Annotated in this window: 86 protein-coding genes and 1 tRNA gene (2 of these 87 cut by a window edge); 19 read left to right on the top strand and 68 right to left on the bottom strand. The window is 41.8% G+C overall.

Features of this window, described 5'->3' with window-relative positions; translation table 11 throughout:
• The 24 genes from JWR61_RS08765 to JWR61_RS08650 all read right to left on the bottom strand — a co-directional run.
• Window positions 1-786, bottom strand: partial view of a DUF5690 family protein gene (locus JWR61_RS08765; RefSeq protein ID WP_301927459.1) — the 5' portion only. 540 nt of this gene lie to the left of the window's left edge; only the first 786 of its 1,326 coding nucleotides appear in the window; the start codon lies at window positions 784-786; its stop codon lies off the left edge, out of view.
• A gap of 162 nt (window positions 787-948) precedes the next feature.
• Window positions 949-2,184, bottom strand: coding sequence for an FAD-binding oxidoreductase (locus tag JWR61_RS08760; RefSeq protein ID WP_301927458.1), 1,236 nt, complete (start codon window positions 2,182-2,184; stop codon window positions 949-951).
• 28 nt (window positions 2,185-2,212) lie between these two features.
• A complete protein-coding gene (locus JWR61_RS08755; RefSeq protein WP_301927457.1) occupies window positions 2,213-3,298 on the bottom strand; it encodes a 2-aminoethylphosphonate--pyruvate transaminase in 1,086 nt (361 codons plus the stop codon).
• Between the two features lie 101 nt (window positions 3,299-3,399).
• Entirely contained in the window at window positions 3,400-4,878 is a 1,479-nt protein-coding gene (gene phnY / locus JWR61_RS08750; RefSeq protein WP_301927456.1) for a phosphonoacetaldehyde dehydrogenase, read from the bottom strand.
• An 11-nt stretch (window positions 4,879-4,889) separates the two neighbouring features.
• Window positions 4,890-6,128: a phosphonoacetate hydrolase gene (gene phnA / locus JWR61_RS08745; protein WP_301927455.1), complete on the bottom strand. Its 1,239-nt coding sequence runs from the start codon at window positions 6,126-6,128 to the stop codon at window positions 4,890-4,892.
• A 72-nt stretch (window positions 6,129-6,200) separates the two neighbouring features.
• Complete coding sequence (locus JWR61_RS08740) at window positions 6,201-8,384, bottom strand: TonB-dependent receptor (protein WP_301927454.1); 2,184 nt, start codon at window positions 8,382-8,384, stop codon at window positions 6,201-6,203.
• A 6-nt stretch (window positions 8,385-8,390) separates the two neighbouring features.
• On the bottom strand, window positions 8,391-11,195 hold the full coding sequence (locus tag JWR61_RS08735; RefSeq protein WP_301927453.1) for a bifunctional YncE family protein/alkaline phosphatase family protein: 2,805 nt from the start codon (window positions 11,193-11,195) through the stop codon (window positions 8,391-8,393).
• Between the two features lie 123 nt (window positions 11,196-11,318).
• Window positions 11,319-12,896 carry a SusD/RagB family nutrient-binding outer membrane lipoprotein gene (locus JWR61_RS08730; RefSeq protein ID WP_301927452.1) on the bottom strand — a complete coding sequence of 526 codons (1,578 nt, stop codon included), beginning with the start codon at window positions 12,894-12,896 and terminating at the stop codon, window positions 11,319-11,321.
• Window positions 12,897-12,924: 28 nt separating this feature from the next.
• Window positions 12,925-16,290, bottom strand: coding sequence for a SusC/RagA family TonB-linked outer membrane protein (locus JWR61_RS08725; RefSeq protein ID WP_301927451.1), 3,366 nt, complete (start codon window positions 16,288-16,290; stop codon window positions 12,925-12,927).
• 152 nt (window positions 16,291-16,442) lie between these two features.
• Window positions 16,443-17,018, bottom strand: coding sequence for a helix-turn-helix domain-containing protein (locus tag JWR61_RS08720; RefSeq protein WP_290340901.1), 576 nt, complete (start codon window positions 17,016-17,018; stop codon window positions 16,443-16,445).
• 123 nt (window positions 17,019-17,141) lie between these two features.
• The gene (locus JWR61_RS08715) at window positions 17,142-17,738 is read right to left on the bottom strand and encodes a DUF420 domain-containing protein (RefSeq protein WP_301927450.1); all 597 of its coding nucleotides are present in this window, start codon (window positions 17,736-17,738) and stop codon (window positions 17,142-17,144) included.
• 64 nt (window positions 17,739-17,802) lie between these two features.
• Window positions 17,803-18,519 carry an SCO family protein gene (locus JWR61_RS08710; protein WP_301927449.1) on the bottom strand — a complete coding sequence of 239 codons (717 nt, stop codon included), beginning with the start codon at window positions 18,517-18,519 and terminating at the stop codon, window positions 17,803-17,805.
• An 86-nt stretch (window positions 18,520-18,605) separates the two neighbouring features.
• Window positions 18,606-19,040: a cytochrome C oxidase subunit IV family protein gene (locus tag JWR61_RS08705; RefSeq protein ID WP_290340908.1), complete on the bottom strand. Its 435-nt coding sequence runs from the start codon at window positions 19,038-19,040 to the stop codon at window positions 18,606-18,608.
• Between the two features lie 49 nt (window positions 19,041-19,089).
• The gene (locus JWR61_RS08700; protein ID WP_290340910.1) at window positions 19,090-19,827 is read right to left on the bottom strand and encodes a cytochrome c oxidase subunit 3; all 738 of its coding nucleotides are present in this window, start codon (window positions 19,825-19,827) and stop codon (window positions 19,090-19,092) included.
• 57 nt (window positions 19,828-19,884) lie between these two features.
• Complete coding sequence (locus JWR61_RS08695; protein WP_290340912.1) at window positions 19,885-20,451, bottom strand: cytochrome c oxidase subunit 3; 567 nt, start codon at window positions 20,449-20,451, stop codon at window positions 19,885-19,887.
• A 95-nt stretch (window positions 20,452-20,546) separates the two neighbouring features.
• Window positions 20,547-21,476, bottom strand: coding sequence for a heme o synthase (cyoE, locus tag JWR61_RS08690; protein WP_290340914.1), 930 nt, complete (start codon window positions 21,474-21,476; stop codon window positions 20,547-20,549).
• 142 nt (window positions 21,477-21,618) lie between these two features.
• Window positions 21,619-23,421, bottom strand: coding sequence for a cbb3-type cytochrome c oxidase subunit I (locus tag JWR61_RS08685; protein ID WP_290340917.1), 1,803 nt, complete (start codon window positions 23,419-23,421; stop codon window positions 21,619-21,621).
• A 28-nt stretch (window positions 23,422-23,449) separates the two neighbouring features.
• Complete coding sequence (locus JWR61_RS08680) at window positions 23,450-24,511, bottom strand: cytochrome c oxidase subunit II (RefSeq protein ID WP_301927448.1); 1,062 nt, start codon at window positions 24,509-24,511, stop codon at window positions 23,450-23,452.
• A gap of 69 nt (window positions 24,512-24,580) precedes the next feature.
• Complete coding sequence (locus JWR61_RS08675) at window positions 24,581-25,819, bottom strand: quinol:cytochrome C oxidoreductase (protein ID WP_301927447.1); 1,239 nt, start codon at window positions 25,817-25,819, stop codon at window positions 24,581-24,583.
• Between the two features lie 33 nt (window positions 25,820-25,852).
• Complete coding sequence (locus JWR61_RS08670) at window positions 25,853-26,503, bottom strand: cytochrome c (RefSeq protein ID WP_301927446.1); 651 nt, start codon at window positions 26,501-26,503, stop codon at window positions 25,853-25,855.
• A 53-nt stretch (window positions 26,504-26,556) separates the two neighbouring features.
• Window positions 26,557-27,150 carry a DUF3341 domain-containing protein gene (locus tag JWR61_RS08665; protein WP_290340925.1) on the bottom strand — a complete coding sequence of 198 codons (594 nt, stop codon included), beginning with the start codon at window positions 27,148-27,150 and terminating at the stop codon, window positions 26,557-26,559.
• Window positions 27,151-27,185: 35 nt separating this feature from the next.
• A complete protein-coding gene (gene nrfD / locus JWR61_RS08660) occupies window positions 27,186-28,637 on the bottom strand; it encodes an NrfD/PsrC family molybdoenzyme membrane anchor subunit (RefSeq protein ID WP_290340927.1) in 1,452 nt (483 codons plus the stop codon).
• Window positions 28,638-28,744: 107 nt separating this feature from the next.
• A complete protein-coding gene (locus tag JWR61_RS08655) occupies window positions 28,745-31,948 on the bottom strand; it encodes a TAT-variant-translocated molybdopterin oxidoreductase (RefSeq protein ID WP_301927445.1) in 3,204 nt (1,067 codons plus the stop codon).
• A gap of 94 nt (window positions 31,949-32,042) precedes the next feature.
• Window positions 32,043-33,284, bottom strand: coding sequence for a c-type cytochrome (locus tag JWR61_RS08650; protein ID WP_290340932.1), 1,242 nt, complete (start codon window positions 33,282-33,284; stop codon window positions 32,043-32,045).
• Between the two features lie 172 nt (window positions 33,285-33,456).
• Between JWR61_RS08650 and JWR61_RS08645 the strand changes: the two genes are divergently transcribed.
• The 3 genes from JWR61_RS08645 to JWR61_RS08635 all read left to right on the top strand — a co-directional run bounded on the left by JWR61_RS08645 (window position 33,457) and on the right by JWR61_RS08635 (window position 35,794).
• Window positions 33,457-34,386: a phosphoribosylglycinamide formyltransferase gene (locus tag JWR61_RS08645; protein WP_301927444.1), complete on the top strand. Its 930-nt coding sequence runs from the start codon at window positions 33,457-33,459 to the stop codon at window positions 34,384-34,386.
• Between the two features lie 114 nt (window positions 34,387-34,500).
• Window positions 34,501-35,217 carry a hypothetical protein gene (locus tag JWR61_RS08640; protein ID WP_290340937.1) on the top strand — a complete coding sequence of 239 codons (717 nt, stop codon included), beginning with the start codon at window positions 34,501-34,503 and terminating at the stop codon, window positions 35,215-35,217.
• Window positions 35,218-35,251: 34 nt separating this feature from the next.
• Window positions 35,252-35,794: a hypothetical protein gene (locus JWR61_RS08635; RefSeq protein WP_301927443.1), complete on the top strand. Its 543-nt coding sequence runs from the start codon at window positions 35,252-35,254 to the stop codon at window positions 35,792-35,794.
• Between the two features lie 168 nt (window positions 35,795-35,962).
• Here JWR61_RS08635 and JWR61_RS08630 read toward each other — a convergent pair whose 3' ends face one another.
• From JWR61_RS08630 to JWR61_RS08605, 6 genes are all read right to left on the bottom strand, one after another.
• Window positions 35,963-37,240, bottom strand: a complete 1,278-nt coding sequence (locus JWR61_RS08630) for a hypothetical protein (protein WP_301927442.1) — start codon at window positions 37,238-37,240, stop codon at window positions 35,963-35,965.
• A 70-nt stretch (window positions 37,241-37,310) separates the two neighbouring features.
• Window positions 37,311-39,299 carry a dehydrogenase E1 component subunit alpha/beta gene (locus JWR61_RS08625; protein WP_301927441.1) on the bottom strand — a complete coding sequence of 663 codons (1,989 nt, stop codon included), beginning with the start codon at window positions 39,297-39,299 and terminating at the stop codon, window positions 37,311-37,313.
• Between the two features lie 293 nt (window positions 39,300-39,592).
• Window positions 39,593-39,952 carry a phage holin family protein gene (locus tag JWR61_RS08620; RefSeq protein ID WP_301927440.1) on the bottom strand — a complete coding sequence of 120 codons (360 nt, stop codon included), beginning with the start codon at window positions 39,950-39,952 and terminating at the stop codon, window positions 39,593-39,595.
• A gap of 140 nt (window positions 39,953-40,092) precedes the next feature.
• Window positions 40,093-41,370: a pitrilysin family protein gene (locus tag JWR61_RS08615; protein WP_301927439.1), complete on the bottom strand. Its 1,278-nt coding sequence runs from the start codon at window positions 41,368-41,370 to the stop codon at window positions 40,093-40,095.
• Between the two features lie 41 nt (window positions 41,371-41,411).
• Window positions 41,412-42,650 carry a pitrilysin family protein gene (locus tag JWR61_RS08610; RefSeq protein ID WP_301927438.1) on the bottom strand — a complete coding sequence of 413 codons (1,239 nt, stop codon included), beginning with the start codon at window positions 42,648-42,650 and terminating at the stop codon, window positions 41,412-41,414.
• Window positions 42,651-42,686: 36 nt separating this feature from the next.
• Window positions 42,687-43,856: an aspartyl protease family protein gene (locus JWR61_RS08605; RefSeq protein ID WP_301927437.1), complete on the bottom strand. Its 1,170-nt coding sequence runs from the start codon at window positions 43,854-43,856 to the stop codon at window positions 42,687-42,689.
• 211 nt (window positions 43,857-44,067) lie between these two features.
• Here JWR61_RS08605 and mqnC point away from each other — a divergent pair, with 211 nt between their 5' ends.
• The gene (gene mqnC, locus JWR61_RS08600) at window positions 44,068-45,192 is read left to right on the top strand and encodes a cyclic dehypoxanthinyl futalosine synthase (protein ID WP_301927436.1); all 1,125 of its coding nucleotides are present in this window, start codon (window positions 44,068-44,070) and stop codon (window positions 45,190-45,192) included.
• 124 nt (window positions 45,193-45,316) lie between these two features.
• The gene (gene lspA, locus JWR61_RS08595) at window positions 45,317-45,826 is read left to right on the top strand and encodes a signal peptidase II (RefSeq protein ID WP_301927435.1); all 510 of its coding nucleotides are present in this window, start codon (window positions 45,317-45,319) and stop codon (window positions 45,824-45,826) included.
• Between the two features lie 335 nt (window positions 45,827-46,161).
• Here the strand turns inward: lspA and JWR61_RS08590 are convergent, their stop codons facing one another.
• From JWR61_RS08590 to feoB, 8 genes are all read right to left on the bottom strand, one after another.
• A complete protein-coding gene (locus JWR61_RS08590) occupies window positions 46,162-49,914 on the bottom strand; it encodes a DEAD/DEAH box helicase (RefSeq protein ID WP_301927434.1) in 3,753 nt (1,250 codons plus the stop codon).
• Between the two features lie 205 nt (window positions 49,915-50,119).
• Window positions 50,120-50,869: a 2-phosphosulfolactate phosphatase gene (locus JWR61_RS08585; protein WP_290340956.1), complete on the bottom strand. Its 750-nt coding sequence runs from the start codon at window positions 50,867-50,869 to the stop codon at window positions 50,120-50,122.
• Between the two features lie 10 nt (window positions 50,870-50,879).
• Window positions 50,880-51,353 (bottom strand): SRPBCC family protein, encoded by a 474-nt coding sequence (locus JWR61_RS08580; RefSeq protein WP_301927433.1) that lies wholly within the window; start codon window positions 51,351-51,353, stop codon window positions 50,880-50,882.
• 195 nt (window positions 51,354-51,548) lie between these two features.
• Window positions 51,549-52,634, bottom strand: coding sequence for a glycine cleavage system aminomethyltransferase GcvT (gene gcvT, locus JWR61_RS08575; RefSeq protein ID WP_301927432.1), 1,086 nt, complete (start codon window positions 52,632-52,634; stop codon window positions 51,549-51,551).
• A gap of 233 nt (window positions 52,635-52,867) precedes the next feature.
• On the bottom strand, window positions 52,868-55,090 hold the full coding sequence (locus tag JWR61_RS08570) for a PspC domain-containing protein (RefSeq protein ID WP_301927431.1): 2,223 nt from the start codon (window positions 55,088-55,090) through the stop codon (window positions 52,868-52,870).
• A gap of 63 nt (window positions 55,091-55,153) precedes the next feature.
• A complete protein-coding gene (locus JWR61_RS08565; protein WP_290340968.1) occupies window positions 55,154-55,522 on the bottom strand; it encodes a PadR family transcriptional regulator in 369 nt (122 codons plus the stop codon).
• A 431-nt stretch (window positions 55,523-55,953) separates the two neighbouring features.
• Window positions 55,954-56,406 carry an Hsp20/alpha crystallin family protein gene (locus tag JWR61_RS08560; RefSeq protein WP_290340970.1) on the bottom strand — a complete coding sequence of 151 codons (453 nt, stop codon included), beginning with the start codon at window positions 56,404-56,406 and terminating at the stop codon, window positions 55,954-55,956.
• Window positions 56,407-56,632: 226 nt separating this feature from the next.
• Complete coding sequence (feoB, locus tag JWR61_RS08555; protein WP_301927430.1) at window positions 56,633-58,750, bottom strand: ferrous iron transport protein B; 2,118 nt, start codon at window positions 58,748-58,750, stop codon at window positions 56,633-56,635.
• Between the two features lie 220 nt (window positions 58,751-58,970).
• Between feoB and JWR61_RS08550 the strand changes: the two genes are divergently transcribed.
• The 3 genes from JWR61_RS08550 (at window position 58,971) to JWR61_RS08540 (ending at window position 61,481) form a co-directional block, all read left to right on the top strand.
• Window positions 58,971-60,608 (top strand): M28 family peptidase, encoded by a 1,638-nt coding sequence (locus JWR61_RS08550; protein ID WP_301927429.1) that lies wholly within the window; start codon window positions 58,971-58,973, stop codon window positions 60,606-60,608.
• A gap of 60 nt (window positions 60,609-60,668) precedes the next feature.
• Window positions 60,669-61,103 carry an IPExxxVDY family protein gene (locus JWR61_RS08545; protein WP_290340977.1) on the top strand — a complete coding sequence of 145 codons (435 nt, stop codon included), beginning with the start codon at window positions 60,669-60,671 and terminating at the stop codon, window positions 61,101-61,103.
• A gap of 66 nt (window positions 61,104-61,169) precedes the next feature.
• On the top strand, window positions 61,170-61,481 hold the full coding sequence (locus tag JWR61_RS08540; protein WP_301927427.1) for a 4a-hydroxytetrahydrobiopterin dehydratase: 312 nt from the start codon (window positions 61,170-61,172) through the stop codon (window positions 61,479-61,481).
• Here the strand turns inward: JWR61_RS08540 and selD are convergent.
• Genes selD through mnmH form a run of 3 tightly spaced genes read right to left on the bottom strand, consistent with a single transcriptional unit; the run spans window position 61,478 to window position 65,130 of the window.
• Complete coding sequence (gene selD, locus JWR61_RS08535) at window positions 61,478-62,563, bottom strand: selenide, water dikinase SelD (protein WP_301927512.1); 1,086 nt, start codon at window positions 62,561-62,563, stop codon at window positions 61,478-61,480. The genes JWR61_RS08540 and selD overlap by 4 nt on opposite strands.
• A gap of 31 nt (window positions 62,564-62,594) precedes the next feature.
• Window positions 62,595-64,073 (bottom strand): hypothetical protein, encoded by a 1,479-nt coding sequence (locus JWR61_RS08530; RefSeq protein WP_301927426.1) that lies wholly within the window; start codon window positions 64,071-64,073, stop codon window positions 62,595-62,597.
• Window positions 64,051-65,130 (bottom strand): tRNA 2-selenouridine(34) synthase MnmH, encoded by a 1,080-nt coding sequence (gene mnmH, locus JWR61_RS08525; RefSeq protein WP_301927425.1) that lies wholly within the window; start codon window positions 65,128-65,130, stop codon window positions 64,051-64,053. The genes JWR61_RS08530 and mnmH overlap by 23 nt, the downstream gene beginning before the upstream one ends.
• Between mnmH and JWR61_RS08520 the strand changes: the two genes are divergently transcribed.
• Window positions 65,123-65,821, top strand: a complete 699-nt coding sequence (locus JWR61_RS08520; RefSeq protein WP_301927424.1) for an MFS transporter — start codon at window positions 65,123-65,125, stop codon at window positions 65,819-65,821. The genes mnmH and JWR61_RS08520 overlap by 8 nt on opposite strands.
• 39 nt (window positions 65,822-65,860) lie before the next feature.
• On the opposite strand, the gene rho is transcribed toward JWR61_RS08520, so the two are convergent.
• The gene (rho, locus tag JWR61_RS08515) at window positions 65,861-67,510 is read right to left on the bottom strand and encodes a transcription termination factor Rho (RefSeq protein ID WP_301927511.1); all 1,650 of its coding nucleotides are present in this window, start codon (window positions 67,508-67,510) and stop codon (window positions 65,861-65,863) included.
• 348 nt (window positions 67,511-67,858) lie between these two features.
• On the bottom strand, window positions 67,859-68,842 hold the full coding sequence (locus tag JWR61_RS08510; RefSeq protein WP_301927423.1) for a 2-hydroxyacid dehydrogenase: 984 nt from the start codon (window positions 68,840-68,842) through the stop codon (window positions 67,859-67,861).
• Between the two features lie 145 nt (window positions 68,843-68,987).
• Between JWR61_RS08510 and asnS the strand changes: the two genes are divergently transcribed.
• From asnS to JWR61_RS08490, 4 genes are all read left to right on the top strand, one after another.
• The gene (asnS, locus tag JWR61_RS08505) at window positions 68,988-70,430 is read left to right on the top strand and encodes an asparagine--tRNA ligase (protein ID WP_301927422.1); all 1,443 of its coding nucleotides are present in this window, start codon (window positions 68,988-68,990) and stop codon (window positions 70,428-70,430) included.
• A gap of 291 nt (window positions 70,431-70,721) precedes the next feature.
• A complete protein-coding gene (locus tag JWR61_RS08500; RefSeq protein WP_301927421.1) occupies window positions 70,722-71,276 on the top strand; it encodes a GNAT family N-acetyltransferase in 555 nt (184 codons plus the stop codon).
• Between the two features lie 102 nt (window positions 71,277-71,378).
• Window positions 71,379-72,422 carry an NAD(P)-dependent alcohol dehydrogenase gene (locus JWR61_RS08495; protein WP_301927420.1) on the top strand — a complete coding sequence of 348 codons (1,044 nt, stop codon included), beginning with the start codon at window positions 71,379-71,381 and terminating at the stop codon, window positions 72,420-72,422.
• A gap of 129 nt (window positions 72,423-72,551) precedes the next feature.
• Window positions 72,552-72,624: transfer RNA gene (locus tag JWR61_RS08490), tRNA-Phe, on the top strand.
• Between the two features lie 260 nt (window positions 72,625-72,884).
• Here the strand turns inward: JWR61_RS08490 and JWR61_RS08485 are convergent.
• Window positions 72,885-73,400, bottom strand: a complete 516-nt coding sequence (locus JWR61_RS08485; RefSeq protein ID WP_367881796.1) for a hypothetical protein — start codon at window positions 73,398-73,400, stop codon at window positions 72,885-72,887.
• Between the two features lie 155 nt (window positions 73,401-73,555).
• A complete protein-coding gene (locus JWR61_RS08480; protein WP_301927418.1) occupies window positions 73,556-74,362 on the bottom strand; it encodes a carbon-nitrogen hydrolase family protein in 807 nt (268 codons plus the stop codon).
• A gap of 123 nt (window positions 74,363-74,485) precedes the next feature.
• Between JWR61_RS08480 and JWR61_RS08475 the strand changes: the two genes are divergently transcribed.
• The 4 genes from JWR61_RS08475 (at window position 74,486) to JWR61_RS08460 (ending at window position 78,878) form a co-directional block, all read left to right on the top strand.
• Window positions 74,486-75,754: a rubredoxin gene (locus tag JWR61_RS08475; protein WP_290341001.1), complete on the top strand. Its 1,269-nt coding sequence runs from the start codon at window positions 74,486-74,488 to the stop codon at window positions 75,752-75,754.
• A gap of 236 nt (window positions 75,755-75,990) precedes the next feature.
• Entirely contained in the window at window positions 75,991-78,246 is a 2,256-nt protein-coding gene (locus JWR61_RS08470) for a c-type cytochrome (RefSeq protein ID WP_301927417.1), read from the top strand.
• Between the two features lie 168 nt (window positions 78,247-78,414).
• Complete coding sequence (locus JWR61_RS08465) at window positions 78,415-78,612, top strand: hypothetical protein (RefSeq protein ID WP_301927416.1); 198 nt, start codon at window positions 78,415-78,417, stop codon at window positions 78,610-78,612.
• Entirely contained in the window at window positions 78,612-78,878 is a 267-nt protein-coding gene (locus tag JWR61_RS08460; protein WP_301927415.1) for a type II toxin-antitoxin system RelE/ParE family toxin, read from the top strand. The genes JWR61_RS08465 and JWR61_RS08460 overlap by 1 nt, the downstream gene beginning before the upstream one ends.
• Window positions 78,879-78,901: 23 nt before the next feature.
• Here the strand turns inward: JWR61_RS08460 and JWR61_RS08455 are convergent, their stop codons facing one another.
• From JWR61_RS08455 to JWR61_RS08345, 23 genes are all read right to left on the bottom strand, one after another.
• Window positions 78,902-80,260: a PhoPQ-activated pathogenicity-related family protein gene (locus JWR61_RS08455; RefSeq protein WP_301927414.1), complete on the bottom strand. Its 1,359-nt coding sequence runs from the start codon at window positions 80,258-80,260 to the stop codon at window positions 78,902-78,904.
• 85 nt (window positions 80,261-80,345) lie between these two features.
• Window positions 80,346-81,425, bottom strand: a complete 1,080-nt coding sequence (locus JWR61_RS08450) for a dihydrodipicolinate synthase family protein (RefSeq protein ID WP_301927412.1) — start codon at window positions 81,423-81,425, stop codon at window positions 80,346-80,348.
• A gap of 47 nt (window positions 81,426-81,472) precedes the next feature.
• A complete protein-coding gene (locus JWR61_RS08445; protein ID WP_301927411.1) occupies window positions 81,473-82,081 on the bottom strand; it encodes a YhcH/YjgK/YiaL family protein in 609 nt (202 codons plus the stop codon).
• A gap of 53 nt (window positions 82,082-82,134) precedes the next feature.
• Window positions 82,135-83,043, bottom strand: coding sequence for a sugar phosphate isomerase/epimerase (locus JWR61_RS08440; protein ID WP_301927410.1), 909 nt, complete (start codon window positions 83,041-83,043; stop codon window positions 82,135-82,137).
• Between the two features lie 12 nt (window positions 83,044-83,055).
• Window positions 83,056-83,853 carry an SDR family NAD(P)-dependent oxidoreductase gene (locus tag JWR61_RS08435; protein ID WP_301927408.1) on the bottom strand — a complete coding sequence of 266 codons (798 nt, stop codon included), beginning with the start codon at window positions 83,851-83,853 and terminating at the stop codon, window positions 83,056-83,058.
• A 10-nt stretch (window positions 83,854-83,863) separates the two neighbouring features.
• On the bottom strand, window positions 83,864-84,889 hold the full coding sequence (locus JWR61_RS08430; protein WP_301927407.1) for a zinc-binding dehydrogenase: 1,026 nt from the start codon (window positions 84,887-84,889) through the stop codon (window positions 83,864-83,866).
• A gap of 11 nt (window positions 84,890-84,900) precedes the next feature.
• Window positions 84,901-85,593: an orotidine 5'-phosphate decarboxylase / HUMPS family protein gene (locus JWR61_RS08425; RefSeq protein ID WP_301927406.1), complete on the bottom strand. Its 693-nt coding sequence runs from the start codon at window positions 85,591-85,593 to the stop codon at window positions 84,901-84,903.
• 114 nt (window positions 85,594-85,707) lie between these two features.
• Complete coding sequence (locus JWR61_RS08420) at window positions 85,708-86,349, bottom strand: DUF1080 domain-containing protein (protein WP_301927405.1); 642 nt, start codon at window positions 86,347-86,349, stop codon at window positions 85,708-85,710.
• Window positions 86,350-86,479: 130 nt separating this feature from the next.
• Window positions 86,480-87,919 carry a Gfo/Idh/MocA family protein gene (locus tag JWR61_RS08415; protein ID WP_301927404.1) on the bottom strand — a complete coding sequence of 480 codons (1,440 nt, stop codon included), beginning with the start codon at window positions 87,917-87,919 and terminating at the stop codon, window positions 86,480-86,482.
• A gap of 154 nt (window positions 87,920-88,073) precedes the next feature.
• On the bottom strand, window positions 88,074-88,706 hold the full coding sequence (locus tag JWR61_RS08410; RefSeq protein ID WP_301927403.1) for a gluconate 2-dehydrogenase subunit 3 family protein: 633 nt from the start codon (window positions 88,704-88,706) through the stop codon (window positions 88,074-88,076).
• A gap of 3 nt (window positions 88,707-88,709) precedes the next feature.
• Complete coding sequence (locus JWR61_RS08405) at window positions 88,710-90,446, bottom strand: GMC oxidoreductase (protein ID WP_301927401.1); 1,737 nt, start codon at window positions 90,444-90,446, stop codon at window positions 88,710-88,712.
• Between the two features lie 120 nt (window positions 90,447-90,566).
• Window positions 90,567-91,745 (bottom strand): hypothetical protein, encoded by a 1,179-nt coding sequence (locus JWR61_RS08400; RefSeq protein WP_301927400.1) that lies wholly within the window; start codon window positions 91,743-91,745, stop codon window positions 90,567-90,569.
• Between the two features lie 41 nt (window positions 91,746-91,786).
• On the bottom strand, window positions 91,787-93,442 hold the full coding sequence (locus JWR61_RS08395; RefSeq protein ID WP_301927399.1) for a RagB/SusD family nutrient uptake outer membrane protein: 1,656 nt from the start codon (window positions 93,440-93,442) through the stop codon (window positions 91,787-91,789).
• A gap of 34 nt (window positions 93,443-93,476) precedes the next feature.
• Complete coding sequence (locus JWR61_RS08390) at window positions 93,477-96,893, bottom strand: TonB-dependent receptor (protein ID WP_301927398.1); 3,417 nt, start codon at window positions 96,891-96,893, stop codon at window positions 93,477-93,479.
• 272 nt (window positions 96,894-97,165) lie between these two features.
• Window positions 97,166-98,362: a FecR family protein gene (locus JWR61_RS08385; protein WP_301927397.1), complete on the bottom strand. Its 1,197-nt coding sequence runs from the start codon at window positions 98,360-98,362 to the stop codon at window positions 97,166-97,168.
• Window positions 98,363-98,451: 89 nt separating this feature from the next.
• Window positions 98,452-99,048, bottom strand: a complete 597-nt coding sequence (locus tag JWR61_RS08380) for an RNA polymerase sigma factor (RefSeq protein WP_301927396.1) — start codon at window positions 99,046-99,048, stop codon at window positions 98,452-98,454.
• Window positions 99,049-99,351: 303 nt separating this feature from the next.
• A complete protein-coding gene (locus JWR61_RS08375; RefSeq protein ID WP_301927395.1) occupies window positions 99,352-100,449 on the bottom strand; it encodes an acyltransferase family protein in 1,098 nt (365 codons plus the stop codon).
• Window positions 100,450-100,575: 126 nt separating this feature from the next.
• The gene (locus JWR61_RS08370) at window positions 100,576-102,873 is read right to left on the bottom strand and encodes a hypothetical protein (RefSeq protein ID WP_301927394.1); all 2,298 of its coding nucleotides are present in this window, start codon (window positions 102,871-102,873) and stop codon (window positions 100,576-100,578) included.
• Window positions 102,874-102,893: 20 nt separating this feature from the next.
• On the bottom strand, window positions 102,894-105,143 hold the full coding sequence (locus JWR61_RS08365) for a hypothetical protein (RefSeq protein WP_301927393.1): 2,250 nt from the start codon (window positions 105,141-105,143) through the stop codon (window positions 102,894-102,896).
• 46 nt (window positions 105,144-105,189) lie between these two features.
• Window positions 105,190-107,259: a beta-N-acetylhexosaminidase gene (locus tag JWR61_RS08360; RefSeq protein ID WP_301927392.1), complete on the bottom strand. Its 2,070-nt coding sequence runs from the start codon at window positions 107,257-107,259 to the stop codon at window positions 105,190-105,192.
• Entirely contained in the window at window positions 107,260-109,032 is a 1,773-nt protein-coding gene (locus JWR61_RS08355; RefSeq protein WP_301927391.1) for a SusD/RagB family nutrient-binding outer membrane lipoprotein, read from the bottom strand.
• A 52-nt stretch (window positions 109,033-109,084) separates the two neighbouring features.
• Complete coding sequence (locus JWR61_RS08350; protein ID WP_301927390.1) at window positions 109,085-112,579, bottom strand: SusC/RagA family TonB-linked outer membrane protein; 3,495 nt, start codon at window positions 112,577-112,579, stop codon at window positions 109,085-109,087.
• 101 nt (window positions 112,580-112,680) lie between these two features.
• Window positions 112,681-113,433 carry a DeoR/GlpR family DNA-binding transcription regulator gene (locus JWR61_RS08345; protein WP_301927389.1) on the bottom strand — a complete coding sequence of 251 codons (753 nt, stop codon included), beginning with the start codon at window positions 113,431-113,433 and terminating at the stop codon, window positions 112,681-112,683.
• Window positions 113,434-113,539: 106 nt separating this feature from the next.
• Here JWR61_RS08345 and JWR61_RS08340 point away from each other — a divergent pair, with 106 nt between their 5' ends.
• Both JWR61_RS08340 and JWR61_RS08335 read left to right on the top strand, forming a co-directional pair.
• Entirely contained in the window at window positions 113,540-114,361 is an 822-nt protein-coding gene (locus JWR61_RS08340; RefSeq protein ID WP_301927387.1) for an N-acetylmuramic acid 6-phosphate etherase, read from the top strand.
• 34 nt (window positions 114,362-114,395) lie between these two features.
• Window positions 114,396-115,343: the 5' portion of a sugar MFS transporter gene (locus JWR61_RS08335; RefSeq protein ID WP_301927386.1), read on the top strand. It continues 309 nt past the right edge of the window; the window shows 948 of its 1,257 coding nt (coding positions 1-948); its start codon is at window positions 114,396-114,398; the stop codon falls past the right edge of the window.

The raw sequence follows: 115,343 nt of genomic DNA, 5'->3' as shown, positions 1-115,343 counted from the left end.
TTTCACTTCAATTTCTTTCCATATTTCTACCGAAAAATTGTCCCTGAAATCACGCATGGTTGCGAGCATTGCGTAAATGACGATAAAGCCAAGTAGCCCCAGTCCGTAGTCGTGTAACACTTTTCTTTTATCTTCCTTACTCATGGGTGTTCTGGCTGAGCGGGAAGCAATATCCTCTTCGGAAGGCGCAGGTATCACAGCCAGCATCCACACAAAAAACATAAACAAGGGAAGAAAGATCAGTCCAATAACAGCGGGCAACCAAAACTCTGTAACGGATGGTAACAATTCATGCAGAAAAAAATAGAATGTTTTTAAAATACCGGAAGAAACAATCAGGCTGATACTCAAACCTGTTCCCAAAACTTCGGTAAACCTGCGGCCTTCCAGGTAACTAAAAACAACACCCCATACCATTCCGAGCGGCAGGCCATTTGCAAAAAGAAAAATAAAATTGTATGGGTAAGGAACCACACCAAATAACAGCAGTGATAATTCAGCAAAAATTATCAGTCCGATAATCAGCTTTCTGCGACCCGCTGCTTCCAGCTCGGATATCACTTTAATACCTGCAAATTTTGACAGCATGTAACCAAAAACCTGGGCAATGATTAACACCGCTTTATAATCAAGCCCCCAAAGTTTGTATTCGCTGTAAGTGCCGGCAGCAAAAGGCTTCCTGAATGCATACATGCAGAAGTAGGTACCAAATGCAGCAATCATACACCATACAATAAAAAACCCTTTGGATTGCGATAGCCTCTGCTGTAATCTAAATGCCATCATTGTTGCCATGTTGTTCAAAGTTTCAAAAAGAATGATTGATAAATTAAGGTCCTTGATTGGCTACACTTTCAAATAAAATGCATAGTAGCGATTGGCATTTATACAGCAATACAAAATTTATAATGCCCTTTTTAAAGGCTTTATTTAAATATCATTTATTAATTAACCGCTTCTTTTTTGTGACCTTGCCACAGCGCATTTATCCAGCCACACTTTACTAAACGGATCTATTTTACCAAAACGTTCAATGCTGAATTTTGCAAAATCGTAGGGGTTTGGCCTGCCTGCAATCAGCTCAGCAAACGCAAGCCCAACACCACCTGAAACAGAAATACCTGCACCTGCGCAACCTGTTGCAGCGAACAAACTTTTAATACCCGGTACAGTGCCCATACTTAAATTATTGTCGGGTGTATACCCTGAAAATCCTGCGATGTAATACTTTAGGCCTATATCATATACGGCCGGAAAAAAGCGGCCAAGCTTATCAATTACTTCCGACAAGTCACTCACGCCACGATCAGGACTAAAAGAAAAATTGCTGATATCTTTTGGAATACCCAACGGGGATGTGGTGAATGATTTGGTCTCCCTGATACCAAAAAGTAAACCGCCGCCTTCGGGTCTTGCATACGCCTGGGCATCAGGTAATAAAACAATAGGAGAATCAACAGGAAAAATGTCATTTCGTTCAGTGATCCAGTATTGACTTCTCACCGGTGCCATCGGCAGACCAACACCTGCCTGCATAGCTAACACAGGCGACCATGCACCGGCGGCAATTACAACCGCATTGGCATATATATTGCCGGCAGTAGTGCTTACCCCAATAGCAGTGTTACCTTCCATTAACAGGTCATTTACCTCAACACCTTGTCTTATATCCGCACCGTTCATTTTTGCGCACCTTGCAAAAAAAGTTCCCAGCAAATAAGGATCACAATAACTTTCATTTGGTATAAAACCAAACTTTAATACTTCATCCGTTTTTAACCAGGGTACTTTCGCTTTTACTGTTTCATGCGTGAGGTATTCTGAAGGCTCGTTAAATGAATCCGCAATCCGCATCATGTCGTCCAAATCTGCCACGGTAGATTCACTCGCCGCCGCATGCAGTACGCCCACCCTTTTCATGTCCATGCTTTCATTCAATTGCTTTTCCATTTCAGCAACTGCACGGTAAGTTTCTAAAGAAAGCGGAATAAAATGTTGCTTGCTTCTGATTCGTGTAACCAACGCTGCAGCCCTGCTTGTGGCCGCGTTGCAAATTTCATTTCGCTCCAATACTACTATCTTTTTACCCGGATTATTTTTTGTGTAATAATACGCAACAGCACACCCAAATATGCCGCCGCCAATAACAATGGCATCCACCTTTTCAGAAGAATCAATCAGCATAATGAATTAAAAATAATTTCCAGGATAATTATAATAATACTTCTTTCACAGCCGCTACAAGCGCCTTAATATCGTCCGGGAAGATTTGGCCGATATTACCGATGCGAAATGCATCTGCCTTACTTAATTTACCAGGGTAGATAACAAAGCCCCGGTCATTTAACTTGTTATAAAAAGACTCGAAATTGAATGAAGTATCTGAAGGGTACAGGAACGATGAAATGATATGACCCTGAATTTCGGGTTTTAAATATTGTTTAAATCCAAGTGTTGCCATGCCCTCATCCAGTAGCTGCTTATTTGTTTTATAACGATTAGCCCTTGCCGCAACTCCACCTTCTGCTTCCAGTTCCCTCATAGCCTGGCGAAAGGCCATAATGCTGAGTGTTGGTGGTGTAAATCGAAATTGACCGCTTGTTTCCAATCCGTTCCATTGGTCGTACAAATCCAGACTTAAGCTTCTGCCCTGGTCTTTTGCTTTTTCAAGCTCTGTTCTTTTGCACAAAGCAAAAGAAAAACCTGGCACACCTTCGATACATTTATTGGAAGAGGAAACCAGGAAGTCGATGTGCATTTGCTGTATATTCATTTCAACACCACCAAAGCTGCTCATTGCATCAACTATAAAAACTTTATTGTGCGCCTTACATACTGTTCCGATAGCTTCTATTGGATTGAAAAGGCCGGTGGTGGTTTCACTGTGGATACATGCTACATGAGTAATCCCGGGATTTTCCGATAAAAACTTTTGAGTGGCTTCGGGGGTAACGATTTCATCTTCATCAAACCTGAGTACGATATGTTTAATGCGGTTGATTTTGGCCATTTTTACTATCCGCTCACCGTAAGCACCATTTACCAAAACAGCCAGGGTATCATGTTCACCCGTTACGCTGCCGATAACACTCTCTACACCAAAAGTTCCTGAACCCTGTATGATTATACATTCATATCCACTTTCTTTTGAAACACCTGCAAGCGTTAACAATCCGGTTCTTATTTCTTTAACGGCTTCAATAAATGCATGGTCTCTCGATCCCATATCTTCCAGCATTGCTTCTTTTACAGTTTTAGAAGTGGAGAGCGGGCCGGGGGTAAACAATAGTTTTTGCATATTCAATTTTTTATAGTTACTGCTTTGCAGCATTAAATTATTTTTTAAAAAATAACAGGCTGGTTTAAAAGAAGCCTTCCTGTTGCAACGGACAAAAGTGATTACCATGGCATAGAAAAAGTCTTTACAAACGTAAAGCATTTCATCGCCTCAATAACACCTTCCTTTACACCAAGACCGGAATCTTTTATGCCGCCAAAAGGCGAACTTTCTATGCGATAACCGGGCACTTCATTGATGTTTACTGTACCTACTTTTAATTCTTTTATAAAGCGGATGGCATGTTGCATGTTGTTGGTAATAATACCGCTTGATAAACCATAAGCGGTTGAATTACTCAATGCAATGGCATCATCAATATTCTTAAATGAAAGGATAGGAGCAAGCGGGCCAAACGATTCATGCACTACCATATCCGCATTTCGTGGCACATCTGTAATCACAGTTGGTTCCATCAAAGCGCCGGTCCGCTTACCGCCCAGTAAAATTTTTGCACCCTGCTCAATAGCCCTGTTTACAACACTTTCAAGGTAAATAGCCGAGGCTTCGTCAATCACTGTACCCACAACTGTGGCCGGATCCGAAGGATCACCACAGGTATATGTTTTTGATTTGGCTACAAATTTTTCAATAAAAGTGTCTTTAATATTTTCGTGAATTAAAATGCGTTTAACGGCAGTGCAACGCTGTCCGCTGTTGCGGTAAGATCCTTCAGCGGCAAGGTGCACCGCAGTATCAATGTCTGCATCTTCCAAAATAATAATAGGATCATTTCCACCCAATTCAAGAATTACTTTCTTGTATCCTGCCACAGTTGAAATTCTTTTACCAACAGGTACGCTGCCGGTGAATGAAACGATTTCAACACGTGGATCTTTTACCAGCGGTTCTGCAATTTCGTTGGTAGGACCAAGCAACACGCTCAGCATATAATGCGGCAGTCCTGCATCGTACAATAACTCGGTAAACTTGATGGCGGTTAAAGGCGTTTTTTCGGAGGGCTTCAAAATTACCGGTGTACCTACTGCAATGGCGGGTGCAATTTTATGTGCTACCTGGTTTAATGGATGATTAAAGGGTGTTATGCACAATGCCAGCGATAACGGATCACGGGTGGTAAATATTTTGCGTGCCTTGCCCTGGGGAGAAATATCGCAGGAGAATATTTGTCCATCATCTTTAAGGCTTTCCATGGCCGCAAACATCAATACATCATGCGCACGGCCTGTTTCATAAATGGCTTCTCGTATTGCAAGTCCAGATTCAGCACTGATGATTTTTGCAAACTCGTCCCTGCGCTCTATCAGCAATTGTCTTGCTTTATCAAGAATGCTAAAACGATCGTACCGGGTTAATTTTTGGCCACCTTTTAAAGCCGCTTCTATTGCCTGCTCTGCATGAGATGCATTGGCTAAAGCAACTGTTCCCACCAAACGTTGATCGTATGGGCTTCTTACTTCCAGTATGTTTTCTGATGCAATCTTTTTACCGGCAACATAACACCTAGCGTTTATTACGGGTAGGTGATTGGGGTTGTTTTGCTGACTTTTATTTTCAACTACGGTTGCGTCTTCATTCATAGTACTCAATTTTAGTTTGTTCCATTAATAGTAAAATCAAAAATGTCAAAATTGCGGGGATCGCCTGCAGCTTTCATTCTGTAGGTGGTATTTAAAGGATGTGAAATAATCATCGGCACCATTTCTTCGTACCGGCCACCATGAGACCGCAGGCTGCCATCCAGTGCAGATAAATCGTGGTATTGCGGTCTTCTGCCCACCACCACGTCTCTGCCAGACATTACAACAATGTCACCAATACGATCTTCCGGCTGTTCCAAAACCCTTACTGCTGTTGCCCTGTCATAGGCTTCAGTAATACCGGGCTGAATCATCAGCCAGTCTTTTATTTCTGTAACTTTTGACTGATCGGGTACATGTACCACTACATAAGAACCCAATGCGCCGTGGTGTTTTACATACGGATCTGTAATAGGGCAAATCACCCGGAAGCCTTCGCCGAATTTTTCTGTCAGCATATCTTCTACAAATAAAACATTGGGCGAACCATCTGCTTTTACTTTAGCGTTCATTCCATGATCTGCAGTGGCACCAACGACCGCACCAAGCGCCATCATCTTACCTATCTCTGCATCCATCGCTTCATAAAATGCCAGAGATTCTTCTGCTTCGGGTGCATAGGTATGCTGCATATAATCAGTTAAAGACAAGTATAAAAAATCTGCGATTCCTTTTTCTATCAAGGCAACGCCGGCACGCAATACAAACAAGCTTGCATCAGCACTGTAAATAGCGGGTGTAGGAAATCCAATCACATCTTCTGCATTGTCAATACCGTGTGTTTCCTTTTTTGCAAGGTTGGCTTTTTCTGCAGAGAAAGCAATGCCGTCTAATTTATAAGATAAAATATCTCTCAATTTTTCTTTAGCTGTCACCACGCCCACTTTACGTCCGGCATTGGCAGCAGCAGCCAGCAAAGTTTCAGCACGCAGGTATTCAGAGGAATTCATCATCACTTCCTGGTCGATGGCTGCATTATAAAAAAAGTTACCGCTTATGCCATGCACAGCAGGCGACGCCCCAGTTACAATAGAAGAATTATTTACGTTGGTAAAAGAAGGCAACGCACCTCTTACCATTCCCCTGTAACCTTTAACAGTCATGGCTTTCAGGTTAGGCATACGGTCGTGCGCCATGGTAATGTCCAGGTATTCATCGGCTGATCCATCAATACAAATCACCACAATTGGTTTTGCGGCAGGCTTATAGGTTTTGCCGTTTACAGAAAATTCATTGGTTGAAATACTCATCGTTATGTTGTTTGTTAAATAAAATATTTTCTTTCATTTTTAATCTTGATGACTTAATGCAAATACCAGGCTTTATAAGTTGTATCCTATACCTGCATAAAAACTTCTGCCAACAGATGGGATAATTCCCGGGCCCGGATATTCATCTGTGCGCTGGGTGAAATATCTTTTATCAGCCAAATTGTTGACGCCACCTTTGAACTTGAATTTTTTAATGCTTACAGTTGCTGACCAATCCATAATGCTGTAACCTGGTATACGGCCAATGATGGGGTTGCTGCTTCTTTCCGTATTGGCAGCATCTCCAAATGCTTTCGACTGATTTGAAAATTGGAAAGAAGTTGAGAATGCTTTTTTTGCATAATTAATACCGATGCGATTGATCACTTCGGGTGCATACTCTACCTGGTTGCCTTTGTAAATGCCTTTAGTATACCTTGCCCTTGTATATGCAAACGAATTATAGACTCTCAATTCGCCTGCTGTTTTATTGATTGCCAGAGCACGGGTGATATTCAATTCAACATAGCTCTCAACTCCTGTATGAATGCTTTTATCAGTGTTTGTCCGCAACGTATAATCGGCTCCGGTTTCATCTTTCATGTTAACCAACCCTATGCGGTTGCTGTAACTCAGGTAGAACAAGCTGATATCATAATTAAAATAATTCCCAACATTTCCTCTTACACCCAGATCGGCATTCCAGCCTTTAGGGTCTTTCATGTTAGGGTCAACTTTTGAAACAGAACCCAGCGGTACAAGCTGCGCATAGTCTACGGGGCGGTAAGCCTGTGAAATATTGCCGTACAGATTACTGTTTTTTCCAGCCTTGTATTGCAGGCCAAGTGCCATTAATAAAAAGCCTCTTTCCTTTTCTGTTTCTGTTTCCTTCTCAACACCGTTTACCTCAATTTCTGCTTCTGCTTCAGAACCCAGTGATTCAAAGCGCATACCGGGTGTAATGGAAAGCCTGTTATTTAACTTCAGGGTATTCTCTGCAAATGCAGCAATATTGGTCGTTGTAAAATGAAAATTTTCTTCAAACTCCCCGGTGGTGGATAAATCGAAATTGCTTTTGTTTGTCCCAGGCGCTTCTTCATTTCTGTGAAAAGAAGCCCTGGCAAAACGAATACCTGTTGCCAGTGTACTTTCCATTTTACCAACAATAAAGTTGTGCAGCAATCGTATTTCCGTTGCTGAACTCTTCATGATTTCCCGGTCTATTTCCCTGTCGCTGTAGTTGCCGGTTGCGGGATCAATTATATCCGCTTCGCCCGGTAATTTATTAAACCATACGAGGCTTCTTTCGCCGGCTAAATAGGTTGATTTAATTTGTAAAGAAGTAGTAGGCCGGATTTGATAATCCATTGAAGCAGTTAACACATTCCAGGGGCTTCGTAACCAGTTGCGGGAACGCACGGATGTTTTGCTATCTGTTTCAAACTGATCATCCGTTAAACCGCCAGGCATTTTAATCCTATTGCGCAATAACGAATACTCCAGGCCAAAGGTTATTTTTTCACTGGGCTGGTAATTAATTTTTCCATAACCCGTCAATTGCTTTTGTTCAGAGTTAGGCCGCCATCCACCCATAGTACGGTAATTCAGAAAAGTAAAATAACTCCACTTGTTGATGGTACCGCCAGCTGCATGGTAGCTATTAAACAGACCATCGCTGCCGGCCGTTTGCATGGTACTGTAATTAACCGTTTTATTGATACTACCTTCCTTCAAAACATAATTTACCATGCCGCCCAATTGAGACCCAAATTGTATTGCGGATGCTCCTTTGATAATTTCAACTCTCGACACAGCTTCCATTGGAGGAAGATAATACGTCTCATTGTAACCGTACACATCCGCGGCTACGTTGTATCCGTTTTGCCGCACGTTCATTTCCAGCGACTGTACAGGATTCAATCCGCGTACGCCGATTCCATTGGCGACAAAGCCGCCTGTTTCACTTTCTACAATATATAAACCAGGTATCCGTCCTAAAATCTGACGGGTATTGTTGATGGCTTTGTTAGCATCCAGGCTATCTACTTCAATCACTTCCGTTTTTTTTCCTGCATAAATAACCGGTCCATGTACTTCATTCAAATGACCAATACCATTGATGGTTTTATAGCCAACAACTTTTAGATCTTTAAGGTCAGTGACAGCCGTTGTATCTTCCACCTGAGCTTTACTTTGTACGGTTATAAAAAAGGTCAGCAGAAAAATCACCAACAATTGATTGCACGCATGATTCATACTATTTTACTTTCCCTTGGTTTGTTTGTAATGATTTTTGCGCATGTCGTCTTCATCATCCATATCTGGCCCCTGTATTACCTTACGCCAGTCTACCGAACGGCCGTATTTTTTCATGGCCTTTTCAACATCAAAAACCCTTGGGTCGTGCTGCACTAAAGTATAGGGTGTATAATCCGGTTTATCAGTAAAAAAATCCTGCAATAAAGAAGCAGTCACATCATATTGGTTTACATACTTTACATCCAAAATATTGTAAATGGTTTTTAAGATAGAACCAAAGTTGGCATGCGTGTGACTTACATACCCCTTCTTTACATAAGGTCCTGCCATCATTAAAATGCTGCGGTGTGCGTCAATGTGATCAACACCACCCTGCGGATCATCTTCTGTAATAATGACCAGCATATTTTTCCAGTATTTGGTACGGGATAAAAAATGTAAAATTCTGCCAACGGCCAAATCATTATCGGCTACAAAAGATTGTGGAAAATAGTATCCGTCTTCCGGCCTTGGTCCTGCAGTATGGTCATTGGGAACCTGCATAGTAATTAAAGAAGGTAATGGCTTTTTTCCTTTGATCCACATTTTTGTGAATTCTGATTCAAACTGGTTCATGCGGAACTGGTCTGGAATATTCATATTGAACCCTGCGTAATTGTGGCTAGTTCGGGTAAACAATGCTTTTTGCATAGGTACCATTACACCGTGTGCGGCACCTGTTGCGGTATCCATCCACTCCTCACGTACGTGCGCTGTTTCATTGGCTTCGCCAAAATTGTAGAAGTTTACTTTCTTTCTTTCCATCGCTTCCCACATCCCGCCAATTTCTCCGTAATCCTCAGGGTCCATGCTTCCGGTCGAGCCCGGAAAACGGCGGCCCGGTGCTTTTGAAAAAAAGTTAGCCGTTTTATCAACGCTTGAATTAGCTTCTACCCATTCGTTAGGTATTACGCCCATCATCCAGTGATGGCCGTGAATTGAAGCATCGCTGTCACAATAAAAATTATCGCTGAAAGCAAATTGTTTTGCCGCTTTATGGTGGTTGGGAGTTACATTTAAGTGTGCATATTTTGCCCGTAAAGAATCCGGTAAAGTAAAGTCACAATCAACTCCGAATCTTGCCAGGGTGGTATCGCCTTTGGCATTTTTTAACTGGCCGAAAACTTCATCATAACTCCTGTTTTCTTTGGTGATGTATACAATGTATTTAATGGGGGTTTGATGTGAGCCGGGCAATGAGGGCAAGGGATTTTTAGTATCATCAGTTACAAGGTTGCTCACAAAAGTATTGCTGATGCTTTGTTTTGTGTACGCAGCCAGTTCGCTCGCAGAAGGCATTTTAACTTTTTGAAAACTGCCCAGTTGAATATCGCCGATATAAGTGCCCTGGGGGGGCGCAACAAACCCATCGCCGCCATTGGGTCCTGCACCAAGGCCACGGCAACTGATGATGTACAATTCTTTTTCATCAGCGCTTAACTTAACCCTTGTCGGGCCCCAGCCTGCGGGAATTAATCCTTTGGTTGTTTTTGTTGCCACATCAATTACTGCTACAGCATTAAAACCCAGCAATGCTACATACAAAGTTTTTTCATCTTTACTCAATGTAATGCCAAATGGCAGCAGACCGCGAAATTTATCAATTCGTTTGTCAACAGTTATTTGAATATGCCCAAGTATTGTATGTTTTTTATAATCGATGATAGAAATGTTATCATTGGTAGCATTGGTTACATAAGCGAACTCTTTTCCTACTGCGATGGAGTTAGGACTTGCCCCGCCAACTACTTCTGCTTCTTCAATCATTTCCCCCACCTGGAAACCGGTTTTAAATTTATCAATCACTTTGTTAGTGGTGAGGTCCATGGTAAAAACACTCATGGCTTCGGGCGAGTGCGGACTTCCAACGCCGGGAATTTTTTTTCCTTCTATTTCTGTTCCGTTGATTGCTTCTTTTGTGTTGTCGCCATAAGGATGATGCGATATCATCATGGAGTTATAATTGTCTTTCGTCATGCCTTCTACGAGTGGATACGAATAGGCGCCAACGTTGGCAACGAACGCCATTTTTTTATCGGCACTTAATGCCAGGCCAAAAGGCTGACGGCCGGCGGGTATGGAAGCCGTAATTTTTTTAGCAGCAATATCGTAGCGCACCAGTCTGAAATTGCCCCTGTCTAAAATCAGTAATTCATGGTTTGATTCATTCAGCAACAGGTCTGAGGTGAAGCTGTCACCGAAGTCAATGCCGCCTGTTTTTCCATTTAAAGAAATGGAATCGATGCGTTGCAATTTTTCAATGTCGTACACAATTACAGCGCCGTTATCACCGCCGCTCAGGTAAACTGTTTTGGAATCCGGAGCGAAAGCTACACCTAAAAAAGAGCCTTGTGGCAGGGCTGTTGGTATAATACTGTTGTTGGCAGAATCTGTAGGGAAAGGGCTGCTGTTTAATGGCTCGTGTGTAAGCGGGGAATTGATTTTGTTTTCATAACCCGGAATTCTTGTGTCCTTCAATGTAGTAAGGTCGATGATAGTAAATACGCCGTTGTGAAGTGTTACTGCTTTTTTGCCATCGGGTGAAATGGCCATGCCAAAAGGGTCGTTGGTAATTCTAACTAAATTTCCAGCCGGTGTAACATATCGGCCGCTGGGCAATACTGAAGTTCCGGCAGCATCTATTTTGCAATATTGATTACTACCCGGTACAGAAAGGATGCTGACTTTTTTTTGCTGGGCTTCTAAATTTGTTACAAATATTACTGCGGAAAAAGCTGTAGCAAGGATTTGCTTAGTGATGGATTGCAAGGGATTTGATTTTAGTTAAAACAATCAAAGCAAAGACTAAAGCGAAACTACAAGGAGTAGTTTCGCTTTAGAAATAGATAATGCATTAAAGATTAATTACTGTTAAACCTGGAAGCAAAGATTTTATTTCACCAACCAGATATCAGCATTAATATCGTCACCGGCACCGCCAAACTGGCTTGTAATAGCTGCACTCAAATTGGTTCCGTTTACAGATATCTCATTGTTTGGATATTGAAACCTTTTAGGGATTTTATTTCCGTTTCCTGTACCAGCACCTATGTCAAATGTTGGCAACCCTGTTCTTCTCCACAGGTAATATCCCTGTAAACCGGAATTACGGAAATAGGCCAGGTATTTTTGGGTTATTATCTGGCTCAATCCATCCGCATTGTCACCTTTGTATTTTACCGCTGGTTGATTAAAGTATGTAGCAAAGCTAAAAGGAACTGTATAAACAAGATTACCGGTTCCGTCCGCCTTGCGAAGTGTTACAGTGTTATCTCCATCCTTAATCCCATAAAAATCAAACATCGCTTTTACTCCATTCATATACCAGGTTTCCGCACTTCCGGTTGTCCATCCCCTGTTAATTGCTTCTGCTATGCTTAAACAAACTTCAGCATAGCTTATAATAAAAGTTGGTTCACCTGTTAGACCAGAGTAATAGTGATTGTAATTGTATAAGGATAATCTTCCGGCGCCAGATTCTGAAGCCAGTGTACTCAAATTTTCACCTAAAGGCGCTCCTACATAAGATCTAAAGTCTGTATCGCCAAAACCTAACCCCCGGGCTGGTTCTGCAAGTACCATGGCTCTTAAATCATTTAAAGAACTCAGGGTATTTAAAAATGTAGACCCTAAATTTAGACGGCCTGCGTTATTTCCATAATTGGTAGCATTATCAGGATAGTAGTTAAATTTATCGTTGTATACATATTGCAGGTTATCGCTGTTACTTCCAAATATGGGATACTTAGAAGGGTTGCTAACGATATCATTGAACTGACCTTTTACATTTAAATCTGCTTCACCTGTTTTCTTACTTAATTCAATCAATACTCTCAAACGATAACTGTTAACTGCCTTCTGCCAGTGCACCAAGGCATCACGGGCACTGCTTGCATTATCGCTGGGGTTATAATAGAAATCACCAGAAAATTCAAGAAATCCATTAGCTAAAATATCTGTAAGAATAATGTTGGATGAGTCAAGCCATACAAGTGATTGCTTAAATACGTCTTTTTGTGAGTCGTATTTTGGTGCGATATTCTTAATGCCTTGCAGTGCTTCGCTCATTGGAACATCGCCTACTTTTTCGCTCATGCTAACAAAGAAAAAACTTCTTAAAAACAATCCCAGCGCATGATATGGATTGTTAGGAGTACCTGAAAGTTTCTCTGCAGTTGCTTCCATTGCCAGTACGTTATTCAGCGTACCGAAATTCCAGTTGGCGCTTCCGGTCCAGTATTTATTATCGCCGTAGTACGTATAGTTGGAAGCTATATATTGTGCAGCTTTATCTTCGTATCCACCCGGATAAACAACGACATCATTCAATATCGCCCTCAATAATACACCGGCTGGTACCGCAACCGGCTTATTTTTATTTTGTGAAAAGTCTTCAAATTTTTTGCTGCAGCCTGTAATGAATACAAGACCCGCTAAAGCAAAGACTATTTTATATTTCAATGATTTCATACAAATATTTTTTAGTTGGTGTTTATGTTTAGAAAACCACATTAATGTTAAACCCGTAGCTCCTGGTTGTAGGTGTTTGTAAGTCATATTCTCTGCTGATGCTGTTAAACTGGCTGCGACCGGGATACTGATCTACATCCATGTCTTTAAACGCCTGAGGGAAAAAGTAGAGCAGGTTTCTTCCTACAAAAGATACATCCACTTTGCTGATTGCCTTTCCAAGAAACTTTTTAGGCAAGGAGTAGCTGATAACCAATTCACGCAATTTGGCATATGTTTTATTAACCATTGTATGCTGTGGATCATTAAAGAAACTGCTAACATAGTCCTGTATCCAGAAAGTAGCCGTTTTGTTTTGGGCATAAGAAAGTGCTTTACTATTTGTAATCACACCCGTTGTAGGATCATACTCAATTAAGCCGCTTCCGCCAACAACCTGAACTCCATCTCCGCTAAGAATAGGAATGCCATTTGCATCTACAGCGCCTGCGTAACCAGCATCGCCCCAATGGTTGGATTCATACAAGCGGGCTTCGCCAATTTTACCACTGTTGGTATTGGCACCACGACCGCCTTCCGTTAACTTACGTAAAACACGGTCCTGGATTTTTCCACCGACCATTCCATCAAACTGAAAAGAAACGCTAAATGATTTGTAAGAAAATTTATTGTTAATACCCCATGACCAGCTTGGATCTGCGTGACCAAGGTATTGTGCTTTTGGCAGATAAATAGGGAACCCATCTTCATCATGTATTACTTTGCCGTCCGGTGTCATTGCTTCCATTGCACCATATAGCTGGTCCACCCTGTCACCAATATGATAAGGATAACCTGTACCATTACCCAGTGTGGTAGCACCACCAGCGAATTTTGCAAACACTTCTTTGTAGGTAGCCCAATTGATTAAAACATCCCATCTGAAATCTTTCTTTTGAATAGGTGTACCAGTCAGAGATAATTCAGCACCGGTTCTTTTAGTAGTTAAGCCAGTTGTTTTAAAATAACTTAAACCACTTGCTTCTGAAATTGATTGGTTGGATATAACCGGACCATCTTTATACTGAAAATAGGTAGCATTGAACCCAAGCCGGTTTTCCAGGAAACGAATATCAAATCCAGCTTCGTAGTTACTTCTTGAAGAAGGTGATATTCCCGGATTGATAGAATAGTTAGGCGCATATGCCCCTGTTAGGTTATTGTATACCGGCGAAGTAGAATAAGCTGGCTGTTGCAATTCATATGATGGACCGTCATACGGCGTGTAATAATTATTACCATACCCAACGGGGCCTCCAGTTCCAAGATCCTGGAATGCAGCACCTGCAAAGGCTCTTGTTCCACCATCTTTCACATTGGTAAAGCCGCCTCTTATTTTCAGGAAGGTAATTGCTTTGGGCAATTCAACATAATCTGATATCGCTGAACTCACAGTTACAGAAGGATAGAAATAGGCATTCTTACCAACAGGCAAGGCAGATGTTTTGTCAAGACGGCCTGTGGTAGCAATTGTAAAGTATTTTTTATACGTCAAATCCAGGGAATAATATGCGCTCGCCTGGATCATGTTGGATCCGAAAGAATAAGCACGTACCGGTTTGAAGGAGTTAGCAAATGTGTATACGTTTGGTACAATCAGCTGGTCTGTACTTACGTAACTGGAACCGTATTTCATATTGCGCATAGACCCACCGCCAAATGCACTTACTGAAAATCCGGTGTTGGCAACGTTTTCCTTATTGTATCTTACCAACAACTCGGTGTTATTTTCCCACAGGTCACGCCTGTCTTCACGGTAGTTTCCTTTTCCGTGCTCATCTCCATAAGGATGTGCTGAGAATGGCTCTTTTTCGCTCCTCAGCACATTGTAAGTAGTTATGTTAGAACGCAACATCACATCCAGGTCTTTGTTGAATTTGTAAGTAAAAGCCATCCAGCCATACAAATCGTTTTTGTAATGTGCCCTCAGCCATTCGTAGCTGGAAAACCAGGGATTGGAATACCTTTTATATTCAACGAAATTTTGCTGAACGCCTTCCTTACCTGGCTGCCAGTAGTTTCTGATACCCGGATCCAATACATTCCAGTCTGCGCCTGTCCAAACATCTACATTATAGATGATACTGTTAGGACCGTACACCGCATCAGGAATATTTTTTGAAAACTGGCGATTGTAATTGATGTTGCCTTCAATTTTAAATTTGTCACTCACGTCATAGCTGGCAACCAAGTTTAAATTAAGTGTATTCAAACTGGTGTTTGGCGTAATGCCACGCTGATATCCATTTGATACAGACATCCTGATATTGGAACGGTCTGTAACTGAAGAGAAATTGATATTATTGCTGGTTAACAAACCCGCCTGCAAAAAATTGGAGAGGTTATTTTTGCCCCTTGATACCCATGGCGTTGGTTTGATATTTCCCTTAAATGTCGATCCATCCAAAAAGGTAGTAGTATAAACTGTGTTTGGATCATACTCTCCGTCATATTGAGGTAATAATAACCCTGCATCCAAACGCGGTCCCCACACATCATAGTCCTTATCATTTTTACCAGACCCTGTTCCATTGCTGTTGTAATCACCAAAAGCATACTGTTGGTTATCACCACCGCCATATTGATTTTGCACTTTAGGAATAGCAATAAAACCTTTATTAACCTGTGTGCTGCTGTTTACTTCAACAGTAAAGCCTTTATTGTTTCTCTTACCTCTTTTGGTAGTAATCATAATGGCACCATTGATACCACGGCTACCGTATAAAGCTGCTGCTGTCGGGCCCTTCAATACTGAATAGGTTTCAATGTCATCGGGGCTGATGTTCCAGGTATCTGAGTTAATAGGTATACCATCCACAATATAAAAATTAAGTGGTGAACCTCTTAACAACACGGTTGGAGTAGCTAGCAATTCTGCGTTGATACCAACGTTTAAGCCAGCGACCTTCCCAACAAGGCTATTAACAGGATTGGATTCACGTGCCTTTAATAAATCGGCACCTTTTACTTCCTGTACAGAATAACCTATTCTTTTCACCTCTTTTTTTACACCCAACGCAGTAACTACAACTTCATTTAGTTGCTTGTTATCTGCAGTCAGGAATATGGTCATATAATTGGCAGACGCAGAAACTGTTTGCGTTTCAAAACCAACTATACTAATCGTTAACTTTTCACCTTTGGTAGCGGAAACTGAAAATTCACCGGCAGCATTGGAACTGGTTCCGGTTTTTGCATTTTTTACAAGTACGGTAGCTCCTTCGATTGGTTTACCCGTAGCGGCGTCTGAAATTTTGCCTTTTACCTCTACGTTTTGTGCGTGTAGAAATAACGGCAGGCACAATATGGCAAAAGCCAGTATACGCCTGAATAGATTAATTTTGGTTTGCTTCATAAACAGTTTTTAGTTTAGGTGACAAAAATATGCGTGCAGTTTTAACAAATTGTTGTCTCTAAGTTAAGTTAAAGTAAACTTATGGCAATATTTTTTCTAAAATGTTTAATGAAGGTAAACTTACGGGGGAGTTTATATTAAGCAGGCGCTTTCTATTTGGGTGTGTTGAATATATATAATACGAGTAGCTGGGCTTCTGTGTTTCCTACATTCCTGGGGTTATGTGGCTCTGTTGCGTCAAAAAAAATCGAGTCCCCTGCCTCCATTAAAAATACTTCTTCACCGATGGTATATTCTACTTTTCCTTTTAAGATATACTTAAATTCAAAGGCATCTGTTTGTACTGATGCCCTCTGAGCATCGGGCATCAGGGTTAGCAAAACAAAGTCTACATGGTATTGCTCAATCGTAGAAGACATGATGCGCTGGTAATGAAAACCCACCGTGTTTTCTTTTTCGAAGGGATGGTATTGCGCTGCTTTTTTAAAAATTACTTTGCTGCTTTGAGGCGTATTAAAATCGGTAAAAAAATCATTGATGTCAATGTGCATCGATTTAATGATGCTCAAAAAAACAGTGAGAGAAGGGATAGTGCGATTATTTTCCACCTGGCTAAGCATCCCTTTTGTTACGCCCGCTGACTCGGCAAGCTCCTGTAAAGTGATGTTTTTTTCTTTACGGATATCCTTCAGTTTAGCCATAATCTGAACAATGATATCTTCCTGCATAGACAATATTTTGCTTTACAACCCAAACTTAACAATAAAAAAGTAGTACAGACCCCAGGCTAAAAGAAGAAATTGTTAAGGCTTATTCTTATTCTTTACTAATAAAGATGAACGATTTCTTCCCTAACTATAATACGGACTGATCATTACATAGACCAACACACCGGTTATTGCTACATACAGCCAAACAGGCCAGGTAATTCTCGCCAGTTTTTTATGTTGTTCGTATTCACCAATTAACGACCTGTAAGCTGTAAATAAAATAAAAGGCAAAATAATTGCAGCCAAAGGTATATGTGTTATCAGTATGATGTAATAAAAAATACGCAAGTTGCCGGCAGCTGATTTTTCTCCTTCGCTTAAAATACCATCATGATTGAGATCGCCAAATTTGGTATCGCCTGCCAGTAAGTGGTGACAGATATAAGAAACCAAAAACAATACTGATAAAATGATGGCAGCCAGCATAATTTTTTTATGCAGCTGGTAGTTTCGCTGCTTTACTGCTACCAGGCCGGCTATCAATAAAATGGCTACTGCAGAATTGATGATGGCATTTAATTGCGCAAAAAAATGCAGGTTAAACCCAAGGTCAACCGATAGTTTAAATTTGGCTAAAAAAGCAACGGCAGCAAATACTACAACAGAAACAATCCATATAAATGTCTTTGCTCTTGTATCGTTTTTTTCCATCGAGGGAGGAAATAGTTCTGGAGTCATCTCATTTCTTTTTCTGTATACTTAGATAATTTTTCTGCATCTTATTGCAAGTGCCGGGTCATTTTTAACTCCGCCCAAACAACTCTTTCAAAAATTCTTTAAACGTTTTTTTCTTATTCTTTTCCAGCATCAGCAGAGGAATATCCCTTACCAGTCTCGCCTGTGCTATTGTATCAAGCCCATTGTACCATCCCCTTACCACCCTGTTTTTATCCAGCAGGAAAAAATTTTCTGTATGAACAAAGGCTGTGTCGACATTTACATCGGCAACACTTGCCTTTATTTCATTTAGTGCAAAGTCGTAAATCTGTTTTTTGTTGCCGGTAACAAACCACCAGCTGTCGTGATTGGATGTATAACGGTTGGCAAAATTTCTTAACTGTGTTACCGAGTCATGTTCGGGATCTATACTAACCGAAATAAACTGTACGATGCTATCGTTGCTGTTAATAAAAGAATTCTGCAGGCGTTTCATGGCTTTTGCCATCCTGGGACAAATGGAGGGGCAGCGGGTGAAGAAAAAATCAATTACTAAAATTTTCCCTTTCAGATCATCAAACGTTACTTGTTTTCCCAACTGGTTAGTAAGGCTGATATTACTTGCCTGGTGCCAGATAGTATCGATGGTTTGTTTACCGTTATTGGTGCTGATAACAACGCTGTCAAAAAAATAACGATGCGGCATTTGCGTTGCCGATTCGCCATAAAATTTTACAATATAATATCCTGCCAGAGGCAGTATAATTGCCAGCATTAATCCGAGTACCGCCCGCTTATTCATATCTTTTTTCTCCTCTTTTTATAACAAAAAACCATCGCTCATATAAATGGAACGATGGTTTATTATAATTTTATTCAGTTTGCAAACTAGTCTTTCGCCCCTTTTTCTTTTGCTGCCGGAGCTACCTGTTCTGTCTGGTTAACGTCTACCCTGTTATACCGGTTTTTAAGGTTTTTCCAGCTGGTACCATCCCATAAAAAAGCAGCAATAAACCATACAAACAAACACAAAGGTACAATGATGGTCATAATCATATTCCTCACCTCGTCACCCAAATGCATAAACACGGAAACAATATAGTACGCCTTTGCCAGCGTTAAAATACACACCATTCCTTTAAAAGCCAATACCAGTGTAGCATTGGGATGCTCTCCCTTATGTATGTTGTAAATTACCAGCCCTATGGTTAATTCTACAATTGTTAAAAATGATAGTATCCAAAAAGTTCTCCAGATGGCTTTGGTATTATCCGCATGCTCCGGGTGAAAAGATATTTCTGAAGACGTGACTGATGCTGACATAATTTTTTATTTATTGAAAATTCAATTGTTGTTGTTACGGATAAATAAATTAGATAAGATAAAAACAAAGAAACACGAATACCCAAACCAAGTCTACAAAGTGCCAGTACAATCCGGCCTTTTCGATCATTTCATAATGACCTCTTAATTCAAAATGCTTCATTCTGGTTTTAATGTACATCACAATATTGATCACAACGCCACTAAAAACGTGGAAACCATGGAAGCCGGTAATTTCGAAGAAATAACTACCAAAGGCAATGGGGCCTGGTGTCGCGACTTCTTTTCCGTTAAACATTACTTCCGGTCCGAATGGATTATGAGAAACAGTTGTATTCCACAATTCAAGATGCCCGTTAACCAATACTTCATGTTGTCCTGTAAGTAAATGCGTCCATTCCCAAGCCTGGCAACTAAGAAAGCAGATACCTCCCAGAATGGTCCAAAGCATATATTTTTCAACACCCAGCCTGTTCATTTTATGTCCCTCGTGCACTGCCAATACCATCGTAACCGAACTGGCAATCAAAATAAAGGTCATTAAACTTACAAAAGCCAGGGGCAAATTAGCATGTCCCGCAAATGGAAATGAATTGAACACATGGTTAGGATCAACCCAATGATTCTGGCTAAAACGAATGGTTCCATAGCTGATCAAAAATGCGCCAAATGTAAAGGCATCGCTCATTAAAAAATACCACATCATCACCTTACCATAGCTGGCATTGAAGGGGCTTTTTCCGCCACTCCACCATTTTGTTCCTTGTTGTACTGCTACTGTAGACATTAATAAAACTTTATGTTATTTGAAAAACTGCTATTCTAATCTTATTTCCGCATCGTGTTATTTGATCAGTATCAAAAATACCAATAAATAAATCCATAAAAAATCAACAAAGTGCCAGTAAGTACTCATTACTTCCACCGGTACCATATCATAGTTTCTAACCTTTTTATTAAACGCTTTTGCAAACATAATCATCAAAGCAATGATTCCACCCAACACATGAACTGCATGCAGACCGACGATAACATATAAAAATGAAAATGACACATTCGTCTTCAACGTCATGCCGTTAACATACAGTTGCCTGAAACCGATAATCTGCAATACTATAAAAAGAACTCCCAATACCAAAGTACCAACCAACAGTTTCCGGTATTGGATCATTTCACGGTTTTTAAAAGCCTTCTGAGCCAGCCACAAGGTAACACTGCTGATAATAATGACTGCAGTTGAATACCAGAATACTCCGGGCAAGTCAAATGTAACCCAGTTTGCCTGATTGCGCTTTATTATATAAGCACTTGTAAAACCAGCAAACATCATAATAATGCTTGCAAGGCCAACCCAAAGTGTAAACTTATGTGGATGTATTCGTTTTTTTTGCTCCATTACCACTGTACTCATCTGCTGTTTTTTACTAAACCCAATTCAAACAAAAATACCTTATGCTGAAGAAAACTGTATTCTTTTAAAGCTGACGACGTAAGTTCCGAATCAAATTACGCTCTTCCAACCAGCAATGCCAGCAACACAATCATCAGATAAAAGTAAGAACTGAACATCACTTTTCTTGCGCTCTTTAAATCCATTTTCTTAAACAATAATATGCTTACATATACCATCCATAAATTGCAAACAAACAGTATAGCCGTACAAACAATTCCGCGTGTGCCTGTATTTGTAATGCCTGCAAAATAAGGCAACAAACCAAAGGGAATCATCATTGCGCTGTAAATGATGGTTTGCAATGCGGTAAATTTTGTTGGTCCTTTATCGCCGGGTAACAATTTAAATCCTGCTGTTGTATAATCCTGGTGCGCAAGCCAGGCAATTGCCCAAAAATGCGGAAACTGCCATAAAAACTGGATGCCAAACAATATCCATCCCCCAATGCTAAAATCTCCTGTAGCCGCCACCCAGCCTATCAAACAGGGCAGTGCTCCAGGTATTGCTCCAACCAGAACAGCTATCGAGTTAATTTTTTTTAACGGCGTATAAATAAACCCGTACAGCAATAAACTAAATAAACCCACAAGGGCGCACTGGTAATTAAAAAAGTACCACAAAATAAAAATTCCGATGATGCCTGTTATCACTGCAAAAACTGTTGCCTCATTGGCGTGCATTCTGCCACTGGCTACTGGTCTGCTGGCAGTGCGTTTCATTATTGCATCGGTACTTTTTTCAAGCACCTGGTTAATTGCGTTGGCTGATCCTGTGATTAGCATACCACCAATAAAAAGTAAAAGAACTGATATTACTTTTGACCGCACATAATACAATTCATTGGGTGCAATCAAAAAACTTACAACCGTACTAAATACCACCATGAAACTCAAAGTGAATTTGATTAGCTGAAAATAATCTTTCACTTTGGCTGCCAGCGCAAACGATGTTGAATTGGCTATAGTTGTATTTTCCTTCGACATATGCCTTACCCTCTTTTTTCCAACAAGTTCGACCAGAAGGATACTATTTTAAATGAACTTTTATAAATATTTCAAAAATAGGCAGCGATACATAAAACAAGAGATCTATAAATAACCGTGTTATCCCGCTATTGCTACTTTATTAGTGGTGACTTTCATTTTCACCAACAGGTTCAGTCTGTGGAATAAAGTCTCTTCCATCTTTACCATAGTCATATGCACCACGGTAAACTTCAGGAATTTCGCCAGGCCAGTTACCATGCCCTGCATTGACTGGAGTGGTCCATTCCAACGTATTTGAACCCCATGGATTTTCGCTGGTAACTCTTCTTCCTTTAAATATGCTGTAAAAAAAGTTAAACACAAACAGCAATTGTGCGGCAAACACAAGTATCGATACAAAGCTGATAAACTGGTTTAATTCCGCAAACATTTTGAATGATTCCCATCCGCTGAAATCATAGTAACGACGTGGCATACCGGCCAAACCCTCGTAGTGCATTGGCCAGAATATTAAATAGGCCCCAATCAAAGTAACCCAAAAATGGATATATCCCAATGTTGAATTCAGGAACCTGCCGTACATTTTAGGGAACCAGTGGTATACCCCGGCAAACATACCGAAGAAACCGGCCACACCCATTACAATATGAAAGTGCGCAATGATAAAATAGGTATCATGTAAATGGATATCCAACGATGAGTTACCCAGGAAAATACCTGTTAAACCGCCGGAGATAAACATACTTACGAAGCCAATAGAGAATAACATACCAACTGTAAACCTGATATTTCCCCGCCACAAAGTAGTAAGCCAGTTAAATACCTTAATCGCTGATGGCACGGCAATTAACAATGTAAGTAATACAAAGAATGCTCCCAGGAAAGGGTTCAATCCCGTTACAAACATATGATGCGCCCAAACAAGAAAAGCAAGGATTGCAATAGCAAACATAGAGCCTACCATCGCCATGTAACCAAAGATAGGTTTCCTGGAATTTACTGACATTACTTCTGAAGAAATACCCATCGCAGGTAAGATGATAATGTACACTTCAGGATGGCCAAGGAACCAGAATAAATGCTGGAACAAAATAGCACTACCACCTTCGTTAGGCAATATTTTTCCGTTAACAACTATATCACTTAAGAAAAAGCTGGTACCCAAATTTCTGTCGAACAACAGTAAAATAGCACCGGACAATAATACAGGGAAAGATAACACCCCAAGGATGGCGGTAAATAAAATCGCCCATATTGTCAATGGCATTCTTGTCATACTCATACCTTTGGTACGCAGGTTTAGAATAGTAGAGATATAATTAAGCCCACCCAACAACGAACTAACAATAAACATAGCCATGCTTGCAAGCCAAAGATCCATACCAATTTTGGAACCACTTGAAGCATCACCCAATGCACTAAGGGGAGGATAAATTGTCCATCCACCCGATGCAGGACCTGTTTGCACAAATAAAGAAGCAAACATGATAATAGAAGCGGTAAAGAAAAACCAATAGCTAAGCATATTAAGCATCGGCGAAGCCATGTCTCTTGCACCAATCTGTAATGGAATTAAAAAGTTGGCAAAAGTTCCGCTCAATCCTGCGGTTAAAACAAAAAACACCAAAATGGTACCATGCATTGTTACCAGCGCATAGTAAAACTCGGGCTGCAATTTGCCGCCTTTAGCCCAATGGCCCAGTAAATCTTCCAGCCACGGAAAAGTGGATTCCGGGTATCCCAGTTGCAAACGGAATAACACAGAAAATAAGCCTCCAATGATAGCCCAAATCATTCCCGTAATAAGAAATTGTTTGGCAATCATCTTGTGATCCTGGCTAAAAACATATTTACTGATAAATGTTTCGTGATGGTGATGTTCATGCGCTGCATCATGTGCTGCGTGAATATCTTCTCCGTGTAATACTGCAGTGGTACTCATTTCTTAAACTATTTTTTGATAACCAATATTATTTTTTATCAACCATTGCTGCAAGCGGTGCCGGTTTCGCACTGCTGTCTGCTACGGCTGGTGTATCTGTCTTAGGTTTTTTATCAGGGAAAATGGTAAAGTATTCCGGCTCCTGGGTAGCCAGCCATTTTTTGTAATCTGCTTCGCTTTCAACGATAATAACGCCTCTCATTGAAAAGTGACCTTTACCGCACATCTGGTCGCAACTGATTTCATATACGTAATTGGGGTTACCGGTTCTCACCTTCATTTCCTCTGTAGTATACAACGGAGTGAACCAAAGTGTTGTTGGTATTCCGGGTACAGCATCCATTTTTATTCTGAAAGCAGTTAAGCCTACATCATGTATAACGTCCTGTGCATTGATTACAAATTTTACTGGCCTGTTAACTGGAATGTGCATGGTGGTCGATACATGAATATCATCATGGCTGGCTTCATCATCGAAGTTAACGCCAAGGCCATTTGCGCCCTTTGTCAATTTATAATCTTTTTTCCCTAAAATTCCGTCAGCTCCCGGATACCGGAATTCCCATCCAAACTGGTGACCGGTTACTTCAACCACAACAGCATCTTTGGGCGCATCACTGGTAATTTTAAACCAGTATTTTAAACCAAAAACAACCAGCACGGTAAGGAATATAGCTGGTACAGTTGTCCACAACAGTTCCAGTTTGGTATTATGTGGAAAGTAATAGGCTTTACGATCGTCTTTTTCCTGGTATTTAAATGCAAACCAAAACAATAAAATCTGGGTAATTACAAATACCACACCCGTAACTCCGATAGTGATGTAAAGCATCAAATCTATTTTCTGGCCCATTTCTGATGCTGCTCCCTGCGGAAATAGCGTTCTTCCAAAGAACAAATCATTGCACCACCAAACACCTATCAGGCCTACAATCAAAAAAGAAATCAACATAAAAGCATTGATCTTATTCGTCTGCTTGCGTGCCTTCTCTTCTCCCTTTAATACGCTCACGTATTCACTGGCTTTCGCAATCTGGAAAATGACTACGAATATCATTACTACGATCGCTATTAACAAAAATTGTGTCATGCTCAAAGTTATTTTCAGTAATTATTACTCTTATGAATTATATTATTTGTTGGGTATTCTTCAATCAATTTACACGTGGTGAATCATGCTTTCTTTAAGGAAAGGATGATTTTTGGCGGTCAGCGAATTGGTACTGAAATAAACGCCAACTCTCCACATAATGATACCGATGAACAAGAGCGCAATTCCAAACTCAAACGGCATTATTTGTGCGTTTTCATACATAGTGCCTGGCATAACCATTTGCCAGAAATCTATCCAATGTCCAAAAATAATCAATATCGCCATAAAGGTTAATAATGTATAATTACGCTTCGAACTTTTCTTCATTAAGATCAACAGCGGACACCCAAAATTGAGTATCAGGTTTAAAAAGAATATGCCTCTGTATGGTCCCTGAACACGAATCTTAAAGTAGCCCGTTTCCTCAGGAATGTTGGCGTACCATATCAGCATGTACTGTGAAAACCACAGGTAAGCCCAAAAAACTGAAAAGGCAAACATAAACTTACCAATATCATGTATGTGCTCGTCGGTAACATATTGCAGCTGACCATTATTTTTCAGAAACACGACAAATAAAGCAATCAGAGACAGGCCGGCTACAAAAGTACTTGCAAAAGTGTACCAGCTAAACATAGTACTGTACCAGTGAACATCAATGCTCATTAACCAAAGCCATGGAATGGTTGACCCAACAGTTAGGCCGAAGAAAACGATGAACAAAGAAGCCCATAAAATATTTTTCTTCACCCACGCATTACCAGTTTCATAATCCATTGGTCCATCCTGATCACTCTGTAAACTCAATGAGCGCATTTTATATCCAAGGAATGACCAAAGACCGATTGTGATAGCGCTCCAGACGGTAAAGAACTTTGGATTTAAAAAACCACTTTTACCGTTTATTATTTTGTCACTCTTTACAGTCGCTTCATTCACCCAAGGATAAATATCATCGTGGCCGCCCCAGACAATCGCCATTAATATAAAAAATGCAATCACACCTAATACTGGAACCACGCTTGATATTGCCTCAGGCACCCGGCGCAAGGCTACCTGCCATCCCCCCATTGCCAATGTTGTTACTCCTATAAAAAACATTGCTGCATTTACTACCAGTAACCAATACACGCTATTTTGCAACAACACAGCCCAAAAGCGTGTGCCGCTTACATTTACACCTCTTGCTGAATGCCCAAAAGGATGATACATAATAAAACCATACAGCAACGCAACCGCACCAACGATTATGAGGCCCATCGTCCACTTTTTATAACTGCCTGGTAATTCGAATGACTGATTCATCTAATCTTTATTTTGAGTGAATTCTTTTATTTTCTATGCTTTTTTTACTGCTGCAGTACTGTCAGTCTTTGCCGGTGTTGCCCCGCTTGTACTTTCTGGTTTAGGCTGTAGTGTTCTGATATATTGTACAATCATCCAGCGCTGCTTTCTGCTTAATTGAGAAGCGTAACTCCCCATATTATTTTTGCCATAATTGATAGAGTGGAACATAGTTCCGTCAGCCATAGCAACATAAGGCGGTGTTGTTAGATTTGCAATTGCCCCGATTTTCGTGGATAATGGTCCATTGGCGGTTCCACCAGCACCATGGCAAACAGCACAGTTGATGTTGAACAACCTTCCTGCCTCATCCATATCCTTTTTATTCAGGGGTGGTAAAGGATTTTTTACTTCAGCACTTAACTTATACCCGTTACTATCATTCGGAAGTGTGTAGGGAAACAATTCGCCTACCGGAATGGTACCATCTACCGGCTTGCGGTTATAAAATATTTCATGCCCCGGATTTGCGGGATTATCTGTAAATACTGTGTCGTTTAGCAAAGCGTATGTTTCAAGAGCCCGGCTATATGCCATGTCGGGCATGTAAATTTTGCCAGGCTGACGTTTGCTGTCACAACCTGTTATAACAGCTCCTGCGGTTATTGCCAGCGCTAAAACGATAAGAATATTATTTTTTTTCATTGCCTGTGTTGTAATATCTGTGTAAATCTTTTAAAACTAAGTAAGCGAGTCTTTTAGTATCCTTTTTCCAACTCCCTGTATAATTTTTGTTCCCTGTCGTAGCGGCCTAACCACCACCCGGTTTCAGCAACCTGTACATTTACTTCAGATGCCCCGGCCGCAGTTAAAAAAGCCTGCACTTCTTCATCATTTGTTTTATCAGTGCACTCAATTACCATTACAAAAAGATCGTCAGTAGCCCTTAAATGAAAATGATGTTTTTTCACAAAAGGAGACAGCTGGCACAGATAGCAAAATGTGAGCACCATACCTACCGCCGCAAACAATACTGTCAACTCGAAAGTAATTGGTATCCATGCCGGCAGGGCGAAATGTGGTTTGCCGCCAATGTTCAACGGCCAGTCTTTTGTAAAGATCCAGCTGATGCAGGTTAATGCAGTAGCTGTTCCGGTAATACCATATATAAAGCCGGCGGTATGCAAACTGGTTTCTCTTAAACCCATCGCATGATCCAGACCATGTACAGGAAACGGAGTGTAGACATCATGAATTTTGTAACCCTTACGGCGAACATTTTTCACCGCAGGAAACAACACTGCTTCATCATCAAAACACCCAACTACAAATTTTTTAATTCCTCCAGCCATGTTAATTATTAATTATTAATTATCAATTATTAATTCTAGTGTGCGTGTTCAACCTCTTCTATATAAAACTTTTCTGCATCTGCTTTTTCTATATCAGTCATCTTCATTTTATAACTTTCGCCGGTTGTTTTCAATACACTCTTAATTTCTGCTACGGCAATTACCGGGAAGTATTTTGCAAACAGGAAAAAGCAGGTAAAGAACAATCCGAAAGTTCCCACATAAAAACCGATCTCATAAATAGAAGGGCTATAGTAAGTACTCCAGGAAGATGGAAGGTAATCCCTGTAAGTAGAAGTAACTATGATTACAAAACGCTCGTACCACATACCAATATTTACAATGATACTCATGAAGAAAGTAAAACCAATATTCCTTCTTAATTTTTTAAACCAGAACATCTGGGGAGATACCACGTTACAGAACATCATTAAATAATAACTCCAGCCATAAGGGCTGAACAGGTTAGCCCTGTTTTCTTTAAACGCATACCACTCATAAGGATTTTGTCCGTACCATGCGATGAATAATTCTGTGATATAAGCGATACCCACAATAGAACCTGTCAATACAATTACTTTATTCATTGCTTCTATATGGCCCAGTGTAATGTAATCTTCCAAAGCAAATACTTTTCTCAAGATGATCATCAGCGTTTGCACCATGGCAAATCCGCTGAAGATAGCTCCAGCAACGAAATAGGGAGGAAAGATTGTAGTGTGCCAGCCCGGTATTACTGAAGTGGCAAAGTCAAAAGATACAATGGTATGCACCGACAATACAAGTGGTGTTGCCAAACCAGCCAATACCAGTGATAATGACTCATGACGCTGCCAGTGTTTTGTACTGCCTGTCCATCCGAAGGATGCTACACCATATAATAATTTACGCAGTTTAGTTTTAGCCCTGTCTCTTACAGTTGCCAGATCAGGTAATAAACCAGAATACCAGAATAGCAATGATACCGTAAAGTAAGTAGAGATCGCAAACACGTCCCACAACAGCGGCGAGTTAAAGTTAACCCATAAAGGACCTCTTGTATTTGGGTAAGGCATGATAAAGAAAGCCAGCCAAACACGCCCCATATGCCATATCGGAAACTGACCGGCACACATTACAGCAAAAATTGTCATTGCTTCAGCGGCACGGTTTACACCCGTTCTCCAGCCCTGGCGAAACAACAGCAGGATCGCAGAGATCAATGTTCCGGCATGACCAATACCTACCCACCAAACGAAGTTGGTAATATCCCAACCCCATCCGATTGTTTTGTTCAGGTTCCACTGACCGATACCATAAGTTACCTCACGATAAATACTATACACCCCGAACAATAATAAGGCTACACTGATATAAAAACCAATATACCATAAACGGGTTGGCTTCATTTCAATCGGACGTATAATGTCTTCTGTAACCTGATGGTAATTTTTGTTACCATCAACGAGTGGTTCCCTGATTTGTGATTCGTACTTTAATAATGACATAGTATCTTTAATTTGCCCCAATCTCCAAAAAAGAAGTAATGGGGATATTACGTTTTATTTATTGTCAAGCCATGCTAAAATCCCCTTTGGGATAATTAGTGAATCTTTTATGCGTGTTCCTTTTCTGCTGTTTTTGCACCTTCATGCTTTTCTTCTTCGCCTTCTTCTTTTTCGTTGGTCACGTGCCTGTCTGAATTTTTAATCTTGGCCAGGTAGCTCACATTCGGCAATACGTGCAGTTGTTCCAGCACATAGAAGTTTCTGTGTTTCTGATCAACGAACCTGATCTTATAAACATCGCTTTCTTTATCATGTACATTACCGAAGCTGATAGCGTGTGTTGGACAAGCCTGCATACATGCTGTTTTCACCGTGCGGATAAGCGTTGGGTCTTCTGCTTTTTTTGCAATCAGTTTATTTTCCTGTAAACGCTGTACGCAGAATGAACATTTTTCAATAACGCCTCTTGAACGAACAGTTACATCCGGGTTCAACACCATCCTAGTTAGATCGTCATTCATTTGAAGCGTTACATCATTCAGATCTACTCCCAGTAGTGGGTTCTGATTGTCAGGGAAGCTGTCAGCACCATTAAAATCAAGCCAGTTAAACCGACGTACTTTAAACGGACAGTTATTGGCGCAATATCTTGTACCGATGCACCTGTTATAAGTCATCTGGTTTAACCCTTCACTGCTATGGTTTGTAGCTGCTACCGGGCAAACGTTTTCACAAGGTGCATTATCACAATGCTGACACATCATCGGTTGAAAAACAACATCCGGATTATTCATATCACCGGTAAAATAACGGTCAATACGCAACCAGTGCATTTCGTGTGCCCGCATTACCTGTGTTTTACCTACCACACTCACATTGTTTTCTGCAGTACAAGCTACCACGCAAGCGCTGCAACCGGTACATGTATTCAGGTCAATGCTCATACCCCACTTGATACCCGGCTTTTCTTCCATCAGGTCCGGATATATGGTAGCATCTTTTCTATATTCTGTTCCACCGAAAGGAATGAGTTTTGCTCTTTCCTCATTTGGTTCTGCACAAACCTGTTCCGGATTGGCAATAAATTTTGCAAGACTTGTTTCGTAAATAACGGGGCGACTTTCTGAAGAGCCGTGAACCTGTGTTTGTCCAAGCGGATAAGTATTGCCGGTTTTAGCAATTTCTGCAGCACCGGTATAGCTAAATCCTGTACCATCAAATCCAACCAGCGGGTAAGCATTAAATCCTGCTCCTGCTGCTGATTTCCCTATGTATTCACTGGTTCTGTTTTTATCCGCACTTTCTCTGCCGTAACCCAGTGCAACGGCAATTACACTTGGATGAACACCAGGTAATATTAATACCGGTAGCTCCAGTGATTTTCCATTGACTGTTAATTTCACCGTTGGTTTTTCCGGGTGTACTTCGTATCCGTCTCCCTGGTATTGACTGCCTATTACATCCAGGGCCAGCACAGCTTTAGCCATGGCCGGGCTCATAATAGCGTAGTTGTCCCAGGTTACTTTTGAAATCGGATCGGGTGTTTCCTGCAACCAGGGGTTGTTTGCCTGCTTGCCACTACCTATTGAAACTTTTTGATAGATTACTACTTCATAATTGCCTCCTTTAACAGCGGCAATTTTCGCTGCGGCTTCTGTTACCGGACCACTGCTAAATGTAGCTGTGCCAACGGGCATTGCTACAGGCTGAATCAAACCGGATTGTAAAGCACTATCATAATTATCTGCTGAACCGGTTTTGGCAGTCCAGTATGTTTTAAAATACGTTTCGTAATCTGTAGCATTCCCACTCCATTTTAACAAGGAAGCCTGGAACGGTCTTGTTTTAAACAGGGGGTTAATTGTAGGTTGCTGTAAACTGATGAAGCCTGTTTTTGCTTCGCTATCACCCCAGCTTTCCAGCCAGTGGTTGGAGGGAATACTGAATTTGCACAATTCGGTGGTTTCATTCATTGTTCCGTTGAAAGACACTGTAACAGGAACTTTCTTTAAACCATCAGCAAACTTTTTGCTGTCGTAATAGGTATACACCGGGTTACTCTCATATATCAATAACGCACCAATTGCGCCAGCATTCATTTCTTCTGTCAATTTCACTATATCTGAGTCTATCCCCTGGCGGTAGTTACTCGTTACTGCCCAGTTAATAGTTTTACCATTTGCACCAATTGCTTCATTGATAGCATTTACGATAATCTGAATATTTACATCGTTACTTCCGCAAACTACCAGGCCAGCTCCTTTATTAGCATTTAAAGCTGCAGCTGCGGCATCAACTCCTTTAGCCACGGCAGGGTCATTTATTGCGGCTGCACTTACAGCTCCGCCCAGCTTTGCCAGCAAGGCCAGCGCTATCGCACCAGTTTGAGAAGGTTTATGTAAATAGCGGTCATCGGCATTACTTCCCGTTAAACTCAATGCGCCTTCAAACTGAATGTGACGGCTCATTTCAGGCTTTTCGCCTGTAATTCTTCTTGTTTTGGCATACTGGCCGGAAAATTCAACCGGGCTTAACCAGGTTCCTAAAAAATCTGCACCCAGACTAACAATTACTTTAGCGTTATCGAAATGGTAAGAGGGCAAACCCTTTTTTCCATAACAAGCCTGGTTGGCCAATATCATACCGCTGTAGCTAATAGCATCATACTGGACATGTTTACTGCCAGCCGGGCTTTTCGCCAGGTATTCCGTAATTATTTGTTGTGTAACAGGAGAAGTAATAGTAGAAGTTAGAATTACTGTTGGCTTTGCTGCTACTGCACCCATTGCAGTTGCAATCAGTTTATCAAATGCGTCAAAAGAGGTTACTTCTTTAAAATCTTTGCCATCGTGCTGCATCGGGTAACGCAAGCGTGTGGTATCATATAAATCCAGTACGGATGCCTGTGCCTGGGCACTGGTTCCACCGCCTGTTATAGCAGAAGCTTCATTTCCTTCAATCTTAATAGGGCGGCCATCTCTTTGTTTTACCAATACTGGTACAACGTCACCTTCATTGACATATGTTGAAGCGTAATAATTGGCAACACCCGGAATCACGTCATCTGGTTTGCGCAGATATGGCACGGCTTTGCGAACAGGCATTTCGCAACTCGCTGCAATAGTTGCTGCGGCAGTGCTGAATCCTAAGTATTTAAGGAAATCCCTGCGGGGCGCTTTGGCATTCAGCAAACCATCGTCCAGATCTTCTAATGGCAACAAATTTTCTTTAAATTCATCTTTAGCCGCCTTTTTAAAAGCGTCTGACTCGTTTAATTCTCCAAAACTTTGCCAATACTTTTTATTACTCATAATACAATTTGAAAATTCGAAAATTTGAAAATTTGAAAATGACTACAGATGCGCTTCATTTTCTCCCTGCTTAACTTTCCGTAGGCTCGCTAAACTAATAGTGACATTTTTGACATTCTGTTCCACCGATTTTTTCTACCGTCACACTGTCAAGTTTGCCTTCTTTGATATCCTTGTGAAATTTCTCGTAGATGCTGTAAAATTTATTGCCTTCGCCAGATTCTTTATTATAAAAATTAACCTTGCTTTCCCTGTGACAATTGATACACCAGCCCATGCTTAAATCAGCAAACTGGTACACCTCGGGCATTTCCTGTATTGGACCATGACAAGTTTGGCACTGTTGTTTACCTACTTTAACGTGTTGGCTATGGTTGAAATAAACATGATCAGGCAGGTTATGGATTTTTATCCATTCAATAGCTTTACCCGGCTTATCATATTTTTTCGCGTCAGGATTCCATCCTGCATATTGATATAATTTCTGAATTTCAGCTGTTCCATTTACCGATTTGCCGTCTTCTCTTACAATGGGATCCCCTTTGTATTCCTTAATTGCCATGTGGCAATTCATACATACGTTTACAGATGGAATGTTTGCATGTTTGCTATCCTGGCTGCCACCGTGACAATACAAACAACTGATTTGGTTAGTACCTGCGTGTACTTTATGGGAATAGTAAATAGGTTGTTCAGGCTGATAATTTTTCATACGGCCAAGACCAATTGCCGCATTAATCGTAATGTAGCCACCCAGGCAAAACAATACCAGCACACCCATCATAATATAAGTCTTATTGCGGTAAAAAGGAACAGGTTCGGTACGGATGATACCATCTTTTTCGTCTGATAGTTTGCGCAGGCTGCTATTCACCTGTAATAATATTAAGGCAATTACGGCAAGTACCAGCGTTAAAATACCGAATAATAAAGAATTGTCTTCGGCCGGAGCACCTGCTGTACCTGCGGTTGGGGCAGCAGGGGCTTTATAATTATCTGCATAATCCAATATCGCTTTTATCTCCTCTTCCTTCAGGTTAAACTGGGTCATTTTGGCACCATATTTGGCTAAGAGTCCTTTAGCGTAAGGATCTGTTTCCACCATGGTATTTACATTATTTACCCATTTATATGCCCATGTTGGGTTCGGTTCCCTGCTTCTTGCTCCCTGTAATTTCGGACCTGTATAATCTTCCAGCGGTTTATGGCAGTTGGCACAGTTCGCTTTAAATAAGGCTTCACCATCAGCGGCGAAACTTATTTTGCTTGACGAAACCAATGCGATGAAAAGTAAACTTGCGAAGACTTTTGTTAAGATTTTTCTATAGCGACTCATACAGTTATTCGAATGCTTAAGTGGAAGAATATCCTTCTGTGGGTGCAAAAATAAGTTAGTATACCCACATAATATCAACATTGTAAAAAAAAATTTTTCCGCGTCCAGCTTGATTTTCAGCGGATTGTTTTACACTTATAATACATATTGTCATCTTTTTGTAAACAGATTTTTGCTGATAATTTTTGCAGGTTGGTTAGCAACTACCAGTTTTTTGATTGATTTTTGCCGGATGCTGCAAAAACTACAACAACGCTGGAAAGTAAATGGCATTAACCTCATTCTGATTATATTCACTTTTGCCATAGGAGGAAGCTTTTGCGGGCTTGCAGCAAGAAAAATACTGGCTATTACCTCCATTGAAGAGAAAACGATTTGGATATTTTCTTATATAGTACTGGTCAGTCTGTTATGGCCAGTCTGTGTGCTGCTGGTAAGCATTCCGTTTGGCCAGTTTTCCTTTTTTAAAGGATATCTTGTAAAGGTCTGGGACAAAATATCGGGTAAAAAAATACCAGACCCTCCATTAATAGCCATTTTTGCCAGTGGCGCAGGCAGCAACGCCCAAAAAATTATAGCCTATTTTAACGCTCATTCTGGAGCAGGTAAAGTGGCGCTGATTGTTTGTAACAAACCCGGAGCTGGTGTCCTGGATATTGCAAAACAACATCACATTAATACAATGCTGCTGGATAAAGAACAATTTTTTCATTCAGATAATTATATAAGTGAATTTAAAAAACTAGGTATACAATTTATTGTACTCGCTGGTTTTTTATGGAAAATCCCCTCCTCACTAATCAAAGCCTACCCCAATAAAATTGTAAATATTCATCCTGCCCTGTTACCCAAATATGGCGGTAAAGGGATGTATGGCAGCAAGGTACATGAGGCCGTTATTGCGGCAGGCGAAAAAGAAAGTGGTATTACCATTCATTATGTGGATGAACTATATGATCATGGCAACATCATTTATCAGGCAACCTGTAAAATTGATGCAGCAGATGATGCAGGCATACTGGCACAAAAAATTCATTTACTGGAGCATCAACATTACCCGACAGTTATTGAACAAGTATTAAAATTGCAAAATCGCAGTTAAAAGGCCTGTTATTTTACAGGAACAGCCTATGTTCGTGTAATATTGCGCTATATAATTTTCATCCTCTTGCAGCATTTTATAAAAACTCTTTGTTGTATACTTTTTTTTTGGCTGATGATTGGGTCGGTTGCAGCCCAGTTAACTATCAGTGGTACGGTATACGATTCGAGCCGAACGGTCCCTGTTAAAAACGTACTGGTAAAAAGCAGTGGAGGCATGACCGCTGTTACAGATTCAAGCGGACATTATGAAATTGGCGCATCCGACAAAGATTCGCTTACTTTCATTTACAATAATAAACCCACCGCCAGGTTCGCAATAAAGAATATTGAAAATATTGGCAGTTTTGATATTTCACTGCACATCAGATTAACAGAAAAATTCCGGACTTTAAAGGAAGTAAGGGTGTTTACCCGTAGTTTTAAAGAAGATTCCATTGCCAACAGGGAAGAGTATGCGAAGATATTCAATTACCAGCGGCCAGGTATCAGCACTTCGGTTTCAGATTATTCCGGTGGCGGCGGACTTGACCTGGATGAATTCATAAATATCTTTCGTTTTAAAAGAAACAAGCGGTTAAAGTATATGCAGAACCGGCTGCTGGAACAGGAGCAGGACACTTACATCAATTACCGTTTTAATAAAACGCTGGTAAAAAGAATAACCCGGCTGGAGGGTAAAGCGCTGGATACTTTCATGATTCGCTACCGTCCCGACTATGATTTTACGCAACGTACTTCTACCGCCGTTTTTTACCAGTATATTCTCAATGCATCTTACCAGTTTAAAAAAGAATTGTTAACCGGGGAAGCAAAAAAAGAAACGCCTTGATTATTCTGAAAATGATATTTTTGAAAAAAAATATATGGATCAAACTACCCTTGGCATAGGCACCCGGTTGCAGCATACTCAATTTGGACCAGGCGTTATTATCGGCGTTCGTTACGCAACTTATATGATCTCCTTTATTCATCATGGCATTAAAGAAATTGATAAAACTGACAATAGCCTTGATGAAATTATACCTGAAAACTGCACCGTTGAAGTGGAGACAGTTTCAGAAACCGAAAAGTCACTTTTAAAAATATTGCGTTTATGGGGGAATATGACAGAAGTAGTTCCGCTGGGCGAAAAGTGGATTGGCGGCATTTTATTATTGCAGCCAGCTGATAAAAATTTAAAGCCGAAAGAGGTTCCGGTAGCAGATTTTTTTCATAAGATAGTTATGCTGCGTGACAGGTTGCGGGTGCTGGAACAGAATATCAACAGTAATAAAAAATTAAGCGATGAAGAAAAAGTAAACATGCAACAATACATTACGCGTTGCTACGGTTCGCTTACCACATTTAATGTGTTGTTTAAAGATAAAGAGCATTGGTTTGTAGGAGATAAGGGCTCCGATAATTAACCCATTAAATGAGTTGCTTAAGAACCAGAAAACTTGGTTGTTTTTTGTTGTTATTATTTAATACTATAACAACGTGACAAATTTTATTTACAAATGCTGCAAAACAATTTGGACTAAAGTTCAATATTATTTGAAAAATTGTGGTACAGTGCAGAAAGACACTGCCTCCTATTTTACTGATTCCGCTGCCGGACTTTCAGCAATCAGCTTCAAAGCAGCATCCATATAAATTTCGCCGGTTAATTCACCGAGACATGTTTGGCTGATGTAATCATAGCGTTTAAAACTGTTGAAATCAACCTTGCTCAATATGTAGCCATAGGCATCATTTGTAAGGCCGAAAAGAAAAGGATGGCTGGTTTTCATATGCCTTTTTACATAATAGCTAATATTGGGAAGTGCTTCGCCGGGAACTGTTACAATCTGCGCTGTGCCTATGTTGAGCAGGTTTAATTGTGCGGTGACAATGCCCGGTTTTGCATGCGGATGTTTTAAGGGCGAGTTTTCAATTATGTATTGCATCATGGACGACTCTACCGGAAATTCAATCATCCTGGATGCACAATACAAAACAGGATCTTTTTGTTCCGGGGCTGCACCAACCAGGTGGAGCGCTTCGTCCGCCAGCAAATTTCCGATCCGTATACATTCCTGCCAGTCGTTTGCCTCTTTACCAATGTCACGTCGGTTGTCTGCCGTTACCATGCCCCCCTGCGCACTGTTCATAAATAATGCAACACCTCCAACAGCAGATTCAATTCTTTCATACAAAGGACCGCAGAGATCGGGACTTAATATGCCCTGCTCCGAACCAATCACTTCGGGGTGTATGGCATAATTTACAAGCGTAGCAATGGGTTTTCCTTTATTATTTCCTTCAGCCGCAATCGCCTGTATCACGCCGCAACGGGGATCATACAATTCATTAGCATAGTAGTTGTAGGCAATCTTACCTTTGGCTTCACCTACTGCAATTTTTAACGTTGCCGGGGCCAGTTTTTTTACTGCTTCATTTACAGCATCCGCTATTTGTTGTGTACACCAGTCAAGGTATTTTAAATCGGCTCCGGTTTTTCCTTTTTCATCCGGAAAAGCGTAGGCATCCGGTGCACTGTGTGTATGCGTACAGCCGATCAGAATGTTTGCCGGAGTAATCCCTTTTATCAGCGCCCTCGATTTATTACCCAGGATGGACGACCAGCCAAGATTATCAATGTTTACTATGGCAATTCTTGTTGCCCCTTTTTCTAATACCAAAGCCCGCACAAACAAGTCTCCTTTTTTAGAAGTAACTGCGTTGGGTAAACCAACACCGCCGGAGACGGGTAACAACGGATTGGGAGTAATTATTCTTACAGAAGCTGCAGCTTTCAACGTTTGCGCATAGCTGAACTTGCCTGTATACAGGGCAAGAAGAAATGCCGTAAATAAAATACACTGTTTCATACAAATAAAATTATACAATCAGCTAGCCTGACCTTATAAAATAATATCATGCTTACAGCAATCCTTACCGTTAATAATTCATCAGTTTCTCCACACATTCATGCAACCGGCTGTAGGCCATAAAATTTTTCTCCAGTTCAATATTGAAGGGAATGGGTGTATCAAGACTTGCGCAGCGTATCACAGGGGCATCGAGAAATTCAAAACAGTGCTCCCCAATCCAGGCGGCTATTTCGCCACCGATACCGCCTGTTAACGTGTCTTCATGCAACAATAAGGCCTTTCCCGTAGCTTGTACCGCAGCTTTGATTGCGGAATAATCCAGTGGTAATAATGTGCGCAAATCCAAAATATACACAGCTAATTTGGGATGGTCTTTTGCATATTGTATCGCCCAGTGTACGCCTGCGCCATAAGTAATAATGCTGAGGTCGCCGCCGGTTTGTACCAGTCTCGCCTTGCCTATTTCAATTTCAAAATAGGCTTCCGGCACAAGCCCGCTGATGCTTCTGTACAAAGCTTTGTGTTCAAAAAACAATATGGGGTTAGGGTCGTTGATGGCCGCAATTAACAGCCCTTTGGCATCCATTGGGGTGGATGGGTAGACCACTTTCAAACCGGGTGTATGTACAAACCACGCCTCATTACTCTGGCTGTGAAAGGGCCCTGCCCCAACGCCACCGCCCGTTGGCATTCGTATTACCACATCGGCATTTTGTCCCCAGCGGTAATGAATTTTTGCCAGGTTATTGACTACCTGGTTAAAGCCCACGGTAACAAAATCAGCAAACTGCATTTCCATCATCGCCTTGTATCCTTCCATTGATAAACCAAGCGCTGCACCTACAATGGCGCTTTCGCAAATAGGCGTATTGCGTACTCTTTCCTTACCAAATTTTTCTACTAATCCTTCGGTTATTTTAAAAGCGCCGCCATATTCCGCAATGTCCTGGCCCATCAATATTAAATTATCATGCTGTTGCATTGATTGATACAACCCTTCTTTAATCCCGTCTATAAAACGTTTTTCAGGATGGGTATTACCGGGCGTTTCCTGAAAGTAAACCGGCTTCTTTTCCGGCCAGGCGTAAATGTCTTCCAGTTCTTCTTCTGTGTCAGCAATAACAGGTGTTGAGTCATACCCGGTGTGTAATTCGCTCTCGATATATTCCCTGCATTCATTGCGGATATCCATAATAGTTAGTTCCGTCAACACTTCCTGTTGCAGCAGGTAATCTTCATAATTTTTGATGGGGTCTTTTTGCTGCCACAAATCAAATAAATGCGCTGGTACATATTTAGTACCACTTGCCTCTTCGTGGCCCCGCATCCTGAAAGTCATGCACTCTACCAGGTAAGGTTTTTGGTTATGGATACAATAGTCTTTTACCCCCCGGATGGTGTCGTATACTTCCAGGATATTATTGCCCTCAATCTGAATACCTTCCATGCCATAACCACGGGCTTTTTCTACCAGGCTGAAACAACGGTACTGTTCACTCACGGGTGTGCTCAACCCATAGCCATTGTTTTCTATTACAAAAATTACCGGCAGATCCCATACGGCGGCTACATTTAATGCTTCATGAAAATCACCTTCGCTGGTACCTCCATCACCTGTAAATGCTACAGCTACTTTATCGCTCCCCGACAATTTATACGCCAGTGCTACTCCATCAGCAATGGCCATTTGCGGACCAAGATGTGATATCATGCCGCAGATATGGTGCTCTTTACTGCCAAAATGAAAACTTCTTTCGCGCCCTTTACTGTATCCGCCTTTACTGCCCTGCCATTGTTTAAATAATTTATTCAGCGGCATTTTTCTTGTTGTAAATACACCCAGGTTTCTATGCAAGGGCATAATCCATTCATCAGGTTGCAATGCCATGGTAACACCTGTGGAGATGGCTTCCTGACCGATGCCGCTGAACCATTTAGAAATTTTTCCCTGGCGCAATAATACCAGCATTTTTTCTTCAATCATTCTCGGGAGCAACAGATTTTTATACAGGCTGATAAGTTCTTCGCCGGAATAATTTTTTCTATGGAATTGCATACCCTTTTGTTTAGTGGATGAATCAGGACGTGAAGTTAATGGATGTTAGTGAGCGCACAAACGCTTTACGGAAATGTCTGATGGCTGATTTTTTGATGAATGATTTCTTTACATTTCCCGGCTTGTTATTTATCTGAAAGTGTGATAAACTATTGTCTGGTGTGGGCCTTCGCAGCCAGTGAAAGAAAATTGAGTTGCTTTTTTATAGGCTATTGAAACGCCTAAAAGTAATAATGGTTTATTGAGGCCGAATAAAAAAAAGAGGTTTGAGAGAAGGTAACTGTATTTTGCAACTACCTGCTTTTTTGATCAGGAAAAGCCCGCTTGTGTACAAACGAATTAAAGAAGGAAAGTACTACGCTAAACAATAACGCATACCAGAAACCATCCACCTGGAAACCGTGTACAAAATGGGCATCCAGTAAAATGATGCAGGCATTGATTACAAATAAAAAGAGACCGAGGGTCAAAATGGTGGCGGGCAATGTCAACAAAATCAGCAAGGGTTTTACTATTGCATCCAGCACCGCCAGTACCAGTGCTACTATTACCGCGGTTACAATATTGTTATTTACAATTTCTACTCCGGGTAAAATGGCTGCCAGTATAAAAACGTTTACCGTAGTAATCAGAATTTTATATACGAAGTTCATTTGCTGCGCTTATCCTTTAAAGATAATAGTATTATTTATCAATTCTAAACAGGCTTGTGAAATTTGACCAATGTTTAAAAAAATCACCCTGTGAGAAGCGTCTGCATAACATTTTCCTTCAAACTTCCAGGCCATTATTTCTAAATAACAACCAGCTCATAAAAGGCTTCCGGCTGCAGGTATTTATTGGCCAGTTCCCTTAAAGCTTCTGCCGGGATGGTTTTGATCATTTTTACCGAATCATAAAAATACTGTTCGTCTAAATTATTGAGCACAATATTTTTCCAGCGGCCAATAATGTGGAATGGACCATCCAGGTCGCCAAGAATACTACCGATAAGATAGTTGCGAACCAACAGCAATTCTTCTTCGTCAATCAGTTCTTCCCTTAATATTTTCATTTCCTTATACACTTCTTCCACGGTTGCTTCGGCTACATCTTTACCAGCCTCTGTGCTAATGAGCAAAGCGGAATCCTGCAGGTGGTTTTGTACATAGCTGTGTATGCCGTATGTATAGCCTTTATCTTCCCTGATATTGCTCATTAACCTGGAACCGAAAAAGCCACCGAACACTGTGTTAAGCACCATCATCTTCATAAAATCAGGGTGGTGACGGTTGGGGAAATCGCGGGCAATCCTGATAGCGCCCTGCACACCTTCGGAATCGTTGACAACCCGGTATTTTTTTGTGGCTGCCGGCACAATAGTCTTCGTAACCAACAGTGCGCCTGGTTTCAGACTTAGTTTCCCAAATTGTGTATTTAATAGATCAAATAAATTGCCGGGCAGTTTACCGGCTACAAATATTACACAGTGGCCGTTTAAATAATATTGATTGAAATGCTCTTTCAGTTGTGCGGTAGTTAGTGCATCGTAGTCTGCAGCTACAATATATTTACCATATGGATGATCTTCGCCAAATACATAAGCATCTATCAAACGGTTGGCAACAAAATCGCATTTTTGCAGATTGACGGATAACTTTTGTTTGCTGTTTTGTTTATAAATGGCCAGCTCTTGTTCTGGAAAAATTGAATCGGCAACCATCTCCGTTACAACGGGCAGCACCGCACTCAAATGTTTGGTTAAGGTGTGCAGTGTCAGCGACGCTGTTTCATGCTTGCAGGTCCGGTTACAATAGGCACCATAATATTCAAAGTGTTCATTTAACTCAAAAGCAGTTTTGGTGGAAGTGCCGTTTTTTAGCATATAGCTTGTGGCAGCGGCAACCGCATTGCTTCTTTCAAAACTGTTACCGGCATAAAATATCATTTCCATCTGCAGTACATCCTGGGCGCCGGCATCAATAGCGTACACTTCAACCCCGTTATCCAGAACCATTTTTTCGTATGGTTTCAGCTGAAGGTCAAATTCAATGGCATCTTTTATATAGGGCGGCGTTGTTCTGTTTAGCATGTAATATGTGCTTTTCATGTTCCTGCAACAGGAAACGTTATTTAGTTATTGGAATAATAATACAGCGTGCTGCAATTATTTTCATTAAAAATGGCTTTGCTTTCATTCAGCAATTCTTCTGTTGTAACAGCCTGGTATTTGTTTAGCTCAGTATTGATCAGTTCAGCATCGCCCAGTAATTCGTACATCGCCAGATTGGTAGCCCGGCTCATCACGCTCATATCTTCAAAAGCCAGGCTGCTTTCCGTTTTGTTTTTTACTTTTTGCAGCTCCTTTTCGGTAATGCCTTTTTGCTGAAGGGTATAAATTTCTTCCATCAGCGCCGCCTCGGCATCTTTCATTTGTACGCCTTTTACCAGCTTACCTTCTATACTCAACAAACCGGCATCCGTACTACCCGAATGTGAACATTCAATATTGCTGAACAATTGTTTTTCCTTAACCAGGGCCTGGAATAAACGGGATGAACCTCCGCCACTTAATATTTCTGTAATTAAATCGGTCACGTAATAGCGGTCATCCAGCCGGGAGCAAATGTGCCAGCATTTGTACAAGGCATCTATCGGTACATTGGCTTTTACTTCTGCTGTTCTCGGCGCGGTTTGTGGCGGTTCAACAGGCAAGTTGCGAATGTATTTTGTACCTGAAGGAATTGGCCCAAACCATTTTTCTGCCAGCGCTTTTACCGCTTCTGCAGTGATGTTGCCTGCAACTACCAATATGGCATTTACCGGTGTATAATGCTTGTAAAAAAAATCCTTTACATCCTGCAAAGTGGCATCTTCCACGTGTTTCAATTCTTTGCCTATGGTCATCCAGCGGTAGGGATGTTTGCTGTAAGCCAGCTCCCGCATTTTATGCCAAACATCACCGTAGGGTTTATTGATGTAGTGCTCCTTAAACTCTTCGCATACAACTTTACGCTGTACATCCAGGCTTTTGGCATCAAAAGCAAGACTTAACATACGGTCACTTTCCAGCCAAAAAGCAGTTTCAATATTTTCTGCCGGTAACTGGCAATAATAATTGGTAAGATCATTGGTGGTAAAAGCATTGTTTTCGCCGCCTGCCACCTGTAAAGGCTCATCATAGGTGGGAATGTTGATGCTGCCGCCGAACATCAGGTGTTCAAACAAATGTGCAAAGCCTGTCTTTTCGGGGTTTTCGTCTTTTGCACCTACATCATAAATAACATTTACTACTGCCATCGGGGTACTCGTATCGGTGTGTACCAATACCCTTAGTCCGTTATCAAGGGTAAATTTCTCATATTGAATCATTGGGCAAAGTTAGGGTAGAGTTGTTATAAACTTTTGCTATAAAATAGTTTTTGGTTTAATAAAAAGTTGTTTCAGTTCTCCTTTTCTCCGCACGATAATTTTAATTTTTTCCTTGGCAGATTGTAAGATGTCTTTGTATTGCATGATATTATTACTGAAATTATTGTTGACACTAATAATAATATCATCTTTAAGGATACCGGCCCTTTCCGCAGGTGAGCCTGGTATAATATCATCCACCAGGATATTGCCATCAACAAAATAAGCAGCCATGCCCGTATAGGAATAATCAAAGGGATCAGCAAAATGAGTGTTTGGCTGCAGGTGAATTTCGCGTTTGGGGTAATTGATAACCAGGTTAAAGCGCCGTAACAAATCGTTGCCCAGCAATCCGCCAACATTTGGATAAGAGGTTACATTAAATTCATCACTGTATAAATAAGTTGGAACGTTTCTGAATTTATATCGGCCTACCTGCAACAGTTTTATCACGGTAACCCTCATTTGGATTTTACCGCCCATTCCTTCCGCCTGTGTCAACATCGGCCTTCGTTTTGAAAGCAGGATGGCACTGTCCTCAGCGAACCTGTCGCTCATTAAAAAGCAAAGGCCGGCTCCGGTATCAAAATAAAAATTGAAATCAATTTTACGCCTGTCTTTTATAGCCAGGTTTTGTATAGGCAGGGTAGTAAACAGCGGATGAAGCAACGAGCCATTTTTAGGATAAGTTATTTCCCCGGGGCTATACACTTCTATTATCGAACTGTCGAAATTTACTTTTACAATATAGCGCCTGAAAAAACTATACCCGATAATGCCATCCACCTTTTCACCATAGACACTGGTCAACACGTCGTAGTCATTTATATGAAAATTTAATCGTTCAATAGATAAACCAGGAAAATGCAGTGTTTGGTTAAAAGCAAAACTAACTTTATGACTATTACCCATACCGGTGATGATGGTGTCGGAGGGTGTTAGTTTAATATTAAGATGAGCTGCAGTGGAAGAGTCAAGGGAGATGCCGCCGCTGCCTGTATCCAGTATAAAATTGAGGGAATCTTTTATATTGTTCAACTTTGCTTTTATTACCATTACACCGCCACTAAATTGTTTAAACGGAAATTTGGTAAGATAATTTGCTTTAAGCACGGGTGTCAACAATTCCTGCCCATAACAATTTACCGCAAAAAGTATTGTAATCAATAAGCAGATTTTCCTAATCATCCCAAAATATATTTACGTTATCGCGGTTATCAGTTAAGTCCGACACTGATACGTATAAAATAACCTGCAGGCAGCTTCAGTATGGCAAATGCTGTAACAGGCAGCAGAAGGCAGGTATAATTATTTTGCCTGTAAATAAATATACAACCTAATGAGTGTAATTTTGTTACTTATTATTTAAAAGGTGTTTATGCAACTAGACGAATTATATCAGAAAGCGCTGGCTTTTGAATTTTTAACGGTAGAAGAAGGTGTTTTTTTATTTGAACATGCGCCCCTGGCGGAATTAATGTTTGTGGCCAATGAACTGCGGATAAAACAAGTACCTCATGGAAAAGTGACATGGATTATTGACAGGAACTTAAATACTACCAACGTATGTATTGCCAACTGCAAATTCTGTAATTTTTACCGTGTTCCCGGGCATCCTGAAGCCTATATAACAGATATAGCAACCTATAAAAGAAAAATTGATGAAACCATCCGGTATGGTGGTGAGCAATTGCTGTTGCAGGGTGGTCATCATCCCGACTTAGGTTTAAGCTATTACACAGGCTTGTTTAAAGAATTGAAAAGCTTATATCCTAACATAAAGTTGCATACGCTTGGGCCGCCGGAAGTAGCTCATATTACCAAGTTGGAAAAAAGTACGCACAGAGAAGTTTTGATGGCGTTAAAAGAAGCCGGTCTTGACAGTTTACCAGGCCCCGGAGCAGAAATATTGACGGACAGGGTGCGTCGCCTGATCAGCAAAGGAAAATGTGGCAGCCAGGAGTGGCTGGATATTATGCATGAAGCACACGAATTAAACATTACAACCAGTGCTACCATGATGTTTGGCCATGTAGAAACCATTACCGAACGTTTTGAGCATTTAGCAAAAATAAGAGAAGTACAAAGTCGCAAACCGGAAAATGCGAAAGGCTTTATCGCCTTTATTCCATGGACTTTCCAGGATGTAGATACATTGCTGGCCAAAATAAGGGGTGTACACAACCTCACAACAGCCGAGGAATACATACGAATGATTGCGATGAGCCGGATTATGTTGCCCAATGTAAAAAATATCCAGGCCAGCTGGCTTACGGTAGGTAAAAAAACAGCCCAGTTGTGTTTAAATGCAGGCGCCAATGATTTTGGCAGTATCATGATTGAAGAAAATGTGGTAAGTGCCGCGGGCGCCCCGCATCGCTTTACCAGCAAAGGAATACAGGATGCCATTAAAGAAGCCGGCTTTGAACCACAGTTACGCAACCAGCAATATGAGTTCAGGCAGATGCCTGTTATGATGGAAGAACAGGTAATTGATTATTAAACAGGTGTTGATCTGAAGTGATTAGGCCTTTTAAAGGGTTGTTAATTGATCAACAAACTTTCTTTCTTTTTGATAATGCTTGATATCTAGGCAACCCAATATTATACACTTTCACATTGATGATATGAAAACCAGGATTAAAATTTTATTGTTTTGCGTTAGCTGTTTTGCATTCATCAGCTGCGACAGAATTACAAAAGACATTGCAAAACAACAACTTAAAAACAAGGAACCGTTGTCTTATATGCATGATACGGTAAGACTGGAATACGTTGAAAACACTGGCGCAGCAATGAGTTTGGGCGACGACCTTCCGGTAAAAGCCAGCTTTTGGCTGTTGAGTATATTACCGCTTGCCTTTTTGCTGGGCCTGTTTACATATACGCTGAAAAATCTCCGTAACATGAATCCCATGAAAGTCTTTTCCCTGGCCCTTTTGTTTTCAGGTGGTATCGGTAATATTGTTGACCGTATTTTATTTGACCGGCATGTTACCGATTTTATGAATGTGGGACTGGGAAGTATAAGGACGGGCATTTTTAATATAGCAGATATGTGTGTGACAGCTGGCGCTATCGGGCTTCTTCTTTTTTACCAGGATAAAAGGCCAGCGCAGGCTAAAACTTCTTTTTAAAAAAAATCTTGTTGGTATACAATATTTTTTTCATTGCTGAGTTATTAACATAACGGCCACAATTGTGGATAAAATTTCGGAAAATACTACTTGTAAAATTACGAACATCCACGCTTGTTATGCTTGATCCTATCAATTAGCTTTATGAATTAAAAAACCAATGATATGAAAAACCCAAACCAACCAAAATCCTCCTCCATGCCTTCTTTTGTAAAATTTTTTTTCAACGCTTTTAAAAGTGTATTTACTTCGGAATCGCAGAACGAATTTTCAAGGCTTAAAAATTTTATTGCCTCTTGATAAATACTTTATTAAGAAAAAAGGTTGCCATTTACTTAGCTGAATAAATATTCCACATCTGCTTTACTGAGTGCTTTCACAAAATTAATATCGTCAGAAATTAATTCGCTCGCGAGTTTGCGCTTACGTTCCTGCAGCTGCAGAATTTTATCTTCTATCGTGTCTATACAAATCATCCGGTAAGCAAAAATATTTTTTGTTTGTCCGATACGATGTGTACGGTCAATAGCTTGTTGTTCAACAGCCGGGTTCCACCATGGGTCGACGATATACACATAGTCTGCTGCAGTTAAGTTCAAACCCACACCTCCGGCTTTTAACGAGATAAGAAATACCCTGCACTCATCGTTGTTCTGGAAATTGTCTATTGCCCTCTGCCTGTCGGTAATACTGGTGCTACCATCAAAATATTCATAAGGAATACCCTGCTCCGTAAGTTTTTCTCTTATAAGTGCAAGCATGCCCAGGAACTGCGAAAATACGAGCGCCTTGTGTTCACCAATGTTTTCAAATATCTCCCTGGTTAATTCATCCAGTTTAATCGAGTGATTGGGATATTTTTCTTCTTCGTTCAAAATAGCAGGACTATCACATATCTGCCGCAGTTTCATCAAGCCCTGTAAAATGGTCAACTGTGATTTATCTATACCCTGCTGATCGATTACGCCCATGATCTTATCCCGGTAACTGTTCCGGTAAGCATCATAAATTTTTCGCTGCTCTTTTTCCATTTCGCAAAACAGGATGGTTTCTGTTTTTTCCGGTAAATCTTTAGCCACCTGCTCCTTGGTACGCCTTAAAATAAATGGATATAACAATTTGCGCAGGTGGTCTTTTTGTTCCTGTTCGCCAAATTTATCAATCGGTGTTGCAAACTCATTCCTGAAAAAATCCATACTGCCCAGCAAGCCCGGATTCAAAAAATTCATCTGGGCAAAAATATCAAACGTATTGTTTTGCAATGGTGTACCGCTCATGCACAAGCGGTTCTTTGCTATTAATAAACAGGCAGCTTTTGTAACTTTAGATGCCGGGTTTTTAATCGCCTGGCTTTCATCCAGCACCACATAATCATACATAATTTTCATCAGCGTTTGTATATCGCTGCGCAGCGTTCCGTAAGTAGTAATTACCACATTTACTTTCTGCAATTCTGCCACATCCCGGGTACGCATACTGCCGTGATGAATCAGCCAGGTAAGTTCGGGCGTGAATTTTTTAATTTCATTCTCCCAGTTATAGATCAGGGTGGTTGGGCAAATTACAATCGCCCTTAGACCGGCTTCCTGTGTTTTGTATTGTTGCAGCATGGTGAGCGCCTGTACGGTTTTACCCAAACCCATGTCATCCGCTAAAATACCTCCCCAGCCTACTTCGTTCAGATAATTCAGCCATTGATAACCTGCAGTTTGATAAGGACGTAACACAGCCTGTAATTCAGCCGGAACAGCTATTTCCGGTATTTGCTTGTATTCTCTCAGGCGTTGAAATTTCTCGTCCAGCGCAAAGCTTAATTCTGTGGCATCCCTGTTTTCATACAGCTCATCAATCACACTCATGTGGTATTTTGACAAACGCAGTTTATCATTTTTACCATCGCCTACTTTAAATAACAGCGAGTATCGCTTCAACCATTCATCCGGCAAAATGCCCAGTGTGCCGTCACCCAGCTGTACAAAAGATTGTTTGGCTGCGAGGGCCTTTTTAATATCATTGATTCCCACACGCTGACCTTCAAAATCAATCTCCACTTTGGCATCAAACCAGTCCAACCCGCTGCTGACGTGTATGTGCGTAGATGGCCGGGCAGTATTGAACCGGAAGTTGCGCAAAGCCTCAAAACCAAACACAGGAATTTTGGCTTCCTTCATAGCATCCACAAACAAAAAGAACCAGTTATTGCGCAATACATCCGATCCTTTTAAAATTAAACTGTTGCCTTCCTGCGGTTGAATAAACTGGGAATGCAGGGAAGACAACATGTCTGTAAACCGTTGCTCTGCCTCCCTGTTGCGATGTACAATCAATATCTTATCACCGTCCGGGATGGTAATGGTCTCTTTATCGGTAGCCCTTGTTTCAAACCCCTGGTAGGTAAAAATGGGCTGAAAAACCAGGTAATCGCCCTTTTCCTGCAACATCAGTTTCACTTCCGGCTCGCCGCTTTTTATTTCTTTTACCAGCGACTTGTCAAACTCCACCTTATATTCCTTGGTCAAGGGCATGATGGTCTTTTGCATCTGCGCCGCCCAGTTTTCCTTGCTCAATTTTACATTGCCGTTTTTAATAAATTTTTCTGCCTGTAAAACATCTTCTGCTTTTTGCCACAGGTAAAAAATATGATTGTATAAAAACAACAGGCTGTTGCTGCATTCATTACCTGTAACAGGTTGCGCCGCACCATTGATATTAAAGCGGCACTGCAACTCAAAATAATCATCTTTAGCTACTATTTTAAACTGCGGTTCAATAAAATTATCGCTCAATGCTACTTCAACCAGGTTTTCTGTTTTAAAAGCCTTGTGTTTTGGCAGGTAATATACAAAAGGATTTTCCCGCTGCTCTTCAAACAGCTTCTTCAGCTTTGGTTGCAGGTATTCAGTTATAAGCAATTTCGTTTCCTCAGGAAATTCATCACCATCCGTTTGAATAATATTTTCCCAAATGCCGCTGAAAGGTGAATTCCTGTTGAGGTATTTATTTACTTCCGAGGCCTGCAATTTGCGTATCTGCTGCAGCAGTATTTTATCATCTTCACTGAATATTTCAGTGTTTACATATTTTGTAAGATCCAGTTTTTCAATCTTGCCCAATAACTTTTTGTTGTCTTCATCAGCATCTCCCTGAACCGCATCAACAACAAAATATGGATAGGCTGTGGTATTGAAATTAAAGATCAGCCCCAGTCTTTTTAGAGGAACTTCAACCGTGGCTACTTCAGGTTGTGCTCTTGGAGCTTCGTGCATATAAGATGGTCTTTCAACCGGCGCCACTGCCGCCACCCTTTTTATACTGGTATCCAGCACTTTTAAAAAGGGCTTGCCATCTTTATAAACAAATTCAAATTTGCCGGCAAGGTCATCAGTTAAACTGTAACCGTATATCTGCAGTAATTTATTTTTCTCTTTATCCCAGTTACGGATGGTATCAAAATAGTATGGACCATATGTTTGCAGCAATTGTAAAAACAAAATGGTTTTATGCACGCAAAGCGGATGGTCTGTTTCACTGCACCGGCAGGACGTATCAAAATTACGCTCATCATTTTTTTGTATTACCAGTGGGTAAGTCTGACCCTCGTAATCCAGCGAAGCTTCCACTCTTTCATTGGCAGCGACAATGATCTTCGCTTTATTTTTCAGTACGAAGTTTTCAGCAGCTTCAAAAATTTCCGGGGATGACAATACCCGCATTACTTTCAACTCAATATTTTTCATCTTGGCCACCGTGTGCAGCTGGCTGTACTGCAGGTTAGATGACCCAAGCAAATTTTTATCTACCAGTTCCTGCAATTTAAAAAGCGCAGCTACTTCATGCCGGCAGATATCGCCTAAATTATAAGGACAGCCGCAGCGTAGAGACAGTGCCTGCGGATCATTGTATTTGCTGACAGCCACTTTGTAAAACGTACTGTAGGTATCATCTTTTACCCTGAACACTACACTGTTCATCAGTTCATCATGTTCCACCATTTCTACATAGCCGATAGCGTGGATTTTTTTTCCACGGCGTATTACTTCGTCGGATCCGGTATTGTAAACGTATTTAATGAGATGTGAAAGGGCCATACAATGTTTTTGATTCCAGCCTGGATTTCTTCCTGCAGATTATTATTTAACCCCCGTCGCAACCGGTTTGTTGAAAGGGTTAGATTAAAGTCATGCTTTCGAAAAGGCAATTTGCAAAAGTAACAAAAAATAAAGAAAGGCGGTGTATGAAAGAGCTTTGTGCAGAAAACAAAAATTATATCTGTTTATTAAATGGCGGCGTTATTTAAACCTGTTCTCCCTGTACCCCTACCACCAGTTTTCCGCCTTCGTATACGCATAAAACATTGGCGGCATCTTCTGTAAGGCAATAACGGATATCTTTTTCAAGACCAAATTTTGTAAGGCGGTGATAATGAGAGGCATTTTTATTTTTCAAAAATTCAAACATATCTTCGCGGGCATCCGTATACATGGTTTCGGCCAGTTGTGACGCATCGCAGTTGATAGTAAAATGTTCTTTTACCCGGTTGATGACGGCCCCTGCAAACAAGGTATCTTCTATATTCACCCTGTCCTTCCAGGCTGCACACCCCAAAATTACATGCCGCTTTTGCTCAATCAGATAATCGCACACTGCGGTTAAATTGCCGAAAGAACCGGTGATGATTTTTTTGGCTCCTTTCTCCAGGGCCATATGTAATAACTTGGTACCGTTGGTTGTGGTCAGCACCAGCGTTTTGCCACCCACAAATTCCCGCGGATATTCAAAAGGCGAATTACCGTGTGCCAGGCCTTCTGCTATCTGGCCATCTCTTTCGCCGGCGGTAATGCCTTCAATCTGTTTGCCGATGCGTATGCATGCCGCCACACTATCAACTGGAATAATGCATTTGGCGCCATTGTGTAAAACAGTGGCTATTGTAGAGGTTGCTCTTAAAACATCAATGATAACCACGATACTGTTGCTTACGTTATATAAGTGCAACAGGGCAGGAGACAGCGAAGTATGTAACGAGGGTTTTACTGAATTCATTCCTGCAAATTTAATTTAATATCGCTTTCCACTTTTCGCTTTCAGCATATTCTTTAATTACCTGGTTTCTTTTAGTTAACAGTTTTTCCATGTACTTTTTCAAAAACAAGCTATTGGCTGCTTTGCCCAGTGCGCCATACGGCGTTTCAAAATCAACAATGTCTATCATGATGCTGCCATTGGCCACCTGTTTAAAATGATGCTCGTGAACATAACTTTTAAAATCGCCCCGGGTCATTGCATCGGTAAACATCAGCGGTGATTGCATTTCGGTAATGGCCGAAGTGAACTGCCGTGTTTTAAAAAAATGCTTTCCCTGCCAGGTAACGGTTTCGCCTTTGTTTATCAGGCCGCTGGTTGTTCCGGCAACAGCAGTTTCATTGGTGTGTGCCATTGATTTTTTATGCAGCGTGATGCTGCGGCTTAAATCAAAAACTCTTTTGGCCGGCGCTGCAATAAATGTAGTTAAATGAATATGGGCCATTTGTCAGATAAAATATGATTCTCAAGATAAGAAAATTTAGCTGCCTTTGCCTGTGGTGCCCATTTTAGCAAAAAAATGTTATCAACAAATCAGCAAGCAATGATGCCGGTTGCTTTTTCTTTCACCTGTTGTTATACACTATCCCGGCAATAATTTATTTATACAGGGCATTGTTCATTTGCTGTTGCATTGTAATTAAGCAAAAGGCATTTTAACAACTTTAGCCTTTAGAAGCGTATTGCGTATACTGATGTAAATTTCTGTATCAATCGCAGCGTGTTTGCTGTCTACGTATCCCATTCCAATGGCTTTACCAAGCGACGGAGACTGCGTACCGGAGGTCACTTTACCAATAATGGCTCCTTCAAAATCCTTAATCAGGTAATCGTGGCGGGCAATACCTTTTTCCAGCATTTCAAAACCTACCAGTTTTTTAGTAACGCCTTTTGCCTTTTGCTTTTCAAATATGGCTTTTGATGTAAAGTCTTTTGTGAACTTAGTAATCCATCCCAAGCCAGCTTCAAGCGGAGACGTTGTATCATCTATATCATTGCCATATAAGCAAAAACCCATTTCAAGCCGCAATGTATCTCTGGCGCCTAACCCAATTGGTTTTATACCTTGCGCTGCTCCAGCCTCAAAAATAGCATCCCATATTTTATCGGCATCCCCAGCTTTATTTTCAAAATAAATTTCCACGCCGCCAGCACCTGTATAACCTGTTGCACTTATCAACACATTGCTTACGCCGGCAAAAGTTCCCCTCACAAATGTGTAGTATTTTAAATTGAGGATATCGGTATCGGTAAGTGGTTGCAGTATTTTATTGGCATTGGGCCCCTGTATGGCCAGCAGGCAGGTTTTGTCAGAAATGTTGTGCATTTCTACATCGTTCGTATTGTGGCTGCTGATCCATTTCCAGTCTTTATCAATATTGCCGGCATTTACAACCAGCATATACACCTTGTTCTCTTCAATACAATATACCAGCAGGTCGTCAACAATACCGCCGTCATCATTGGGCAGGCAACTGTACTGGGCTTTACCTGCAGTTAATTTGGATGCGTCGTTGCTGGTTAAACGCTGAATCAGTTCCAGCGCATGTTCTCCTTTTAAAATAAACTCACCCATGTGGCTTACATCAAACACACCCGCATTGTTGCGCACAGCTGCATGTTCATCATTGATTCCGGTGTAACTGATGGGCATGTTGTATCCGGCAAATTCAGCCATTTTTGCACCCAGGGCGATGTGTTTTTCTGTAAATGGAGTGGTCTTCATTGTATAGTTTTATTAAAAAATAGAAGCCACAAAAATAGAGTAAACTGGTATTGCAAATAAAAAATTATTGTCCGGGCAGGGAAGCTTTGGCAACATCGTTGCATCGCCCTCTTGTGCCGCATACCGTTGGCAACGTTCAGCGACAATGCTTTAGTTCTGCCGCAGGCAAAAACAAAATCCCGCCAATTACGGCGGGACCCTGTTTTTGTTTCACTTCAACTCAACTATTGAAACTATATTAATCCAATGCTTGCCACCGGACTGTAAGATTGTAACAACGTGTCACCGGCTGGTTCTGTATCGCTTATTGTAACATTCAATTTTTCAAGTTTCTTTTTATTTTCTTCCTGTTTTTTCTTAATGTCATTTTGTTCTTTCAACAAAGAATCTTTGTATTGCTGCTGCACTTTTTGCAGGTCAGTTTTTAAAGAATCTATTTTTTGTGCGCTGTTGTAACGATAAGTGCCACCGCTGTTATTTGTACTTTTACTTGTATCATTATCTTCTCTGTCATCATCATTGTCATCCCGTTTGTTTCTGTCACCGTTCTTCCATTCATCGGCAGGTTTTCCGGTTAACGTATATAACCCATTTGCACGCATCACATAGTTTACATCCGTTTGCCAGCCTCTTTCTTCATCATCAATATCCAGGTCATTGTAATGATCGTTCCATGGGCCGCTAAAATGAATGTTGTTATTCCAGCCAACGTTCCGGTCAATTCGTATTTGTTTTCCAACAGGTACATACACCGTAATAATTACCCGCTGGTTACGGAATTTGTCGTCTTTTGTAATTGGGATTCCCTTATCCAGTAACAGCAGAGAATCATGTTGTGCTACATTGAATTGAATCAATCTCGCAAGTGTATCAGCCGACCGCCTGTTTTCGCCATTGGCCATCTTTATCATAGTAACCCTGAAACTATCATTGGTAGCTTTGATAATTTTTATAGAAACATTTTCCACAAAAACAGTATCATCATCCAGGTTTTGAAAAGGCTCAAACTTTAACCAGTTATTACGGTAGTATTTTTTTAATGGAGAATTGTTAGTGATTTCCAGCTTTGCAATACCAGGATTTGCAAGGTTGACGTCTTGTTCAATAATATTATTCATGCTTTTAAAATCACGCCCAACGGATGCTATTAAAGATATAAAGCAGGCCCATCCAATGATGTATAAACTGATAAATGTAAAGCGTAATACTTTGCGGTTACTTTTCATTTTTGCAAGCCTGCGTATAATCCAGGTGATAATTCCAATTACAGGCACTGCAATAAAAAATATCAGCGTTCCCCAGGCCAGGTAATTTTGCAGGCCATCAGTCAGCAAAAAGTCTTTCAGCGGAAACACGCCTATTGAAGCTACTGCAAAAGCAAACAGTGCAACTACAAAAGCAAAACCAAAACATCCGATAATAAAATAAGCAAAGCCCTTTACAATAAAGACGATGATATCACCCAGCGACCTGCCACTTCTCCGGGCTGCAGAGCCCATTTCCGCACCCATTGTTTTTCCTTTTTCTTCGGCGAAAGCCCTTGCTTCATGGCCCAGTCTTTCTGCTCTTTGCTGAACTCCTTTCATTTCTTCCACCACTGAATTCTTAATGGAGTTTAAATCTACCTTCTCACCTTTCATTTCCAGTTTTTCCGCGGTACTGGTGGCTTCGGGTATTACCAGCCACAAAATAATATAGATGATAAGTGCGCCGGGGCTAAATCCCAGTCTTAAAAAATTAGGAAATTCCATAAAACCCCAGTGGCTCCAGTGAAAAACAAAAGTTAAAAAGGGCAGCAAAAACAATACTCTTGGTATCCAGGGATTGATGCCGAAATAGTTACCAATACCGGAGCACACACCGGCAATCTTTTTATCGTCCGGATCCCGGAACAATCTTTTGCGTGTACCGCCGATTATTTTGGTTGCCGTGCTGGGTACTGCTATCCATAAAATGATGTAGGGTATTAAACCAAATCCAAAAGAGATGGCAAGCACCACAAAAATGATCCTGACAATTACTACATCTATTCCAAAATAATTGGCCAGACCGGCACAAACGCCACCTAAAATTTTGTCAGTTTCATCCCTGTACAGTCTTTTAAATCCTGCGCTTGTAGTATTTTGCTGGGATTGTTGATTGCCTGTTGCTGATGAAGAAGCAGTTGAAGTCTGTGTATAAGCTGTACTGTCTTCGCCCTCAAATTCTTCCGGACGGCCCATACTTTTAATGATAGCATTTACATCTTCATCTGTTATGCAGGTAACGCCTTTTTTCAGCCTTTCCTGGAATAACTCTGCAATGCGGCTTTCAATATCATTAATGATCTCTTCCTTGCCTTCTTCATTTGCAAAATAAGTATTCAGGCTGGCGGTATATTGTTTAAGCAAGTCAAATGCAGAAACTTCTATCGGCACTACTTGTCCGTGGAAGTTGATATTTATTACTTGTTTCATGGTTAATTGTGTTTCGTATTCGTTAGTTGATTCGGGCCCCAATAAAAACAATGCCTATCGTTCCTATTCCGGGTTGTTGAAGTTGGTGTTACTGGTATGTTGTTGTTCGGCTTCTGAAAGTGCTTTTACAGCGTTGGCCAGTTCGTTCCAGGTTGCTTCCAGTTCCCTGTAAAACGCATCTCCTTTTTCGGTAAGGGAAAAATATTTCCGTGGCGGACCGCTGTTACTTTCTACCCAACGGTAAGTAAGAAACTCTGCATTTTTTAACCTGGTTAGCAGCGGGTACAATGTTCCTTCAAAGATGTTCAGGTTGGCGGTTCTCATCTTGTCGATGATATCCGATGGATACGCTTCGCCCTGTTTGATCACCGAAAGAATACAGAACTCCAAAACTCCTTTCCGCATCTGGCTGGCTGTGTTATCAATGTTCATGGCTTCAATGTTTTAAAATTCAATTTGGTTGGGTTTACTGAGTTTGGTTGTTGACAAGTGATCGTCCGGAAATACACCTGTTGTTTTACTGCCCTCTCGCCTTAACAACACAAAGATATAAACTTTACAGTACTATACAACACATAGTACCATTTATTTTTTAGTAGTTGGTGGTGATTACTAATGCCGTAATTCGTGCAAGCCTTTACTGTTGTGGGTTTGGTAGGAAAATAACTGATTAAAAAGATTTGCCGGATAATGACAATTGGTAAAATTTATATGCTGAACGGTGGAAAGCCGGTGGTATTTAGGGGGTTAAGCCAGATGGCGGTTACAGGAATAAATTCGAAAATAGATTTTACCAGAGGCTCAAAAAAAAATAGCCGCCAGTGAAGGCAGCTATTGTAATACCATTTAATTGGTTAAAAAAGTTAAGAAATCTGGATCATTTTGGGTGCTTTTTGCTTTGCCTCTTCCACTTTTGGAATGTGTAGCTGCAATACCCCATCTTCATATTTCGCATTGATCTTTTCTACGTCCACGACATCCTTGGGCAAGGTAAAAGAACGTTCAAATGACTGGTAGCTAAATTCCTTACGGGAGTAGCGGTCTCCCTCGTTTTCTTCAGTTTGGTTACTTTTTTCGGAGCTGATGGTAAGCATATTTCCTTCGAGCTGAACTTTAAAATCAGTTTTTTTCATTCCAGGTGCTGCCATCTCCACTTCAAAACCTTCGTTGGTTTCTTTAATGTTTACAGCAGGCAGGGAAGTACCAGTATTAGAATAATTAGACTGGCCCCAATTGAATAAATCCCTGTTTAAAAAATCATCAAACAGTGTTGGAAATGCACGCATCAGGTTTCCGTTTCTTTTTACGAGTGTCATAATTACCTCCTTTTTAAATTGGTTAAAGAAAATATTTATACCACTTATTCATCAAGCAATATGCCACTTGAAAACTTTGAAAAGTAATCTGAATCATTGTCAGCATTGGCTTTGCTGTAAAGCAGAGGTAGTAAGAAACACTGAAATTTTATCAGTATTAAGACTGAAATTTTTACAGTATAAATCCAATTTTAAGGAGAAGTTTTTGTTATTGATCTGCAAGAACCTATATAAACAGCCTGTAAATTCCCCAGCTTAATAAGTAAGCCAGCCCGGTCATATACGCCAATTGTATAAGCGGCCATTTCCAGCTGCGGGTTTCTCTTTTTACAACTGCCATCGTACTCATGCATTGCATGGCCAGCACATAAAAAACCAATAATGATAACCCTGTGGCCAGGTTATAAACCTTGGTGCCATCCGATCTTACGGCGGCATTCATTTTTTGGCGCAACGTGCTGCTGTTTTCACTGGCATCTTCACCAACACTGTACAGTGTTGCCATGGTACCCACAAAAACTTCCCTGGCGGCAAAGGAGGTAACCAGGGCAATGCCAATTTTCCAGTCATAACCCAATGGGCGAATGGCGGGTTCAATAAATTTACCAAGTGTACCGGCGAATGAATTTTGCAATAATGCTGTTTTACGTTCCCGGTTCAATTCGGTTGCCTGCTGCGGATTTTGCTGTACCAGCTGATCATATTTGGTTGTAACAGCAGCCATATTTTTTGCCGGCCCAAAAGTGCTCAGTACCCACAACAAAAGACTGATCACCATTATTATTTTACCTGCCTGGAATACAAATATTTTTGCTTTTTCAATCATGGTCGTTAATGCATTTTTCCAGCGGGGCGCCCTGTAAACAGGCAGTTCTAAAATAAAAAAACTCTTCTCTTTTATTTTAATAAACCATTTCATTACATAGGCTACAATCAGTGCCATTACTGTACCCAATAAATATAATGCCATCATCACCAGCCCCTGAACACTAATAAAACCAAAATATAATTTAGAAGGAATTACAAGGGCAATTAAAATAGTATACACCGGTAACCTGGCGCTGCAACTCATTAACGGGGTAACCATAATAGTGAGTAACCGTTCCTTGCGGTTTTCAATATTCCGTGCGCTCATAATAGCAGGCACGGCACAGGCAAAGCCACTGATCATCGGCATTACGCTTTTTCCATTCAATCCTACTTTGCGCATCAGCTTGTCGGTTAAAAAACTTATCCTTGCCATATAGCCGGTATCTTCCAGCAATGTAATCAGCCCAAACAAAATCATGATCTGCGGAATAAAAACCATGATACCACTAAGACCGGCAATAACACCATTGATCAACAAATCACTCCACCAGGTATCCGGAAGCGTGCTGCTTAAAAAGCCGCTCAGTTTACCAAAAATCCATTCGATGGCATCCATGGGATAATGCGCAATCCAAAATACACTTTGAAATAAAAGAAATAAAACTGCCAGTAAAATAAGATAACCCCATTTTCTGTCCAGCAAAATATTGTCCAGCTTTTCAGTGAACAATGCTTTCTTGAGCGGATCATTTTCTACCACCGTAACCTGCATAATTTGCTTGATGCGGCCATAGCGTTGCATGATTTCTTCGGCCTGGGTACGGGTAGGATTGAAATTATTTTCCTTCTCTATGGCTTCAATTCTATCCTGCATTGAGTGGCCCAGCTTAAAATGTTCGTGGTTGATTAAATAGTGTAAAGCCGTGTAATCGCTTATGGATGGAAATAATTTTTTTACAGCGGATACCGGACTTTCCGCCAGTTCAGCATTGTTGATAAACTCCCTGGGCGCTGCGGTGATATGTGCCGCGGTTTGATCAATTATTTTTTTTAACTGAGGTATGCCCTTTCCTTTACGGGGATTGATGCTTACAACCGGCACGCCCAACTCCCTTTCAAGGCCGGCCAAATCAATCTGCGTTCCTTTATTACCAGCAAGATCCATCATGCTTAAGGCCAGTACCACCGGTATTTTTAAATCAATGATCTGGCTGCAAAACAACAGGTTTCTTTTAAGATTGCTGGCATCAGCCACCAGCAAAACCATATCCGGCTTAATGTCATCATCCTGTTGCAGCAATACTTTATAGGCAACCCATTCATCTGCACGTTTGGGATATAAACTGTACGTACCAGGCAAATCAATCAGCGTAGCTGAAAGCGTTTCAGAAATAGTACATTGCCCGGTTTTTTTATCAACGGTAACGCCGGGAAAATTTCCAACCTTTTGGTTTAACCCGGTTAACACATTGAACAAAGAACTTTTGCCGCTGTTAGGGTTACCAACTAATGCTATGTTTATTTTTTTTATCAAAATTAAATTAGATGCAAAAGTAACGGCTATCGTTGTTTAAATATTACGAAATTGGAAAGATCACCCCCGCAATCCGGAACATAATGTGGATGATAAAGGCGGGCCAGTTTGATAAGCAGGTAAATTTAAGGCATGCTTTTGGTATTATAATTTTGTATATCACCTTGCTTCCAATAGCCCTTGTGTGAATTATCTTTACAATTCCTTAACCAACACTTTTATGAAATGTATTTTTTATTGCCTCCTGTTTTCCATACAATTTACTTACGCTCAAAAATTAAAAAAAGCAGATAAAGCTATAATGGCTCAATTACAAACCCACGCGGCATACCTTGCGGGCGATGCACTTGAAGGAAGAAGAACAGGCAGCAAAGGCGAGAAACTTGCCTACGAATATATCAGCACAGAATTTTCAAAGGCTGGCCTTGCAGCCAGGGGTAGTGACGGCGGCTACCTGCAGGAGTTTGAAGTGAATGATGGAAAGATGATTGCCAATACATCGCACCTGCTAATCAATGGTAATGATCTTGCCCCTGATAAAGATTATTTTCCGCTTGCGTTCAGCTGCAATGCTTCTTTAAATGCAGTAGGGTCAATCGCGTTACAGGAAAATGGGTCACCCTGGTTTTATGATTTAAAAGAAATACTGGAAGCCAATAAGAATAATCCTCATTTCGACCTTATTGATGCTATCAAAACTAAAGTAGCAGATGCCGCAAAAAAAAGGGCTACTGCTTTTTTTATTTATAACAGTTCCGCGATTGCAGATGAATTGAAGTTTGATCCGAAAGCAAAATCTGAACTGTCTGCTATTCCTGTTATCTATATCACCAAACCTGGTAAAGAAAAATTTTTGAAAGATGAAACTGCTTCGCTGGATATTCAACTAAAAATATTCATCACCGATAAAAAAAGATATGGCCATAATGTGATTGGTTACATTGATAATAACGCACCCAATACCATCATCATCGGCGCCCACTATGATCACCTGGGCTATGGCGAAGACCATAATTCTTTATACAGTGGCAGTACGCCACAGATACACAATGGTGCGGATGATAACGCCAGCGGCACTGCGGCGGTTATAGAGTTGAGTAAACAATTAAAAGCCTCTAAACTAAAAAACAACAATTATTTATTTATTTGTTTCAGTGGCGAAGAGCTGGGTTTGTTTGGTTCAAAATATTTTACAGACCATCCAACTATCAACCTATCCACAGTTAATTTTATGATCAACCTGGATATGGTAGGCCGATTAAATGACACCACGCATGGATTGAATATTGGCGGTTATGGCACATCGCCTGTGTGGGGACAAACACTCAGTCCCAACGATAAATTTTTTAAAATAAAGTTCGATAGCAGCGGTACAGGACCAAGTGATCATACTTCTTTTTACAGGAAAGATATTCCCGTTTTATTTTTCTTTACCGGTATTCACAGCGATTATCATAAACCTACGGATGATGCTGACAAGCTGAACTATACAGGGGAACTGATGGTGATGAAATATATTTATACTTTACTTGAAAATACCGATAAAAAGGGGAAGCTTGCATTTACCAAAACGAGAGAAAGCGCTACCAGCAGTAAGACCAGCTTTAAGGTTACATTGGGTATTATGCCTGATTATACTTTCAGCGGTATTGGCGTAAGGGCGGATGGTATCAGTGATGGAAAAATAGCCCAAAAAGTCGGCATAAGAGCAGGTGATGTAATTGTACAACTGGGCGATTATAAATTTACGGATGTACAAACTTATATGGAGGCATTGAGCAAATTTAATAAAGGGGATGCCACTAAAGTAAAAGTAAAAAGAGGTACTGAGGAACTTGTATTTGATATTGTGTTTTAACATTGTTGCATCTACATTATACCATTGTATTGATAGCTGCTATTTACTTCGAAATTGAATATGAAACTTAAAATAGACAATGAAACAATTGCCCAGGAGTTTTTTGAAGATTCCATCCTGCTTGGCATTGTTGCGCCGGTTAAGGATTACCAGTTATGCTGGCAGCTAAACCAGGTGCTGGGTTTTGATTTTCGCATCAACAATGATTTTGAAATTCAGCTGAGTAAAAAAGAACGGAAATATTTCTTTTCCATTTACGAATACCAGGTGCCATCTACCTGTCTTATACACTATTTATACAATAACCAGTTTGACGGAGAATATTTATTGCCCGAATTTAAACACCTTGATTTTTTATGGCTGATGAAGGGCGAATATGTGAGTAAGGAAGAATTAAAAGCCCTCATTTATTCTATTAAATCATTGCCCGGCGTACAGCTGGTAAATGAAATGACCAACGAAAAAATAAAGCACAAGCAGCACCTTATTTTTTGATAACTACTGCCGGTTGAATTATTGGCCTTCTTTAAATACTGGCACCAGATTAGATACACTGTTATCATGTTTTCTGTTAAAGCCATAAATAGCTTTCAAACCGGAAATAGTATCAATCATCCATTCAATTATTTTCAATTAAACACTATGTGGGAAGAAAAAAACGATACGCTCTATAAAAAATTCGAATTCAAAAATTTTTCTGAAGCTTTTGGATTCATGACAAGGGTGGCATTAGCGGCAGAAAAATTGGACCATCATCCGCTATGGACCAATGTGTACAACAAGGTAGAAATCTGGTTAAGTACGCACGATGCGGGAGATACCATTACAGAAAAAGACAGAATGCTATCCATTAAAATTGATGCGCTGGCTTAAGATTTTACTAACACGGTATTTGTTTGTAAAGCGATCATATTACCTACGGGTGTCTTGAATTTTTCAAGTCCGTGTTGTTCGAAGATATTTTTTACTTCGTCCGCTGCAGCTACACTTACTGCAAGCAGCAAACCGCCGCTTGTTTGCGGATCTGCAAGAATTGTTTTTTGATATGTTGTAAGGGTGCCGATCTTTTCTCCGTAACTATCCCAGTTTCTATGCGTACCGCCTGGTACACAATTTTGATCAAGATAGTCTTTAATTTCAGGAGTAATCAAGGGTATGTTGTCGAATTGAATAACAGCAGATACACCGCTGCCTTCTGCCATTTCAACCAGGTGGCCCAATAAACCAAAGCCTGTAATATCGGTCATTGCATGAACGCCTTTAATAGCTCCCAATGCTTCGCCCACTTTGTTCAACTGCATCATTTGTTTTGCAGCCATGCCTTTATGTTCTTCTTTCAGTAACCCTTTTTTTTCTGCCGTAGTTAATATTCCAACACCCAGTGGTTTGGTTAAAAACAACAGATCCCCTTCTTGTGCCAGGTTATTTTGTTTGATGTTTGGCACTGACACCAGGCCGTTTACAGCCAGTCCAAAAATGGGTTCCGGGCTGTCAATGCTATGGCCGCCAGCCAATGGTATTCCGGCTTCCAGGCAAATGCTTCTGCTGCCTTCAATTACTTTTTGTGCAACCGTGGGTGGCAACACATTAATGGGCCAGCCCAGTATTGCAATTGCTAAAATGGGTTTTCCGCCCATGGCATACACATCACTGATTGCGTTGGCTGAAGCGATGCGGCCAAACTCATACGGGTCATCCACAATAGGCATAAAAAAATCTGTGGTGCTGATAAGTGCGGTACCGTTACCCAAATCATACACCGCAGCATCATCTTTACTGTGGTTGCCTACAATGAGTTTATCATTATCTGGGCGGGCTATATTACTGGTCAGAATTTCATCCAATACTTTTGGTGAAATTTTACATCCACAGCCGGCACCATGAGAATATTGCGTAAGCTTAAAAACCGGAACCGGTATATTATCCAATGAAATTATTGTTCCATCATCATTCATCAAATCGTCATTATTCATCTTATTAAAAAATTTATTCCCGCTTTTTCCTTTGCAGGATGATTTGTGCATTGGATTTTAAATCCGCACTAAAACGAACATCATATACCGCATCGCCGTCATGCACTACCAGCAAACCGGTATTGGGTGGTATGCTGCCGAGGTTTTCTGCATACATCACCAGTTTAATTGAATCCGGTGTTTCCTTTGTAATATAAATGGTTTTGCTTACTGCTTTCGTGCTCAAACCCTGTTTGGAAAAAATAACATCGCCATTCATTACAACACTTACAGTATCTCCATCTACATAACCATTATCATACAGGGTGAGTACCAGGCTATCGCTTTGAAAATAGACTGCCTGCGAAGTAGCGATCGATCTTTTATCCACGTCTGCGGCACCTTTTACAACACTGGGTGCAGTTGGTTCAGGCTTCTTTTCCACTACAGGAACTGCAACTGTCTTTGGCTTTTCAATCGCAACGGGCGGCGCTGCAACCGCTGCCGGCTTACTTACAACAGGAGGTGCCTTCTTAACTTCTGCCGGCTTAGCAGCGATAACAGCAGGTGGCGGTACAGGTTTGGTCACCACGGTCGGTGTTTTTTTAACTTCAGCAGGTCTACTTACTGCTACCGGTGATGGTGCACTTACAGGCGGCGGAGTTTTCTTTATCTCAACAGGTTTATTTACCGCCGTTACAACAGGAGCAGGCGGTGGAGTTACAGTTGTTGCGGGCTTTGTTTCAACAGGTTTATTTACTACTGCAACTACCGGAGCTGGCGGAGTTGGAACGGGTGCAGCTGGCTTTGTTTCAACTGGTTTTGGTATAGCGGCAACAGTGGTTACGTGCTCAGCAACAACAGGCTTTTTTTCAACAGGTTCACTTACTGGCTTTTGTTTAACATCGGGATCAACCGCCGTTGGTGGCGCTACGCTGATGTTTGTTTTAGGCGCTTGCAATGCTACCACCTGTGGCGCAGGTTTTTTCTCTGGTTCTTTAAAAACCAGTTTATCTTCCAGCTTTAAATCTGCCAGTTTTTTATATAGTACCGTTTCTTTAAAATCGTTTTTGCGTTGCATTATAACGGTACCCGTTGCTGATAAAAAGCGTTTGGTACGGTTGGTACTCCAGCTGCCTTTCATTATCATGGCAGTATCCTCAATAGTAAGGGTAACTATCATGGTCTTTTTAATATTTTTGGGGGGAGTAAAACTAAATGAGTTGTCTATGAGGCTTACATCTTCAATAATAATCTCATCTCCTTTTCGCTGAATAGTAACATCCCTTAACCCGGTTTCCTTTTTTCCATTTTCTTCAAAAGTGATATGCGAATAACCAATCAATTTGTTTTTCACTTCGCTGATGGATAATTCAAAGGGCAGGTATTGTTTGGTTGAATCAACATACATTTCGCCTTTCCAAAGTCCCGTAATATCACGATCCTGCGCCAGCAGGCTGGCAGGTAATAATAAAAAAAGTAAAAAAAACTTATTGAACAGTAATTTTTTCATGCAGTAGGTTTTGGATATTGGTTTTTATATCTACGGTTGAACAATTGATTTTTTTAACCAAAGCAGGATCGGTAGCCCTTGCCGCCAACCCTTTTTCATAGTACTTGTCATAATACTTCAGCAAAATACGAAAACATTCCCGGTGATTATTTTCGAGCAGGTAGTTTACGGCCTGTTTTGTTTCAAGACCGCCCAATCTTTTTTGAATTCTAATGACTGCATTTACCATAGCAGCCTTGTCGAATTTGCCATATTCTTCAGTAAGGTAAGTAAGCCTTTCTTCAAAAGGAATATCCAGGAATATCACCCGACTGCTGCGCATCTGTTTCCAAAAACTATCCGGAATATTCATGGATCCTATACGCTGGCTTTCATCTTCAATAAAAATCTCCCCGGCATTACCTGCAACCCTTCTCATTGTATAAAGGGCATCCGCAAGTAAGTTTTCAAACATCTCCTGCGAAGGCTGCGGCTTTTCGCCCAACGCACCAAAGCTGGAACCCTTGTGATTTGCCAATGCTTCCAGGTTGATTATTTTATACCCATTGTGCTGTAACTCGTGCAATAATGATGTTTTGCCCGAGCCGGTATACCCGCCAAGTACCGTTAGCTGGTATTGCTCATCGAACCGGGCTCTTGCCCATTGCCGGTACATTTTATAACCCCCCGTTAAGGTGTATACTTTAAATCCATACAGATCAAGCAGCCAGGCTACACCCGCACTCCTCATCCCGCCACGCCAGCAATGTACCAATACAACAGGGTCATTTTCTTGTCTGCTTTTGTCATTTAATTGAAGAACCAACCTCTCCACCTCTTCCACCATGGGCCTCATTTTTACGCCAAAGTAATCCAGCCCGATTTTGATGGCTTTTTTTCTGCTTTGCTGTTTATAAGCTGTACCCACTACTTTTCTTTCTTCATCGGTAAACAATGGCAGGCTATAGGCACCGGGAATATGTGCATGCGCATATTCGCCCGGACTGCGTACATCCAATACCGGGTACTGCGAAGCGAGCATTAAAAACTGATCGATTAAAATTTTTTGTATGGCCATTGTTGTAAGAGAAAAGCTGCTACACAAGATACATAAAGAAAAAAGCCATCAGAAAATTTCCTTGAAAAACAAAGTACATTTATTGATGCTTAGAATTATTAAACATCTGCTTCCCTTATTTATTGTACAATTTTTCACCTGGCTGGCGTTATTTTCGCTTTGGATCTATGCCACACCGGTTATTACCAAATACATTTTTAATAGTACAGATGCCGAAAGCTGGGCCTTTGAAAATGGAACTACCTGGGTAGGTATCTGTTTTGCCTTCTACAGTACGCTGGCTGCGATATTGGCTTTTACTATTCCCGAGTTAACTAAACGGTATAGTAAATATAAGCTGCACGCCGTCGCATTGCTTATCGGGAGCATTGGCCTGCTGCTGATTTACTGCATTAAAAATCAATACCTCTTACTGATATCGTTTGCTTTTATTGGCATTGGCTGGAGCAGCATCAGCAATATACCTTACAGCATCGTCAGTGATATAGCACCTGAAAATAAAATGACCACTTATTTTGCTGTATTTAATTTTTCTATTGTAATACCACAGATAACCGCCGCCTTCTTACTCGGTTTTTTAACCCGTCATTATTTTTCCGGCCAAACCAACCTCACGATTTTAACGGGCGGAGCCGCCATGCTGTTGGCCGCCATCATTATGTTTTTTGTTAAAGAAAAAGCCGCTGAATAATCAGCGGCCAGTAATGTATTAATTTAAAAGCGTAAATTTTTATCCGTTCATAGAAGTTAAAAATTCTACGTTGTCTTTTGTTCCTTTCATGTTTTTAAGCAGGGTATTCAATGCTTCTTCCGGATTCATATCGGCCATGTGTTTACGTAATACCCACATGCGCTGGAATGTTTCCTTATCAAGCAACAGATCATCACGCCTTGTTGAAGACGAAACAATATCAATTGCAGGATAAATGCGGCGGTTAGACAGTCTTCTGTCCAACTGCAATTCCATGTTACCGGTTCCCTTAAATTCTTCAAAAATAACCTCATCCATTTTGCTTCCGGTATCAACCAGTGCAGTGGCGATAATGGTTAATGAGCCACCAAATTCTATTTTACGTGCAGCACCAAAAAATTGTTTTGGTTTTTGCATGGCATTCGCTTCCACGCCGCCACTCAATACCTTTCCACTTGACGGAGCAACGGTATTGTGCGCACGTGCCAAACGGGTAATACTATCCAATAAAATCACCACATCATGACCACATTCAACCAGTCTTTTTGCTTTTTGCAAAGCGATGGTTGAAACTTTTACGTGCTTTTCTGCAGGTTCATCAAATGTGCTGGCAATAACTTCAGCCTTTACACTGCGTTCCATATCTGTTACCTCTTCCGGTCTTTCATCTACCAGTACAATCATCAGGTAACATTCCGGATGATTTTCTGCAATTGCATTGGCCAATTCTTTCAGCAACATTGTTTTACCCGTTTTTGGCTGGGCAACAATCAATCCACGCTGGCCTTTACCTATTGGCGTAAACAAGTCCATTATCCTGGTACTGTAATTATTGGAAGTGGTAGTAAGGTTTAGTTTTTCAAACGGAAATAAGGGAGTAAGATAGTCAAAAGGAACCCTGTCTCTTACTTCTTCAGGGCTTTTGCCATTGATGGTTTCTACCTTTAGCAAAGCAAAATATTTCTCACCTTCTTTTGGCGGACGAACAGATCCGTAAACAGTATCGCCGGTTTTTAAGCCAAATAATTTTATCTGGGAAGGAGATACGTAAATATCATCCGGTGAAGAAAGATAATTGTAATCACTGCTTCTTAAAAAGCCATAACCGTCAGGCATCATTTCCAATACACCTTCCCCTAATATGATACCGTCAAATTCAATATTAAAAACCTGCTGGTCCCTGCGTTGCTGGTATTGTTTGCTGGGGTACACATTTTGCTGTCCACCTTCTGTCATTTGCAGTTCAGGCTGCTGTTGTTGTACATCATCTTCTTCATGCAATAGCGATGCGATGGCTGCAGGTATTGTACTTTGCTCGTCTGTTATTGGCTGAAGATCTTCTTCGAGTTCGTCTTTTATAACCGGTTGTTTTTTTCTTTCTGCAGTATGTTCTGTTCTTTTATGTTGCTTGTGTTCTGCGGCCTTGGGTTCTGCTGTTTTAGGTTCTGCCGGAGTAGGTTCTGCTACCGTTTTTTCTGTTACGGGAGAAGCAGCTGCTACGGGAGCGGCTGTAGCTGCGGCTTTGATGGTGCGTTTACGCTTGGGTTTTTCCTCGCCTTCGTTTTTTGCTGGTGTATTCATGGTAGTTTGCCTGGCAAGTATCTTATCTATCAGATCCTGCTTTTCTAGTTTTTTATAATTGGAGATAGTGAGCTGCTCTGCAATATCATGCAACTCAGGAACGAGCATATCGTTCAGTTGTAAAGTGTCATACATAAAGAAATGAAAAAAGTTTTTTCAAAAAAATCCGGTCTTAAAGTCTTGAAATAATCCCAATTGTTCGGGTGAGAATTTTTTGTTTGATGGAATGTGACTGTCTGATGCAGTAGTTATATGGAAGACCTTATCAGCAATATTCCTGCACAATATTACGCCGTTTTTGCTAAATACTAAAAAAATTTTTGTTAATGAGGGGGTAACTCAAATGGTAACAAAGATAAAATGTGCCCTGTAACCGAGCAGTATTGCAACAATTTGCACGTTGGACAAAGTCATTACCCCTCTGGCTGACATGACTGGTTTTAGCCAGGCTTTTTATTATGCGACCCTATTGGTAAGCTTTGTTCCGGCCTCAAATTCATCTATATTGGCGAGTGTTGTTTTGGCGATTTCCGCTAATGCTTCCTGCGTAAAAAAGCCCTGGTGAGAAGTGATCAACACATTGGGAAAGCTTAGCAGGCGCATGATGTCATCATCATCAATGATATTTTCTGATAAGTCGTTAAAAAACAATTTTTCTTCCTGCTCATACACATCCAGCCCGAGATATCCGATGCGGCCGGATTTAAGTCCTTCAATCGCAGCCGGTGTATCTACCAGCCCGCCCCTGCTTGTATTGATGAGCATTACACCCTGCTTCATCATGGCAATGCTGGTTGCATCTATAATATGGCGGGTTTGTTCTGTCAGCGGGCAATGCAGCGAAACGATATCCGCCTGTTGAAAAATGTCGATCAATGGAAGGTAGTCAACTCCTGCCGCCTGCATTTCTTTATTAGCTATCACATCAAAAGCCAGCACTTTACAACCAATGCCCAGCATAATAGTACAAAACAACTGGCCAATTTTACCGGTACCGATCACACCGACAGTTTTACCATAGAGATCAAAACCCATCATTCTTTCCAGAGAAAAGTTGCCTTCCCTTACCCGGTTATAGGCTTTATGGGTTTTGCGGTTGAGCGTTAAAATCAGCGCCAGCGCATGTTCCGCCACTGCATGCGGAGAATAGGCCGGCACCCGTACTACCGGGATGCCGTTTGCTCTGGCCGCAGCAATATCTGTATTGTTAAACCCGGCACTGCGTAAAGCTATCAATTGAATGCCATTGCTTTTTAATGCTGCAATTACATCGGCCGATAATTTATCGTTTACAAAGGCGCAAACTGCGTTGCAATCCCAGGCAAGGTTTACGGTTTGTTCATTTAAAGGCGCTTCAAAATAAATTATTTCGTGTTTTGTATTATAGCGGTCAAAAAATTCGCGGTCGTACATTTTGGAAGAAAAGAAAGCAATTTTCATCCGCCAAAGTTAATGCGTATTGAAAAGAGTTTTTAGTAAATACAATTTCTGCAGCAACAATCTCATTTAGCATAACAGCATTAATACCATGCAATCCTTTTAATCCATCAAAATCCCCGTTATATTTGCAGCCAATTTAAACGTTATGTTCAACAAAAGAATAAAGATAAAAGCATTGCTGGCAGAAGAAAACACCGGCTTTGAAGCAACCGTAATGGGATGGGTTCGCACGTTCAGAAACAACCAGTTTATTGCCCTTAACGATGGCAGTACCAATAATAATTTACAGGTAGTTGCTTCATTGGGCGAGTTTGAAGACAGCACGTTAAAACGCCTGACAACAGGCGCCTGCATTAAAGTTACCGGCCAGGTAATTGCATCTTTAGGTAAAGGACAAAAAGTAGAATTGAAGGCAGCTACCATAGAAATATTAGGCGATAGCGATGCGGAAAAATTTCCTTTGCAGCCTAAAAAACACAGCCTTGAATTTTTAAGAGAGATTGCCCACATGCGCTTTCGCACCAACACTTTTGGCGCCATTTTCCGCATCCGGCATTCGCTGGCATTTGCCATTCACCAGTTTTTTAATGATAAAGGATTTGTTTACCTGCATACGCCCATCATAACCGCAAGCGATGCAGAAGGCGCCGGCGAAATGTTCCGCGTAACTACATTGCCTGTAGATGGCAGCGCACCAAAAAATGAAGATGGCAGTGTAAATTTTAAAGATGATTTTTTTGGCCGCAGCACCAACCTGACCGTTAGCGGACAACTGGAAGGTGAACTTGCTGCGATGGCTTTTAGTGATGTATATACTTTCGGCCCTACATTCAGGGCAGAAAACAGCAATACAACCCGCCACCTGGCTGAGTTTTGGATGATTGAGCCCGAAGTTGCCTTTAACGACCTGGAAGATAATATGAACCTGGCGGAAGCTTTTATCCGTTACGTGATTAAGTACGCCATGGAGCAAAACAAAGAAGACCTTGAATTTTTAGCGCAACGGCTGGAAGAGGAGGAAAAACAAAAACCGCAGCAGGACAGAAGTGAAATGGGTTTACTGGACAAACTGAATTTTGTTGTAAACAACGATTTTGAAAGGCTGACTTATACCGAAGCGATTGAAATTTTAAAAGAGAGCAACCACAACAAGAAAAAAAAGTTTCAATATTTAATCGAAGGCTGGGGTGTTGATTTGCAAAGCGAACATGAACGTTACCTGGTAGAGAAACATTTTAAGAAACCGGTGATACTCACCAACTATCCAAAAGACATCAAATCGTTTTACATGCGTTTGAATGAGGATGGCAAAACGGTGGCTGCCATGGATATCCTGGCGCCCGGTATCGGCGAAATTGTGGGTGGTTCACAAAGAGAAGAACGGCTGGATAAATTAACGGCCCGTATGGCTGAAATGCATATTCCTGCCGAAGAACTGAACTGGTATTTGGATACCCGCCGCTTCGGCAGTTGCCCGCATGCGGGCTTCGGGCTCGGGTTTGAACGCCTGGTGCAGTTTGTAACCGGTATGGGTAATATCAGGGATGTAATTCCTTTCCCAAGGTATCCTAAAAGTGCGGAATTTTAATTGGGCAAAACAATATTGCTTTTAGGATATTATCAGTTGCTTTATAGTTGCTTCAATGCTTTAGAGCAGGCAATTAACTTGTATAATTCTTTACCACGGTCTGACCTTTGGTGCCGACCGTGGTAAAAATTTGCGGTCGGTACCGAAGGTCAGACCGCAAAGTGAACACTCCAAAAACCAACACCCTGCGAATTGATGGCGATGCACAAAGCTGTAAAAGTACAAGTGAGTGACACAACGATTTTCCACAAAGCTGTCATTGCCCGGACCATTATTTTTTAAATACAAATTATGCTTTCACTGCAACTCAATCCTTTTCCGGTGCTGTATACCGGACGGCTGATGCTAAAAGAAATAACAGCGGCAGATGTGAACGATTTACTGGTACTCCGTTCTGATAAAAAGGTTATGGCCTATATTGACAGGCCACTTGCCCAATCGGCAGCTGATGCCATGGAGCTGATTCAAACAATAATTGACGGCGTAAAAAATAATGAAAATATTACCTGGGGCATTGCTTTAAAAGAAGATGCTGTATTAATTGGCACCATTGGTTTTTGGAAGATTGATGCGCCCAATTACCGGGCAGAAATCGGCTACCTGCTGCACCCGCAGCAACAGCGAAAGGGCATCATGCAGGAAGCGATCAAATCCGTATTACATTATGGATTTACCACCATGGGCCTGCATTCTGTGGAAGCCAATGTCAATCCTGCCAATGAAGCTTCTAAAAACTTACTGCTGAAAAATAACTTCGTACAGGAAGCCCATTTTAAAGAGAATTATTTTTACAACGGCCGCTTTCTTGACTCTGCTATTTTCTCCCTGCTGGCACCTTCTGCCTGACCTCTTTTATGGGAGCGGTTTTTGTGGTTTGTTCCGCTATATAAATTTTTATCCAACAAACAGTTTGCAAAAACTGTGTGTAATCATTCTAAAATAAAACATATGACACCCGTAAACGCTTATGCAGCGCAAAGTGCAACCACACCATTAACACCATTTAATTTTGAAAGAAGAGACGTTGGCGCCAATGATGTACAAATTGAAATTTTATATTGTGGCGTTTGTCACTCCGATATTCACCAGGTACGCAACGAATGGGGCGGCTCTATTTACCCGATGGTACCGGGCCACGAAATAGTAGGCCGCATTACCAAAATCGGGTCTGACGTAAAAGACTTTACAATCGGTGAACTGGCCGGCGTGGGCTGCTTTGTAGACTCCTGCAGGGAGTGCCCCAGCTGCCTGGCACATGAAGAACAATATTGTGACAACGGGATGGTTGGCACTTACAATGGCCGTGATAAAGAAGGCAACCCTACCTATGGCGGGTATTCCACGCAAATTGTAGTGGATGCAAAATACACGCTGCATGTAGCTGACAGTTTGCCCATTGAAGGCGTGGCGCCTTTGTTGTGTGCGGGCATTACCACCTATTCACCTTTAAAGCACTGGAAGATTGGCAAAGGACACAAAGTGGCCGTAGTTGGCCTGGGCGGACTTGGTCACATGGCCGTTAAGTTTGCCGCTGCTTTTGGCGCCGATGTCACCGTGCTGAGCACTTCCAAATCAAAGGAACAGGATGCGCTGAATTTGGGCGCCCATTATTTTGCGGTAACAAAAGATGCGGACACCATGAAAAAACTGCAGGGCAAATTTGATTTTATTTTAAGTACCATTTCTGCACCGCACGAATACAACGATTATTTAAACCTGCTTACTTTAAACGGCACCATGGTGGTTGTGGGCGTACCTCCGCAGCCTTCCGTAGTGGGCGCTTTTAACCTTATTGGCAAACGCCGTTCTATTGCCGGCTCCCTGATTGGTGGTATTAAAGAAACGCAGGAAATGCTGGACTACTGCGCCGAACATAATATTGTGAGCGATGTGGAAGTGATTAAAGTATCTGCGATAAATGAGGCCTACGAAAGAATGTTAAAAGGCGACGTACACTATCGTTTTGTGATAGATATCGCCTCTTTAAAATAAATCTTTTTAACACGTAAATACAAGGTGGGCCTGATTTTGCCCACCTTTTTTTATTTCTTTCATAATTTGATGCGCTTGTTTTGTAATATTTGAGGAGAAACTCCTATTTTTGCTGCCCCGAAAGGGAACGGTGTGATAGCTCAGTTGGTAGAGCAATGGACTGAAAATCCATGTGTCGCCGGTTCAACCCCGGCTCGCACCACAAAAAGCGGGAAAATTGATGTCAAAGTCAGTTTTCCCGTTTCTATTTATGGGCAAAATCTATTTCAGCTGTTTAGCACCCGATCGCTTAAAAATGGGGCGTCTTCTTTCTGGAAAAATCCCTTTTGACGGTATAAAAAATCAAACCATTTTAATATTATTTTCCTGGCTAAACGCTGTTAATGACAAAAAAACTCGCAGATAAGTATCCTTAACTGACCAAAATCGAGCTTAGTCTTTGACGCTCAAATACCAGTGTCTCTACACCATCAGCAACACCACCGTCAGCACAATACCCGCCAAAGTAAAATACAGACCCTTTTTAAAAATGCTTGTTTTGGGCATAAACATCCAGAAAGAAGAGATCACAAAAAAGAAAAGGGAAACACCGAAGAAAACGTTCAGAAAAAATAAGGGGTCTTTTGTACTGGCTTTGTGCAGGTGAGTTAGTTTTTCTACCAACACCGGTAATACGGTAACGGTACAGCTTGCTGAACCTGTCTGTGCATTGTAAGTGCCCTGTTTAAACATTTGCACGTCGCCGCTTACGGAAGTAATTTTTAAATCACGTATGCGGATCGCTTTGCCTAAAGCCTCTGCTGTAAGACCCGGTTGCAGTTGCTGCGTTAGTTGTTTTTCTTTTTTTAAAAAACTGGTATCCCTGAAAATAAGCACGATGCCACTGAGGGCATATACGGCCATAATACCGGCTAAAAAAAAGCCCAGGTAACGGTGATATACACGCATGCTGTTGTGAAGGGGTGCTTTACTGCTCATAGTTATAATTTGGTGCAAAGAAAAGTATTGAGGTGGATAATGTCGTCGAAATAAGGAAAACCATTTACACAATCCGTAAATTCAGTCTGCTTCGGGGCTGCTTCATCTTTTATCAGAACTTACCATCTTTCCAATTTTTGTTATTTGTATTGGGCTCATTTTTTACCAACCGGATCAGGATATAGTTCTGGCTTAAACCTGCCGGCCAGCAAGCCGGTTGCTTTCTCCGGCTCCATGATTGCGGTGATCACGCCCGCTTTGCCATATGCCTGGTAAGCAATGCAACTGCCATCAGGACCAATTAAAGAACTGGCAGACTCAGGATATTGAAAAGCATAGTTGGAAGTGGCAAAATAAATCGTGTTCTCCATGGCACGCAGCATCTGGGCTTTTTCATAATAGGGATTTTCTTTTGCTCCCCACTCTGTGGGCAATCTTCCGCCATCATTACTTCCTGTATAGTTGGGATGAAACACCACCTGTGCGCCATTCCTGGCAGCCCATCGTACCGACTCGGGATAACGGTATCCTTCATGACAAATGGTGATACCAAATTTTACTCCATTCACTTCAAAGAGCTTGCGTTCGGTACCTGCCTGCCACAAATTATCTTCCGAAGGATCGAGCTGGTTTTTTGTCTGGTAGCCCAACACTTCGCCCTTACCATCAATTACAAAAGCGAGGTTTAACAAGATGTCCTCCCGGTACCAATCCATCGGTATAATCACCGCGATGGAATTACTGGCCGCAATGCGCCGTACCGCCCGCAACGCAGCTTCCAGTTGTTGCGATGTACGTTCAGCCGGATCGGCGCCCATACCGGGATAGCCGGGAATGTAGGATTCCGGAAAACAGATGATTTCAGCCTGTTGCAAGGCGGCTTCTTTAGTAAGTTTTTCAACCCATTCCAGCCCATCTGCAATGGAGGCCGGATAAGGCGGAGATGCAAGGGCTATCTTCATATTAGCTATTTATTGAGTGGTGGATGTTTCATTCAAATATATTTCATTTTACTTTTTCAATGAACATGCATTTACTATCGGCGCCGGCTGCTATTTCACTTATTTAATTTGTATGTTTGATGTATGATAAGCACCATATTTATAAACTTCCGCGGCGGCATTATTGACCCCGCCAATCTGCACAATATTTTAATTGCTGTAAATAAAATAAAGATAAGAGACGTTCACTTTGGACTGCGGCAGCAATTGCTGGTAGACATGGAACATTACAGTGTAGAACCCTTTACCGCAGAACTGGATAAACTGGAACTGGCTTATGAAATAGATGAGTGCAAACATCCCAATATTTGCAGCTCATATCCGGCGGCCGGCGTATTCATCGGCGACAGCTGGTTAAGTGAAGCCATTTATAAGAACGTGCTTGATTCCATCGATTATGCGCCAATGCTAAAGATTAACATCTGCGACAATAACCAAAGCTTTACGCCCATCCTTACGGGTAATATCAACTGGATTGCTTCGCCTTCCATTGAAAATTTCTGGCACCTGATCATCCGCTTTCCCAAAACGAATGTTATCTACGAATGGACCATGCTTTGCCATACCAATGACATTGCATCTGTTACCAAAAAACTGGAAACAATCATTCTGCAACACCCGGATAAATTTGTTGATACTGAACTGGCCAATGGTGATGACTTGTTTGCCTTGTTTAACTCCGATGGTTTAAACATACAGCCTGCTGAAAGCCCGGTAGTACTGCCGCCTTTTAACCTGCCGTATTATGAAGGCCTTAACCGCTACAACGATAAATACTGGCTGGGCATTTACAGGCGGGATGAATTATTCAGTGTACCATTTTTAATAAAGTTGTGCCGGCTTTGTATGCAAACTGGTATCACACAGCTGTGTTGTACTTCGTGGAAAACAATCCTGATAAAAGGCATTGAAGAGCAAGACAAAGAGAAATGGAATTTACTGCTGGAAGAATTCCAGATCAATATGCGGCATGCAGCCAACGAACTCAACTTCCAGGTAGAAGACAATTGCCCGGAAGGCCTGGATTTAAAAACTTACCTGGTTAAAAATTTAAGCATTGATGATACCCGCACTTTTGGTATTTGCATCGGCATAAAAACCCGCAAAAAAAGCGAAGTCTTCAGCAGCATTTTGGTACGCCAACGCTACCTGGTTGATTTTTTAGGAATCAAACTGTTTAAAGTGTATGATATTTTATGCGCCAAGGATTTTAATCCAAATGAAAGAACAGGCGAAATATTCAGCAGGGACAATCCCAAATTTGTGATGGGCGAACAGCTGAGAAGATGTGTATTATACTATTACCAGCACCGGGCAAAAGTGGTGAAGGGAAAAGCATTGGCAGTTAAATAACATAGTCACAAGGCATCCATTTGTACCCGGATGCCTCATGTTAATTCCTGTAACATTTCCTTTAAACACCAATACATCAATCTAACTAATTTCCGCTGCTATGTTTTCATAATTGTATTACGGCTGCATTGGCGCAACAGGTTGCTGATGTTTGCCTCAAATATATTATCTTCAACAGCCTGTTTGTCCCCGTGAAATATTTGGCATCCCGCTTAATAAACCATCAACATCAATTCATGAAACCCATTCACACTGCTGCCTGCATTGCATTATTTGTTTGTACTTTTTTTTCCTGTCAACAACCTTTACCAACCGAAGAGCCGGCTCCCGAAAGGCCTGCTAAAATAGTTCCCGATCCGTCGGCTGTTCCGTTGAGCCCCGAAGAAAGTTTAAAGACCATGCACCTGCCACCCGGTTATCATATGGAACTGGTGGCCAGCGAACCCGATATACAGGAACCGGTCGCCATGGTATGGGACGGCAACGGCAGCATGTATGTAGCCGAAATGCGCAGTTATATGCAGGACATTAATGGCACCGGCGAACGCCTGCCAGTATGCCGCATCACCAAACTGGATGATACCAACGGCGATGGCAAAATGGATAAACATACGGTGTTTATCGACAGCCTTATTTTGCCCAGGATGATGCTGATGCTGGATGACCGGCTGGTAGTAAATGAAACCTACACCAACAATATGTACAGTTACCGCGATAAAAACGGCGATGGCGTAGCAGATGAAAAAATACTGGTGTACCATAACGATGAACCCGACGAAGCCAACCTGGAACACCAGAAAAGCGGCCTGATCTGGAACATTGATAACTGGATTTACGTTACCCGCAACCCCGTTCGCTTCCGCTATAATAATGGTATGCTGGTAGTGGACAGCCTCATAAGCCCGCCCGGCGGACAATGGGGATTAACGCAGGATAATTATGGCCGGCTGTTCTTTTCTTCCGCCGGGGGCGAAACGCCTGCACTGAATTTCCAGGAGAACCCGGCCTACGGAGAACTGGATTTAGACAATCAACGCGACAGCAGTTTTGATGCGGTATGGCCCATCATTGGTACGCCCGATGTACAGGGTGGACAGGAAAGATTGAGAGAAGACAGCACACTCAATCATTTTACTGCCTCCTGCGGCCAAACCGTTTTTCGTGGAGACCGCCTGCCTGCAACGATGGTCAACGACCTGTTTATTTGTGAACCTGTTGGCCGTTTGATCCGCAGGGCAAAAGCCACTTATGAAAACGGGGCTATGATATTGCACAATGCGTATGACAAAAGAGAATTCCTTGCTTCCAGCGATATGAATTTCAGACCTGTTAATACTGCTACGGGGCCCGATGGTTGTTTGTATATCGCCGACATGTACCATGGCATTATACAGGAAAGTGCCTGGACAAAACCCGACAGTTATATTCATCCCCAGATAAAGCGAAAAAAGATGGATGAAAACATTAACCGCGGCCGTATTTACCGTGTGGTACATGATGGTTACAAACCAGGCCCACAGCCTCATTTACTCAAAGCATCCAATGCCGAACTGGTTGCCTATCTCTCCCATCCCAACGGTTGGTGGCGGGATAATGCGCAGAAATTACTGGTGATCCGTGGCGATCAATCGGTATTACCTGCATTGAAGAAAATTGCTTTAAACAAAAAGAGTTTTGGTGGGAAACTGGCCTTCTGGAAAAAAGGACCGGATGCCATTACAAGACTGCATGCCTTATGGACAATGGAAGGGTTGGGCGCCATTGATGAACAAGCCGTACTAACAACATTGGCGGATGACGATGCAGAAATCAGAAAGGCAGCGATCCGCATCAGCGAACCTTTTTTGAAACAGGGCAATCAAACCATAGCTGCGAAACTGGAAAGCATGAAGGATGATAAAGACGCAGGCGTGCAGGTACAACTGGCTTTATCGCTTCGTTACAGCAAAGAAGCAACGGCATCGGCTTTACTAAAAACACTGCAAACCAGGGATACCACTAATGTATTACTCGTAAAAGTTGCGGAAAGAAGCCTGCAGGAAAAAGATGAAGCCAACAGCGATTTGAGGGCCATCACCATGGGCATGGATGGGGAAGACCGCGACCTTGTGTACCATGGCGCCAGCTATTTTAAACAATTATGTATCACCTGTCATGGGCCTGAAGGCAAAGGCATTCCCAGTATGATTGCACCGCCGCTGGCTGGCTCAGCAAGGGTAAACGGTGATAAAACAACCCTCATCAATATTTTGCTGCATGGATTAAAAGGGCCGATAGATGGCAGAAAATATCCTGATCAGATGTTATCGCAGCAAGCCCAAACTGATGAATACATTGCTTCAGTACTGAGCTATGTGCGGAACAGTTTTGGCAATAAATCCAAAGTAGTATTTGTGGATGAAGTGAGAGATGTGAGAGCGGCCACCAAGGATCGCACAACACCCTGGACTTTGGAAGAGTTAATGGCCATGCAGGCTACGAAGAAAAAATAAGGGCTTCAATAAATAACAACTATGGGGTGATTGTGCAAATAATCACCCCGTAGTTTAAAAAAATTTGTAGCGAAGGAACGACGCTGCTAATCTATATCAATAGCACTCAAAATAGTCACACGTTTAAAATGCATCCTACAGGTGCATTGCTTTTTGTATATTTGAACAATGAAAGCTTTAGTGATTAAACCGAAAAACAATAGCGAATTTAAGTTTGTCAGCGATCTTCTAAAAAAACTTGGAGTAGGCTCATCAGTCTTGTCTGTAGAAGAATTAGAAGACATGGGCATGAGCAAATTGCTTCGTAGTACTGATAAAACTAAAAAGGTCAGCCGTACCGAAGTAATGAAAAAGTTATCAGCCTGATGAAAGTTGAATTTTTAAAGAAATTCTCCCGGGATCTTGACGATCTTAAAGTTAAGTCTGTGAGGCAGGCGCTTATCCGAACTATTGAATTAATGGAATCTGCAGAAAGCCTTGATAAAATTCCTCAAACAAAAAAATTAAAAGGTCATAAAACCGCCTACAGAACCCGGGTTGGAGATTACCGCCTTGGTTTCTTCTTCGAAGATTCAACCATTCTTTTAGCAAGATTCGTTCATCGGAGAACCATTTATCAAATCTTTCCGTGACAAGCTTTGACAAATCCCCATCTTTACAATAGTTCCTTCTCATCCGTCATAAACGCCCTCGTACTTTCTGTGTATTCACCACCGTTGGCATCGTGGTATTTTAGATTCAGGTAAAAAGCACGGTAGCCTTTTTCCGGAAACGCTTCGGTGACTTTTATTAAATGCCGGCTTTTAATACCGAGACTTTTTGATTGCCATTTGTCATTGCGGAAATCTTTGTCTGGCGAATCGGCAGACCACAGAATTACATCCGTTAATTTATCAGCGGTAGCTGTTATGTTTACTTCAATCCCACCTTTTTTAGAACCGGTTTTCCATACGCAGGTTGGATAGGCTTTTTTTGCCAACGTTAATCCAAAAAAGGAACCGAGGCTTGCAAGCGCTTCTTTTTTATCTCCCATATCGTGCCCCACATTGGCTATGTAATGCAATAAATTTTGTCCCGGAATACTGTCGTAATAATTTTTAATATTGTCTATCGGCCAGTATTCATCATTGGTTCCCATAAAAATCATTTTAGGCATCCGCAATGTTTTCCGGTACGAATAAGGATCAATCATGGTAGTAAGCTCGTTTGCTTTTGCAGAACTTATATCCTGTGCAATACCCAGCTTTACATAGTCCTCAATCTGGATACTGTAATCGTTCCATACTTTTACCTGGTAGTTCATACTGACCGGCATGTTCAGCATATCAATCACCATTGGGGCAATCGCTACTACGCGTGGGTCATTTGCACCGGTAAGCCAGGTAGTCCAGCCTCGTTTGGATGCACCGGATACAACGAAGCTTTTAACGGGCTGATGAATTTGCTGCGCACAAAATTCCTGTACGGCATCCATGGCGTGGGTAGCACTTTTTACCATCGGGAAAAGCAACGGCCAACTGTAATCATGGTCTCCCTTAAACCGGTGCAACGTGTATGAAATCAACGCATCTTCAACCAGGGTGTCGTACAAGGGCTGATTGGGTGTTTGCTTCAGGATCGCAACAACGGCATTGTTTTTAGCGGCCACGTCACTGAATCCAATCCTCAGTGCATCATCTTTACCACTCCAGTTTGGCAAACCTTTATCATTAATACTTCCACCCGTAATAAATAATAAAGCTGCGTCATGATTTATTTTCTGTGGTACAATAATACTTAATTCATGTTTCCATGTGTATTCACGCCATTTTTGCGATGTAAGTAGTAAAGTATATACCGTTGCCTCTTTTATTTTAAAGGTTTCCTTAATTTCCCATTGGTAGGTTTTGTCGCCGTTGTGCAAATACCTTTGTAATGCTGTTGCAGGTGTGATGGCGGTTTGAGCAATACCATTGCCCGGTACCAACTGAATGGCTGTACATGCAAGTAGCAATTTAAATACTATGCGCTTCATTTGATAGGTTTATTATGAGTATTTCCAATACGGTTGAAATCTAACGTTATCCCTTGCTGGAAAAGTATCTTTTTCGGAACGTATATTAAATAGTCGTCGGTTTAATACCAATCCTGTCGCACCAGCCAATAAATGTTTTATACACTTCATCCAGCGTTTGCTTTTGTGCCGCGGTTAATGGGGACGAAGAAGTACGCCCACTAATTTCAATTGGAACACCTCTTTTCTGCAAAAAATATTTAGCGCTTAAGGAATAGTTGGTTGAAATGATGTCTTCTGTTTTGGTAAGTTGTTCCTGGATAAATTGTACATCTCCCTGGCGATCGGGGTTGGTAGCATTGGCACAAATCCAGCTGATGATTTCCGGATAAAAATTGCCGCAAATAGCAGACATGCCTTTGGCGCCGGTTTGTAGCGAGTTGGTAGCGTTGGCAATACAGGCATCATAAAATTCCAGGCGGTTATTTTGTACCAAGTTAATTTTTGCCTTTACTTTATCAAAATCAATGGTGGTGTCTTTATGATAAATGAGGCGGTTGGTGCCGAGCAGGTATTTAAATACCTGCGGCGTAAGCACCCTTTTATATGGCGAAGGACATTCGTATGTACCGGTTGGAATGTTATCGGTAAGATTAAAAAACTTTTCAAATCCGGCAATCAGTGCATCATCATTTTCTTCCTTCTTCGCAAAGTGGCCGGTAATTAATATCACGGCATTGATACCTGTATGATAAATCCGTTTGGTAAATTCTGCCTTATCATTCAACGTCTCACCAAATGAACCTGTTGCCACTACTGATACAGCTCCATTCACCCGTTTTGCCACGTGCCTTGTTAATGCCAATCTTTCTTCGGGGCTAAGGCTATACATTTCACTACTCAGGCAATTGGCGAAAAGTCCCTTTGCTCCCGCAGCCAGGTAAAAATCAGTCAGCCGCGATAAGCCATCAAAATCGATCTGTCCGTTCTGTTTATAAGGTGTGAGCATTACCGGCACAAATTTTTTACTGCTTACAAACTCATTGTTATTGATAGGTGAAATAGGTTGTGCTTTGTCTTCAGCGAATAGCTTTTCGCTGATACCGCCGGCAATGGCTACTCCCAACGAACCGACAGTTATTTTTTCTAAAAAATTCCTGCGGGAAGAGTTGTTTTTTTCTTTCATGGTGGACAATAACTTTCTTAAGTATAGTATTTTATCAGCAGGTCATATTATTCTGCTTTGGCAACTTGTATTTTTATCACGATTTTTTTTACCACATCATACCCGTCTGCTTTAATTGTCGGGCGATGGGCATCATTTGGAAAAAATAAAAAGAAAGTGCCGTTGTCTGTCGTGTAATAAGTTCCGTCCGCAATATAATTCATGGCATCGGGCGTATAGGGTTTTGTTATGGTAGCCTTTGACGCATCGGCCACGCCAATAATTTCTTTTCCTTTAATAATGTATTGCAGGTCAATGTATTTTTTGTGTGATTCCCATTTTACATCTTCCATTTTTTTACTGGGATCTTCCGTTATAGAAGCAAATACAGTATCTCCCGGAATGGGATATTTACCGGTTGCAATAGTAACCAGGTCGTGTGTTTTCATAAAACCAAAAGCGGCATCCCATAATTTTTTGTTGGTATGATACGCTTCATAAAAAGCTACTTTGTTTACAGACAAGTGAGGCGAAAGTATAATACCTCCGGCCCATTCCCTTTCTGCAATCCACTGATCAATTTTTTTTGCTGAAACAGGCTTTGACGATTGTTGGGCAAGGCTTACACCTATTGCTGAACAAAAGAACAGCAAGATTAAAATAATTTTTGGTTTCATAATAAGTTGTGCATTTAGGCTAAAGGTGGTCGACCTTCGGCAGAATCTATAATTTATAAAGAAGGTCGACCACCTTCTCCAGGCCAGTACTGTTGCATTTTCTTCCGTACAAAAGCAACGCTTCTTTCCAACTGATCCATGCCATCCACACCATCTTCAATGCTGATCCAGCTATTAAAACCCTGCGCTTTTAAAATGGAGAAGATAGCATCATAATCATTCAGGCCTTTGCCGATTTCGCCATGACTTAAGCGTTTGGCATATCCCTGTGCGCCGCCTTCTTCCCTGCGCAGGTCTTCCATCGTTCCTTCTTTCAAATAACGGTCGCTGGCATGCATGGTCACAACGCGGTGCGCTACCCGCCGCAACAATTCGATGGGGTCTTCGCCTGCCAGGTATGTATTGCTTGGGTCATAGTTCACACCAAAAAACGGGTGATTAATTTTATCTACCAGCTTGCAAAATATATCCATCTTTTGTGCAAACTCGGGGTACTCCCAAAAGTCATCTTTATAGTGATTTTCTATGATGAGCGTGATGTTTCTTTCCTGTGCATAAGGCAGACATTCCTCAATACAATCCGCGGCCAGTTGAACACCTTCGTCAACAGAAAGCTCCGGCCGCTTTTGCCCGGAGAGTACGCGGCAATAGGAACCACCCAGCGCATGCGTCATGTCGATCCACCGCTTCTGCTTTTTAATTTCATTTTTTCTAAAGGCTGCGTCACGATTAGTAAAATCCGGAGAACAACACATCATCGGAATGGTCTTTCCGTGATCTTCTACCTGGCGCCGGAATATGGGCCAGTTTTTTTCATCTTTCATTTCCAGGAAACCTGCATACCATTCCAGTCCGTCAATATCCAGCTTTGCAGCCAGTTCAATCCATTCTGAAACACGCATGCTCCCATCCTTACAAAGAGCCACCATAAAGGCTTTTGGAAACACCGCTAATTTGGGCATAAGTACAATATTTTATTTTGATACAGGAATTGTGGTGGTGTCTTTCGGCGGGTTACGCCCAATAAAAGGATATTGTTCCAAATCCATCACCTGGCCGGATACGGGACCGCTTTCATCGCTGAGCCAATACACGGCAGCGGCGGCTATTTCTTCCGGCTTCAATATTCTTCCGGCGGGTGCGTATACGGATGGGATATCCTTGTACCAGTCTTCCGCCAACCCATGCTGTCGCTTGCGCAGGGTTTCTGTTTCAGTCAACACCCAGCCGGGGTTGATCTGGTTGATGCGGACGCCATTTTCACGGTTGAGCGTATCACCAAGGTTACGGGTCATGGTCATCAAAGCACCTTTCGATATGCTATAAGGCAACAGGTTGGGTTCGCCGCTATAGGCATTTACAGAGCCGATGTTTAACACACATCCATGGGTTTTAGTAAGCTCAGGCAATGCCGCCTGCAACAATGCAAACGGAGCAATGGTATTTACTTCGAGCACGGTGCGTAAAAATGCCAGGTCGGTAGTGCTGATATTACCTGATACCACCATGGCTGCATTGTTTACAACGGCATCCAGCTTGCCGAAAGTTTTAACGGCAACTTCTACCAGGCGCTGAGGAGCTCCCGCGATGCTGATATCTTCAACATGCAAAACGGCCTTGTCTCCTAATACTGTTGCCACTGATTCGCCGCCTTCTCTATCCAACCCGTTGATCACCACTTTTGCACCTTCAGCAACGCAGCGCAATGCAATGGCTTTGCCGATGCCGGTGGTGCTTCCTGTAACGATGATTACTTTATCTTTTAACCGCATCCTGATTTATTTAGACTGGTTTTAAAACGCTTTTTACAATTTCGCCTTTGTGCATTTTTTCAAAAGCCGTATGCCACTCCGTTACAGGCCATACGCCGCCAATGATAGGCTTTACATCCAGCTGACCGCTGGCTAGTAAAGCAAGCACTCTTTCCCACATGGGCCAATTATGACTAAAGCTACCCTGCAAACGGATATTTTTTTGTACCAGTGGATCAAGATTAAAACCCAATGGCTGCGGCCCCCAACCTACCTTAGTTATTCGTCCGTTCGGTCTTACCAGCTGCATGGCAATTTTCAACGTGATGCTTGCACCCGCGGCGTCTATTACACAATCAGCACCAAGGCCATCTCTTTTAAATGCCCATTCAGTCGCATCCCCAATGATGGCTTCGCAGCCGTATTGTTTGGCAATATCCAGGCGATGTTTATCTGCTTCCAGACCAACAATGGCTACTTGCGCACCACACAGTCTTGCCATGGCTGCGCATAAAATGCCAATGGTTCCGGGACCCAGCACGATCACGCGGTCGCCGGGTTTTAAGCCGGTGTTTTCCACTACTGCACTATAAGCAACACAGCAAGGTTCTGTTAAACAAGCATGTTCAAAAGGAATCTGGTCGGGCACTTTATGCAGGCACCTGGCAGGAACACGTACATACTTTGTCATAGCGCCATTTACGCCATAGCCAAAACCTTTTCTTGTCGGATCAAGATTGTACAATCCAATTCTTGACATGGGATTGTTGACATCTATCACTGCGGCGGTTTCGCTCACTACGCGGTCGCCTTCTTTCCATCCTTTTACTTTAGTGCCAAGAGCAACAATATGGCCACCAAATTCATGACCCAATACAACCGGATAATTTACCGGCCAGCTATGATCGGCTGTCCATTGGTGCAGGTCGCTTCCGCAAACCCCTACGTTGGCTACTTCCAGCAACACATCTTCTTCCCCAATAGTGGGTTGCTCTATTTCTCTTATTTCCACTGAACCTTTTTCAGGCGCAAAATTTACTACAGCGGCTGATTTCATTTGCTACTATTTTAGTTTGTTTTATAAGAATGGATTTTTTCGCAGATCAGGCGCAATGAACTTTCCAAATCGCCACCTGCGGTTTTAAAACTGTCTCCGTCAATGGTTAACGGTGCGCCCAATACTACCAGCGGGGCGCCGTATTCAGGACATTGAATGGCTTGCTCCAGGCTAAGCCCGCCTACAGCCTGCACCGGAATTTTTACAGCATTCACTACTTCCCGAAGCTGGTCCAAAGGGCTCGGCATGCGCAAGCCCCTGGCGGCAATACCACGGCGTTCATCGTAACCAATGTGGTGAATTACATAATCACAACCCAGGTCTTCCAGCCATTTTGCCGCCGCTACCATGTCTTCGCAACCGAGGTTATCACCCATTACTTTAATGCCAAAATCACGACCGGCATTTACAACGCATTTGATTGTTTCTTCATGCGCTCTTGCCATTACTACCACATGGGTAGCGCCGGCTTTCGCCATCATTTCGGCTTCCAGGTAGCCACCATCCATCGTTTTTAAATCGGCAACAATCGGCACACCGGGAAAAGCTTCCCGTAATTTTTTTACACCATGCAAGCCTTCTGCCAATATCAACGGGGTTCCGGCTTCCAGCCAGTCTACCCCTGCCCGCATGGCCATGGCGGCCGTTTCCAGGGCTTCGTCAATATTGGTAAGGTCAAGAGATATCTGAACAATTGGATTCATTTTTTTAATCAGGTTTTATCAGGTTGAAAATGAGATAAGCATTTTTGTATGGCGCATGCTGGTAACGTAATTTACTTTGTTCCCAACTACAGCAATCCGATACGTTACCAAATATTAGGGTAAAGGCCGCACCATAATGTCTTTGAAAAACACAATGCTTTTAGGATCGTGTCCCTGCAAGGCAAAAGTGCCGTTGGAGATAATTCTTTCCGAATGACCTTTAGGAGGAACAAATCCATCAGGCTGCGTCCAGTCGCACACTACTATATCATTGATTTTTGTGATCACGTGTTTGCCTTCTACTTTTATATATTCGGTAAACCATTCGTCATCTTTTACATAGGTTTCCTTTACGTCTTTAATATCATACAAACCCGCTGTTCTTTTCCAGTCGCTATGCGAATTATTTACCTGCACTTCAAAGCCCTTATCGGGAAAACCTGTTTGCTGGTAGGCTGTGTGAAAATAGATACCAGAATTAGAACCAGGCTTTGTCATTACCCTTGCCTTAAATTCGAAGTTGGTAAAATTGTGATTCAATACCGGGCCATCATAATACAGGTGAGAACGAACTCCTGCAACTTTTATAGCTCCGTCTTCAACGGAAAATGTACCAGGCTGTTCGCTAAATTTCCATCCATCAAGCGACTTGCCATCGAAGAGACCTATCCATCCATTGCTTCCTTTTAATTTATTAGAATTGGAGCAGGCCATCAAAAACAACGCAGGCAAAAGCAATACAATAATTTTTTTCATGTTTTTTTATTTACAGACATTAATATTTCAGTACTTGAAATTCGTAGGTTATACTTCCTTTCCTTTCTGATAAAAGCCAAGCCTGCCCGGCTGGCGACAGCCGGACAGTGCAAGAATATTCAATCATTATTTACATTCCCAAACTCCATCCCTGGCGGTAATCTCTTTTCACAAACTGGTTGGCATCATCAAAATTCGTGATTTTCATTTCTTTTGCATTCCACAACAATTTCTTTCTGCCCGGGTATTCGCTTCTGCCTTTTGCATTTTTCGTTTCCAGGTTCCAGCTTCTAATGGCCAGGTTGCCGATTAAAATACTTTCAGTAAAAGGCCCGGCATACTCAAATGGTGAGCTGGTTTTTGCTTTACCATACCCTGCCATACAGGCGTTTACCCATTGCAGGTAATGTCCTTCGGGTACCCTCGCAATAGTTTGCGCGGGCATTACCGTTTGCTTCATCAGTGAAGATGGTAACAGCCGCGGATTTTCTCCATAGCAATCCACAATCATTTTACTTTTATCACCGATAAACATGGCGCCTCCATCATTGCCTCCAAACGTTTCACCCGGCAGCAATTCATCGGGAAGGGGTGGCATAATACCGCCGTCAAACCAGGATACCTTTACTTCTCCCTTACCGTCTTTTCTGGGATACTTTAAATGGATTACGGAAGCAGGCGGATAGCCATCAGGATATTTTGCTTCTTTACCATCCACCGTCCAACTTTTAGGAATACTGCATTCTACTTCGGTAGGAAAATCAATTGGCAGAATGCGAAATACAGGGTCCATCATGTGGCAAGCCATGTCACCGAGGGCACCCGTACCAAAGGCATTCCAGCCACGCCAGTTCCAGGGCATATACGCAGGGTTGTAATCGATGTATTTTGCAGGGCCCAGCCAAAGATCCCAATCCACCTCTTTAGGCACCGGAAAACTACCTGTTGGCGTAGGTAAACCTTGCGGCCACAACGGCCTGTTGGTCCAAACATATACGGTATGCACATCGCCTAATAAATTGGCATCGTGCATTTCTTTGGCCTGGCGAACACCGTCACTGGAGCCGCCCTGGTTGCCCATTTGTGTAATTACTTTGTACTTCCCCGCCGCATTGGCCAGTGTACGGGCTTCAAAAATATCATGGGTGAGGGGCTTTTGCGTGTATACATGTTTGCCCAATTGCATAGCCGCAATTGTTGCTACAGCGTGTATGTTATCAGGTGTTGAAATATTACAGGCATCAATATTATTTTTTTCTGTCTCCAGCATTACCCTGAAATCTTTGTAATATTTCGCATTGGGATATTCTTTCCTTGATTCAGCCGACCGGCGGTCATCCACATCGCATAATGCAACGATGTTAACATTTGGACTTTTTGAAAAATTCTTTAAATCGTCATGTCCTTTGCCTCCTGCGCCAATGGCTGCAATATTTAATTTATCGCTCGGGGCCACAAACCCTTTGCCTCCCAATACATGTCTTGGTACAATCATAAAACCAGCAGATACCAGCCCAGCATTTTTAATAAAACTGCGCCTTGAATTTTCCGACTTTTTACCCTTTTTCATGGTGTAATTTTTTGAAGTTTTTTTAATTAATAATACCGGGGCAATTTGTACCCCAAATCTTTCAGTACCCGTTGGAAAAGCTATGTTATCCTTGTTACTTTTTTATTGATACTTTATTTATCCGGTGGTCGCTACTTTTTAAAATGCTCATTCTTTACTCATCCTTCAAATTGTATTGCTGCAATACGTCTTTCGGAACACCTTCCCATTTACCGGGTGCATTGCCTTTATAGCCAAGGTCTTTGATTCCGATTTCACTTGTATAAAAACCAGAAGCGGTAAGGTCACGCATGCGGTTAAAAAATACCTCGCCCTGGTGCATTTCCGGCTTTGTTTTACCGGGGTAAGCAATTTGTTCCAGCAGTTCGGTTTGCTGTGCTGCCGTACAACCGGTAAATGGTTGGCCATAGGTATTCAGGCATTGCAGGTCCAGCCATTTTAATCCCCCCCGCATGGGCACCTGGTGGTCAGGAATATCTTTTACAATAAACTCAATAAAGTCAGCCACTTTAGCATCGGAGGCGCTGCCAGATACCGCGTCTTTTGGAATGATCAGGTCAGCCAGTACGATCAAAGTACTTTTTTCGTGTTCATTGAAAAATGCCGGTGCCGCATATAGTTTTTTTAATCTTTCTATTTCAAACTCCTGCAGGCCTGCCACATCGCCCAGGTTATTGTTATCGACTACAGTGGCTGACTTTGGCGTATCTGTTTTGCAGGATTCAATCAGTAATCCGGCGGTAAGTGTAGATATGCTGAGGGCTTTTAATGATTGTCTTCTGTTCATAATTTAAATATTTTGTTTCTTTCTTTGATCAAGAATATATTCAGCTGTACGCATAGATAAAGCGAGGATTGTCCAGGTAGCATTTTTATCTCCCTGCTGTACAAATGGGGCTGCATCTACAACAAATAAATTTTTGCAATCATGGGCCTGGCACCATTTATTAAGAGCAGATGTTTTAGGATCATCCCCCATACGGATAGTACCTACTTCATGAATGATTCTTCCTGGTGCTTCCAGTCCGTAGTTGGTTTCCGGCCCCTGTATAGTTGAGGTAATTACAGCACCCATACCATGCATGATGGACTGAAAAGTATCAATCATGTGTTTGGCTTGCTTGATTTCTTCGTTGCTCCAGGTATAGTTAAAACGCAATACCGGTATACCATATTTATCAACCACGTTCGGATCAATCTCACACAAATTTTCTTTTCGTGCAATGGCAGTACCACGACCAGCCATACCCACCTGCGTTCCGTAAAAGCGACGGTAATCATCTTTTAATGAAGCGCCAAAACCTCCGCCGGTTTTGGTTTTGCCATCCCTGCCCGGTACCATACCATTCATTTTTGTGGTGCCGCCGCCAAAGCCATACGAAGGCATATGCATACCACCACCATATTCTATATGATAACCGCGGGGAAAATCAACATTTTTATTATCAAGCCACCAGGGAGAATAAATATGCACACTGCCCACACCATCCTCATTGTAACGTTTGCGGTCCATCAACTGGGGAAGAAAGCCTCCCAGGCTGGCACCGGTTGAATCGTGCAGGTACTTACCCACTACGCCACTGCTGTTGGCAAGGCCGCCCGGATGCTGCGCCGATGCCGAGTTTAATAATATGCGGGCCGATTCGCAGGCACTTGCACCGAGGATAATTGTCTTTCCATTCAGCTGGTATTCCTGTCCGTCTGTTTTATCAACATAAGAAACGCCAGTTGCCTGGCCGTCTTTACCGGTCAGTACCTGGCGCACCATGGCATTGGTAATCACTTTTAAATTACCCGTTTTAATGGCGGGAATTACAAGACATGAGGACGCCGAAAAGTCCCCATAGATTTTGCAACTACGGCCGCACTGGCCGCAATAAAAACAGGCGCCACGGTCCTTATTGCCGGGCAGTGCCTCTGTTAAAACAGAACCTCGTCCGGCAATTACTTTTACGCCCGCTTTAGCTGCGCCATTTTTTATAAATATTTCATTGAGCCTTGGTTTTGGAGGAGGAAGAAAAACGCCGTCAGGATCATTCTCCAATCCTTCATTGGTGCCGTACACGCCAATCATGCGGTCTACCTTATCATAGAAAGGTTTTACTTCGTCGTATGTAATTGGCCAACGTTCGGTAAGTCCGTCAGTTGGCTGAAAATCGAGCGGTCCCATGCGCAAAGAAATTCTTCCCCAGTGATTGGTTTTACCGCCCAGCATACGCGACCTGAACCAACTGAATTCTGTTTTGTCTTTGGTGGTATAGGGTTCGCCTTCTATTTGCCAGCCACCGTACGCAGCATCAAAATCGCCAAAGGCCCGCGTGGTGGAAGCTCCCCGCCGCGGCGATTCATACGGCCATTTCATTTGCTGCGATTGTTTGGCAGGGTCGAAAAACGGACCCGCTTCGAGCATTAAAACTTTGATACCGGCATTGGCCAGTACATAGCCTGCCATGCCGCCACCTGCACCGGAGCCTACGATAATGACATCATATACTTCTGATGATTTTTTGATTTGTACATCTCCCATAAAATAAAATATTGTGTGTGGTTCTAATTGTGGTTTGGTGAGTTGTTATACCATTGTTTGCATCTTTAAATCTACAAATAATAGTATAACAACATCATTTTGAATCAATAAAAAGGAAATTTATTGAAGGACAGCAAGCTGGGCATACAGGTTACCAATCCTGTACTCATAATTAATTGAAGATCCCGGTACTATACTTACAACTTTTAAAATTCCGTAAAAAATGTCTGTGGCATTGGGTCCGTTTACGATTTTAAAAATATACACGCCTTCGCCTGAAGTGGGGTCGGCAGTTGCTGTTGGTGTTCCTGCCATGAAAGCCGTCATTATTTTATCTGAATTGTTTTCGTTGTACACGGCAAGTGTTGATTTAACAAAGGAAATACCCTTGCCGCCAACAGCCCATGCAGACCCTCCATGAATTGTTAATGAGCTATCATCAATGGCCATCATTGCCATGGCATTGCTTGCAGCTACCGCTCCGTTTACAAACATATTAACGCCGGCAGAAGCGCCACCCAATGTCATTTTCCCTGTTTTCTTAAATTGAAAATAAGGATTGCTGTTAAGTATTGTCTGGGTAACCGTATCAGAATAACTGCCTACCTGGGATATAAAGGCATAGTACATAGTATCTTTTCCAATAGCAAAGTCATCACCGGAAATAGGTACCTGCGATGTACCGGGAAAGCTGCCGACAGTTTGCCAGGGATCATTAATGCCATTCTTATTTTTTACCAGTACCGTACCGGCATAGGCTGCCAGTTTAGGTGCCACCTTAACCTCAAAATAAGCAGTACCGGCAGAACGAATAATAGGAACTACTTTATTATTGTATTTGGTACCTGAAACTGTGGTAGCTTTTACCATGGTAATTACTCTCATTGCAGACTCTGTCTTTCCGGCAAAAGTTACTGTTACCACGTCTCCTGCTTTTGTCATGGTAGCTTCGCTCCTGGTAAATTGTACAGACGCAGTAAAGTCAGCCGCTACGGTCACTTTTTTTTGCGTACCGGCAATAGGCAATAATTGCGTTGCGCTACCTGCGGGAGCCCCTGCCGGAACCTGCTGCTTTAGTAACTCCACCGTCATTTCATCGCCAGCTTTTGCATTGGGTAACACCGCATTGATTGTAAAATTATCATCCAAAGTACTGATGCCAGCAGACGTAGTACTTGCTACCGTGGTAATTATCACATTCCCGCTGCTATCTTTAGGAACATCGAAATAGTCTTGTTTGCTGCAGCTTTGCAACAATACAATTGCAGCTATTAATATGCACGTTATATTATTTTTCATTTTGTTCTGTATAAATTAGTTAATAAAGTTGTTGTTCCTTTTTACTGGCCAGCCTGTTTTGGCAGGTAGCTGAAATTCTGTAAGCATTTTGCGTTGTTGGCAATTTCAGCCTGAGAAATCGGTGACAGTAAATTCATAACAGAAAATTTAAAATTGAAGGTGACCGGCTGGTGACCAACAAAATTTTCAATACCAGAAAAGGCTCCAACACCATCTATCAAACATTTACGGGTACGGCGCTGATCCCAGATCATTTTATTTTCGAACACCAGCTCCCATGCTCTTTCACTAAAAATGGAAAGCAGGTTGATATCACCAATACGGTATGCAGGAAGTTGTGCCCTGGCTCTTACGGCATTGATCCCTTTCAGCACATCATCATCCGACACAGATATTCCATTTTGCCTTAAGGTCCAGTTTACTTCTGTCAGCATCAGCAAAATATCCGAATAGCGGTACAGGGTAAAATTTAAACCGCTATGACCGCCGGAGGTTTTAAAGGCTGCTGAATCATAATATTTAAAAACATAAGGCTGATCAAAACTTACGGGAGGATTGGTTGCATCATATTGCGTAGCTACATTATCCTTTGTATAAAACATTTGCCTTTCCTGCGTGCGTAAATCACCGGGCGCGTATGAATTATAATAGCCAATTGTTGGAATTAGTGTACCATATTCGGTAAGTGATGCTGCGTGCAGGGCCGGCGGAAGCAATGATCCCATAAAGCCTGTCATTTCATTTACACCTGATAAATATTGTATTTGAAATATTGATTCTCCTTTATTATTTAAAGAAGTATTATGCAGGTCACGATAGGTTGATACCATGGAATACCTGCCATATAATAAATTCAACTGCTCGGCTGCTTTTTGTAAAAAGCTTGTGGCACTTGGCGTGCTGACAGGGTAAGCGGTTTGGGAGAATGATCCGGCCGTACACCATGGTTTAGCAGGATCTGTTGCTACTTCCTGGTAAGGATAACCGGCGCAGGTAAGATAAACATCTGCCAAAATTGCCCTGGCAACCAGTTTACTGACATAGCCACCTGAACTAGGCGCATCTGCCAAACTACTGCTAACAGCGAACTCCAGATCAGGAATAATGATTTCGTCATAAATGGTTTTGAGCGATACCCGAGGTTGCTGAGACTCTGCGAATGTACTCAGCGCTGTATCCATTACAACATCACCATAATAACGTACCAGGTTAAAATAATACAGCGCCCTGAGCGTGCGTACCTGCCCCATGTAGTTTGACTTATCGGCAGGTGTCCACTCAATGATGCCCGGTATTTTTGCGATGGCATTATTACAGTCTTTAACACCCTGGTAATTGTTGTTCCAGAAATTGTCAAAATCAGAAAGCGTACTGCCCGCAAGTTGGTTGGTTTGAAATTTATTAACCATCGGATGGGAGTCAGACGACCATGCAAGCCCTGTCCAGTATTCCAATGTGGAAGGTAAATAGTTACCATAGTCGCCGGCAGCACCGGTATAAGTAGATAAAGCTCTGTAGCCGCCTACCACCAGGGCCGTACCTTCAGCCGCTGTAGTAAAAGTATAGTCTGAAGTAAGGTTAGCGGTTGGATTTTCTTTCAGGAATTTGGTACAACTACCTAGCATGATTACAAGCGCCAGTAACAGCAATGTGTTTTGTACAACTCCCTTATTTCTTTTCTTTATATTAAATTTCATGTTGTAATTTTTTAAAATGATGAGCTGCTAAAAATTATAAACTAACGTTCAGGCCGAAAGAATAAACCGATGGTGTAGGATACTGGTATTTATCAGTATTGGGTACCGTCGAAATATTTTTATCAAGTGAACTGCCCTGTGGGTCGTAGCCCGCGGCCTTCGTTATAAGGAAGAAATTAACTGCGCTCAGGTAAATCCTGATTCTCTGCATGTGCCACCTGGTCACCAATTTATCAGATAAGGTATATCCGAGAGTGGCGTTTGCACCCCTGATGAAAGAACCATCGTATATCATATGTGTATCTGGGAACGACTGGTAATAAGCACCACCATTACCTGGCCGCAACTGGGCAACCATGGAATTTTGTGCATCTGGCCGCCAAGCCGTTAACGTTGAATTTAAACCACCGGAAACCAACTGGCGATCTTCTGCAGATTCATGTACAAATGCCTTTTTAACGCCCTGGATAATTTGTATATCAAGACCGGCATCAAAGCTTTTATAGTTAACAGCGTTATGAAATCCAATCACCCAATCAGGAAATGCATTTCCCATTATACTGCCATCTGTCAGCAAATCAATTTTGCCATCGTTATTCTTGTCCAAAAATTTCAGGTCGCCTGGCCTTAAACCATAGCGGGCTGCTAATGATGCTTCCTGCGTGCTATATGTGCCTAAGCGGGTTAGTCCAAAAAATTCACCAATAGGTTGTCCAATCATAAATACAGAGGTACCATTACCTGCACCTGTCTGGCTGTAAATGGGCGCTCCTGTAGGGCCTAATTGTACAATTTTGTTTCGGTTGGCGGCTACGGTGATATCCGTATTCCATTTAAAATCCTTTGTGGAAATGTTCAATGTATTCACCGTAAATTCCCATCCCCTGTTTTGAACTTTACCATAATTCTCAATTACAGAACCGGTTGTGGTTGATAAAGGCAATGGTACATTCAGCAACATGTTGCTGGTTAATTTATCGTAATAATCAACCCCTATATTCAGGCGATCGTGAAAAAGTCCCAATTCAACACCTACATCTTTTTGGGTTGTTGTTTCCCATTTCAAATCGGGGTTAGCAACCGAGCTTGGGAAAAGGCCGATTTGAGTAGCGTTATTTAATACAACGTTAGCTGTACTGATGAATGGTTGCGTAACATAGCTACCAATTTCCTGGTTACCCGTACGACCGATACTTGCCCTGACTTTCAGGTTTGAGATCGCATCTACATTCTTCATGAAATTTTCCTGTGATGCTCTCCAGGCCACCCCTGCAGATGGAAAGAAGCCATATTTGTTGTTTGCTCCAAAACGGGATGAACCATCTTCACGACCCGTTACAGTAAGCACGTACTTGTCTTTGTATGTGTAATTGATCCTGGAGAAATAAGAATTCAATGTGTTGTTGCCATCGCTGCTGCCGGAGCCGGGACGGGCTGCTGCACCAGCACCCAAATTGGAGTACCCAAAGAAGTTGGAAAAGAATACAGAGTTGGAAGTATTCATATTCTGGTAAGAATTTTTGGACCAGGAAAGCCCTAAAATTGCACTCAGCATATGATTTTTACCAATCTTTTTATTGTAGTTAAAATAGTTTTCATTTTGCCAGAAGTAAGTTTGGCTTGCGTTTATAGAAGCACTACCATCACCTCCATATAATTTTCCGCTGTAACTATTGTTTTTATAATTGTTATAGTCGATCGAGAAATCACTCTTAAAGCTCAGGTCTTTTGTTATTTGCGCAACCGAAGTAAAACTACCTGTTACCTGGCCGATATTATTTTGCTGATAGATCTGTGATCTTCTGAATACTACATTGTACCATTGCTCACCAGTTTTAAAATCAAAGTTGGTTCCCCAGCGACCGGCGTATATTCCAAGTGAAGGATCCTGCGGATATTGTACCGGTAAAATAGACCATACTTCTGTAGCAGAACGGGTAATACCATCATCGCCGGTTGCCCTGCTTTTGTTAAAGCCTATTGAGGTTGATAACGTAAGCCATTTTAATGCTTTGATATCACCGGCAATTCTACCAGTGAGGCGTTTAAAGTAAGACTTCTTCATCAGGCCCCGCTCGTCGGTTGCTCCCAATGAAACTGAGAATTTAGCAACTTCATTGCCACCACGGATTGCTACATAATGGTTTTGAGACGTTGAGTTGGCGAACATCAGGTCTTCCCAATTGGTATCATATTTTGGTGCATAGCTTTTGCCATCCCTGCCAACCAATGGTATGGCATAGTTTCCCGCCGGAACCTGTTCAAACAACCAGGGCATTTCAGAAAAACTGGTGCTACCTGTGGTTGTGCCACGAAAATCATTTGCCGGTACTACCGATCCGAATTTGGTAGCGTTGTTCATTGATTGCAGATACAGGTACATCAACTGCTCTGCATTTAAAGCATATAAATGCCTTTGCAACGTATTTTCAGATACGGTACTGCTGATAGTGATTTGCGGTTTACCACTGGAGCCGCGTTTGGTAGTAATAATGATAACGCCGTTTGCGCCGCGGGCACCATAAATAGCAGTGGCCGATGCATCTTTTAAAACGTCGATTGAATTGATATCATTGGGGTTTAAAGTAGCTAAAGGATTTGCTACGCCTACTACTCCATCAACAACATATAATGGGTCGTTGCCTGCCGTAATAGAGTTTGTACCACGGATACGGATCAATGGGTTTTGTCCCGGAACACCACCACCCATATTGTTTACATCAACCCCTGCAATTTTATTTTGTAAGGCCTGGCCAACGTTTACAGTTGGTTTATCTAAAAGCCTTTTAGAGTTGATATTTGATACTGCGCCTGTAACGTCTTTTTTCCTGGCAGTACCATATCCTATAACCACCACTTCATTCATTCCCGACACTTCCTCTTCAAGCACAATAGTAAGCTCCTTTTGGTTACCTACTTTTACTCTTTTCTTTTGATACCCGATATTGGAAACTTCCAGCTCTATGCCTTTGTTGTCAGGTGCGTTTAGCGCAAAATGACCATCGGCATCTGTCGTGGTACCTATATTGGTTCCTGCTATTAACACAGAAACGTTTTGTAAAGGTTCTCCCTTTTGGTTTACCACCCTTCCGCGAATTTCAACAGGCGGAGGTAAAGCCATGACTTCATTTAATGCAGCAACCGCAGGCGCAGAAATCACTTTGTGTTGAATTACGATGGTGTTACTGACAATCGTATAAGTAAGCGGCTGGTCTTTAAGGCAAATTTTTAAGGCTTCATCCAGCGTTGCATTTTTAATCTTAACATCAATAGGATTGGTTTCTTCTACCAGGTCCTTATCAAAGAAAAACAAAAACGTTGTTTGTTGCTCAATTGACTTAAAGACTTCGGTTAAAGAAACATTTTTTTTTACGATGGTTACCTTCTGTGCATAACCATTTGCTGTTACCTGGAACGTAAAAAATAAGAGTAGGGGAATCGTTAATTTCATAATCATCAACATTTTGGCCTTTAGGGCTTTCGTGCCATTTTTGCTTTGGCAAGCGACGGTTAAAATCATAATTTTGACTTGTTTTGGTTAAGAAAATTGTTTGAGCGACAGTTTTATAGCCATAATTCGCCAGCAATGCAACGAACATTGCTGGCTTTTTTGCCATTAAGAAAGATGTATTAAAAGGGTATATGCAACCCATTCTATTAAAACATTAATAAATTATCCTGAAATTAATTTTGATTACCCGGTGAGTATAACCGGGTGGATGTTTACAGCACAATGATTTTTTTTCCTGCAACCAAAAACTTGACGTTGCTCAATTCCAGTATTCTCAATACTTCCGACAGTTCAACGTTCCTGTTTATTTTTCCTACAAACCTATGGTTGGGTACTTTGCCCGCATACTCAATTTCCACATCATACCAGCGTCCTATTTCCCGCATGATTGTTTTAATATCTGCTCCCTCAAACCGAAAAAGTCCATTCTTCCATGCCACTACCTCCGTTAAATCAACATTGCCTGTTTTAATGTGGTTACTTTTATTTTGTATCACTGCCTGCTGCCCCGGCTTCAGCAAGCCCGAAAGGTTACCCTGGCTTATTTGTACGCTGCCTTCCAGCAAGCTTGTTTTTGTTTCAGCTTCATCCTCATATGCATTCACATTAAAGTGGGTACCCAATACTGCAATCTTCATGGCGCCCGCCTTTACCTGGAAAGGCTTTGCTTTATTTTTTGCCACTTCAAAATAAGCCTCCCCGGTTAAGGTTACCTCACGCACGTTACCAGAAAATACGGTAGGATAGCGGATTTCGGAAGCGGCATTCAGCCAAACCCTGGTTCCGTCCGACAATATAACCTGGTATTGTCCTCCCCGCGGTGTAGAAAGTGTATTGTAAGTAATCTGTGTACCGTCGTTAAAAGATGCAGGTGCCTTATAAATTAATAAACCACCCAGCTTTTGTATATTGGTAGTCCCCTGCCTGGCAAGCTGTCCGTTTTGCATACTATCCAATATAATCGACTTGCCATCTGCAGTAGTAAGTATTGCCCTGTTTCGCCCGGGTAAAATGGGTGCCGGTTTTTCAGGTAATCTGGCCACTTGCTTTTTATCTTCCGCATTTCCGATGGTGCGCTCATTCTTTTCAAAAATAAAATACGCACCAACAAGTAAAATCAAAACCGAGGCAGCCAAACGCATCCAAAATGAAAAAACTGTTTCATTTTTTTTTACAGGAATAGCTGCATCGCCACCATCTTTTAAAATAGTTTTCAAAATGCTGGCCGCAGCGCTATCCGATAACTGTTTTTCACCAGCAGACTGCTGCATTAAACGGTCGATAACATCATGAACGAATACTTCGCTTTCGGGATCGGCCAGTATAGCCATCAATTCTTCCTCTTCCTGCCCGCTGCATTTATTTTTTATATAGCAATCCAATAAATATTCTAAACGCAATACTGACATAAATTAAACAGAGGTTACACATTTCATCAACCTTCCGTATGCAGGAGTATTTTTTGTATGGTCTTGGGTGGGTTGGGTGGAATCTTTTTTTAAAAAATTTGGATATACTTATGTATGCAGACAAAAAACAACATAAACGAGTTGAGGTGGAGCATACAAAAGGAGCGGATATTTTTCATGGCTTGTGCAAGATGAAACTTAACAGTTTCAGGCTGTAAATTAAGCTGGCAGGCCACTTCATTGCGTTTTAAACCATGATCCCTCATGAGCGTATATACTTCCCGCTGCTGATTTGGCAACCTGGCAATTGCCCTTTTTAACAATAAACTATATTCTTTTTCTATTACAAGATCAATAGTGTTATTATCCGCAATTAAATGATCTTCAACGGGCACTAAGGTAGTTGTATAATTTTGGGCGACTTGCTTTAAAACATGATACACATGGTTTCGTGTTATAACAAAAAGATACGCCTTAAAATTTTGGATGTCATTTAAACTGGCCCTCCTGAGCCATATCGTTAAAAATACATCCTGTACAATTTCCTCAGACAGTTCAACCGATTTCGCAAAAGTAAAAGCTATAGAATAAATAGCATCCCTGTGAATTTTAAACAATTGTTTAAAAGCTGTTTGATCGCCTTCTGAGACTTGTTTTAACAATGCCTTATCGCATTCTTGTGTCATTAGACTTGTTATTCAATGAGTATTATAGCAAAGCAATTTCAATTTTAAAAGTAGTGAATATTCCATACAGTTTTTATTTTGTTTTGTAATGAAATAATTATTTTTTTAAACATTCTTAATAAGCGAGTATCCCACTCGTTTAATAAAACATCTGTGTTGTCTCTTTCTATCTTTTAATCGCAGCAACATTCAGTCAAACTATCAATTATACCTTAATACATCTTACTTTTTAGTTGCTATTGCTGTCAAAAAAAGAAGTACGCATCAATATGATAAGGCAATTTTTTTTCACACATGGTTTCGTCAAAGCTTAATAAATAGCTTTCTTTTATAGAGCCACCAGGCGGGAATAAAATTGATGCAAACAAAAAGCAGGGCATATATTAAGCTCGCCAACTTTGGGTCTGCACCAGCGTTACTTAAACCATTAACAAATTTTTCATTTAAGGATGACCCTCCAAATTTTGCCACGTAAAAAAACAATGCCCATACATCAGCTAAAAAATAGATGGTGATTGCATTGGCGCCGAAAATAATTCCGGGCAGTGTGCCCCTTATTTTACCTTTTATATCAACCAAAAAATAAAGAGCGCCAAAAAGCAACGATGCAAACCCGGAGGTAACCAGCACAAAGGAACTGGTCCAAAGATTTTCATTTACCGGAAAAACCAATCCCCAGAAATAGCCTGTGATTGCAAGAAAAACGCCTGCTGTCATTAACCAGTTGATTTTTTCATCCGGACTTTTATCACTCAGCATCAAATGTCCGGCAAGCATCCCCGTTATGCAGGACACGACTGAAGTAAACGTCGTTAAGATACTTTCGGGGTCCCAGTTGCCACGCCACATTTTGCCGGGTAACAAATGATTGTCAACCAGCGCCACAATATTTACTCCCGGCTCCAGCATTACTTTTCCATAGCCGGGCATTGGAATACAGGTTATTAACAGCCAATACAAAACCAATGTAATAGCCGCAATCCAGGCCTGTTGTTTCCAGTTGGTATTCAGGTAAATAATCGCCGAAATAAAAAATACCACAGCAATTCGCTGCAGCGTTCCTGTCCACCGGATGTTATGAAAATCAAAAGCGGGCATCAGGTTTAAAAACATACCCACCGCATAAATTTTCAGCGACCGGGTAACTATTTTTTTATACATCGAACTCCGGCTAACATTCGCTTGCAGGCGTCTAGAATAAGCCAGCGCAATGGAAGCACCAACAAAAAACAAAAAGTAAGGTGCCACCTGGTCTGTAAAAGACAATCCATTCCACTCCGTATGACGCAGCGTAAAATAAACGGCGTCTTCGCTACCGGGATAGTTTACCATAATCATTGCTGCAATAGTAAAACCCCGTAATGCATCCAGTGAAATAAGCCGTTTGGTTTGAATAATCATTTACTATTCGATTTTCTTTCTAACAAAGTACATTTTGAGTTAGTGGTCAGTTGTCAGTTGTGAGTGATCAGACTCAGCAAACTACTCATCGCTCACAATTCACCTTTCACCACTCACCACTTACAACTAACGGCCAACTCCTTTATTCATCGGCCCTGCGGCGGCATGAACGTTGTTAACCGGCGCACTGATTATTTTTAGGTAGCGGCCCATCCAGTATGGTAATAACCAGATATCTCCCGCACTGTATTCTGTGATTCCATTGTCATCACCTCCATCCAAATCAAACCGGTTGGAGTTGTGCCGGTTAATCGGTAATTCATCCGGTGGCAACACTTCTTTAATTGTTTGATTGCGGAAATTTTGTGGAATAAATACAACGTCTTTTCTTTCACTGTTGGTTACTTTCCATTCAATCATGTCAAGCGGATATTTTTGCAGATACCAGGTTGCTTCATCCAGGTCAAATTGTTTTACGCCGGTGATGGCGGTAAAAATATCCCAGGCGGCTTCTTTCTCCGGCCGTTCAATTTGCCAGTGATCCAGGATAGATGCTTTAAATTTAGCTTTGAGCGTGTCATTTAACGCATACCGGTATAAACCCCAGTAACCCAAAAAATACATTTCATCATCTGAATGGTTCCAGCCATCTGAAAGAAGTTTAGCCAGGTCACCCGCATCGCCGGGAGCAAGACCAATTTCTTTCATCGGCCGCATCAGGTTTTCCAGGTAACCATATTTATTCATCAGTTCCAGCGCTTTTTCTTTAAAGATTTTTTTGCCGGTAAAATGATAGGCCGTTTGTAACATCGACACAATATTGGAAGAAGTAATCTTCCGGTCACCCACGTTTTTTGGCATTGCATTTACATATTCCGGGTTCCATCTCCCCCAACGGGTCGGCTCGCCGTTCCAGTCGATCATGTAAAACTGGTGGTCAACAATATGCTGCATCAGGCCATCCATTAACCGGATGGCTTTGGCCTTCATTGCAGGGTCATCAATTAATTCTGCTATGGCGCCAAAAACAAACATATGCCCAATGGCTTCGTCGCTGCTGGTGGTAGATTTCCAGTCCCATTCCGGATCTTCCGCGTGCTTCCACACCTGTGTATCTGCCACTGCATATCCTCTTCTTTCAAAAGAACGGGCAGGAAATCCTTTGATTTTAGTCACCGTGTACAACCGCTCAATTGCATCGAGTGATTCCCGGCAATTATCCAGTGCTTCCGGCGACTTGGTGGCCGCATACCGAAATACTTCGCCTCCCAGGTACATGCAGGTCCACAATCCATCATTGTCTGAATCTTCCAGTGAACCAGTATTCACATTACCATTTTTCATTCTTGTAATAGTAGCATTGAAACCATGGCGGATATGCCTGTCACGCACCTGCTGCTCATAATACATCGCTTTATCATGCAGTGTCATTGGCTCAAAATGTATTTCTCCCAGGCCCTTGCTTGTTAATACCAATACCGAATGATTGCTGCCCGCTGCAATATCGTTAACACTATTACCGGGCAGCCAGCGTTTTGAAGCATAGTATTTAAATTTACCATCCGGTTCCTGCGTAAATGCGCCGTTAACAGAGCCAAACCAAATTCGATTGTCAACGTTTTTTATTACGGTTAAATCGCGGCAAGGCAATGCGTTGTTTATTTCTGCTGACTTCTTTCCGGTACCACCATTCAATTTAAAATAGCCATTGTGTGTTCCAACCAATATTTCATTGATATTGCCTGCAAGACCGAAACAGGTTAACCCATCCCCCGTGTATTTAGGATATACTTTTTTATCGCCAGGGTTAAAAGCACTAATGCTCTTTGCTGTCAAAAGCCAGAACAGGTTGCTCTTTTTATCAAATAAAATATCAACCAGTTTTTCTTCGCTTTTCCATTCAAACAACAGTTTTGAATCCTTTATGTATTGTACAGAAGTACCGTTGGAAATTAAAAAGGAAAAATCGTCTCCGCCACTCAATAATGTAACATCGGGCATGGTATGAAGGCTGTATAGCTTCCCTGCCCAGGCATTGCTTAAGATGGCCTTATCGTCGGCAAATACAAATTGGTTTTGATACAGGCCAAGGCTGCTTATTTTCTTGTCAACGATAGGCAGATAGGATACATCAGGCACCAGCTGACCAGGATACAAAAACTGGCCGCCGGATCTTTTTAACAGTCCTCGTGAAGATTGAATCAATACAACTCCATTGCGATCGCTAAATACTTTTTTGAAAACAATATTGCCTGCATCTTTCATCCCATCGGGCGTATATTTTATACTATAAGCCTGCAACGAGGCTGTGTCCTTAAATACTGGAGGAACGGGTAAGCCACCGCCATCTGTAGCACCCATCTTCAACACATTAAAAAATAAACCTGCAAGCAACAAAAAACCAATCTTTCTTTTAATCATCATTATTATTTTATCCTTAAAAATTAATCAATCATGTTGAGATACCTGCCCATCCAGTAAGGGTACAGCCAAAACACCGGCTCACGCTCCACCATATCTGATCCGCCTGTTGCTGACCAGGGGTTGTTGTCCCAGCGCACCGTGTTTCTGATTTCCGGCGGTGGCAATTCACTTACCTGTAATTCATTTAACACCGGGGTATGTACCATATGAATATCTTCTCTTTTGGTATGATCAATATGCCAGTCCCTGAGATCAAGCGGTGTATTAATCAAAAAATCAAGGGATGCTTGCTGCTCTGCTTTTTTATCACGGGCATAACAGTATAAAAAATTGATCAGCGGGTTATGATCACCCTTCCGTTGTTCCATCCATTTGTCCATCAGCTGCTGATAAAAAGCCCGCAGCCGCTGGTCATTTTCGCAACGAATTAATATTGGAAATAAATAAGCCTGCATCGTAACATCAAAATAAATAAACCATGCAGGGTTCTGCTCTGTCAAAGCAGCCATATTCTCCAGGTAGTGTTCTTTACTGATCAGCTGCTGATAATGCTGCTGATATTTTTCGTCATTTGTACAATAATAAGCCAGCTTCAAAAATGCCAGCAACTCCATTGAATTCTCACTTCTATCCAGTTGCCATTCAGGATCTCTGTTCAATAATGCAGGCGACCACACGCCCCATCGGGTATGCGTTCCATCTGTATCCATCATGGTATAGTTGTGCGCAATTAAATGATCAACAAGTGACGCTACATGCTGTCGTACCAAGGCTTTCTCTTCTTCAGTGGCCGCCAGTTGATAATAAAAATAGTACCCCATCATATGGCCGCACCATTCGTCGCTGCTGGCATCGCCTTTCCATAACCATCGCCCGTCGGCTGATTTATGCCAGCGGGTTTCAACCGGTTTAAACCTGGGTTCATTCACCAGTTCTTCTGCCCTTTCTCTTGCCGTATACAAGCGGTTCGTGTCATGCACTTCTGCAGCCCAGCCAATGGGCACCATCGTCCGGGCAAAGTAACCGTCGCCGCCGGTGATGTCCTTTAATTCTTTTAAAAAATGAAATGCCTTTTTTGCTTTTTCTCTTGCATCTTCACTTTTGGTAACTGCAAACCGAAATGACTCCATGGCTAAATAGTTGCCTGTGTATTCCCCGTCATTGTCATCATCTTCAGGCGAACAATGAGCAGTATCGCCGGCTACTGCCATGCGGCACTGGCCCGATATCCATGGTTCCCTGATATGCCTTGCCATTTGAACGCCATAAAAATAATCCTCCTTTTGGGCAAGTGTTATCCATCTTTTTTTTATAACGCTTACACCGTTGGTTGTGGCGATCCACGCACTTCCTTCTTGGTCAAAAACAAGGTCATTTACCTGGTCATTTATCAGCCAGCGGCGGCTGAATAAAAGAGAGTGTTTGCCGCCGGGATAAAAACGAATTACGCCAACCTTTGTACCTATCCACATCACCTTGTCAGGAGACTGCTTTACACAACTCGTATAAATGGACGGGCAGCCATTGGCTGGCGTAATTGCAGTTTGCCGTTTGCCATTGCTGATAACAGAAACGCCTCCCAGCCCGGTAATCCATAGACTTTCTTTCTCATCAAACGCCAGCCCTTTCAGTTCTGCGCTTAACAAAATATCTGTTTTATAAAAATGATGAGTTGCTTTTTCCGTTACATGGTAAAGGCCTGCATCGCTGGTAATCCACAAGCCGGCTTTACCATCTGACACAACACCCCTCACGGAGCGGGCCACAGGATAATTTTTTTGAAGAAACTGATTGCCTGCATTCAACCAAACGCCTTGAGGTCCGAGTGCATACACCCCTTCTTTGGCTACACAAATCAGGGATACTGGCCCTGTTGTGCCGGGCATTTTGGTGAGCAGATTATGTTGAAATGTAAAAACGCCGTTCCAGTTGCCAATCCACAACGTGCCATTGCCATCAGTGGCTACGGCATAAGCAGGGCCTTTATCTTCCTCCTGAAATGGAAGCTCTGTCCATGTATTTGCGCCACTGGATTTTTCAAAAACACCTGCTTCAGTAGTTATAAAAACATTGGATGATTTATCCACGGCAATACTCCGGACGTTATTTTCAGCGCTGGTCTTTCCGATCGGATATGCCTCATGGTATTCCTGGAAAAATCCTTCCTTCCTATTGCTTTTGGCTGCTGTTGGAGTATGTGCAGTTATTTGTGCGCAGGCAGTTTTTAAACACCATGTTAAAAGAATTAAGCCAGTAAATTTTATCCTCATCAAACTTTGTTTTTTTCTTCACTTATAAAAAATGCAACTACTATTTCTATTGCTGTTTGCCCGCCGCAGCCGTAACTAATTTTTGTATGGTATCAACTATCTGTATTTCGCATCTGCCGCCCTGCATCCGTGCCTGTTTAATTACGACCAGTTGTTGTTTAAGCCATTCAGCATCCGCGGTTTTGTGTTGCTTTATGTATTCAATCGATTCCAGGCCAGCCTCCCCCAGCAAGGAAAGATGTTGTGATAATGGAGCAGCTTCCAGCAATACCGGCGAGTTCGCAAGCAGCTGTTTAAATGCTGCGTCATTTTCTTTCCAGAGGATCAATTGGTTCGTAATTTTTTTTTCCTTACCTGCGGATGAATTCATTAAAAATTGCTGCACGGATTTATTAAATATCCTTGGTAACGGCTGATCAGGCGTAGCGACATCAGCAATTTTTGTAAAGGGAGAAAATACCGTGTACATCGTATCGCCTTCGTTGCGATCGTATATTTTTAAGGGCTCCAGCACACTTACCAAAACCTCCAGTGCCTTAATATTATTTCCATTGCAAAGCTGCCGCATCATTGCCGGTTTATAAGTCAGGTGTTGCAGTCCGAGCGATTCAAGATGCAGGCTTACAATATCCAGCCGCCTGTACATATCATCAGTGTCGCTGACTGCTTTAGGAGACCATAATCTTTCCGCAATAGCAGCAGTTCTTGGCCATATTCTTGAGTCAACTGTTGTTGGTGTTATCAATTCGCTCCACATAGTTGCCTCACCTCCCAGAATCAATTTCTTTTCGTCCGGTGTCAGCTTCACGCTATCCGGTATGGGATCATTCTGGTAGTGATAAGAAGCTGGTTGCATCAAATCAATATAATAACCATAAGAAAGAATGGCTTTATATCCCTGCTTTACTGAACTATAAAAACTTTCGTTTCCCCGCCACGATTGAATGAAAATTTCCTTTGGCAAACCCGGATGAAACACCTCGTCCCACCCCATCATTTTTTTACCGGCTTTGCGAATGATGGGCAGTAAGCGCTGATTAAAATAAGTCTGTAAATCCATGGTCGTTTTCATGCCATGTGTCTGCATAAATTTTTTGATGTGCGGCACCGCTTCCCAATCTTTACCCGTGTTTTCATCGCCGCCAATATGAAAATATTCATCCGGAAAAAGGAAGGCCATTTCCGTAAACAGTTTCTCTAAAAACGGGTATACTTTTTCGTTGGTAGGGTCCAGCACCGGATCAAATACGCCAAAATATCTTTGTAATGAGTAGGTTCTATTAACGCTTGCCAGTTCAGGATAGGCCGTTAATATGGCCGTGGTATGCGCCGGCACAACAAATTCCGGCACCACACGAATGCCTCTTTGTGCTGCATATTTTACAATGGTTTTGATATCTTCCTGTGTGTAATAAATACCATCGGAAGCTACCTGCTGCAACCGGGGAAAAACTTTTGACTCCACTCTGAATCCCTGGTCGTTGCAAAGGTGCAGGTGCAGTACATTCATCTTGACCGCAGCCATTCCATCCAGCGTTCTTTTTACCACCTCCACTGGCATAAAATGCAGGGCCACATCCAGCAATAAACCACGCCAGGCAAAACGGGGATGGTCTTTAACAGACACTGCCGGAATGTAATATCCGGCAGCATCTGTACTAACCAATTGTATTAAAGTTTCCAATGCATGAATGGCGCCCAAATCAGTGACAGCGGTAACAAGCACTTGCCGTCCACTGGTTTCAATTACATAACTTTCATCTTCCCCCAGTTTCAGCAATCCGTTGCGTTGTATAGTAACAAGCAAGGTTGCTGTTGACTTATCCTGCTGCCGCGTTACAAATTCCTGTTTATCCAGGAAAATACCTGTTTTGTTACTCAGCCGTCTTACAAACCGGCTGGCTTCTGCATATATCCGGTCGTTGGCGGTGCCGGATATTGCAACCCGAAATTGCTGATCAATTGCGATCCTGCCGGTTGTTGCCGCCTGTATTGCAAAAGGTGCCGGCATCAAATTATAGGTGTTATTTACCTGGCCATAACACAACAGGCTAAAAATAACCGCGATAGCTGACAAAGCTCCTTTCTGCCTTATGGTGTAAGCGCTGTACTTCATTTACCAGGGCTTACCAGTTCCGTCAACCAACCAGAATTTTGACCAGGAGCTATTGTTGCCGTCTGTACCTACGTAAGAAGATGGTTTTAATTTGGCTATTGCCGCATCACCATTGGCTGCATTGTTTTGCAGTTCTGTATTGTCGTACGCAAAACGAAGTGGGATAGCGCCCCGGTACGAAGCCCATCCTACGTTGAGTGTGGGGTAACCAGTTCTTCTCCAATCCATAAATGCTTCGTTACAAGCCTGCCACGAAGCAATCCATTTTTGTTCTATAATTCTTTGCAGTGTATTATTGAACTTAACTGATGGCTGTGCGATATAGCTGGCGAAATCTTTTACGCAGCCATAATAATCATTTACATCTGACTGGTAGTCGCTGAAAACTTTCCATGTATCAAAACTTGCCTGTACGCCTTTGTTATACCAATCTTCTGCGGTACCATTTACATTCCATCCTTTTAACGCAGCTTCCGCTAAATCAAAACATACTTCACTGTAGGTTAACAGTTTTTGATTGAGCAAATCACCGGTTGGGTTATCGTAAATATCTCTTCTCAGGTAAGACACATAATCATTTAAAGAAGTAGACTGCGTGCCGGTTCCGTTGATATTGTATTCAAAATCGAAATTGCTGTAGCTGATCGGAATTCCCACATACCTTGCTGAAGTATCGTACAAACTGTAGATACTGGCTGCAACCGCACCGTATGGCCTGTCCTGCGCATAAGTCGCTGTATCAAACTGTTTAAATTTAGAAGCGGCGGCGGCGGCAGGGTTAATATAACGTATGCCATTGACTACGTTCAGCAAAGTTGTATTATCGCCGGGTGCAAATTTAGCTGCATCTACTACTGACCGGGTTACAACAGGTTCGGCCATTATCACAATCCGTGGATCTTTTAACGCTTTTAGTTTCATTGTCAACGTACCGCACATTTTGTTTCTGTTATAGCCGGAAGGGCCATTGAACTTTGAACAAAACTGGTAAGACGTTCCCTGGTCTGCGCCTGGTAAAGGCATTACCCAACTGCCGTCATTATCTGCTATTACTTTAGACGCAATGGCTTCAACATTTGCTTTTACATCCATTTTAGAAGATACCCGCATGTAATATCGTAGTAAGAGTGAATAGGCCAGCTTTTGCCATTTTGCAGGATCACCTCCATAAAAAACATCCGAAGACATGGTGACACCCGTAATTTCAGGATGATCAGTTGTACTGCCATCCAGCAGCGGAACGGCCGCCTGCAGATCTGCAATTACACGTGCATAAATTGCTTCCTGTGAATCAAAAGCAGGATATAGATTTTCGCTTCCGTTTTGGTCGCCGTTCAGTGCCATAGAATCTGGTGCATCTCCCCAAACATCAGCGATATTACCAAAGTTAAAAGCCCTCATGGTTAACGCCACTCCCTGGTGAAATTTCCAGTCGTTGGTCTGCGCTTTTTGCAGCAACAGTTTATTGTCTCTTAATATCGAATAATTACCTGCCCATGATTCTGGACCCCACTGGTAACCACTAAACGTATTGCCAAATGCATCCTGGTAAGTTTGCTGCATGGCGCCGGAAAATATTCCGGAACCGTAGTTTCCGTACCACATGGCTGATTGCGTAAGCACATTTGCCATTAGGTAATCCGGTGAGGCGACTGAAGGTGTAATAGAGTTGGGATCGGTGTTGAGCACATCAAACTTTTTACATGAATTGCCCAGCGTGATTATTGCAAAGAAAACGCACATAACCAGAACTACTTTTTTTGCGCTTTTCATTTTTTTCATTTTTTTGATATTACAAATTAGATAAGGTTATTGAAGCCGGGATTTAAAAATGTACACTCAGTTTTACACCAACCGGTATTGTCCATGGAGTGATATTGTACCTTTCTATACCTTGCCTGAACTGCGAACCATTGCCCTGGCGACCTTTTTGAAACTGGTAGGCCATTTCCGGATCCACACCAGCTTTGGCTTTTGTCCAGATGATGATGTTGCGTGTATAAACACCAAGCGATATTCCCTGCAGTTTTAAAGCATCTGACCAACGTTTGGGCAATTGCGTAGTTAAAGTCAGTTCTCTTAACTTAATATAAGACGCATCAAACATGCTCATTCTTGCAAAGTTCCAGCCACCGGTAACTGCATCCTCATAGATATCATATTTTGTTGTTGCAGGATCACCGAGATTTTCTATATATCCGCCATTGCCATCTTCATATACACCGGGATAAAACGCTCCGTCATTAATAGTAATACCGTTATTGGTAAAGGGGAAGCCACCTAACTCAGTTGTTGGTCCGCCCACCAGGTGAAATTGAGCAAGATTACCGCTGACAATAATATTGGCACCGGGATTTGCTTTGAGGTAACCTGGTATATCGCCTTTGGCAGATGCAGGAATGGGGATACCCATATTTTCCTGGCGGGCCATTGCTGCATCCGATCCCAGGTAACGGTAGGTTTGAGAAAAGAAAGTGCCGCCCCAGCGGGTGTCAATACTGGCGCTCAGGGTGAGGCTTTTCCAGCTTACAGATGTTTGTATGCCCAGTAATAACTTGGGATTGAAATTACCTACCACAGTTTTGTGTTGAAAATCGCCATTGCCTACAGTTTGAATAAATCCATCATTATCCAGTAAAGGCCAGCCATAATATTTGGATGTTTTATCTGTAACGGTTGCTAGCTGGTTATCCCACAACTGGCCCAGTTTACCATCGCTGATTACCTGTTTTCCGTTGGCATCAAACATGTTCGGTATTGGCTGACCTTTGGCATAAGTCCATGATCCGCTACGTCCATCCTGCCAGAAAGAGAAATAATTTACACCGTTTGCCAATGACATAACATACGCGTCATTTTTGGTATAGTTAACAGCCATGTCCCATGTCCAGTCTTTATTGGCAATGATGGTACCGGCTAATCTTAATTCAATACCCTGGCTGCGAACCAAACCTGCATTAATTTGTCTGCCACTGTATCCGGATGATCCGGGTGTAGAGATAGATAATACCTGGTTGCTGTTATCAGAACGGTATACTGTTCCTTCAAAACGAAGGCGGTTTTTATACAGGTTCAATTCAAGGCCCAATTCTGTAGACACCGCTTTTTCCGGTTTCAGGTTCGGGTTTTTCAAGGTAGAAGATGTTCCCTGGGTAATAATCCCACCAAAACTTCCCACACCAACAGTACCATACAGGTTATAAGGATCCGTGTCTTTACCCACACTGGCCCATCCGCCTCTTATTTTAAACAGGCTGATGCTGTTGCCCATATTGAACATTTTGTTCAACAGCAAACTGAGTGAAGCAGAAGGATAGAAGTAAGAATTTTGACCGGCAGGTAATGTACTTGACCAGTCGTTGCGGCCTGTCAGATCAAGGTAGGCCATGCTTTTGTATCCCAAAGATGCTGTAGCATACGCACTGTAAACAGCTTTTTGGCTATAGCCTGAACCATACCTGATATTTGTTTGGGAAATATTGGACACGTTAAAATATTCAGGTGCGATAATGCCGCCGCCATGGGCAGAATTAGTTAACAGGTTGGAGCCATATGTGTATAATATGTTTCCTCCCACAGAAGTTGACAGATCAAACTTGTTTTGAAACGTATTGGTGTAAGTGGCAAGAAAATCAGTATTGCTTTCTGTGTTATAAATATTTGTGAGCGAATAATAACCATTTATTTCGTCGTTGAAACTTTTGGAAATTTTTGTTTCCCTGTTTTCATAAAACATATCCTGGGAGTAGCGAACAAACGTACTGATATGCGGATTTAACTGGTAACTCAATTTTACATTTCCAAACAAATGGTTTCTTACAAAACTGTTTTTAACCTGGTGCAAATAAAAATAAGGATTGTCGTCGCCATTATCAGCAGGATCCAATACATCCGGGCTTTGGTCAACCCCAACCGGGGGCAATACTTTTCTTTGCTGAATGCCTGGTGTTAACCAGAAATTTTTCATATCCCTTATATCAACGCTAGGTGATAAATAAGCAACATATTTTAAAACGCCATCATTACCCGCAACAACATTATCAGAACTTGACCTGCCGTAATTGATGACAGAAGATATCTTTAATGCGTTGCTGATTTTATGCTCTACATTCAACGACAGGTTATGTTTCACCACGCCAGTAGTTGGTATGATGCCCTTGTTGGTAGTATTGGAATAAGAAAAACGGTAATTGTCTTTATCAGTAGCATTTTCAACAGAAAGACTGTTGGTGCTGGTGATGCCGGTTTCAACAAAATTTTGCAGGTTGTTATGACTAACCATTGGCAATGGAATATAGTTTCCGCTGGCGTCTTTCGGGCTGTTCCACTGTATGGCTTTCAAGCCTTTGTTCAACGGCGTACCAAAGCGGTAAGTGTCAGTTCCGGCCATGTCAACCAACACGCCGTTCCAGCTATTGAAACCATTGGGTTCTGTATAAGGATCGGTACCTATCGTGTAAGACTGATTCAATGGCAGGTAATGGTATGGTGTTGCAACTTCTGTAGCAGAACTAAATGTAACACCCGAGCCCTTTTGCTTTTTGCCAGATTTGGTGGTAATCAATATAACGCCGTTACCGGCTCTTGACCCATACAAAGCCGCGGCGCTTGGTCCTTTCAACACAGATACATTTTCTATGTCATTGGGGTTTAAATCAGAAATGGTATTGCCATAATCAACATCATTACTGTTACCAGTATTAGTACCAATATTACTGAGCGAATTTTTTACCGGCACACCATCAATAACAAACAATGGCTGATTATCGCTGTTTAAAGAACGGGTTCCCCGGATTACAACACTAACGGATGAGGTTGGTGAAGCGCCTGTTGAACTGACTGTTACACCGGAAACTTTTCCGGCCATTGCATTGAGCACATTGGTTTGCGTAACCCGGTTCATATCTTCTCCGCTTATCTGGCCTACATCATAGCCCAGTGATTTTTTTGTTCTGGTGATACCGAGGGCGGTTACTACCACTCCCGACAATGTATTGGCATTGGTACTTTCCAATACTGCATTGATAAATGTTTGTCCCTTCACTTTAATTTCGGAGTTGTTGTAGCCTACGTAAGAAACTACCAGAGTGGCGGCTGATCCCGAAACAGGTATTTCAAAAACGCCTGATGCATCAGACATAGTTGTGGCTTTGCCGCCTTTTTCGGAAATGGTTGCTCCCACAAGCGGACCATTGGCGTCGGATACCTTACCCTTCACTATGTGTTCTTTCTGAGCCAGGACAAGGGTATTTGTAAAAAACGTAAACCCCAGCAATATCAGCCATTGTAATATGGGGGTGAGCGAAATTTTCTTTCTCATGTTTGGTTTTGTTTGCAGTTATGAAATCGGACTTGTTTTCTTTTCCGTTTATTGGTTATTGATATGGTTAAACAATGATCTTTTTACTGGCTGAACCAGGGTTACATCAATTCTGGCTTACCCTCTCCCCTGTATATATCCAACATGGGATTATTGACATCTAGCTCTGTAATCACATAATCCACATCTGTTAAATCCGCAATTTTTATTTTTTGAACGGTGTTGAATTTTTCAGCAATACAAACCGTTGCTGTTTTTTTGGCTGACCTGATCATGGCCTTCATCACCTGCACTACTTCCCAGTCTGAATCGGTCAATCCATCTTCTACCGAAATACCGTTTGTACCGATTATACACAAATCCGTTTTTATACCGGCCAGTTCGTTTATTACACTAGCGCCGGTATGTATATTCGCATTTTTGGCGAGCCTGCCACCAATAGTGATTACATCGATGTTTTCATGTTCGGCCAATGCCAGCGCAACCTGGGGACATACGGTTAAAAAAGTGGCGTGTAAATCTGTTGGTATTTGTTTGGCGATTTCCATTATGGTTGTTCCGCCTTCTATCAAAATCAGCATGTCTTTTTTAAAAAGTGTGATCGCTTTTTGTGCAATCAGCTTTTTTGCCTCCAGGGCATATACCGGATTTTGACCGTTAAAAGGATAATGGAAGGTTTTACTCATTGCACCTCCGTGCACTTTTAAAATCATTTCCAATTCGTCCAATTCATTTAAATCTCTGCGAATGGTATCTTCGGACACGTCCAATAATTCACTTAAGTCGCTGGTAAGCACCTTATTATGTAGGTTCACTTCCCGCAAAATAATTTTATGGCGTTCTTCCTTTAACATGCAGTTGACAGTAATCGTTTTGATAAAACTACTAATTTTGCGTGAATCTACATACTTTTACAAAAAAAACAGGAAAAAAACCGCAAAACTAACATAAACATAATTTATGGTCCCTATTACTGAGCAGCCATCCCAACACAGACACCTGGAAAATAAAAGCATCAAAGAGATTACGGAATTAATTAATAATGAAAACGGAACCGTTACTGGTGCAATAGAAAAAGTCCTTCCTCAATTAAACAAGCTGATACAGGCCATTACAGATAAATTAAAAGCCGGGGGCAGGCTATTTTACCTTGGTGCCGGAAGCGGGGGAAGGCTTGCGGTGTTAGATGTGATTGAATTACCTACCACCTTTGGGATAGAAAAAGGTATCGTAAATATTGTGCTTGCAGGCGGTATCGAACGATTGATTGAAGCAAGGGAAGAAATGGAAGACAACTATAATGAAGGATGGGAAAAATTACTGCAGGAAGAAGTAAACTCAAAAGATATTGTATTGGGCATATCGGCAAGCGGCACAACTCCTTTCGTACTGGGTGCATTAGAAGCCTGCCGCAAAAATAACATCACCACCGGGTGTATCGTTAGCAATCCTGATTCGTCCATTAGTCAGCATGCCGATTACCCGGTAGAGGTAATCACTGGTCCTGAGGTGATTACCGGCAGCACCCGCATGAAATGTGGTACCGCACAAAAAATAATTTTCGACATCATCAGTACAACGGTGATGATTCAGCTTGGCAGGGTAGAAGATAACCAGATGGTGCACGTACAACTGATTAATAAAAAAATAACTGACCGTGCAGTAAAAATGCTGATGCAGAAAGTGGGCATAGCAGATTATGCCGAAGCCGAATCGCTGTTGCTTGCAAACGGCAGCGTAAAAAAAGCCATGGATCAGTTCAATATGAATCTTCAGAAATAGACTACTTTATTGATTGCCGAAAAGCTTGTTGACTATGCGCATCAAAAAACCAATTTTTATAATCGGCACCTTGTTTTTTGTATTTGGTTTTTTAACCTGGATCGGCTCCGTGTTAATCCCCTATCTTAAAATAGCCTGCCAGTTAAACAGCGTGGCTTCTTACCTGGTAGCCTTTTCCTTTTATATTTCTTACATGGTAATGGCCATTCCGGCGGCGGCATTGTTGCAAAGGACAGGATATAAAAAAGGCATGACGCTGGGGCTGCTGCTGATGGCTGTTGGTGCAGCATTGTTTATTCCTGCTGCCTTATCAAGATCTTATATTTCATTTCTTACCGGTTTATTTATACAGGGAGCCGGGCTGGCTATTTTGCAAACCGCTTCCAATCCATACATTACTATTTTGGGCCCGATGGAAAGTGCCGCACGGCGTATCAGCATTATGGGCATCTGCAATGGCACAGCGGGTGTAATTGCCCCACTTATACTGGGCGCCATTATCTTACAGGATGCAGATGGCATAACGGCACGCCTCGCCGGGATGACGGCAAACCAAAAAAATGACGTCTTAAATATGCTTGCTCATCGCGTGGTAGTGCCCTACCTGGTAATAGCTGTTGTGCTGGTAGTGCTGGCCATACTGGTGCATTTATCCGGCCTGCCGGAACTGGATACTGATGAAGGGGATGAAGCGGTAGGTATTGCCAATCTTAACAAAACAAGTATCCTTCAATTTCCGCATTTGCTGTTAGGTGTTGCTACACTGTTTTTATACGTGGGGGTAGAAGTAATTGCAGGGGATTCCATTATTAATTACGGTCCCTCGCAGGGCATTCCACTTTCCACCGCCAAATTCTTTACCAGCTGTACGCTTGGTTTTATGTTGCTAGGTTATGTGATAGGCATTATCATTATACCTAAATATATTTCGCAGGTATGGGTGTTAAAAATATCTTCTTTGCTGGGGCTCATTTTTTCGTGC

This window comes from Ferruginibacter sp., from assembly GCF_028288465.1.
Lineage (GTDB): Bacteria > Bacteroidota > Bacteroidia > Chitinophagales > Chitinophagaceae > Ferruginibacter.
Note: the sequence above shows the minus strand (reverse complement) of the source record. Positions and strands in the feature narration are given on the sequence as shown.

Coding starts and splice junctions, on each gene's coding strand:
- JWR61_RS08755 (WP_301927457.1), bottom strand. CDS start 3,298: ATGCAAAAACTATTGTTTACCCCCGGCCCGCTCTCCACTTCTAAAACT.
- JWR61_RS08630 (WP_301927442.1), bottom strand. CDS start 37,240: ATGAAACAGTGTATTTTATTTACGGCATTTCTTCTTGCCCTGTATACA.
- JWR61_RS08545 (WP_290340977.1), top strand. CDS start 60,669: ATGAAACTTAAAATAGACAATGAAACAATTGCCCAGGAGTTTTTTGAA.
- JWR61_RS08350 (WP_301927390.1), bottom strand. CDS start 112,579: ATGAGAAAGAAAATTTCGCTCACCCCCATATTACAATGGCTGATATTG.
- JWR61_RS08730 (WP_301927452.1), bottom strand. CDS start 12,896: ATGAAATCATTGAAATATAAAATAGTCTTTGCTTTAGCGGGTCTTGTA.
- JWR61_RS08375 (WP_301927395.1), bottom strand. CDS start 100,449: ATGATTATTCAAACCAAACGGCTTATTTCACTGGATGCATTACGGGGT.
- JWR61_RS08530 (WP_301927426.1), bottom strand. CDS start 64,073: ATGAAAAAATTACTGTTCAATAAGTTTTTTTTACTTTTTTTATTATTA.
- JWR61_RS08635 (WP_301927443.1), top strand. CDS start 35,252: ATGGATCAAACTACCCTTGGCATAGGCACCCGGTTGCAGCATACTCAA.
- JWR61_RS08615 (WP_301927439.1), bottom strand. CDS start 41,370: ATGCTAAACAGAACAACGCCGCCCTATATAAAAGATGCCATTGAATTT.
- JWR61_RS08480 (WP_301927418.1), bottom strand. CDS start 74,362: ATGAAGATAGCCCTTGCATCTCCGCCTTATCCGGCCTCCATTGCAGAT.
- JWR61_RS08710 (WP_301927449.1), bottom strand. CDS start 18,519: ATGAATAAGCGGGCGGTACTCGGATTAATGCTGGCAATTATACTGCCT.
- JWR61_RS08500 (WP_301927421.1), top strand. CDS start 70,722: ATGCTTTCACTGCAACTCAATCCTTTTCCGGTGCTGTATACCGGACGG.
- JWR61_RS08370 (WP_301927394.1), bottom strand. CDS start 102,873: ATGATGATTAAAAGAAAGATTGGTTTTTTGTTGCTTGCAGGTTTATTT.
- JWR61_RS08340 (WP_301927387.1), top strand. CDS start 113,540: ATGGTCCCTATTACTGAGCAGCCATCCCAACACAGACACCTGGAAAAT.
- gcvT (WP_301927432.1), bottom strand. CDS start 52,634: ATGAAGACCACTCCATTTACAGAAAAACACATCGCCCTGGGTGCAAAA.
- JWR61_RS08365 (WP_301927393.1), bottom strand. CDS start 105,143: ATGAGGATAAAATTTACTGGCTTAATTCTTTTAACATGGTGTTTAAAA.
- JWR61_RS08580 (WP_301927433.1), bottom strand. CDS start 51,353: ATGGCCCATATTCATTTAACTACATTTATTGCAGCGCCGGCCAAAAGA.
- JWR61_RS08695 (WP_290340912.1), bottom strand. CDS start 20,451: ATGAGTACAGTGGTAATGGAGCAAAAAAAACGAATACATCCACATAAG.
- JWR61_RS08385 (WP_301927397.1), bottom strand. CDS start 98,362: ATGTCAGTATTGCGTTTAGAATATTTATTGGATTGCTATATAAAAAAT.
- JWR61_RS08345 (WP_301927389.1), bottom strand. CDS start 113,433: ATGTTAAAGGAAGAACGCCATAAAATTATTTTGCGGGAAGTGAACCTA.
- mqnC (WP_301927436.1), top strand. CDS start 44,068: ATGCAACTAGACGAATTATATCAGAAAGCGCTGGCTTTTGAATTTTTA.
- asnS (WP_301927422.1), top strand. CDS start 68,988: ATGTTCAACAAAAGAATAAAGATAAAAGCATTGCTGGCAGAAGAAAAC.
- mnmH (WP_301927425.1), bottom strand. CDS start 65,130: ATGGCCATACAAAAAATTTTAATCGATCAGTTTTTAATGCTCGCTTCG.
- JWR61_RS08495 (WP_301927420.1), top strand. CDS start 71,379: ATGACACCCGTAAACGCTTATGCAGCGCAAAGTGCAACCACACCATTA.
- JWR61_RS08395 (WP_301927399.1), bottom strand. CDS start 93,442: ATGAAATTTAATATAAAGAAAAGAAATAAGGGAGTTGTACAAAACACA.
- JWR61_RS08590 (WP_301927434.1), bottom strand. CDS start 49,914: ATGGCCCTTTCACATCTCATTAAATACGTTTACAATACCGGATCCGAC.
- JWR61_RS08485 (WP_367881796.1), bottom strand. CDS start 73,400: ATGAGCAGTAAAGCACCCCTTCACAACAGCATGCGTGTATATCACCGT.
- JWR61_RS08450 (WP_301927412.1), bottom strand. CDS start 81,425: ATGAAAGAAAAAAACAACTCTTCCCGCAGGAATTTTTTAGAAAAAATA.
- JWR61_RS08360 (WP_301927392.1), bottom strand. CDS start 107,259: ATGAAGTACAGCGCTTACACCATAAGGCAGAAAGGAGCTTTGTCAGCT.
- phnA (WP_301927455.1), bottom strand. CDS start 6,128: ATGAGTATTTCAACCAATGAATTTTCTGTAAACGGCAAAACCTATAAG.
- JWR61_RS08355 (WP_301927391.1), bottom strand. CDS start 109,032: ATGAAAAGCGCAAAAAAAGTAGTTCTGGTTATGTGCGTTTTCTTTGCA.
- JWR61_RS08390 (WP_301927398.1), bottom strand. CDS start 96,893: ATGAAATTAACGATTCCCCTACTCTTATTTTTTACGTTCCAGGTAACA.
- JWR61_RS08435 (WP_301927408.1), bottom strand. CDS start 83,853: ATGCGGTTAAAAGATAAAGTAATCATCGTTACAGGAAGCACCACCGGC.
- JWR61_RS08705 (WP_290340908.1), bottom strand. CDS start 19,040: ATGTCAGCATCAGTCACGTCTTCAGAAATATCTTTTCACCCGGAGCAT.
- JWR61_RS08510 (WP_301927423.1), bottom strand. CDS start 68,842: ATGAAAATTGCTTTCTTTTCTTCCAAAATGTACGACCGCGAATTTTTT.
- JWR61_RS08380 (WP_301927396.1), bottom strand. CDS start 99,048: ATGACACAAGAATGCGATAAGGCATTGTTAAAACAAGTCTCAGAAGGC.
- JWR61_RS08405 (WP_301927401.1), bottom strand. CDS start 90,446: ATGGGAGATGTACAAATCAAAAAATCATCAGAAGTATATGATGTCATT.
- JWR61_RS08540 (WP_301927427.1), top strand. CDS start 61,170: ATGTTTTCTGTTAAAGCCATAAATAGCTTTCAAACCGGAAATAGTATC.
- JWR61_RS08675 (WP_301927447.1), bottom strand. CDS start 25,819: ATGAATCAGTCATTCGAATTACCAGGCAGTTATAAAAAGTGGACGATG.
- JWR61_RS08465 (WP_301927416.1), top strand. CDS start 78,415: ATGAAAGCTTTAGTGATTAAACCGAAAAACAATAGCGAATTTAAGTTT.
- JWR61_RS08460 (WP_301927415.1), top strand. CDS start 78,612: ATGAAAGTTGAATTTTTAAAGAAATTCTCCCGGGATCTTGACGATCTT.
- JWR61_RS08680 (WP_301927448.1), bottom strand. CDS start 24,511: ATGACACAATTTTTGTTAATAGCGATCGTAGTAATGATATTCGTAGTC.
- JWR61_RS08720 (WP_290340901.1), bottom strand. CDS start 17,018: ATGCAGGAAGATATCATTGTTCAGATTATGGCTAAACTGAAGGATATC.
- JWR61_RS08640 (WP_290340937.1), top strand. CDS start 34,501: ATGATTGGGTCGGTTGCAGCCCAGTTAACTATCAGTGGTACGGTATAC.
- JWR61_RS08410 (WP_301927403.1), bottom strand. CDS start 88,706: ATGAACAGAAGACAATCATTAAAAGCCCTCAGCATATCTACACTTACC.
- JWR61_RS08715 (WP_301927450.1), bottom strand. CDS start 17,738: ATGACTCCAGAACTATTTCCTCCCTCGATGGAAAAAAACGATACAAGA.
- JWR61_RS08475 (WP_290341001.1), top strand. CDS start 74,486: ATGATAAGCACCATATTTATAAACTTCCGCGGCGGCATTATTGACCCC.
- cyoE (WP_290340914.1), bottom strand. CDS start 21,476: ATGTCGAAGGAAAATACAACTATAGCCAATTCAACATCGTTTGCGCTG.
- JWR61_RS08415 (WP_301927404.1), bottom strand. CDS start 87,919: ATGAAAAAGGGTAAAAAGTCGGAAAATTCAAGGCGCAGTTTTATTAAA.
- JWR61_RS08560 (WP_290340970.1), bottom strand. CDS start 56,406: ATGACACTCGTAAAAAGAAACGGAAACCTGATGCGTGCATTTCCAACA.
- JWR61_RS08740 (WP_301927454.1), bottom strand. CDS start 8,384: ATGAATCATGCGTGCAATCAATTGTTGGTGATTTTTCTGCTGACCTTT.
- phnY (WP_301927456.1), bottom strand. CDS start 4,878: ATGAATGAAGACGCAACCGTAGTTGAAAATAAAAGTCAGCAAAACAAC.
- JWR61_RS08685 (WP_290340917.1), bottom strand. CDS start 23,421: ATGAGTACCACTGCAGTATTACACGGAGAAGATATTCACGCAGCACAT.
- rho (WP_301927511.1), bottom strand. CDS start 67,510: ATGCTCGTTCCTGAGTTGCATGATATTGCAGAGCAGCTCACTATCTCC.
- JWR61_RS08620 (WP_301927440.1), bottom strand. CDS start 39,952: ATGAACTTCGTATATAAAATTCTGATTACTACGGTAAACGTTTTTATA.
- JWR61_RS08445 (WP_301927411.1), bottom strand. CDS start 82,081: ATGAAACCAAAAATTATTTTAATCTTGCTGTTCTTTTGTTCAGCAATA.
- selD (WP_301927512.1), bottom strand. CDS start 62,563: ATGAATGATGATGGAACAATAATTTCATTGGATAATATACCGGTTCCG.
- JWR61_RS08565 (WP_290340968.1), bottom strand. CDS start 55,522: ATGAACATTGATAACACAGCCAGCCAGATGCGGAAAGGAGTTTTGGAG.
- JWR61_RS08570 (WP_301927431.1), bottom strand. CDS start 55,090: ATGAAACAAGTAATAAATATCAACTTCCACGGACAAGTAGTGCCGATA.
- JWR61_RS08665 (WP_290340925.1), bottom strand. CDS start 27,150: ATGGCTGGAGGAATTAAAAAATTTGTAGTTGGGTGTTTTGATGATGAA.
- JWR61_RS08670 (WP_301927446.1), bottom strand. CDS start 26,503: ATGAAAAAAAATAATATTCTTATCGTTTTAGCGCTGGCAATAACCGCA.
- JWR61_RS08420 (WP_301927405.1), bottom strand. CDS start 86,349: ATGAAAAAAATTATTGTATTGCTTTTGCCTGCGTTGTTTTTGATGGCC.
- JWR61_RS08610 (WP_301927438.1), bottom strand. CDS start 42,650: ATGATTCAATATGAGAAATTTACCCTTGATAACGGACTAAGGGTATTG.
- JWR61_RS08760 (WP_301927458.1), bottom strand. CDS start 2,184: ATGCTGATTGATTCTTCTGAAAAGGTGGATGCCATTGTTATTGGCGGC.
- JWR61_RS08400 (WP_301927400.1), bottom strand. CDS start 91,745: ATGAAAAATAATATAACGTGCATATTAATAGCTGCAATTGTATTGTTG.
- JWR61_RS08655 (WP_301927445.1), bottom strand. CDS start 31,948: ATGAGTAATAAAAAGTATTGGCAAAGTTTTGGAGAATTAAACGAGTCA.
- JWR61_RS08585 (WP_290340956.1), bottom strand. CDS start 50,869: ATGAATTCAGTAAAACCCTCGTTACATACTTCGCTGTCTCCTGCCCTG.
- lspA (WP_301927435.1), top strand. CDS start 45,317: ATGAAAACCAGGATTAAAATTTTATTGTTTTGCGTTAGCTGTTTTGCA.
- nrfD (WP_290340927.1), bottom strand. CDS start 28,637: ATGTCATTATTAAAGTACGAATCACAAATCAGGGAACCACTCGTTGAT.
- JWR61_RS08550 (WP_301927429.1), top strand. CDS start 58,971: ATGAAATGTATTTTTTATTGCCTCCTGTTTTCCATACAATTTACTTAC.
- JWR61_RS08700 (WP_290340910.1), bottom strand. CDS start 19,827: ATGTCTACAGTAGCAGTACAACAAGGAACAAAATGGTGGAGTGGCGGA.
- JWR61_RS08725 (WP_301927451.1), bottom strand. CDS start 16,290: ATGAAGCAAACCAAAATTAATCTATTCAGGCGTATACTGGCTTTTGCC.
- JWR61_RS08520 (WP_301927424.1), top strand. CDS start 65,123: ATGGCCATTGTTGTAAGAGAAAAGCTGCTACACAAGATACATAAAGAA.
- JWR61_RS08455 (WP_301927414.1), bottom strand. CDS start 80,260: ATGAAGCGCATAGTATTTAAATTGCTACTTGCATGTACAGCCATTCAG.
- JWR61_RS08425 (WP_301927406.1), bottom strand. CDS start 85,593: ATGAATCCAATTGTTCAGATATCTCTTGACCTTACCAATATTGACGAA.
- JWR61_RS08625 (WP_301927441.1), bottom strand. CDS start 39,299: ATGCAATTCCATAGAAAAAATTATTCCGGCGAAGAACTTATCAGCCTG.
- JWR61_RS08650 (WP_290340932.1), bottom strand. CDS start 33,284: ATGAGTCGCTATAGAAAAATCTTAACAAAAGTCTTCGCAAGTTTACTT.
- JWR61_RS08470 (WP_301927417.1), top strand. CDS start 75,991: ATGAAACCCATTCACACTGCTGCCTGCATTGCATTATTTGTTTGTACT.
- JWR61_RS08430 (WP_301927407.1), bottom strand. CDS start 84,889: ATGAAATCAGCCGCTGTAGTAAATTTTGCGCCTGAAAAAGGTTCAGTG.
- JWR61_RS08440 (WP_301927410.1), bottom strand. CDS start 83,043: ATGCCCAAATTAGCGGTGTTTCCAAAAGCCTTTATGGTGGCTCTTTGT.